This is a genomic window from Gilliamella sp. ESL1225 (assembly GCF_058502635.1).
Map to the genome: position 1 here is coordinate 346029 of NZ_CP196358.1, position 115343 is coordinate 461371.

Genomic DNA, 115343 nt, shown 5'->3' on the forward strand with positions numbered 1-115343 from the left:
AGAAACAGTACGTAAATTAGCTGCTCTTCATATGTTTGACTGTGCGCGTGCGAATAAAGCAATGGCGGCTTGGGGCGTTGAAGCGCGTGTTCCGTTTTTAGATAAAAAATTCTTAGATGTTGCAATGCGCATTAATCCTAAAGATAAAATGTGTGGTAATGGCAAAATGGAAAAAAATATTTTGCGTGAAAACTTTGAATCTTACTTACCTGCAAGTGTTGTTTGGCGCCAAAAAGAGCAATTCTCTGATGGTGTAGGTTATAGTTGGATTGACACATTAAAAGAAGTGGCTGAGAAGAAAATTTCAGATCAACAATTGGCGAATGCTCATTTTAGATTTCCACATAATACGCCAGCATCGAAAGAAGCTTATATGTATCGAGAAATTTTTGATGAATTATTCCCACTAGCAAGTGCTGCTGAATGTGTGCCTGGCGGTCCAACCGTTGCTTGTTCTACAGCTAAAGCTATTGAGTGGGATGAGTCGTTTAAAAATTTAAATGATCCATCAGGTCGAGCTGCGGTTGGCGTGCATCATGATGCTTATAAAAAATAAACGCATTATGTATTAAAGGGTTAAAGTTAACTAAAAATAACGTTTAATCCTTTATTTTGAAGCCAAGAATTTTACCTAATAGGGTAATTCTTGGCTTTTTTTGTTCTAATTAAAATTAATGCATTGAACCTTTCGGTGCACCAATTGGCAAAATAGTTCGCCCAAATTGTTCGTTAAGAACTTCTGCCATCGCTAAATAAAAAGCACTCGCTCCACAAAGAATTCCCTCAAATCCAGCAATATTAATAATAGTATGATTATGAGTAATTTTACCGATAGCTAATAACGCAAATAAAATGGTTAGGCTCGCAAACACAAATTGTAATGCACGGTTTGCTTTTAATGTTCCGATAAACATAAATCCAGTAAAAATCCCCCATAATGCTAGATAGATACTTTCAAAAGAACTATTTGATGCTTCAACAACGGAGGTGGTTGGTAAATACCAAATGCCGACTAAGGTGATCCAGAAAAAACCATAAGAAGTAAACGCTGTTGAGCCAAAAGTATTACCTTTTTTAAATTCAAAAATACCCGCTATGATTTGTGCAAGTCCTCCGTAAAATATACCCATTGAAACGACAGCGGTCATCAGCGGAAAAAATCCAGCATTATGAATATTTAATAATAGAGTTGTCATACCAAAACCCATTAGACCAAGTGGCCCAGGATTGGCTAATTTTGTTTGTTCCATAAGGATCCTTATAAGTAAGATGAAGTTAATGATTACAAAAAATTTCGGCAATAATAAGTGGGGTATATTTAGGAATCAAAGATCTTTGAAAAAAATTTACTTTTCCCCCCTTGATATTGATGTTTAAGATACCATTTATTAGGAGTGAGAGAAATTCCCTTAAAGTTAATTTTTTAAACGTGATTTTAAAACTTAACAACAAGGTTTAAATGAAAGGTTTTAGGAGAAATAAATTATGAGTAAAATTATTGGTATTGACTTAGGAACAACAAATTCATGTGTTGCAGTGATGGATCACGGTCAAGCTAAAGTTCTCGAAAACGCCGAAGGCGATCGCACAACGCCATCTGTTGTTGCCTATACTCAAGATGGTGAAATCTTAGTTGGTCAACCTGCAAAACGTCAAGCTGTGACTAATCCTCAAAATACATTATTTGCTATTAAACGTCTAATTGGTCGTCGTTATGATGATCCTGAAGTTCAACGTGATATCGCTATCATGCCTTACAAAATTGTTAAAGCAGATAATGGCGATGCATGGGTAGATGTTAAAAATCAAAAGATTGCCCCACCGCAAATTTCTGCTGAAGTACTTAAAAAAATGAAAAAAACCGCCGAAGATTATCTAGGCGAACCTGTTACTGAAGCAGTTATTACTGTTCCTGCTTATTTCAACGATACTCAACGCCAAGCGACTAAAGATGCTGGACGCATTGCTGGTTTAGATGTAAAACGTATTATTAATGAACCGACAGCTGCTGCATTAGCTTATGGTTTAGATAAAGATGTTGGTAACCGTACTATTGCCGTTTATGACTTAGGTGGTGGTACTTTTGATATTTCAATTATTGAAATTGCTGATATTGATGGCGAAAAAACATTTGAAGTTTTAGCAACTAATGGTGATACTCACTTAGGTGGTGAAGACTTTGACTCTCGTCTTATTAATTATTTAGTTGAAGAATTTAAACGTGAACAAGGTTTCGATCTTAGAAACGATCCTCTTGCAATGCAACGTTTAAAAGAAGCGGCTGAAAAAGCAAAAATTGAACTTTCATCTGCTCAACAAACCGATATTAATTTACCGTATATTACTGCTGATGCAAGTGGTCCAAAACATTTAAATATTAAAGTTACGCGAGCTAAACTTGAATCATTAGTCGAAGATTTAGTTAAACGTTCGATGGATCCAGTAAAAACGGCTATTAAAGATGCTAACTTAACCGTTTCTGATATTAAAGATGTAATTTTAGTCGGTGGTCAAACACGTATGCCAATGGTGCAAAAAGCCGTTGCTGATTTCTTTGGTAAAGAACCACGTAAAGACGTTAACCCAGATGAAGCCGTTGCAGTGGGTGCCGCTGTGCAAGGTGGTGTACTTGGTGGTGATGTTAAAGATGTTTTATTACTTGATGTTACTCCGTTATCTCTTGGTATTGAAACAATGGGTGGCGTAATGACTTCACTTATTGAAAAAAATACCACGATCCCAACTAAACATAGTCAAGTATTTTCAACTGCAGAAGATAATCAATCAGCAGTAACGATTCATGTTCTTCAAGGTGAACGTACACGAGCTAGCGATAATAAATCATTAGGTCAATTTAATCTTGATGGTATTCAAGCTGCTCCTCGTGGTTTACCGCAAATTGAAGTAACGTTTGATATTGATGCCGATGGTATTTTGCATGTCTCTGCAAAAGATAAAAATTCTGGACGTGAACAACATATCACCATTAAAGCATCATCAGGTTTAAGTGAAGAAGAAATCAAACAAATGGTACGTGATGCTGAAGCAAATGCAGATGCTGATCGTAAGTTTGAAGAATTAGCGCAAATACGTAATCAAGCAGATCACTTAATTCATACTACTCGTAAACAATTATCTGAAGCTGGTGACAAAATTTCAGCAGATGATAAAAAATCGATTGAAGATGCGGTAACTGAGCTTGAAACTGCAGCACGTGGTGAAGATAAAGACGAAATCTCAACAAAAATTAATATTGTTGTTGATGCTGCTCAAAAACTTCTTGCTGCTGTACAACAACAGGAGCAATCTAACCATGGAGCTGAACAAAGCGCCGATGATCAGGGCTCTACAAGTCAAGATGATGATGTTGTTGATGCTGATTTTAAAGAAATTGATGATGACAAAAAATAAGAACTAATATGCTTTTGGAGCAAAAGTGCTTTATTAATTGTTTAATTCAACGAGTTATAAGCAAATAACATTTAAAAACGGGCGCGAGGTAACTCTAGCCCGTTTAGTTCTTTTTATTATACCAAAAATAAAGGTTAATTATGGCGAAGAAAGACTATTATGAAATATTAGGTGTTAAAAAAGATGCTAATGAGAGCGAAATCAAAAAAGCCTATAAACGCCTGGCGATGAAATATCATCCTGATAAGAATCAAGACAATAAAACGCAAGCTGAAGAAAAGTTTAAAGAAGTTAAAGAAGCGTATGAAATTTTAACGGATCCGCAAAAGAAAAGTGCTTATGATCAATATGGTCATGCTGCTTTTGAACAAGGCCATGGTGCGGCTGATGGTCAGGGTGGTGGATTTGGTGGTTTCGGCGGTTTTGGAAGCGGCGCATCGTTTGATGATATTTTTAGTAATTTTTTCACTGGTGGCGGCGGAGGCAATGGTGGTCACGCTCATACACAAGCGCGTGGTGCAGATCTTCAATATAATATGTCGATTACACTTGAAGAAGCTGCATTTGGCATGACAAAAGAAATTAAAATTCCAGCAATGGCAACGTGCGATGTTTGTCATGGCGTTGGGACTAAAGATCCGTCTGATGTTAAAACCTGTGATACTTGCCAAGGTACTGGTTTTGTGCAAATGCGCCAAGGTTTTTTTGCGGTTCAGCAAGAATGCCCGACATGTCATGGACGCGGTGAGATCGTTAAAAATCCTTGTAAAAAATGTCATGGTGATGGCCGAGTTGAAAAAACTAAAACTTTATCTGTTAATATTCCAGCCGGTGTAAATACGGGTAATCGTATTCGACTTGCAGGAGAAGGTGAAGCTGGACTTAATGGTGCGCCTGCAGGTGATTTATATATTCAAATTCAGGTTAAACCACATCCAATTTTTGAACGAGATGGTGCTGATTTACATTGCGAAATTCCTGTTAGCATTGTGCTGGCTGCCTTAGGTGGAGAGGTTGAAGCGCCGACGTTAAGTGGTAAGGTCAGTTTATCGATTCCTGCTGAAACGCAAACTGGTAAAGTTTTACGTTTACGAGGTAAAGGTATTAAAACCTTGCGTGGTGGTAATACAACGGGCGATCTTTATTGTCATATTGAAGTTGAAACGCCTGTTAAATTAACTGTAAAACAGAAAGATTTATTAAAAGAATTTGGTGAAACATTAAAAGAGGCGAAAAATAGCCCAAAAGAAAAAAGCTTTTTAGAAAAAGTTAAAAAGTTTTTGAGTAATTTAAAAACACAAAAATAATTATATTGATTGTTTACGGTAAAAATTCACTTGTGGCAGGATGATCTCGCAAGTGGATTTTAAACCGTATGGTTTTATACGGAGTAATTTTTATATAATATGACCTTGAATTGGTCTTATTACTAAATGATTTTATTTTTCTACATTGTATTCAATTTTAATTAATTGATTAAATTGAATTTTGTTTTGATAATGTTAATTTATAACTATTCAAATAATAGTTTGAGAATTTAATCGATATTATATAAACTATAACATCAATTTGTCATTACGACTTAAAATTTAGGAGCAATGTTATGGCTTATACCCTACCTCCATTACCTTATGCTTATGATGCACTTGAACCGTATATCGATAGCGAAACGATGCATCTTCACCATGATAAACATCATCAGGCATATGTAAATAATGCAAATGCAATTGTTGAGACTTTATCACCTGATTTGCAAAATTTATCACCAATTGAATTATTAAAAAATCTTGATAAAGTGCCTGTTGAAAAATTAAATCCACTTAAAAATAACGTGGGTGGGCATGTCAATCATTCTTTATTTTGGGAACTATTAAAAGTTGGTACTGAATTAAAAGGTGATTTAAAAGCGGCTATTGAACGCGATTTTGGCTCTGTTGATGCTTTTAAAGAAAAATTTGCCGCTGCTGCCGCTTCACGTTTTGGTTCTGGTTGGGCTTGGCTTGTTGTGAAAGATGGTAAACTTGCTATTGTCTCAACAGCGAATCAAGATACCCCAGTGATGGGTGAAAAGTTTGCGGGTATTGAAGTTTATGGCACGCCTATTTTAACTATTGATGTGTGGGAACATGCTTATTATTTAAAATACCAAAACCGTCGTGTTGATTATATTGGCGCTTTTTGGCATGTGGTTAACTGGGATAAAGTCGCTGAACTATTTGCTAATGCTAAATAAGTTTTATGCAATGTAAAAATCTTTATAAAATGGCGCTTTGGCGCCTTTTTTGATTTATAGCCAATGCATTTCTATCTTTTTCTTTCTTCTATATAACAAGATAACAAGCAATAAAAATCAATTAAGCGGGTAAATTTTCGGATAATTAGATTTTTTGTGGTTTTTACTTTCATATGTTTTTTACTTAAGTCTACTTGCCATAAAAATCCTAATAAGCCTGATAAAGTAACAATTCGGTAGTATTATTGTTTTTTCTTGTACTCAAAAAACGTATTTTTAATAATTTTTTGATAGTATAAATGACTTGATAATAAGATAATTTAAACGAGATAAATAATAAATTTAATTATGTGACTAAAATCACAATTGAGTAATGTTTCCATTCTTTGAAAGCATAAATCCTTTTATACTCAAAGTGATAAAAAGTTTTATAACAATTAAATTCAATCCAAAAGGATTTAATGATTACTATGAGAGGATTTTATGAAACAACCACAAAAAATAGATTTAGATTCAATACAAAAATTAATCATTTTAATTGGTGGAAAAGAAAATATAGCGAGTGTCATTCATTGTATGACGCGCTTAAGATTTGCTTTAGTAGATGCAGATAAAACGAATATAGCCGAAATTGAGGCATTACCTTTTGTAAAAGGTTGTTTTACTAATGCAGGTCAATTTCAAATTATTATTGGTACAAATGTTGCGGATGTCTATCAGGCTTTAATTAAACATATGGGGATCAATGAATCAAATAAAGAAGAAACAAAACGATTAGCTAAGAAAAATATGTCTGTATGGGAAAGACTCATTTCTAATTTTGCTGAAATCTTTATACCTTTACTGCCAGCCCTTATTGCAGGTGGTTTACTTTTAGGAATTCGAAATATTATAGGTGAGATGCCGACAATCAATGATCAGCCACTAACAGCAACTTATTCCTGGTTAGTGCCAATCTATAATATGCTTTGGTTACCTTGTGAAGCGATTTTCCATTTTCTACCAGTTGCAATATGTTGGTCAACAGTGCGTAAAATGGGAGGATCACCGGTTCTTGGTATTGTATTAGGTATTACCTTAGTTTCACCGCAATTAATGAATGCTTATTTATTAGGTTCTCAAGTTCCCGATGTTTGGCAATTCGGTATATTCACCATTCAAAAAGTGGGTTATCAAGCTCAAGTCATTCCGTCAATATTAGCCGGTGTTACGTTAGGTTGGCTCGAAACAAGATTAAGAAAAATCATCCCTGATTATCTTCATTTAGTGATTGTTCCTATTGTTGCTTTAACGATATCAGTATTTCTAGCTCATGTTGTGTTAGGTCCATTTGGGCGTTTTTTGGGTGACGGTATCGCAAATATTGTTAAGTTTTTGATGACAGGCAGTTTTGCTCCTATCGGATCATTTATTTTCGGATTTTTTTATGCGCCACTTGTTATTACAGGTATTCATCATACGACATTAGCTATAGATATGCAGATGACCAACAGTTTAGGCGGCACACCGTTATGGCCAATTATTGCGTTATCTAATATTGCGCAAGCGTCTGCCGTTGTTGGTATTATTTTAATTAGCAAAAAATATCATGAACGAGAAATTTCTATACCTGCTGCGATATCTGCGTATTTAGGTGTGACTGAACCTGCTATGTATGGAATTAATTTAAAATATAAGTTTCCGATGCTGTGTGCGATGATAGGTGCTGCTTTATCTGGCTTAATTTGTGGTTTATTTGGGGTGCTTTCTAATGGGATCGGTGTTGGTGGACTGCCGGGTATTTTATCTATCCAACCTACTTATTGGCTAATTTATTTATTTGCGATGTTTATTGCTATAATTGTTCCTATTTGTTTAACCATGTTAGTGTATCGTTACAAAGAAAAGAAAGGTTTGATTGAAAATTAATCTAATATAGCTATTGTTGTTTTATCAATTTACTGATTAAAAATCATCTTGTTGAACCAGTCTAGATATCAACAAAGGTGATTATTCAGCTATGCGTAATTAATTTAAAATATTAAGGTAATATCATTATGCTTTCCCAAATAAATATCAATCATAATAATGAAATACTGCCATGGTGGAAAAATGGCGTTGTTTATCAAATTTATCCGAAAAGTTTTCAAGCAAGCGGTGCTCAAGCAACCGGTGACCTTCGTGGTATTATTAGTCAGTTAGATTATTTACAGCTTTTAGGCGTTAGTGCTATTTGGTTAACACCTATCTATCCGTCACCACAAGTTGATAATGGTTATGATATTGCCGATTATTATAATATTGATCCTGATTATGGAACGATGGCGGATTTTGAGCTTTTAGTCAATAAAGCACATAAAAAAGGGATGAGAATCATGATGGATATGGTTTTTAATCATACCTCAACCTCTCACCCTTGGTTTAAATCATCGCTTGATCGCAATAGTCCATATCGCTCTTTTTATTTTTGGCGTGATAGTAAAAAAAATGGTGAACCACCTAATAATTGGTTATCAAAATTTGGTGGTAATGCTTGGCAATGGCATGATGAATCTAAACAATATTATCTGCACCTTTTTGCTAAAGAACAAGCTGATCTAAATTGGGAAAATCCCGAAGTTAGAAAGCAATTAAAAGCAATCTGTCAGTTTTGGGTTGCTAAAGGCATTGACGCTTTAAGGCTTGATGTGATTAATTTAGTTTCTAAAGATCAGACTTTTCCCGATGATTTATGTGGTGATGGAAGAGCATTTTATACCGATGGTAAAAAAATCCATTCTTATTTACAAGAAATGAGCGCTGATGTTTTTATGCCTAATAATCTGATAACCGTTGGCGAAATGTCTTCAACCTCATTAGAACATTGCCAACAGTATGCTAATTTAGATGGTTCAGAGCTGACCATGACGTTTAACTTCCATCATCTAAAAGTAGATTATCCAAATGGAGATAAATGGACCTTAGCAAATATGGATTTTATCGAACTAAAAAGATTATTTTCTTATTGGCAACAAGGTATGCATAATCGAGCCTGGAATGCCTTATTTTGGTGTAATCATGATCAACCGAGAATTGTATCGCGTTTTGGTGATGATAAGGAATTTCATAATGCTTCTGCCAAAATGTTGGCGATGATTCTTTTTGGTATGCAAGGTACACCTTATATTTATCAAGGTGAAGAAATCGGTATGACAAACCCTTATTTCACTGATATTTCACAATATAGAGATATTGAAAGCTTAAATCTTTATCAAATGAAATTAAAGCAAGGAATGGATGAAAAAGAAATACTTGCTATTTTAGCGAGTAAATCGCGTGATAATAGTCGCACGCCTATGCAATGGAATAATAGTGAAAATGCAGGTTTTACAAAAGGTAAGCCGTGGATTGATGTCGCAGCAAATTACAATAAAATAAATGTTGATTTATCATTACAAGATCCGAATTCAATTTTCTATTGTTATCAAACATTGATTTCATTAAGAAAAAAATATTTGATCTTTACGTTTGCCGACTATCTTGATTTAAATCCACAATCACTCGAGTTATGGTGTTATTTAAGAAAATGGCATAACCAATATCTATTAGTTATCGCTAATTTCACAAACACAAATGTTGAATGGCAGTTACCCACTAATTTGGCGCAATTTAATTGGCAAATTTTATATTCTAATTATCGAAATTCTCATGAATATGTGACTAAAGAGTTGAATTTAGCACCTTATGAATGTAATTATCTTATTTTTGCGAATAACGATGAAGAAAAGCAGACTAATTTATAATTATATAAAAATTAGTGATGAATAATATTGGTAATTGCTAATTTATGCTTAAATCCGCTAAAATAAACGGTTTTCAAAAAGATAAACTCATAAAATCAATCATGTTTGAAATTAATCCTGTAAAAACGAAAATTGCTGAACTTACCGAACGAACGACCATCATTCGGGGGTATCTTTGACTATGATGTTAAACGAGAACGTTTAGAAGAAGTCAATGCAGAACTTGAACAAGCTGAAGTCTGGGCAGACCCGGTAAGAGCGCAAGCTTTAGGAAAAGAACGTGTCAGTCTTGATGAAGTTATCACAACATTAGATTCCTTAGTGCAAGGTTTAGATGATGCAGAAGGTTTATTAGAACTGGCTATTGAAAGCGATGATGTCGATACCTTTAATGAAACGACTGTTGAACTTGCGCAATTAGAGGAAAAGCTAGCGAGTCTTGAGTTTCGACGTATGTTTTCTGGTGATCATGATAGCGCGGATTGTTATCTGGATATTCAATCAGGATCGGGAGGCACTGAGGCTCAAGATTGGGCGGAAATGCTATTACGCATGTATCTACGTTGGGCGGAATCGAAAGGCTTTACAACTGAGGTGATGGAAATTTCGGACGGTGATGTTGCTGGGATTAAATCAGCAACCATTAAAGTTTCTGGTGATTATGCCTATGGATGGTTACGCACGGAAACAGGTGTGCATCGATTAGTTCGAAAAAGCCCTTTTGATTCAGGTAATCGTCGTCATACCTCATTTGCCTCGGTATTTGTTTATCCTGAAATTGATGATGATATTGATATAGAGATTAATCCAGCTGACTTACGTATTGATGTTTATCGAGCATCGGGTGCGGGTGGGCAACATGTTAATAAAACGGAATCAGCAGTCCGTATTACGCATATTCCAACAGGTATTGTTACGCAATGCCAAAATAATCGTTCTCAACATAGCAATAAAGACCAGGCGATGAAGCAATTAAAAGCAAAATTATATGAGCTTGAAATGCTTAAAAAGAATGCTGAGAAACAACAAATGGAAGAGAATAAATCAGACATTGGCTGGGGTAGTCAAATTCGTTCATACGTACTTGATGATTCGCGTATTAAAGATTTACGAACCGGTATCGAAACACGAAATACTCAAGCCGTATTAGATGGCGATTTAGATCAATTTATTGAAGAAAGCTTAAAAGCAGGTTTATAAACGATTTGTTTATAAATAGTTTATAGATAATAAGGTAAAATTATGTCAACAGAGCAGCAAGATAAGCAAAATCCTACTGAAGAATTAAATAATGAATTACAAGCACGCCGTGAAAAGCTTGTACAAATACGTGCTCAAGGAAATGCTTTCCCTAATGATTTTCGGCGCGATGCTATCGCAAGCGATCTTCATAAAATGTATGGTGATAAGACTAACGAAGAATTACTTGAACAGAAAATTGTTGTCACTGTAGCCGGTCGTATGATGATGCGTCGTATTATGGGTAAAGCCTCTTTTGTGTCATTACAAGATGTAAGTGGGCAAATACAGCTTTATGTAACGCGTGATGATTTACCAGAAGGTTTTTATAATGAGCAATTTAAAAAATGGGATCTTGGTGATATTGTTGGTGCTAAAGGTTATTTATTTAAAACCAAAACAGGTGAGCTTTCAATCCATTGTCAAGAAATCCGTTTGTTAACGAAAGCACTACGTCCCCTTCCAGATAAATTTCATGGGCTTGCGGATCAGGAAATGCGTTATCGTCAACGCTATTTAGATCTTATTACTAATGAAGCCTCTCGCCATACCTTTAAAGCGCGTTCTGATGTTGTTTCCGAAATTCGTCATTTTATGCTTGAGCATCATTTTATGGAAGTCGAAACACCAATGATGCATGTTATTCCTGGTGGGGCATCGGCAAAACCATTTATTACACATCATAATGCATTAGATATTGATATGTATTTGCGTATTGCACCTGAGCTTTATTTAAAACGTTTAGTTGTTGGTGGTTTTGAGCGTGTCTTTGAAATAAATCGTAATTTCCGTAATGAAGGTGTTTCGCCAAGGCATAATCCAGAATTTACCATGATGGAAATGTATATGGCATATGCGGATTATAAAGATTTAATCGTTATGGTTGAACAGCTTTTCCGTCGGTTGGCAATTAAAATTACTGGTAACGCGATTGTACAATATGGCGATCATAGTTTTGATTTTGGTAAACCATTTATCAAAATGACCATGCGTGAAGCGATTTGTCATTATCGTCCAGAAACGAACAATGCCGATTTAGATGATTTCGATAAAGCGAGTGAGATAGCTAAATCAGTCGGTATTAAAGTTGAAAAAGGTTGGGGACTTGGGCGCATTGTCACTGAAATTTTTGAAGAAGTCGCCGAATCAAATTTAATGCAACCAACTTTTATTACTGAATATCCAGCTGAAGTTTCGCCTTTAGCCCGTCGAAATGATGAAAACCCTTTTGTCACTGATCGATTTGAATTTTTTATTGGTGGACGCGAGATTGGTAATGGTTTCTCAGAATTAAATGATGCAGAAGATCAAGCTCAACGTTTTGCTGATCAGGTCGCACAAAAAGATGCAGGTGATGATGAAGCCATGTTCTTTGATGAAGATTATGTGACAGCATTAGAACACGGATTACCACCAACCGCAGGATTAGGTATTGGTATTGATAGAACTGTGATGTTATTTACTAATAGTCATACCATTCGGGATGTTATATTGTTCCCTGCGATGCGACCAGTAAAATAATATTTATCAGTTATGATATAAAAAGCGCGCAAATAAACGTTTGCGCGCTTTTTTATTTAATTAATTAAATATTAGTTTTTAGCTGATGTTTCTTGGTGAGTGTGTGGCAAAATAAGGTTTAATAGGATGGCTAAAATGCCACATAAACTAATACCTTGTAAGGTATAGCTGCCAAAATCAAAAATCATACCACCAATGCCAAACACGAGCACTAAAGATACAATACACAAATTACGAGAAATTGATAAATCGACTTTATGTTTGATTAGAATATTAATACCGACAGAGGCAATAGAGCCGAAAAGTAATACCATGATACCACCCATAACAACGGTTGGAATTGAGGCTAAAAATGCACCAATTTTGCCAATAAAGGACATTAAAATAGCCCAAATAGCAGCCCATGTCATTACACGAGTCTTGAAGTTTCGCGTTAATGTTACAGCGCCAATGACTTCAGCATAAGTAATACAAGGTGGTCCTCCTAAAAAGCCCGCTGCTGAGGTGGCAATGCCATCGCCAAGTAATGTGCGTTGTAATCCCGGATTGCGAGTATAGTCTTTACCAGTTACTGCACCGATTGCCATAATATCGCCTACATGTTCAATGGTTGGTGCGATGACAATAGGAATCATATATAAAATTGCCTGCCATTTAAATTCGGGAAAGGTAAAATCAGGCATGGTAAACCAAGGTGCTTTAATGATTGGTTCAAAATCAACAATACCAAACAAGCAAGATAAACTATAACCGACAATGATCCCTGAAATAATAGGTACCAGTTTGAAAAAACCTTTGGCCCAAATGGCAACGATTAATGTTGTTAATAAAGAGGCCATTGAAATCATAATCAATTGATAGGATTCAGCATGAAACTCTGCACTTTTGCCAAGTGCCATATTAACAGCTAAAGGAGCAAGAGATAATCCAATTACCATAATAATTGGACCTGTAACGACAGGAGGCAAAATTCGGTTAATTACATTTGAGCCGTTAATTTTGACTAAAAAAGAAAAAAACATAAATACAAAACCAGCGGCGACAAGTCCTCCTAATGTCGCTGGTAATCCCCATTGTGATACACCAAAAGAAATCGGTGCAATAAAAGCAAATGAGGAAGCTAAAAAGACCGGAACTTTTCCTCGGGTTGTTAGCTGAAATAATAAGGTACCTAGGCCCGCAGTAAAAAGTGCAACGTTAGGATTTAATCCCGTTAAAATAGGGACTAATACCAGCGCACCAAAAGCTACAAATAACATTTGTGCTCCTGTGAAAACATCTTGCCATGAGCTGTTAAGCGGTAACTTATTTTTTAAAGGGGTAATAGATGTATGAGACACTCAATCCTCTCTTTTTTAAATTAAATGAAAATGATTTGATATTTAAAATGGATCACTTGCTATTTTTTTGGGACATAAAAAAACCGGATAAACCGGTTTAAATTTGAAGGTTTTATTTAGTACCAAATATTTTATCGCCTGCATCACCTAGACCTGGAATGATATATCCCTTTTCATTCAATTTTTCGTCAATGGATGCTGTATATAATTCAACATCTGGGTGGGCGAGTTCAAGTGTTTTGATCCCTTCAGGGGCTGCGACTAAAACAAGAACTTTAATTTTTTTGCAACCTGCTTTTTTAAGTAAATCAATAGTTGCAACCATCGAACCACCTGTTGCAAGCATTGGATCGACGATAAGTGCCATGCGATTTTCAATATCTGAGGTTAATTTTTGAAAATAAGGAACCGGCTCAAGCGTTTCTTCATTACGATAAAAACCAACAACGCTAATGCGGGCACTAGGTATATGTTCAAGTACGCCATCCATCATGCCTAATCCAGCACGTAAGATTGGAACAACTGTAATTTTTTTCCCTTTAATACGATCAACTTTGACCGGACCACACCATCCTTGAATGGTTACTTCTTCAGTTGGTAAATCTGCAGTGGCTTCATAAGTTAATAAGCTGCCAACTTCGCTGGCAAGATCTCTAAATTCGCGGGTAGAAATATCATGTTCGCGCATTAAACCAATTTTATGGCGAACAAGAGGATGTTTTACTTCAACTATTTTCATTCGGGGAACCTCAGTGTTGTTATTTGGTGATTATCGAGATGATAAAAATAACCACTGAGCGGTAATATTATCATAAAGCTATTTAGATGAAAACCTAATTACAAAGTGCCATCAATATTTTTACTTCTCTTTTACCCAGTAATTATTTTATTTACTGATGAGGTAAAACGGGTTGCCAATTTATAGGATTACCGCCTTGTTTTATAATAATTTCATTAACTTTCGAAAAAGGCTTCGATCCTAAAAAACCACGATGTGCTGATAAAGGCGATGGGTGAGCTGATGTGATAACATGATGTTTTTGACGATTAATAAATTGTCCTTTTTTTTGAGCAGGCGATCCCCATAATAAAAAAATGACACCATCATGATATTTATCAATTGATGCAATAACGTGATCAGTAAAATTTTCCCAGCCTATTTTGGCATGTGAATGTGCTTTTCCTGCCTCAACAGTTAACACCGTATTTAATAATAAAATACCTTGAGTAGCCCATGATGCTAAATAACCATGATGTGGAGGGATAAAGCCTTCAATATCATTTTGCAATTCTTTATAAATATTACCGAGTGACGGTGGGATTTTTACATTAGGTAAAACTGAAAATGCTAGCCCGTGAGCTTGATGTGGTCCATGATAAGGATCTTGCCCTAAAATGACGACTTTGATTTCTTCGAAAGGGGTAAAACGAAATGCATTAAAAACATCAGCGGTTGGTGGATAAATAGTTTTACCGGTTGCACGTTCATTATTTACATATTGAATAATTTGCTGAAAATAAGGTTTTTGCTTTTCTTCACCCAAAACATCATGCCATGTTAGATTTGTATTCATATTCTTAACCAACCATTGGTATTAAGTATAACTATTGTTATCGAAAATTTGAGTTATCATAATAACCGATAAGTTTAAACTTTTAAAACTAAAAGGTAATAGCTATTGGATAAATAGCTAGTACTTATTTTAATCAAATTACTAAAATGCTATAGTAACCTTAATTTTTATAAGGGTTATTATACTCAATAGGAGGTTCCAAAATGATTACAGGTATCCAAATTACTAAAACCGATAATGCTGCATTAAAAAATTCTTTCTGGTTAATTGATGATGCAACAAATGAAGCTCGTTGTATTGCGGCTAAATCAGTTTACAAAGAAGATCAAATTGTCCCAACTGCTGAACTTGGTCAATTTGAATATCGTGAAGTTCCTGTTAATGTTGCGCCAACAGTTAAGATTGAAGGTGGACAACATTTAAATGTTAACGTACTTCGCCGTGAAACATTAGAAGATGCTGTACAAAATCCAGAAAAATACCCACAATTAACTATTCGTGTTTCAGGTTATGCAGTGCGTTTTAATTCTTTAACTGCAGAACAACAACGTGATGTTATTGCACGTACATTCACAACTAAAATTTAATTAATTTTAATGTGAATCGTTATAAATAACCCAGCACTAGCTGGGTTATTTATTTTTTATCCTTTCTAATTCCTTATTTTTATCAATTATTTTTAATAAATCAGGATTGGCGTGGTAGATCTTTTTATTTTATTAATATTTACAAGAAAGTTCTGTTTTAGGTTCATTAAATATTAAATCTCTTAATAAGGTTAATTGTTCGTCAGACGCATTAAGAGCAGGAATATAATGAAATTGTTTACCGCCTGTGGCTAAAAAGATCTCTCTATTTTCATCATCAATTTCATAAAGTGTTTCTATACAATCTGCAGCAAAACCTGGGCACATAATTTGTACATTTTTAATGTTATCTTTTGCTAATTGTTGTAAAACATCACTAATATTAGGTTTAGTCCATTCTCCTTTGCCAAATTTAGATTGAAAAGTCATTTTAATGGGTAAATTAATACCATGGTTACGGCATTTTTCAATTAATAGTTCGGTCGTTTGTTGACACTGCTGTATATAGATATCTTGACGCTGTTTAATATAGCGTATTGGTATACCATGGAATGAAAGTAGTAATATTTCTGGTATGCCATGTAATAAAAAACTGGCTTTAATTGATGAAAAAAGAGCTTCGATATAATTGGGGTTTGCTGAGTAATCGTGAATGTAATCAAATTTAGCTTGGATTATGTCTTTAGCTAAAATTGATTTAAGTTTATTTAACGCAGCTAAGGTTGTTGTTGTCGAATATTGTGGAAAGAGTGGAATAACGGTAATTCGTGAGCAATCACTTAATTTTTTTAGAGCTAATTGTATACTAGGTTCACCATAGGTCATTGCAATTGCACAAGGCATATCAGTTAATAATGTTTGCAATTTATCACATAATAATTGGCTATAATACATTAATGGTGAAAGATTATTTATCCAAATTTTTTGATAATGCTTAGCAATATAAGGTACTCTTTTAGGTAATACGATGCCATGCAAAATGGGATACCAAATTAATGGATGGAGGTCCACTACATGCCTGTCGTGTAAAAACTCAGTAAGATAAGTTTTTATATGATAATGAGACGTTGTGCTTGGAGTACCTAAGTTAATCAATAAAACGCCATGTTTATTGCCCATTTTTTTCCTCATTGTATTGGTAAGTAACGTTTGATAATCGCAATTAAACGCTGTAGAGCTCCTTGATTTTGTTTTAAAATTTGAAAGGCATTTTCACCCATTTTATGGCGATTGTTTTTATCACTCAATAAAGAATCCATGGCGGAATATAGGCTATTATCATTTGTACAGATTATCATTGCATTAGCATCAATTAATTGTTGTCCAATCGTTTTAAAATTGAAAAAATGTTCACCCATAATAATCGGTAAATGATGTAAAGCGGCTTCTAAAGGATTATGTCCGCCTTGTTCAATTAAACTTCCCCCGATAAAAGCAATATCTGCAAGTCCATAAAGTTTGATTAAATCGCCAATGGTATCACCTAAAATAATGTCAATATCATTTGATGGTACCTTGTTGTCACTTAGTAATAATAAATTAAAATGTTGCTCAGTAATTAATTTTGCAACGCGTTTAAATCGATCGGGGTGACGGGGTACAAGAATAAGGAGTAAATCTGGATATTTATTTCGTAATTGCGCAAACTGCCTTAAGATGATTTCATCTTCTCCTTGATGCGTGCTAGCCGCAATAATAACAGGTCTTTTAAGTTGCCATGTATTTTTTAAAAATTGAATTTGCTTAGTTTGTTCAACAGTTAAATCAATATCAAATTTTACGCTACCTGTTATAGCAAGTTGATTTTTAGGTAGACCTAAATTTAAAAAACGTTGTCCATCTTGTGCATTTTGGGCAGCAACAACGGTAATTTTAGAAAGTAAGTTTTGGATAGATTGACCAAGTTTAGCATAGCGATTTGCTGAACGTTCGGATAATCTTGCATTAGCAAGAATAAGCGGGATTTTTTGTTTAGTAAGTTGATTAACAAAATTAGGCCAAATTTCGGTTTCCATGATAATGACAAGTTTAGGACGAGTAACTTTTAAAAATCGCTTTATTGCACAAGGTATGTCATAAGGTAAATAAACGTGACTAACTTTATCTGCCAATAAAGCTGTTACCTGTTGCGATCCAGTTGGTGTCATGGTTGTGACGGTTATTGGTAAAGAGGAATAAATTAATTTTAATTGTTTGATTAATTGCAAAGCAGCTATTGTTTCACCAACAGATACAGCATGTATAAGAATCCCATCAGGTTTAACTTTGCCTTTGCAAAATCCATAACGTTCAGCCCACCTTTTACGATAAGCAGGAATTTTTATACTTCGCCATAATAGACGGCACCAAATTAATGGTTGAATAAGATAAAGTATGAGCGTATAAAAAAAAGTTATCATCTTTAATTATCCAATTGGAAGAAATATTGGCGATAGTAGCTAAGTTCTGCAATTGAATCGCGAATATCTTCTAACGCTTGGTGAGTACTTTGTTTCGTTAAACCTTTTAAGATTGATGGTTTCCAACGTTTAGCTAATTCTTTAATTGTGCTGACATCTAAATAACGATAATGAAAATAACTTTCTAATTGTGGCATATAATTAAATAAAAAACGGCGATCTTGTCCAATAGTATTCCCACAAATTGGCGAACAATTTTCAGGTACCCATTGTTTTAAAAAAGCTAAAGTTTGTGCTTCTGCGTCTTTTTCAGATAACTTGCTTTGTTTAACACGTTCAATTAGACCTGATTTGCCGTGTGTCTTTTGATTCCAATCATCCATAGCTTCTAATCTTTCATTCGATTGATGAATAGCTAAGACCGGACCTTCAGCAAGAATATTTAAGTGACTATCAGTTACAATAGTTGCGATTTCAATGATTCGATCATGTTTAGGATCAAGTCCTGTCATTTCAAGATCGATCCAAATTAGATTATTACAATCTAAATAGGGTTGCTTAGTCATAATGTTCAGTTTAATTTTCTTTTTGAGATTAAGTAGTGTAGCATATTGGGGCAACTGTTCTAATAAATATTCGTTAATCGTGGCTAAAAAACAATTATCGCAAAATCAGCAAAGGCGTGTTGCTGCTAAACATAAGCAGCGACTTGAAATTAATCCTGATGAAAATTTATCTAACTTTTCCACACAGAGAGAAGGTATGGTAATTAGTCGTTTTGGTAAATCTGCCGATGTTGAAGATAATCAAGGTCATATTTATCGTTGTAGTATTCGTCGAACTTTGCCTTCACTCGTGACAGGTGATAAAGTTATATGGCGAGAAAGTCTTGAAACCAATACCAATGGTATCATTGAAGCCGTTTATCCACGCTTGTCAGAACTCGTTAGACCGGATTTTTATGATGGTGTTAAACCCGTAGCTGCCAATGTTGATCAAATTATTATTATTTCTGCAGTTGTACCTGAATTATCATTAAATATCATTGATCGCTATTTAGTTGCATGTGAAGCGACGCAAATCAAACCTATCATTGTATTAAATAAAATTGATTTATTGGATGAACAAAAACGTATTAGTATCGAAAATTCATTATCGATTTATACAAAAATAGGCTATCAAGTATTAATGATTTCGTGTAATGAACCGAAAACTATTAAATCACTAGTTAATCTTCTACAAGATAAAACTTCTATTTTAGTTGGGCAATCAGGCGTAGGTAAATCGAGTATTATTAATTTGCTTTTACCTGAGCAAACACAATTAGCAATAACAGGCGATGTGTCGGAACTTTCAGGCCTTGGTCAACATACAACAACAGCAACTCGTTTATATCATTTACCGCAAGGTGGAAACATCATCGATTCACCTGGGATACGAGAATTTGGTTTATGGCATCTTGAACCCGATCAAATAATTAATGGCTTTATTGAATTTTCGGATTATTTAGGTGGTTGTCGATTTCGGGATTGTAATCATCTTGATAGTAAAGGATGTTTATTACAAGCAGCAATGCATGAAGGTAAAATTGCAACCTCAAGATTAGAAAATTTCCACCATATTTTGCAATCTATGCAAGATGTAAAATCCCGTACTAATAAAAGCTATAAATAATCAAGTTTAATATTAAATGAAAGATGCAAGTAAGATGTTTTAGAATCGCGTAAACGATATTCAGGATCAATCGTTTAACGATTGATCCTTAAAAGAAGTTTATTCAGGCTGTTTTCTTAATGCAAATCCAATACAAACAAATGCCCATCCCTGAAATATTAAATCAACACCTAAAAAGATGCCTAAGATCCAAATGCTACTAGCAGGCCAACTAAATAAAATAAAAATACCTAATAATAAAGTGACAATTCCTGAAACTAAAATCCAACCCCAATTCGGAAAATCGCAATTATTATAAGCTGCAAATAATTGTGTAATACCACTCATAATTAATAAGAAAGATAAGATAAGTGTTAATGCTGCGGAGAAATCAAGAGGTTGTACATAAGCGATAAAACCAGTAAGAATATATAAAATACCGACAAAAGCCCATAAAATTACGTGACCTGTTCCTTTAATATTAAAGGCATTAATTAATTGTGTTACACCTGCAATAATTAATAAAGCACCAATAACATAATCCGAGAAAATAGTCGCAAGAAATTGATAACTTAACGCTAAACACCCCAAAATAATCAAAATGATACCAACAACTATAAGCCAACTCGATTTTACTCGAGGTTTATTTAAATTTGGAAATTCAGTGATCATGAGATTCTCCTGTTTTATTATCTCGTGATTGACAAAATATCATGTAACTATGTGTTTTATCAACTGTTATTCGGTAAGACAAAAAATTTACAGAATTTAAATTTACAAATTTACAAATTTAGAAAAAGTAATGAAGTGTTTTTTTTGAACAGAAAAAGTTAGATTTGCAACCAAAAGGTAACAGGGCCATCATTAATTAATGAGACTTGCATATCAGCAGCAAATTGTCCTGTTGCGGTTGTGATTCTCGATTGACAATTTTTGACAAAAAATTGATATAACTCACAAGCCTCATTAGGTTTAGCTGCTTTACTAAAACTTGGACGCATCCCTTTTTGAGTATCGGCAACTAAGGTAAATTGAGAAACGACTAGTAGCTCTCCATTGGCTTGTTGAATATTTAAATTCATTTTGTTCTTATCATCGCTAAAAATACGATAATTAAGAATTTTATCGATAAGTTTTAGTGCTTTTTGCTCATTATCATCTTGTTCGACTCCCAAAAAGACCAATAATCCAGAATTAATTTTTCCAATTATCTTTTCATCAACAGTGACACTAGCGCGTTTAACGCGTTGAATTAAAGCTATCATTTTTTTGATGTTTATCCTAAATTAATCAACAGGAAGTGAATTTTTTAATAAGTTCTTTTTGTTATTATTAAATATTGCCAACGATGCTGCAAATTCGGCTCCAAATAAAATAATACACCACGAGACATAAATCCAAACTAATAAAATTGGAATTGACGATAACACTCCATAGATAAGCTGGTAAGTTGGGAATGAGGTAATATAAAATGCAAATGCACGTTTACCTAATTCAAATAGTACTGCAGCAACAATAGCGCCTATTATTGATTCTCTAAAAGGGACAGATTCAGTTGGTACAATAGAATAGAGTAACCAAAAACCAATTACGGATATTAAGAAAGGTAAAAAGCTCAGTAGCAATCCGCCAGCATTAACATGTGAAATCCATTTCAAAGAAAGAATATAAGAACTTACCATAATACTCGAACCTGCTAAAATCGGACCAAGTGTTAAAATTGTCCAATACATGGTTAAATTATACATTAGTGAACGTTTACGTTTTGTCTTCCAAATTAGATTTAATGCATTATTGATAGAATTAATTAATAGTAGAGACGTCACAATTATCCCAATAACACCAAAAACCGTCATTTTTTGGGTATTGCCAATAAATTGTTCTAGATATTGCGTTATTGTATCGCTAGCTGTTGGAACAAGGCTATCATAAATTAATTGTTTTAATGCATGGCTTGCATCGTGAAACATCGGAAAAGCAGATAAAAGTAAAAAAACGACGGTAATTAATGGGACAAGCGATAAAATTGTTGTATAAGCGAGTCCACCTGCAACAGTTAATAAATTATCATGGTTAATTTTATCCCATAAAATTTTAAGAAAATTTTTGATTTGATTTGTAAGTTTCATAAATATCACTTTGCAGCAACTAAGCAATTTGTAATGCCATTCTTTTTTAAAGAATTGACAGCAATGTCTGCATCATTTTTATTATTATAAGAGCCGGCTATGACACGATATAATTGACCTTCGTGAATAGAAGCGTTAATACCTTGCATAGCGAGTTTAGCCACTAGTGTATCAGCATTTGCTTTATTTTTAAACGCACCACATTGTAACACCCATTGATTTAGTGCAGATGAAGTAGGCGCAGTATTATTTATTTTGGAATTATTGTTGCCGATAGATTCCTTATTATCTGATTTTATTGTAGTTATATTACCAGCAAAACTATCAAGTATCTGTTGCTTTTCTTGCTCAATAGAAGAAGATGAGCGATCGGCAATTATCGTCGGAGATTCGAGCTCTTTAAGGTAAGTCCAACGTTCTTGCGGTTGTTCCGGCAGAGTCATTGCAGGCGGTTCGGTTGTTACCTTTGCTTTCGGTAGAGGTTTATTTGTATGATTATTTGTTGAAACAAAATATAAAATTGCAGAAAAAAGAATAATAAGGATGATGGAAATCACGATCATAAAATTTGGCAGAAAACGCGATTTATTTTTTTTTGATGGTTTTTTTCGTTTTACATAATCACGTTGTACCACAATCGACTCTCTAAAGTAGTTATATATATTAATTAAGAAATATTATACAAACAAAAAAAGTGGTTAACACCACTTTTTTAACTACAGAAACGAACAGAAAAAATTAAGCTAAAGCTTTGATCTGTTTGCTTAAATTTGCTTTATGACGAGCAGCTTTATTTTTGTGAATTAATCCACGCGCTGCTTGACGGTCAACGACAGTCTGCATATCTTTGAATGCTACTTCAGCTGCTTGTTTATCGCCAGCTGTAACAGCTGCGTAAACTTTCTTGATGTAAGTACGCATCATTGAACGGTTACTAGCATTGTGTTTACGGCGTTTTTCAGATTGAACCGCACGTTTTTTAGCTGATTTGATATTAGCCAAAGTCAACTCCCAAGTTAAATAGAAATTATATATTAATAAGGGGGCAGAATATGCCTTATTTTCTTTTAATTGTCAATGCGCGAGTATAAAAATATTTTAATATCAATATGTAAAAAAGATTGTTTTAAGTAAAGAATTTGCTTTTAAAGGAATTAACGAAAATATAAATTCTATGTTAGAATATTGCGCAATTATTTATTATTTTTAGTATTTTATTTTTTTTATTTTTAAGAGGAAGTCAAATGTCCATCATAAGAATGCAAGATCTCGATTTAAAAGGTAAACGTTTATTTATTCGTTCTGATCTTAATGTACCTGTTAAAGATGGTAAAGTTACCTCCGATGCACGTATAAGAGCTTCTTTACCTACTATTGAAGAAGCCATTAAAAAAGGTGCTAAAGTGATGGTAACATCACACATTGGCCGCCCAATTGAAGGTGAATACGATCCTAAATACTCATTACAACCCGTTGTTGATTATTTAAAAGAACATGTTTCTTTTCCGGTGCGTTTAGTAAAAGATTATCTTGACGGGGTTGAAGTTGCTGAAGGTGAACTTGTTGTTTTAGAAAATGTCCGTTTTAATAAAGGCGAAAGTAAAGATGATGAATCGCTTTCAAAGAAATATGCAGCGCTTTGTGATATTTATGTGATGGATGCATTCGGAACGGCGCATCGTGCTCAGGCTTCAACTCATGGTGTGGGTAAATATGCCCCTGTTGCTTGTGCAGGTCCTTTACTTGCTGCTGAACTTGATGCATTAGGTAAAGCACTTGATAATCCAGCTAGACCAATGGTTGCGATTGTTGCGGGTTCTAAAGTTTCTACAAAATTAACGGTTCTTGATTCTTTATCAAAAGTTGCTGATCAAATTATTGTCGGTGGTGGTATTGCTAATACCTTTATTGCTGCTGAAGGTTATAACGTTGGTAATTCTTTATACGAAGAAGATTTAATTCCTGAAGCGAAAAAATTGATGGCAAATTGTTCAATTCCAGTCCCAACAGATGTTCGTGTTGCAACAGAATTTAGTGAAACGGCACCCGCGACAGAAAAATCCGTAAAAGATGTACAAAATAATGAGCAAATTTTAGATTTAGGTGATGAATCAGCTCAAGTTTTAGCAAATATTATTAAAAATGCTAAAACTATTTTATGGAATGGTCCAGTTGGTGTTTTTGAATTTCCTAACTTTCGTCGTGGGACAGAAATTGTAGCTAAGGCTATTGCCGATAGTGATGGTTTCTCTATCGCTGGTGGTGGTGATACTTTAGCTGCTATTGATTTATTCGGTATTGAAGACAAGATATCTTATATTTCAACGGGTGGCGGTGCTTTCTTAGAATTTGTAGAAGGTAAAAAACTTCCTGCTGTTGCCATGTTAGAAGAAAGAGCAAAAGCGTAAATTTTAGTATAATTTTAAAGGATGAGTAATAACTCATCCTTTAATGTAAGGTTTAAAAATAAATTCGATTTTAAAAAATAAAATTAATAGGTAACAAAATGACTACAAAGATCTCTGATGTTGTAAAACCTGGTGTAATTACAGGGGATGATGTACAAAAAGTATTCCAAGTCGCTCGTGAAAATAACTTTGCTCTTCCAGCTGTAAACTGTGTTGATACTAACACTATTAATGCTGTCATTGAAACAGCAGCTAAAGTAGGCTCGGCAGTTATTGTTCAATTTTCTAATGGTGGTGCTCAATTTATTGCCGGTAAAGGTCTTAAACTCGAAGGTCAAGAAAGTGCAATTTTAGGTGCTATTTCGGGAGCAAAACACGTTCATTTAGTCGCTGAAAAATACGGTGTGCCGGTTATGCTTCATACTGATCACTGCGCAAAAAAATTATTACCATGGATTGATGGTTTATTAGATGCGGGTGAAACACATTTTGCTAAAACGGGTAAACCTTTATTTTCCTCTCATATGATCGATTTATCAGAAGAACCATTAAAAGAAAATATCGATATATGTTGTCAATATTTAGCGCGTATGTCTGCAATGAAAATGACATTAGAAATCGAATTAGGTTGTACGGGTGGTGAAGAAGATGGTGTTGATAACAGTCATATGGATAGCTCAGCACTTTATACTCAACCCGAAGATATCGCTTATGCTTATGAACGTTTAAGTGCTATTAGTCCACGATTTACAATTGCAGCATCATTTGGTAACGTTCATGGTGTTTATAAACCAGGTAATGTTAAATTAACGCCAAAAATTTTAGATAATTCCCAACGTTATGTATCTGAAAAATTCGATTTACCTGCTAAATCTTTAAATTTTGTCTTCCATGGCGGTTCAGGCTCTACTGAAGCAGAAATTAAAGAAGCAGTTAGTTATGGTGTCGTTAAAATGAATATTGATACAGATACTCAGTGGGCGAACTGGGATGGTATCTTAAAATATTACAAAGCAAATGAACCTTATTTACAATCTCAATTAGGCAACCCAGAAGGTCCTGATGCACCAAACAAAAAATACTATGATCCGCGTGTTTGGTTACGTAAAGGTCAAGAATCATTATCTGCTCGTTTAGAGCTTGCATTTAAAGAATTGAATGCTATTAATGTTTTATAATTTAAGATATTAATATTCATAAAAAAAGCAGAGTTTAACTCTGCTTTTTTTATGAATGCTTCTTTATAGTTATAATTTATGAAATTAATAAAATTTATTGTATATATAGCATCATCATTAAATTGAGACTAAGAATCTGTTTTGAAAAGAAGACAATTAATTTAAAAAATAAAATAGGGCTTGTAATTCTATTTTATTTATAGCATAATATCGCCCTCATTTAACTTAGGGGAGCTGCGGGTTAATACTTATTATTAATTTAGGCGTTCGTACCCGAGAAAAGGAAACTTACGATGGCAAAAAAAGTACAAGCCTATATCAAGTTGCAAGTTGCAGCTGGTGCGGCAAATCCTAGTCCACCAGTTGGTCCAGCACTTGGTCAACATGGTGTTAATATCATGGAATTCTGTAAAGCGTTCAATGCAAAAACTGAAGGTTTAGAAAAAGGTTTACCAACGCCAGTTGTTATTACCGTTTATGCAGACCGTTCATTTACCTTTGTTACTAAAACCCCTCCAGCAGCTGTGTTATTAAAGAAAGCAGCTAAAATTAAGTCTGGCTCAGGTGAACCTAACAAGAAAAAAGTTGGTAAAGTAACATCAGCGCAAATTCGTGAAATTGCAGAATTAAAAGCAGCTGATATGAATGGTGCAACCATTGAAAGTATGATGAGTTCTATTGAAGGAACTGCACGTTCAATGGGCTTGGAAGTGGAGGGTTAATTCATGGCGAAATTATCTAAAAAAGCTAAGCTTATCCGCGAAAAAGTGAATGCGACTAAACAATACGAAATCAATGAAGCCATTGCTTTATTAAAAGAATTAGCAACCGCTAAATTTACAGAAAGTGTTGATGTTGCTGTGAATTTAGGGATTGATCCTCGTAAATCAGATCAAAACGTACGTGGTGCAATAGTACTTCCAAATGGTACGGGTCGTACTGTACGTGTAGCTGTATTTACTCAAGGCGCTAATGCAGACGCTGCTAAAGAAGCCGGCGCTGAATTAGTAGGTATGGAAGATCTTGCAGAACAAATCAAAAAAGGCGAAATGAATTTTGATGTTGTTATCGCGTCTCCAGATGCAATGCGAGTTGTAGGTCAATTAGGTCAAATTTTAGGGCCACGTGGTTTAATGCCAAACCCTAAAGTTGGAACAGTGACGCCAAATGTTGCTGAAGCAGTTAAAAATGCTAAAGCAGGTCAAGTCCGTTACCGTAATGATAAAAATGGTATTATTCATACAACCATTGGTAAAGCGGATTTTGATGCAGATCAACTTAAAGCAAACCTTGAAGCATTACTTGTTGCATTAAAACGTGCAAAACCAGCTTCATCTAAAGGTATTTTCATTAAGAAAGTTAGCCTCTCTACTACAATGGGTGCAGGCGTTGCTATTGATCAAACATCATTGACAGCAACAATTTAATTGCATAATTGCAATTAAATAAACGAAATCGGTTGGTGTCTGACCTTTATCAGACCCCGTCCAAGACCGTAGGTGTAATTGTTGTTTGATTACTTAATCTTCCTACGTAGACGGTGACAGAACCTGATAGATATAATACAGGAACTCTGCTCATCGTGGTTGTGCTAACTATTATATTTATTATAGTTAGTTAAAATAAGTCTAGGCTTTGCCTAGTTTAATCCAGGAGCAATACCAATGGCACTAAATCTTCAAAATAAACAAGAAATTGTTGCTGAAGTTAATGAGATCGCCAAAGGTGCGCTTTCTGCAGTTATCGCGGATTCTCGTGGTGTAACTGTAGAAAAAATGACTGCATTACGTAAATCTGCTCGTGAAGCGGGTGTTTATATGCGTGTTGTTCGTAATACGCTATTACGCCGCAGCGTCGAGGGTACTCAATATGAGTGCTTAAAAGATATGTTTGTTGGTCCTACTCTTATTGCATTTTCTAATGAGCACCCAGGTGCTGCTGCGCGTATTTTTAAAGCGTTTGCAAAAGAAAATGATAAATTCGAGATTAAAGCCGCAGCCTTTGAAGGTGAGTTGATTACCGCATCGAACATTGATCGCTTAGCAACATTACCGACTTATGAAGAAGCATTAGCTCGCTTGATGTCGACCATGAAAGAAGCCGCAGCTGGCAAATTGGTTCGTACGCTTGCAGCAGTTCGTGATCAAAAAGAAGCCGCTTAACCTGCAGCTTGATTGTGAATTTTATTAATTAAAAAATTGTAAATTTGGGAATTAAATATTATGTCTATCACTAAAGAACAAATTTTAGATGCAGTTGCTGAAATGTCTGTAATGGACGTTGTTGAACTTGTATCAATGATGGAAGAAAAATTCGGTGTTTCTGCCGCTGCAGCAGTAGCTGTTGCCGCAGCAGGTCCAGCAGAAGCTGCTGAAGAAAAAACTGAATTTGATGTGATCTTAAAAGAAGTTGGTGCAAATAAAGTTGCTGTTATCAAAGCAGTACGTGGTGCAACTGGTTTAGGCTTAAAAGAAGCTAAAGATTTAGTTGAATCTGCTCCAGCAACTGTTAAAGAAGCAGCAAGCAAGGCTGATGCCGATGAGCTTAAAAAAGCGCTTGAAGAATCTGGTGCTGTTGTCGAACTTAAATAAGTTTTCGATAATTTCATAAATGGCTGGGGGTTTTTTACCTCCAGCCTTTTTGCGCTATAAAAAATCAAAGAGTTTTATTTTAAGACTATCAATATAAAGTATTCAAGAAATAGTATATTTATTAAGCCTAATCAATTGATATTTATAGATATTTTCGATGAGGTGTCAGGATTTATTATTAATAAAAGATTCCTGATGAATATTTAATCATGCTAATTAGCAGATAAGCAAGTTGAGGAACTAATGGTTTACTCTTATACCGAGAAAAAACGAATTCGTAAGAATTTTGGTAAGCGTCCACAAGTCTTGGATATACCGTATCTTCTTTCTATTCAACTTGATTCGTTCCAGAAATTTATTGAACAAGATCCAGAAGGTCAATATGGTCTTGAAGCTGCATTTCGTTCAATATTTCCGATAAAAAGTTATAGTGGTAATGCAGAATTACAATACGTCAGCTTTAAGATGGGCGAACCTGTATTTGATGTAACAGAATGTCAAATTAGAGGCATCACATACTCAGCGCCATTACGCGTGAAATTACGTTTAGTTATTTATGATAAAGATGCGCCAGAAGGTACAGTAAAAGACATCAAAGAACAAGATGTTTATATGGGTGAAATCCCGCTAATGACAGAAAATGGTACTTTTGTAATTAATGGAACTGAGCGTGTTATCGTCTCACAATTACATCGTAGCCCGGGTGTGTTCTTTGACAGTGATAAAGGTAAAACACATTCTTCTGGTAAAGTTTTATATAACGCTCGAATTATTCCTTATCGTGGCTCTTGGCTTGATTTTGAATTTGATCCAAAAGATAACCTTTTTGCTCGTATTGATCGTCGTCGTAAATTACCTGCAACTGTTATTTTACGTGCTTTAGGTTTTGAAACAGAAGAGATTTTAGATATTTTCTTTGAGAAAAATATTTTTGAAATCGGTAAATCGAAATTAAAAATGGATCTTGTTCCAGAACGTTTACGTGGCGAAACCGCCTTATTTGACATTGAAGCGAAAGGCAAAGTTTATGTTGAAAAAGGTCGTCGAATTACAGCAAGGCATATTCGTGAATTTGAAAAAGATAAAATTAGTAAAATCGATGTACCTGTAGAATATATCGTAAATAAAGTATTAGCTAAAAATTATGTCGATGAAAGTACCGGTGAAATTATTGCTGCGGCAAATACGCCAATTTCACTTGATTTATTAGTTGCGTTATCTAATGCCGGTTTTAAACGAATTGAAACCTTATTCACTAATGATTTAGATCATGGTTCATTTATTTCTGAAACGTTAAATGTTGATTCAACGCGCGATAGATTAGGGGCACTGGTTGAAATTTATCGTATGATGCGACCAGGTGAGCCACCAACAAAAGAAGCAGCTGAGGCATTATTTGATAATTTATTCTTCTCTGACGAACGTTATGATTTATCAGCAGTTGGACGAATGAAATTCAATCGTTCTTTAGGACGTGAAGATATCGAAGGTGAGAGTGTTCTTACTAAAAACGATATAGTTGAAGTCATGAAGAAATTAATTGCTATCCGTAATGGTCATGGTGATGTTGATGATATTGACCATTTAGGTAATCGTCGTATTCGTAGTGTTGGCGAAATGGCAGAAAACCAATTCCGTATTGGTTTAGTACGTGTTGAGCGTGCTGTAAAAGAGCGTTTATCTTTAGGTGATCTTGATTCGTTAATGCCACAAGATATGATTAATGCGAAACCAATTTCAGCAGCGATTCGTGAATTTTTTGGTTCAAGCCAATTATCACAATTTATGGATCAAAATAACCCATTATCTGAAATTACCCATAAACGTCGTATTTCAGCATTAGGGCCAGGTGGTTTAACGCGTGAACGTGCAGGATTTGAAGTTCGAGACGTACATCCAACGCATTATGGGCGAGTGTGTCCAATTGAAACACCTGAAGGACCGAACATTGGTTTGATTAACTCGTTAGCAGTTTATGCACGCACCAATGAATATGGTTTCCTTGAAACGCCATATCGACGAGTGATTGAAGGTGTTGTGACAGATGAAATTAATTATTTGTCTGCAATTGATGAAAGTGAGTTTGTTATTGCGCAGGCTAACTCAAATCTAGATGAAAATGGACATTTTAAAGAAGATTTAGTTACTTGTCGTTTAAATGGTGAATCAGGACTATATAGCCCTGATCAAGTCAATTATATGGACGTATCAACACAGCAAATCGTTTCGGTGGGTGCTTCATTAATTCCGTTCCTAGAACATGATGATGCGAACCGTGCATTGATGGGTGCAAACATGCAACGTCAAGCGGTGCCAACATTAAAAGCTGAAAAACCATTCGTTGGAACAGGTATGGAACGCGCTGTTGCGGTTGACTCAGGTGTAACTGCAGTTGCCCGTCGTGGTGGTGTTGTTCAGTATGTTGATGCTTCACGTATTGTAATTAATGTTAATCCTGATGAAATGTATGCGGGTGAAGCAGGCATTGATATTTATAATTTAACAAAATATACCCGTTCAAACCAAAATACTTGTATTAACCAAATACCATGTATTGAGTTGGGTGAAAAAGTAGAGCGTGGTGATGTGTTAGCGGATGGTCCATCTACCGATTTAGGTGAACTTGCTCTTGGGCAAAATATGCGAGTCGCATTTATGCCTTGGAATGGTTATAACTTTGAAGACTCCATTTTAGTTTCTGAAAAAGTCGTGCAAGATGATCGCTTTACATCAATCCACATTCAAGAATTATCATGTATTTCACGCGATACAAAATTAGGTGCCGAAGAAATTACAGCGGATATCCCTAATGTTGGTGAAGCAGCATTATCTAAACTTGATGAATCAGGTATTGTTTATATTGGTGCTGAAGTCAAAGGTGGCGATATCTTAGTTGGTAAAGTAACGCCAAAAGGCGAAACACAACTAACGCCAGAAGAAAAACTATTACGAGCTATTTTTGGTGAAAAAGCATCAGATGTTAAAGATACGTCTTTACGTGTACCAAATGGCGTATCAGGAACAGTAATTGATGTTCAAGTTTTCACACGTGATGGTGTTTTAAAAGACAAACGTGCACTTGAAATTGAAGAGATGCAACTTAAACAGGCTCGTAAAGATTTAACAGAAGAGTTAAAGATTTTAGAAGCTGCATTATTTGCACGTATTCGTGAAGTTTTAATTTCTGGTGGAATTACTGCCGAAAAATTAGATGCCTTATCTCGTGAAAAATGGTTAACCATTGGTTTAACTGACGAAGATAAACAAGCTCAGTTAGAACAGTTAGCTCAACAACATGATGAAATAAAAGCAGAGTTTAATAAAAAACTTGAAGCGAAACGCATGAAGATTACACAAGGTGATGATTTACAACCTGGTGTGCTGAAAATCGTTAAAGTTTATTTAGCTGTAAAACGCCAAATCCAGCCGGGTGATAAAATGGCAGGTCGTCATGGTAATAAAGGGGTTATTTCAAAAATCAATCCTATTGAAGATATGCCATATGATGAACAAGGTCGACCTGTCGATATCGTATTAAATCCATTAGGTGTTCCATCTCGTATGAACATTGGACAAATACTTGAAACTCATTTAGGTATGGCGGCAAAAGGTATTGGTATCAAGATTGATACGATGTTAAAAGAGCAACAAGAACTTGCAAAATTACGTGAATTTATTCAAAAAGCGTATGATCTTGGTTTAGGTGCAGCGCAAGAAGTGAATGTGGCTGAGTTTACCGATCAAGAAGTGAGAACACTTGCACAAAACTTACGTAACGGTATGCCGCTTGCAACACCTGTATTTGATGGTGCTAAAGAGCAAGAAATTAAAGCATTGCTTGAACTTGGTGATTTACCAACTTCTGGTCAAATTGTGCTTTATGATGGTCGTACGGGGGAAAAATTTGAACGCCCAGTTACTGTAGGTTATATGTATATGCTGAAATTGAATCACTTAGTTGATGATAAGATGCATGCTCGTTCTACAGGTTCATATAGTTTGGTTACACAACAACCATTGGGTGGTAAAGCTCAATTTGGTGGACAACGTTTCGGTGAGATGGAAGTTTGGGCGCTTGAAGCTTATGGTGCAGCCTATACTTTACAAGAAATGTTAACTGTGAAATCGGATGATGTGAATGGCCGTACAAAAATGTACAAAAACATTGTAGATGGTGATCATCGTATGGAACCTGCGATTCCAGAATCTTTCAACGTATTGTTAAAAGAAATTCGTTCGCTTGGTATTAATATCGAATTAGATGAAGAGTAATTAGATCGTTTTATTTAACAACTAATTAAAATGATTTCTATTTATACGGATAACTTATCAGAAATGATAAGTTATCCAATTGGTTTAACTCCATAGGAGCCAATTGTGAAAGACTTATTAAAGTTTCTTAAAGCACAAACAAAAACTGAAGATTTTGATGCTATCAAGATAGGACTTGCCTCTCCTGATATGATTCGTTCATGGTCTTTTGGTGAAGTTAAAAAACCAGAAACAATTAATTACCGTACATTTAAACCTGAACGTGACGGCTTATTTTGTGCGCGTATCTTTGGACCAGTAAAAGATTATGAATGTTTGTGTGGAAAATATAAACGTTTAAAACATCGTGGTGTGATCTGTGAAAAATGTGGTGTTGAAGTCACTCAAGCTAAAGTACGTCGCGAACGTATGGGACATATTGAGCTTGCATCACCAACAGCACATATCTGGTTTTTAAAATCATTACCATCTCGTATTGGTTTATTATTAGATATGCCTTTACGCGATATTGAACGTGTTCTTTATTTTGAATCTTTCATGGTGCTTGATGGTGGCATGACAAATTTAGAACGTGGACAAATTTTAACTGAAGAACAGTATTTAGATGCATTAGAAGAATTTGGTGATGAATTTGATGCACGCATGGGTGCTGAAGCAATTCAAGAATTACTTCGTAATATTGATATGCAAGCGGAATGTGAAACATTGCGTGACGAACTTGAAACAACAAATTCTGAAACTAAACGTAAAAAATTAACTAAACGTATTAAGATCATTGAAGCCTTTATTCAATCAGAAAATAAACCTGAATGGATGATCTTAAATGTATTACCTGTGTTACCACCGGATTTACGTCCATTAGTACCACTTGATGGTGGCCGTTTTGCAACATCTGATTTAAATGATTTATATCGACGTGTGATTAACCGTAATAACCGTTTAAAACGTTTATTAGATTTAGCGGCACCAGATATTATCGTACGTAATGAAAAACGTATGTTACAAGAGTCAGTTGATGCTTTATTAGATAATGGTCGTCGTGGTCGTGCAATTACAGGTTCAAATAAACGTCCATTAAAATCACTTGCTGATATGATTAAAGGTAAGCAAGGTCGTTTCCGTCAGAATCTATTAGGTAAACGCGTTGACTATTCTGGTCGTTCTGTTATTACCGTTGGTCCATACTTGCATTTACACCAATGTGGTTTACCGAAAAAGATGGCACTTGAGTTATTTAAACCATTTATTTATGGTAAATTAGAACGCCGTGGTTATGCCACAACCATTAAAGCAGCGAAAAAAATGGTTGAACGCGAAGATGCCATTGTTTGGGATATCTTAGATGAAGTTATCCGTGAGCATCCCGTGTTACTTAACCGTGCACCAACACTTCATAGACTAGGTATTCAAGCTTTTGAGCCTATTCTAATTGAAGGTAAAGCTATCCAATTACATCCATTAGTTTGTGCGGCATTTAATGCTGACTTCGATGGTGACCAAATGGCTGTGCACGTACCATTAACGCTTGAAGCGCAACTTGAAGCGCGTGCTTTAATGATGTCGACTAATAATATCCTTTCACCAGCAAGTGGTGAGCCTATTATTGTTCCGTCACAGGACGTGGTATTAGGTCTTTATTATATGACGCGCGATAAAATTAACGCTAAAGGCGAAGGCATGATTTTAACCGGTCCTAAAGAGGCAGAAAAACTGTATCGTTTAGGTCTTGTTGAATTACATGCACGTGTGAAAGTACGTATTACTGAAAGCCATCGTAATAACCTTGGTGAATGGGAAGAAACTACGTCAGTCGTTGATACGACGGTTGGACGCGCTATTTTATGGTTGATTATGCCGAAAGGTATGAATTTCTCGGTTATTAACCAGCCATTAGGTAAAAAAGCGATATCTAAAATTTTAAATATTTGTTATCGCCAATTAGGTATGAAAGATACCGTTATTTTAGCTGACCAAATTATGTACACCGGTTTTGCTTATGCAGCTCGTTCGGGTGTATCAGTTGGTATTGATGATATGGAAATCCCAGCTAAAAAGACACAAATTATTAATGATGCTGAAGCCGAAGTTGCTGAAATTCAGGAACAATTCCAATCTGGTTTAGTGACTGCGGGTGAACGTTATAACAAAGTTATCGATATTTGGGCCGCAGCCAATGAACGCGTTGCTAAAGCAATGATGGATAACCTATCTACCGAAACAGTAATTGATCGTGAAGGTAAAGAAGAAACTCAATCATCATTTAATAGCATTTATATGATGGCTGATTCTGGCGCACGTGGTTCAGCCGCACAGATTCGTCAGTTAGCCGGTATGCGTGGATTAATGGCAAAACCAGATGGTTCTATTATTGAAACACCAATTACGGCAAACTTCCGTGAAGGATTAAACGTACTTCAGTACTTTATTTCAACTCATGGTGCGCGTAAAGGTTTAGCCGATACCGCATTAAAAACAGCAAACTCAGGTTATTTAACACGTCGTTTAGTCGATGTGGCTCAAGATCTGGTTGTGGTTGAAGACGATTGTGGCACATTAGAAGGTGTTGTTATGACACCAGTTATTGAAGGCGGTGATGTTAAAGAACCACTTCGTGACCGTGTTCTTGGTCGTGTAACGGCTGAAGATGTATTAAAACCAGGATCTGCTGATGTGCTTATTCCTCGTAATACACTTTTAGATGAAAACTATTGTGATTTACTTGAAACTGAATCTGTTGATAGTGTCAAAGTACGTTCAGTTGTATCTTGTGATACTGATTTTGGTGTATGTGCAAAATGTTATGGTCGTGATTTAGCACGAGGTCACCTTGTTAATAAAGGTGAAGCTATCGGTGTTATTGCTGCGCAATCAATTGGTGAACCTGGTACACAGTTAACCATGCGTACGTTCCATATCGGTGGTGCGGCATCAAGAGCAGCAGCTGAATCAAGCATTCAAGTAAAAAATAAAGGTCAAATCAAATTAGCTAACGCGAAATTTGTTATTAATCCTGATAATAAATTGGTGATTACATCTCGTAATGCTGAGTTAACTATCATCGATGACTTTGGTCGAATGAAAGAAACTTATAAAGTTCCTTATGGCTCGATTTTAGCTAAAGGCGATAGCGCCAAGGTTGATGCTGGTGAAACTATTGCTAATTGGGATCCGCATACTATGCCAGTTATCTCAGAAGCGAAAGGTTTCATTCAATTTGTTGATATGATTGATGGTCAAACTATTACTCGTCAAACAGATGAATTAACAGGTTTATCATCTATCGTAGTGCTTGACGTTGCCGAACGTACTGGTGTTGGTAAAGATTTACGACCTGCAATTAAGATTGTTGATGCGAAAGGTCAAGATATTTATCTTGATGGAACAGAAATGTTGGCGCAGTACTTCTTACCAGGTAAAGCCCTTGTACAATTAGATGATGGCGCACAAATTAATACAGGTGATACGCTTGCTCGTATTCCTCAAGCATCTGTCGGTACCAAAGATATTACAGGTGGTTTACCACGAGTTGCTGATCTATTTGAAGCACGTAAACCTAAAGAGCCAGCGATACTTGCTGAAGTCGATGGTATTGTTTCGTTTGGTAAAGAAACCAAAGGTAAGCGTCGATTAATCATAACACCACTTGATGGTAGTGAACCTTACGAAGAGATGATTCCTAAATGGCGTCAACTTAATGTGTTTGAAGGTGAACAAGTTGGTCGTGGTGATGTGATTTCCGATGGCCCTGAATCTGCGCATGATATCTTACGTCTGCGTGGTGTGAATGCAGTAACACGTTATATAGTCAATGAAGTTCAAGAAGTTTATCGTTTGCAAGGTGTAAAAATCAATGATAAACATATTGAAGTCATTGTGCGTCAAATGTTACGTAAAGCAACTGTTATTCATCCTGGTGATTCTCGTTTACTTGAAGGTGAACAACTTGAAGTATCACGTTTGAAAATTATTAACCGTGAACTTGAAGCTCAAAACAAAGAGCCAATTGTTTATTTACACGATTTATTAGGTATTACTAAAGCATCTTTAACTACTGAGTCATTTATTTCTGCAGCATCGTTCCAAGAAACAACTCGCGTGTTAACAGAAGCTGCTGTTGCGGGTAAAAATGATGAATTACGTGGACTTAAAGAAAACGTTATTGTTGGTCGATTGATTCCAGCGGGTACGGGTTATGCTTATCATAAAGAACGTTTACGTAAACGTGCTTTAGCGGTAAATGAAGAAGTTGAAAGTACGACGATTTCTGCCGAAGAAGCAACAGCCAACTTAGCTGAATTACTTAATTCAACAGAAGAAAACTAATTTTCTTGTACTTTTAAAACCAATATTATAAAAAATTGGTTTATGAAAATAGCACGCTTGGCGTGCTATTTTTTTGTCTAAAATTTGTTAAATATTGAAGATCAAAAATAGATAAAATACTAAATTAAAATTAAATACGATAAATTATGTTAATAAGAAATAACAAGAGTTTAATAAAATGATGGTAAGTTGAAGAATTCTAATTTTTATTGGATTAATTCATAAAAATAATATTTGGCATGATTGAAACAAAAGAATGAATGCTATCCCTAAATTGGGATAGCACAAAGGTTTGGATAGAAGATAATTGTTAATTATCTTCTAAACTATAAGCAATAATGTAATCACCCATCTTAGTGCCGAAAGAGCCATGCCCACCGACAACTAATACTACATATTGTTTTCCATCTTTTCCTTTGTATGTCATTGGTGTTGCTTGACCACCGGCAGGTATTCGAGCATGCCAGATTTCTTTACCGTTTGTTATATCATAACCCCTTATATATTGATCTAATGTGGCACTCAAAAAAGTAACACCGCTAGCAGTTGTCATTGGGCCACCCATAGCAGGGACACCAACAGGGAAAGCTAATGGAATAATTGGCGTATTATCACGAGATGTACCATTTGGGTGTTTCCATTTAATGCTAAAACTTGTTAAATCAACACCTGCAACGTCACCCCATGATGGGGCTTGGCATGGGAATTTAACTAACGATAAAAATGGATGTAATACAACAGCGTAAGGTGCGCCTTTATTAGGTTGTAATCCCTCCCCTTCAGCAGCTTGTTTAAAGTCTTTGGTAATCTTTTGCTGAGGAATTAATTTTGAGACAAATGCCATATAATTAGGACTGGTAAATATAATTTGTCTTTGCGGATCAATTGCAATCCCACCCCAATTAAATACCCCTACATTACCGGGATAAATAAGACTACCTTGTAAAGATGGCGGGGTATATTGTCCTTCATAACGTAATGATCGAAATGCGATACGACAACTAAGTTGATCAAAAGGCGTTGCTCCCCACATTTGCTGCTCGGTTAATGATTTAGGAAGTAAATTTAATTGAGAGCGTGGTTGAGTTTTAGCAGACCAGTCTCCTTTTACCGCGCCTTGAGGAGCAGGAACTTCTTCTATCGGTACAATCGGTTGTCCAGTTATACGATTAAAGACATACAAGCTACCTTGTTTTGTTGGCTGAATAAGTGCGGGTACAATTTGCTCTTTGATATTTAAATCAATAAGAACAGGCTGGCTACCTACATCCATATCCCATAAATCATGGTGCGTTAATTGATAGTGCCAACGGACTTGACCTGTTGCAATATCTAAAGCAACAATACCTGAAGAATATTTTTCAGCACTCGGCGTACGATAAGCGCCATATTGGTCAGGAGTTTGATTGCCTAATGGCAAATAAACTAACCCATTTTGTTCATCAGCACTCATAATGCTCCAAACGTTTGCCGAATTCCGGACATAATGTTCATCGTCTTTAATTGGTGTTGTTGTATTTGGATTACCGCTATCCCAATTCCAAACAAGATGTCCATCATTAATATCATAAGCACGGATAACACCAGAAGGTTCACTTATTGATTCATCATCAGTAACATGACCGCCAACAATAATTAGATTTTTCGTGACTAACGCTGGAGAAGTAGAATAGTAACCGCCAGGTGTAAAGGAGCCTAAATTATGTTTTAAATCGATTTTACCTTGCCTTCCAAAATCTTGACATAATTCACCTGTATCAGCATTAAGCGCAATTAAATGAGCATCAGCAGTTGGTAAAAATATTCTCTTTGGACAGTTACTAGCCTTTACTTGTGTAGGAACTTTTGAAATAGGATCATCTTTTAAATATTTATCTGCATCGTAATATGAAATACCTCGACAAGTCATATGTGCCCATCCTTGAAAAGAGTCTGCACCTTCTAAATTTAAGGCCGGATTAAATTTCCAAATTGTTTTACCTGTTTCAGGCTCAAGCGCTAATACCCAACCATGTGCTGTGCAAGCATAAAGTTTATCATTAACTTTTAATGGCGTATTTTCATTAGTTAATTCAACAGGATCTGTCAGTGTCGGCATGTCACCTGTTTGTATGCGCCACGCTTCTTTTAGTTTAGATATATTTTGTGGAGTAATTTGATTGAGTGATGAATAATGAAGACCGGCATTAGTGCCACCATAAGCCGTCCATTCATCACCTGCTATTTGATCAGCATTAATATGGGTATTTAATTTATTATTAATGTCACCTGTAATTACACCTGGAGACATAAATAATGATGCTATGCCGACAAAAAAAGTAATTAAAACACTGATTAAAAGTAAAACTGAAGCAGAGAGATAATAAGCTTTATGTTGCGGTGTATCGTTATTTAATAAAGGTTTTCGAAACCAAGGTAATAATAATAAAATACCAATAACAAACCAAACCCATAAACGTGGAATAAGTTGCCATAAGTTTAAACCTACTTCGGTTAATGACCATATTGTTGTGGCAAAAAGGGCTATAGCAAAAAGTGTTAAGGCATGCATACTTCTTTTTATCAGGAAAATAGCCACAATAAAAATTGCAGCACCCATAATAAAATAATACCAAGATCCACCGAGTTTAATTAACCATGCTCCTTCTATTAATAACAAGAGACTTATAATAAATAAAACAATACTTGTAACTATCAACAGTTTATTACGTTTCATTGTTACCTCTCGATGCCTATATTATTGAATTATAAGAATAATATCATGGTTAAGATGGTGTGGATAATAACTTTTATTAAAAATTTTAACAGTTATTTATGCGAACTCAATAAAATTTAATGAGTTAAATTTATTGCAATTAAAGGTTATTTTTTCACTCTTCCCTTGTATAACACTTTTTTTCGGTTACAATTTATCAAAAAATTATTTGAGGTAAATTTATGTTTATTGCAATGAATCGTTTTAAGATTAAAAAAGGGAATGAAGATATATTTACTGAGATATGGCGAAATCGTGACAGTCATTTACATGAAATGCCTGGATTCATTCGTTTTTATTTACTTCAGGGAGACAGTCAAAACGATTACACGTTATTTTCTTCTTATACTGAATGGCAATCTAAAGCTGATTTTGATAATTGGCTTAAATCTAAACAATTTATCTCATCTCATGAGAAAAAAGATAATCATTCTTCAAGACAGGATATTTATGTTGAAGCTCCACAGGTAGAATGTTTTGATGTTGTCTTATAAACTTACAAAAATAGATCTTTTTTAGATAACTTATCAATTATTTTATCGTAAATAAATATTTCAATTGGGATTATACAGATAATTTTTAATAGGTTAATGAGAATTTTGATCAATTATATTATAATGATCCCATTGACGAATCTTTCATTTAAGGGTAATATGCGCGCCTTATGCAAAATAGATTGCCATTAACTATTGACCCGATTAAAGCGGCACAAAAAAGACTTGACTATGTTGGTTATTATCCAGCAAAAACGGTGACGAGGGTTGAAAACCCAAAAAGCGATATCGAATGTAGTTTATCTTTCTATTTTGATGAACAAAGACTTTGTGTACTCGAAATTGATGCCAACGTTGTGTTAGAGCAAATTTGTCAACGATGTTCTAAACCTTTTATTACACATGTTCATATTGCGAATAAATTTAGTCCTGTTAAGAGTGATGCTCAAGCAGAGACAATACCAGAACATTACGAGCCCGTTTTAACTAATGAGTTTGGTGAAGTGGATATATTAGCGTTAATTGAAGACGAAATTATTTTATCTTTACCTATTGTTCCGGTACATGATAGTAAACACTGCGAAGTGTCAGAAGCGGATATGGTATTTGGAGAAATTCCTATTGAGGATGAAAAACCGAATCCATTTGCAATTTTAGCTAGTTTAAAGAATAAGGAGTAAATCCATGGCTGTTCAACAGAATCGTAAAACTCGTTCAAAACGCGGTATGCGTCGTTCACATGATGCATTAACTGTTGCAAATATTTCAGTTGATGAATCTGGAAAAACCCATTTACGCCATCATGTAACCGCTGATGGTTACTATCGTGGGCGTAAAGTCATCACTAAATAATTAGATATCTCTTAGGTGACATTTTGGACGATCTAACGATTGCGTTAGATACGATGAGCGGGGACTTAGGTCCTCGTATTGTTATTCCTGCCGCAATACAGGCATTAGAGTATTATCAAAACCTTTCTTTGTTTCTGGTGGGCGATCCAACCGAAATTAATGTTCTTTTATCTAAAGAAAAGAAACAATTAGTGGATCAATATTTACAGGCTAATCGTTTAGTTATTGTTGAATCCTCGTCTATTATTACCCATAAAGTCAAACCAGCTTATGCTATTAGACATAGTGATGGATCATCAATGCGTGTTGCGCTTGAATTAGTTCGAGATAAAAAAGCTCAGGCCTGTGTAAGTGCCGGTAATACCGGAGCATTGTTAGGTTTATCGAAATTATTATTACATCCATTGCAAGGAATTTTACGCCCGGCACTAGTAACTGTTTTTCCTTCTTTATATCACACAAATACAATCATGTTAGATTTAGGCGCGAACACAAAATGTGATAGCAAAATGTTAAATCAATTTGCGGTTATGGGTGCAATTTTGGCAAAAACTATATTAAATATTAAGTTACCGCGTGTTGCTTTACTTAATATTGGTGAAGAAGAAATCAAAGGGTTTGATAATATCCGCGATGCAGCTGAAATGTTAAAAACGAATCCACAAATGAATTATATCGGTTTTATTGAAGGTAATGAATTATTGACGGGTAAATCTGATGTCATAGTTTGTGATGGTTTTACAGGAAATGTCGCCATTAAAACACTAGAAGGAATAATGAATGGTTTTATATCAACTTTTAAATTATTTCCTTCAAGTCAATCTTTTATCGTTAAATTATTTAACAAGTGGATCAAAAAAAAGGTATTAAAAAATTTTGGTTATTTAGAGCCTGAACGCTATAATGGGGCCTGTTTACTTGGGCTGCAAAGTATTGTTGTTAAAAGTCATGGTAGTGCTAATCAAAAATCATTTTTTACTGCAATTGAACGCGCCATTTTAGCCATACAAACAAATTTACCTGAGAAGATCTCAATAAGCCTTTCTTCAGTTCTACCTAAGAGTGAATAAATTGATGTATACAAAAATATTAGGCACAGGAAGTTATCTTCCAAAACAAATAAGAACAAATGCCGATCTTGAAAAAATGGTCGATACCAGTGATGAATGGATAACTACTCGAACTGGCATTAAAGAAAGACGAATTGCCGCTCCAGAAGAAACTGTCACAAGTATGGCGTATGAAGCCTCTAAAAATGCCATTGAGATGGCAAATATCGATAAAAATAATATTGGTATGATTATTGTAGCGACAGCTTCAGCTATAAATGCTTTTCCAAGTGCGGCAACAGAATTACAGGCAAAATTAGGCATTAATGATGTTATTGCTTTTGATGTTTCTGCTGCTTGTTCTGGATTCGTTTATGCTTTAGATATTGCCGATAAATATATTAAGAGTGGAGCTATAAAATATGCTTTAGTTGTTGGCTCAGATATGTTGACACGAGGTATTGATCCAACAGATCGTGGTACAGTGATTATTTTTGGTGATGGAGCTGGCGCAGTACTAGTTGGCGCATCAGATGAACCGGGTATTATTGCCTCTCATTTACATGCTGATGGTCGTTATGGTGAATTATTAAAATATCCAAATGTTGATAGACGTGATATGAATAATCCTGCTTATATGACCATGCAAGGTAATGAAGTATTTAAAGTTGCAGTTAAAGAATTATCAAATTTAGTTGATGAAATTTTTATTGAAAGTAATTTAGATAAGTCTGAACTTGATTGGTTGGTACCTCATCAAGCTAATTTAAGAATTATTTCAGCAACTGCAAAACGTTTAAATTTAGATATGGATAAAGTCATTGTTACCTTAGATAAACAAGGTAATACTTCGGCTGCCTCAGTGCCTTGTGCATTAGATATTGGTGTACGCGATGGTAGAATCAAACGGGGACAATTAATTTTATTAGAAGCGTTTGGTGGTGGTTTTGTTTGGGGCTCTGTATTAGTCAGATTCTAAAAATAATTTTTTAAAGATTTATGATTCAAGGATTTTAATAATGACCAAATTAGCAATGGTATTTCCTGGACAAGGATCTCAATCAGTGGGTATGTTAAAGGATCTTGCTGAGAATTTTGCAATAGTTAAAAGCACATTTGATGAAGCATCAGCTGTTCTTGGGTATGATTTGTGGACTCTTGTGCAAGAAGGGCCGGCTGATGAATTAAATAAAACATGGAATACACAACCTGCTTTATTGGCTGCGTCCGTTGCTATTTTCCGTGTCTGGAATGAAATAGGTGGGCGTCAGCCTGATTTGATGGCCGGTCATAGTTTAGGTGAATATTCTGCTTTAGTTTGTGCTGGTGTCATTGATTTCAAAGATGCTATTAAATTAGTTGAATTACGGGGACATTTAATGCAAGATGCCGTTCCCGCTGGAACAGGTGCTATGTATGCAATTATTGGTCTTAATAATGAATCTATTGATAATGCCTGTCAACAAGCTTCGCAAGGTCAAATAGTTTCTCCTGTTAATTTTAACTCTCCAGGGCAAGTGGTTATTGCGGGCAATAAAGAAGCCGTTGAACGCGCGGCAATTTTATGCAAAGAAATGGGGGCAAAAAGGGCATTACCACTTGCTGTAAGTGTCCCATCGCATTGTGCTTTAATGAAACCTGCGGCTGATAAATTAGCGATTGAGTTACAAAATATTACATTTAATCAGCCAAACGTTGCCGTTATTAACAATGTTGATGTAAAAATAGAATCAGAGGCTGAAAATATTAAGAAAGCTTTAATTGAACAACTTTATAGTCCTGTTCGTTGGACACAAACAATGGAATCAATGGCAAAACAAGGTGTGACAATTACTGTTGAAATGGGGCCTGGAAAAGTATTAACAGGTCTTGCAAAACGAATTATTGATTCATTAACAGCTAGCGCGGTTAATGATAAAGCATCATTAAATGCAACGTTAGAGATAACAAAATAACATAATAAGGTGAGAAAATGAATTTATCAGGAAAAATCGCTTTAGTAACAGGTGCCAGTCGTGGAATTGGTAAGGCTATTGCTGAGAAATTAGTAGCGTGTGGTGCAATTGTAATTGGTACTGCAACTACTGATAAAGGTGCTGAAGCAATTAGCCAATATTTAGGTTCACACGGTAAAGGCTATACATTAAATGTAAATGATGAAGCTTCTATTGAATCAGTAATAAATGCCGTTAAAAATGACTTTGGTGATATTGATATTCTTATTAATAATGCGGGTATTACACGTGATAATTTATTAATGCGCATGAAAGATGATGAATGGCAAGATATTTTAAACACCAATCTAACCTCGGTATATCGTCTTTCAAAAGCATTAATGCGTACCATGATGAAAAAACGGTTTGGTAGAATAATTACCATTGGATCTGTTGTTGGTACAATGGGTAATGCAGGACAAGCCAATTATGCTGCGGCTAAGGCTGGTTTAATTGGTTTTAGCAAATCATTAGCGCGTGAAATTGCGTCTCGAGGTATTACGGTCAATGTGGTTGCACCAGGATTTATTGAGACAGATATGACCGATGAATTAACTGATGAACAAAAAAAATTAACCTTAGCGCAAGTTCCTGCGGGTCGATTAGGTCAACCAACAGAAATTGCCAATGCTGTTGCCTTTTTAGCTTCTGATGAAGCTGCTTATATTACCGGCGAAACATTACATGTTAATGGCGGCATGTATATGGTGTAATTATCTACAATATAGTGTAGAATAACGCCATCTATCAAGATATTGAGTAAAAATTATACAATTGGGTTGAAAAATGATTTGCATCTTTTTCAACATTTTATAAACTTACATCCACCGTCAATTTTGACGATATTTATAGGAAAAAATAGAGTATGAGCATTATTGAAGAGCGAGTTAAGAAAATTATTGTTGAGCAACTAGGCGTGAAAGAAGAAGAAGTTAAAAATGAATCTTCTTTTGTTGAAGATCTTGGTGCAGACTCTCTTGATACAGTTGAATTAGTTATGGCTTTAGAAGAAGAATTTGATACAGAAATTCCTGATGAAGAAGCTGAAAAAATCACAACAGTACAATCAGCAATCGATTATATTACTGCAAATCAATAAGGTTAGCAGATTTTTTATAATAGGCGATCATATGATCGCCTAGTTTATTTTTACTGCTTTTATTTTATAAGCATGAATAAATTTTATAAAAATTAGACCATTAAATTGATGTTTTTTTGTATTATGTTTCAATCCTTTTCAGGAGGACAACGTGTCTAAACGCAGAGTTGTTATTACTGGAATGGGTATGATATCTCCAGTTGGCAATACAGTTGAATCCACATGGCAGGCATTATTAGCAGGTCAAAGTGGTGTTGAGCTCATTGAACACTTTGATACAACCCCATTCGCAACACGCTTCGCAGCCATGGTTAAAGGTTTTAATGGCGAAGATTATAATATTTCACGCAAAGAAGCCCGTAAAATGGATTATTTTATCCAATACGGTATTGCCGCTGGCATGCAAGCGATACAGGATTCTGGTATCGAAATTACTGACGAAAATGCAGAGCGCATCGGTTGTGCAATAGGTTCTGGTATTGGTGGACTTGGTTTAATTGAAGAAAATCATAGTGCATTAATCCATGGTGGACCACGTAAGATTAGTCCTTTCTTTGTTCCATCAACAATAGTCAATATGATAGCAGGCCATTTATCCATCATTTATGGATTAAAAGGGCCAAGTATTACTATTGCGACAGCTTGTTCATCTGGTGTTCATAACATTGGGCATGCTGCTAGAATGATAGCCTATGGTGATGCCGATGCGATGTTAGCTGGTGGTGGCGAAAAGGCAAGTACACCACTTGGTATTGGCGGTTTTGGTGCAGCAAGGGCTCTATCAACTAATAATGATAATCCAAAAGCGGCAAGTAGACCGTGGGATAAGGATCGCGATGGATTTGTTTTAGGTGATGGCGCTGGTATCATGTTCTTAGAAGAATATGAACATGCAAAAAAACGTGGTGCAAAAATTTACGCCGAAATTGTTGGTTTTGGCATGAGTGGTGATGCATATCATATGACTTCTCCACCAGCAGATGGTAGCGGGGCGGCTTTAGCGATGAAATGCGCAATTCGTGATGCAGGTATTACTACTGAACAAATAGGTTATATCAATGCCCATGGTACATCTACGCCTGCAGGGGATAGAGCTGAAACGCAAGCCGTAAAGAGTATTTTTAAAGAAAATGCTAATAAAGTGATGGTAAGTTCAACTAAATCTATGATAGGCCATTTACTTGGTGCTGCTGGCGCGGTTGAATCAATTTTTACAGTGCTTGCATTACGCGATCAGGCTATACCGCCTACAATTAATCTTGATAATCCTGATGAAGGATGTGATCTCGATTATGTACCTCATACTGCTCGTCAAGTTAAAAACTTAGAATATGCTTTATGTAATTCATTTGGGTTTGGCGGCACTAACGGTTCATTATTATTTAAGAAGTTATAATTTAATAATACATTATCAGTTAACTACCCGTTGTTATCATTAAATAATAACGGGTAATCATCTATTAACGATAACATATTGCTATATATCTTTTTTCATCGTAAGGATTTTTTAACTATTTGTTGAAATAAGAATATTCAAATAGCTTGTGTTATAATTTTGCCCATCTTTTTATCTTAAATTTTTGAGTGATTATGTCTGATCCTAAGTTTATTCATTTGCATTTGCATAGTGATTTTTCAATGATTGATGGTGTTGCCAAAGTCAATACCCTGGTTAAAGAATTTAATCGACTAGCTATGCCGGCTTTTGCGATAACTGATTTTACAAATTTATGTGGGCTTGTAAAATTTTATGGTTCAGCAATGGCTAATGGAATAAAACCAATTATAGGGGCTGATTTAAAGGTTCGAAGTTCAGATCTTTTCGATGATAACTATAATTTAACCATTTTAGCTGCCAATAATGAAGGTTATCAGAATTTAACCTTATTAATTTCGAGAGCTTATCAACGTGGTTATATTGGTAATTTTCCAATGATCGATCAAAAATGGCTTATTGAACATAAAAACGGAATTATTATTTTAGCAGGTAAAGAGAGTGATATTGGAGTTGGTATCATTCGTGATAATCAATTAGTCGTTAATAATGCTATCAATTTTTATAAAGAGAATTTTCCAAATCATTTTTATTTAGAATTAGTACGAACTGCTCGAACGAATGAAGAGCTTTTTATTCAAAGTGCGATAAATTTAGCTGAAAAATATGATTTACCTGTTGTTGCAACTAATGATGTCCGCTTTTTAAAAGCATCTGATTTTGACGCACACGAAGTACGAGTCGCCATCCATGATGGTAACACCCTAGATGATCCAAATCGTCCTAAAAATTATTCTGCGCAGCAATATCTCCGTTCTGAACAAGAAATGTGTGAATTATTTTCAGACATTCCTGAAGCGTTAGAAAACAGTGTTGAAATAGCAAAACGTTGTAATGTGACTATACGTTTAGGGGAATATTTTTTACCGAAATTTCCAACAGGTAATTTAACGACTGAAGATTTTCTCGTTTATAAAGCTAAAGCAGGACTTGAAGAAAGACTGGCTTTTTTATTTCCAGAGTCAGAAATTAGACAACAAAAACGACATGAATATGATGAACGTTTAGACATTGAATTAAATGTTATCAATCAAATGGGATTTCCTGGTTATTTTTTAATTGTGATGGAATTTATTCAGTGGTCAAAAGAAAATGATATTCCTGTTGGACCAGGTCGAGGATCTGGGGCAGGTTCGCTAGTTGCCTATGCATTAAAAATTACAGATTTAGATCCACTTGCATTTGATTTACTCTTTGAACGATTTCTTAATCCAGAACGTGTTTCTATGCCAGATTTTGATGTCGATTTCTGTATGGAAAAACGCGATCTGGTTATTGACCATGTCGCTGAAATGTATGGACGAGAGGCAGTTTCACAAATTATTACTTTTGGTACGATGGCAGCGAAAGCTGTTATTCGAGATGTAGGACGGGTTTTAGGTCACCCTTATGGATTTGTTGATCGCATTGCTAAATTAATTCCTTTTGATATAGGTATGACGCTTGATAAAGCATTTGAAATGGAGCCTCAATTACCTGAGTTATATAAAAATAATGAAGAAGTTAAATCGTTAATTGATATTGCAAGGCAATTAGAAGGCGTCACTCGAAATGCAGGAAAACATGCGGGTGGTGTCGTTATCTCACCAACAAAAATAACAGATTTTTCTCCCATATATTGTGATTCAGAAGGTAATTTTCCAGTAACTCAGTTTGATAAAAATGATGTTGAATATGCAGGTTTAGTTAAATTCGATTTCTTGGGATTAAGAACACTAACAATTATCGATTGGGCGATGAAAATGATAAATCAACGCCGAAGCAATGAAGGACTAGAATTGTTAGATATCAATCATATCCCATTGGATGATAAAGAATCTTTTGCTTTATTATTAAAGGCGGAAACAACAGCGGTTTTCCAATTAGAATCTCGAGGAATGAAAGATCTTATTCGTCGTCTTAAACCTGACTGTTTTGAAGATATGATTGCCCTAGTTGCGTTATTTCGACCAGGACCTTTACAATCCGGAATGGTCGATAATTTTATTGATAGAAAACACGGAAATGAAGAAGTTTCCTATCCAGACATTCGTTATCAACATGAATCATTAAAACCCATTTTAGAGCCCACTTATGGCATTATTTTGTATCAAGAACAAGTGATGCAAATTGCACAAACTTTAGCCGGTTATACTTTAGGTGGCGCTGATTTATTAAGACGCGCTATGGGTAAGAAAAAACCTGAAGAAATGGCAAAACAGCGTTCTGTTTTTAGAGAAGGGGCAGAAAAGCTAGGTATTCAAGCAGAATTATCGATGCCTATTTTTGATTTAGTGGAAAAATTTGCTGGTTATGGATTTAATAAATCACATTCAGCTGCTTATGCGCTTGTTTCTTATCAAACACTTTGGTTAAAAACGCATTATCCTGCTGAATTCATGGCAGCAGTAATGACCTCTGATATGGATAATACCGATAAAATAGTCAGTTTGGTTGATGAATGTTTTCGTATGGGTTTAACGATTAACCCTCCAGATATAAATAGTGGTTTATATCATTTTCATGTTAATGATAAAGGCGAAATCGTTTATGGGATTGGCGCGATAAAAGGCGTCGGCGAAGGACCTATTGAAGCGATTGTCGAAGCAAGAAACGGGGGGGGGTATTTCAAAAATATCTTTGAATTATGTGCTCGTACGGATATGAAAAAATTAAATCGTCGCATGTTAGAAAAATTAACGATGGCGGGCGCTTTTGATAAACTTGGACCACATCGAGCTGCTATTCTAAATAGTATAAATGATGCTATGCAAGCTGCTGAGCAGCATGCAAAGGATGTTAATCTTGGGCAAGAAGATATGTTTGGTGTATTAGCACAAGCGCCAGAACAAGTTGAACATGCGTATGCAGCTGTTCCAGAATTACCCGAACAAGTTATTCTAGATGGAGAAAGAGAAGCGTTAGGATTATATTTAAGTGGTCATCCAGTATCGCAATATTTAAAAGAATTAAATCGTTACTCAGGTGGCTTACGTATTTCTGAAGCTACAGCGACTGGTTGGGGAAAAATGGCAACGTTTGCTGGTATTATTAGTGAGGCGAAAATTAAACTCACTAAAAAAGGTAATAAAATTGGTTTATTTACTCTCGATGATCGCTCTGGACGTATTGAAGGAATATTGTTTGGTGATTTATTAGATAAATTTGGACATTTATTAGTAAAAGATAAAATTGTTATTGTCACAGGACAAGTTAGTCCCGATGATTTTAATGGTGGTTTTAAAATATCAGCTCGTGACATCATTGATTTAAAGGATGCACGTAGTAAATATATTAAAGGTATTTCTATATCGTTAAAAGAAAATGAAACTAATCTTATTATGTTAAAAAAACTTCAGAAAATTATTGAACCTTATCAACATGGCTCGGTACCTGTTCATCTTTATTACCATCGAGAAAATGCAGTTGTTAAGATAATATTTGGTACGAGGTGGCGGATCATACCTGACGATAATCTTATTATTGATATAAAAACATTACTCGGCAATGATAGAATTGAATTTGAATTCGATTAGTTTATTAAATGTTGATGACTTCAATTAGCATTACATAGTAGAATTGTGGCAATTTTTTCTTGAATTTAACGAGTGATATTGAAATAAAGATTCATCTGATATTAATTTTAGTAAAAAAATATTTATAGAAAATCAAAAACTTTAAAGTCAAATAGATGAAGAATAATATTCATCATTTGATAAATGAAACTTAATACATCTTTAAGCATTAACGTTTTTAGAAAAGTATTTTAAGAAATACAAAATAAAAGAAGAGGCAATCATAATCGTTATGAACAATTTTTTGGAATTTGAAAAGCCGATTGCGGAATTAGAAGCAAAAATTAATTCCTTAAAGAATATGGATTCTCAAGAAGTTAAATTAGATATTAATCTTGATGATGAAATTAAACAGCTTAATCGTAAAAGCCGAGAATTAACTAAAAAAATTTTTGCAAATTTAACTCCTTGGAACATTGCGCAATTAGCCCGTCATCCAAATCGACCTTATACTCTGGATTATATCAATGAAATTTTTACTGACTTTAATGAACTTGCTGGCGATAGAGCTTATGCAGATGATAAAGCAATTATTGGTGGTATAGCTCGATTAGATGGTCGACCTGTCATGGTAATCGGTCATCAAAAAGGTCGTGAAACGAAGCAGAAAATATATCGTAATTTTGGTATGCCAGCTCCAGAAGGGTATCGTAAAGCCTTACGTTTGATGCAGCTTGCGGAACGTTTTAATTTGCCGATTATAACTTTTATTGATACGCCTGGTGCTTATCCTGGAATTGGTGCTGAAGAACGAGGACAAGCTGAAGCAATAGCACGTAATTTACGTGAAATGTCACGTTTAAAAGTACCGACAATCTGTACAGTTATTGGTGAAGGTGGATCGGGCGGAGCATTAGCAATCGGTGTTTCTGATAAAGTGAATATGTTCCAATACAGTACTTATTCTGTTATTTCACCTGAAGGGTGTGCATCTATTTTATGGAAAAGTGCTGATAAAGCACCAGTAGCAGCTGAAGCTATGAATATGACTGCTGATAAATTATTGAAATTAAAGCTTATTGATTCAGTGATACCTGAACCTTTGGGTGGCGCACATCGTGATTACGAAGCTGTTTCTGCATCTCTTAAAAAACAACTTCTTAAGGATCTTAATGAACTGGAAGAATTAGATTCTTCAGCGCTATTAAATAGACGATTTGAGCGGTTAATGAATTACGGATATGTTCGTTAAATTAATATTGGAGTTCTGATGAGTAAAGCTAAAGGTTTACAGAGAATCATTAATGCAGTGAAATATTCAATTCAAGGATTTAAATCTGCTATTAAAAATGAGATTGCATTTCGTCAAGAATTGATAATATTGATATGTGCGTGTGTTATTGTTTTCTGCATTAATTTTACGATTTATGAACGTATTTTATTAATTGGATCTATTGGTGTAGTAATGATAGTGGAGTTACTAAATAGTGCCATTGAATGTGTAGTCGATCGTATTAGTGATGAAAGGCATGAATTATCTGGACGCGCTAAAGACTATGGATCGGCGGCGGTATTTTTATCTCTTTTATTAACATTAGTATTGTGGATTTATATTTTTGCTTGTCATTTTTTCTCTAAATAAAATAAAAGGCGGATGTATTCATTCGCCTTTTACCTTTTTATATAGCTTATTCTGATGCTAATTGTTTAATTATAAAATTACCTGTTTTATTAGTATCTAAAATATCGTGTATCCATGGCATAACTGTTTGCATTTGCGCTTCTAATTTCCAAGGCGGATTAATTACAATCATACCTGAAGCTGTCATCCCTTTTTGATTATTGTCAGGTTTCAGTGCTAATTCATATTGTGAAATTCGTTTTATACCTAAATTAACAATATTATCGATTAATCGCTGTGTTTGAGTGCGTGAAACAACAGGATACCAAATCAAATATATTCCTGTTGCAAAACGTTTATAAGCTTCAGCTATAGCAAGAGGAATTTTTTGATAATCCTCTTTTATTTCGTAAGAGGGATCGATGAGAATCACACCGCGTCTACTTTCTGGTGGTAATTTAGATTTTAATTGTGCAAAGCCATCTTCCCTTAATACTTTGGTGCGTTTATCTTTGCTAAATTCTTGTCTTAATAATGGATAATCGGTTGAATGAAGTTCAGTTAGATTTATTTTATCTTGTGGCCTAAGCATTTGTTTGGCGATTAATGGTGAACCAGGATAATATTTAATTGTATCAAATGGATTATATCGTTTTATAACTGATATATAGGGATCTAAAATTTTCGGGTATTGTTTTTGTTGCCAAATTAAATTAATACCTGATAAATATTCTCCGGTTTTTTCGGCATGTTCACCCATTAATAAATACCGACCAGCGCCCGAATGAGTATCTAAATATAAAAAAGATTTATCTTTTTCTTTAAGGGATTCAATGCAAAGCGATAAAACGATATGTTTTAATACATCTGCGTGATTACCTGCATGATAACTGTGACGATAGCTTAACATTAATTATGTAACCTTCTTTGTTCGTTTCGCTGCATATAACAAGTTACTAAAGCAATGCTAAAAATGCACGGAAACTCCATTAATTCTTCAATAATATCTTGATGTGATTTTGTTGAAACTAAAATCTCATATCCCCACCTTTTATGCTCTGCAACATCCGCGAGACCAAAAAAAACAAAAGCAAACATGACATGCCAAAATGGGATCCTTCCATTTTTTAAATATTTTAGTATACCTTGCCGAATACTAGGAAATAAAAAACCTAAAAATGGCGGGGAGATAATAATTGTGGCGATTATTTTATAATAAAATCGAGGGACATCTGGAAAAAAGTCTCGTCCCCAGCTTATCCCTCTTCCTAAAAGCATAATCCACCAAAAAATGGTCCAAATCCAAAATTTATAAAGAATAGGATCTTGTTTAACTTTTTTCGCATAACAATAGGTATAAAAACACATACATAACAAAAATAAGGATTGTAAATGTTCGATTATAGTAACGGTTAAACCTTGATAAAGGGGAAATAAATAATTGCCCCCAAAATAAAAAAATATTGCTAATAAAATAAGTAATATAGAACTTTTATAAAAATGGAAGTCGAAATTAGGCATTCTACTATCTTAATATGATTGTTTACGCCTAAGTAGTGTACCACATTTAGTACATAAATATTGTTGCCGATTATGAAGAATTTTATTATGTCTAATTTTACTTAATTGATGCTGTTGGCATTGACAATAGTATATAAACTCATTGCGCGTAATAGCAAAATTGTGAGTCCTTTTTGGTAAAACTTGAAAGATATTAAGCATAATATGTTGCCATTCTTTACCATGAGGTTTTACGCGCCCAAAATAATTAAAAGTAATCAAATGTGCTAGTTCATGAGGCACAACTTCGTCAATAAAAATTTGACCATTCTCAAGCAATAAAGTGGAATTTAATTGAATTTCCCAGCGAGTCAAAAAAGCACTTCCGGCTATAGTACCTTTATTTCGATAAATAATAACAGGTTCGTTAAATTGTGTTTTTAGTAAACGATTAGCTTGCATTAAGTGTTTTCTTAAGCAAGCTAATACTTTTTCATGTAAAGAAGAAGGGATTGATTTATAGACCTGCGGCATCGCGTAAAAGATCTGCTTTATCAGTTTTTTCCCATGGGAAAATATCGCGACCAAAATGACCATAAGTTGCTGTTTGCTGATAAATCGGTTGAATAAGATTAAGCATATTGATTAATCCATATGGTCTTAAATCAAAAAATTCTTTAATCAATGCTATAATTTTATCTAGTGAAACCTTCTCTGTGCCAAAAGTATTAACATATATAGAAGTTGGATCGGCGACCCCAATAGCATAAGAGATCTGAATCTCACATCTATCTGCTAATCCTGCTGCAACAATATTTTTCGCAACATATCTTGCTGCATAAGCTGCTGAACGGTCTACTTTAGAGGGATCTTTACCAGAAAATGCGCCACCACCATGATGAGCCGCTCCACCATACGTATCAACAATGATTTTACGACCCGTTAAACCACAATCTCCCATTGGGCCACCAATTACAAAAAGCCCCGTTGGATTAATAAAATATTTGGTTCTTTCGGTTAACCACTGAGTAGGAATGATCGGTTTAATTATTTCTTCCATAACGGCTTCATGTAATGCTTTCTGATCAATGTCTTCGGAATGTTGTGTTGATAAAACTATAGCATCAACCCCTTTAATTTCATTATTCTCATAAATTAAGGTAACTTGACTTTTGGCATCAGGTCTTAACCAAGGCAAAGTACCATTTTTACGAACTTCGGCCTGCCGACGCATTAAATCATGCGCATAACTAATTGCAGCAGGCATTAGGTTCGGCATTTCATTGGTTGCATAACCGAACATAATTCCCTGATCTCCGGCACCTTGTGCTAAAGGATCTTGCCTATCAACACCTTGACTAATATTGGGAGATTGTTTACCAATCACATTAAGCACTGCACATGAATTAGCATCAAATCCCATATCTGAGCTAGTATAACCAATATCACGGATAACTTTACGTGTTAATTCTTCAATATCAACCCAAGCAGAAGACGTAATTTCCCCACCAACCAGTGCCATACCAGTTTTTACATAAGTCTCACAAGCAACACGTGCTTTTGGGTCTTGTTCTAATATGGCATCAAGTACAGCATCTGAAATTTGATCGGCAATTTTATCGGGATGGCCTTCTGAAACGGATTCTGAAGTAAATAAAAATTCTGACATGATATACCTTCTTAGTAGTAATGAAACTTAGTAATAAAGAAACCTTTATAGTAATAAAATTTTAGCAGTTTTACCATCTAGACGGCTAGTTTAATAATTTAAAAACTAAAAATCTAGTTTTAGTTTAAATAAAAAAGATAAAAATAATAAAGTTAAAAATACTTGCATAAATTATTATTCGATTTAGGATAGTTAACGATTTTTAACAATTTATCAGATAATTTTTATTTGATATTTAATCTGCTAATAAAACTAATATGTCAACTGCAAGTGATACTCCATCTATTTTAATTTTTGATTCAGGTATTGGAGGCTTATCTATTTATGAGGAAATACAAAAAAAGATACCTAACCTTCATTATCTTTATGCTTTTGACAATGAAATGTTTCCTTATGGTGATAAAGAGGCTGATTGGCTAATTAACAGGGTTAACAAAGTTATCGATAAGATCGCGCAGCAATATAATATAAGTTTAGCGGTTATTGCCTGTAATACAGCAAGTACTATTTGTTTACCTAGTTTACGTGCTAAATTTACTTTTCCTATTGTTGGTGTTGTACCTGCGATAAAACCTGCCAGTCAAATCTCGCAAAATAAATGTATTGGTCTTCTAGCAACTAAAGCAACAATTAAAAGGGCATATACTGCGAATTTAATTGAAAGATTTGCAAGTGATTGCGAAGTAAAACTATTAGGTATTTCCGAATTGGCATTAATCGCAGAAAAGAAACTTCAGGGCGAAATAATTGATATTCAAAATTTAAAACTTTTATTAGAGCCATGGCTCTGTTTTCCAAATCAAATTGATACAATAGTATTAGGTTGTACACATTATCCTTTTTTGAAAGAAGAGTTAAAAATTTTATTTCCGAATGTAACATTCATTGATTCAGGAATGGCAATAGCAGAGCGTGTATATAATGTACTTCGGGAATCAGATAATTTAAATGAAATAGCACAATTTAAAAAACCCAATATAGTTCTAAGTACACTAAATGATCGTTATGTAGAAAATTTAATCCCTAAATTAGAAAAATTAAATCTTATGGAATATCAATTAGTTAAGGTGTCTAAGTGATTAAAGTGCGTGCAACTGAAAAATAAATCAAGAAATAGGGTTGAAAAAAAAGGAGAATTGCCTATAATGCGCACCACTGACAACGCAGTGGAGAATGAGAGCCGGCGGAGTGAGTAGGAAGCTGAAAAATAATTAAAAAAATTATTTGACAGATTAAGAAAGGTAGCGTAGTATACGCAGCCCTTGAGACAGAAAAGCGAAAAGCGAAAGGCAAAGCTGTCAGCTCTTTAAAAATTAAGAAACAGACAATCTGTGTGGGCACTTGTAAGGCAGAAGAATAAAGCCGAGAGGCGAGAATTAAGAAGTCTTAATAAGTGAACTCGAGATTCATTTGACGAAAGTTGAAGAAAGAAGCGGAGACAGTTATTGAGCATCAAACTTTAAATTGAAGAGTTTGATCATGGCTCAGATTGAACGCTGGCGGCAGGCTTAACACATGCAAGTCGAACGGTAACAGTGTAGAGCTTGCTTTACAGCTGACGAGTGGCGGACGGGTGAGTAATGTATGGGAATTTGCCGAATGGAGGGGGACAACAGTTGGAAACGACTGCTAATACCGCATAAAGTTGAGAGACCAAAGGGTGGGATCGCAAGACCACTCGCCATTTGATGAGCCCATATGGGATTAGCTAGTTGGTAGGGTAAAGGCTTACCAAGGCGACGATCTCTAGCTGGTCTGAGAGGATGACCAGCCACACTGGAACTGAGACACGGTCCAGACTCCTACGGGAGGCAGCAGTGGGGAATATTGCACAATGGGGGGAACCCTGATGCAGCCATGCCGCGTGTGTGAAGAAGGCCTTCGGGTTGTAAAGCACTTTCGGTGAGGAGGAAGTAATTACATGAATAGTGTAAATTATTGACGTTACTCACAGAAGAAGCACCGGCTAACTCCGTGCCAGCAGCCGCGGTAATACGGAGGGTGCGAGCGTTAATCGGAATGACTGGGCGTAAAGGGCATGTAGGCGGATAATTAAGTTAGGTGTGAAAGCCCTGGGCTCAACCTAGGAATAGCATTTAAAACTGGTTAACTAGAGTATTGTAGAGGAAGGTAGAATTCCACGTGTAGCGGTGAAATGCGTAGAGATGTGGAGGAATACCGGTGGCGAAGGCGGCCTTCTGGACAGATACTGACGCTGAGATGCGAAAGCGTGGGGAGCAAACAGGATTAGATACCCTGGTAGTCCACGCTGTAAACGATGTCGATTTGGAGTTTGTTGCCTAGAGTGATGGGCTCCGAAGCTAACGCGATAAATCGACCGCCTGGGGAGTACGGCCGCAAGGTTAAAACTCAAATGAATTGACGGGGGCCCGCACAAGCGGTGGAGCATGTGGTTTAATTCGATGCAACGCGAAGAACCTTACCTGGTCTTGACATCCACAGAATCTTGCAGAGATGTGAGAGTGCCTTCGGGAACTGTGAGACAGGTGCTGCATGGCTGTCGTCAGCTCGTGTTGTGAAATGTTGGGTTAAGTCCCGCAACGAGCGCAACCCTTATCCTTTGTTGCCAGCACGTAGAGGTGGGAACTCAAAGGAGACTGCCGTTGATAAAGCGGAGGAAGGTGGGGACGACGTCAAGTCATCATGGCCCTTACGACCAGGGCTACACACGTGCTACAATGGCGTATACAAAGGGAAGCGACCTCGCGAGAGCAAGCGGACCTCATAAAGTACGTCTAAGTCCGGATTGGAGTCTGCAACTCGACTCCATGAAGTCGGAATCGCTAGTAATCGTGAATCAGAATGTCACGGTGAATACGTTCCCGGGCCTTGTACACACCGCCCGTCACACCATGGGAGTGGGTTGCACCAGAAGTAGATAGCTTAACCTTCGGGAGGGCGTTTACCACGGTGTGATTCATGACTGGGGTGAAGTCGTAACAAGGTAACCGTAGGGGAACCTGCGGTTGGATCACCTCCTTACGAAGACCTTGCAAGTGTTCACACAGATTGTTTGTTGAAGAAGAAGCACACTTTATTGGGTCTGTAGCTCAGGTGGTTAGAGCGCACCCCTGATAAGGGTGAGGTCGGTGGTTCAAGTCCACTCAGACCCACCATAATCACTTATGGTGAACATCAGTAAAGTGAGTATGGGGCTATAGCTCAGCTGGGAGAGCGCCTGCCTTGCACGCAGGAGGCCAGCGGTTCGATCCCGCTTAGCTCCACCATTGAATGCTTCTTTGAATATTATCTGAGTATTAATGTCTATATGGTATAGGGGTTAATAGTGAGATAAAGCTCTTTAAAAATTAGGAACAAGCTGAAAGAAACGAGTTCTCGGCTTATGATATGTTAGGTGAGAGCCTAAAGTATGATAAGAAGAGAAGAAAGCGTAACTGAGACAACTGCGAGTTGTAAGGTTAAGAAATTAAGCGTACACGGTGGATGCCTAGGCAATCAGAGGCGAAGAAGGACGTGTTAATCTGCGAAAAGCGACGGTGAGCTGATAAAGTGCGTTGAGCCGTCGATGTCCGAATGGGGAAACCCAATGTAGGAGACTACATTATTGTCTAATGAATAAATAGTTAGACAAGGCGAACCGGGAGAACTGAAACATCTAAGTACCCCGAGGAAAAGAAATCAACCGAGATCCCCCGAGTAGCGGCGAGCGAAAGGGGGTCAGCCCAAAGCGGGTAGCTTAAGGTATTAGTGGAAGCGTCTGGAAAGTCGCACGAAAGAGGGTGAAAGTCCCGTACACGAAAGTACTTTAAGTGGAAGCTTGAAGAGTAGAGCGGGACACGAGAAATCCTGTTTGAAGAAGGGGGGACCATCCTCCAAGGCTAAATACTCCTGATTGACCGATAGTGAACCAGTACCGTGAGGGAAAGGCGAAAAGAACCCCGGGAGGGGAGTGAAATAGACCCTGAAACCGTGTACGTACAATCAGTGGGAGCATAATTAAGGTTATGTGACTGCGTACCTTTTGTATAATGGGTCAGCGACTTATATTCTGTAGCAAGGTTAACCGAATAGGGGAGCCGAAGGGAAACCGAGTATTAACTGTGCGAATAGTTGCAGGGTATAGACCCGAAACCCGGTGATCTAGCCATGGGCAGGTTGAAGGTTGGTTAACACTAACTGGAGGACCGAACCGACTAATGTTGAAAAATTAGCGGATGACCTGTGGCTGGGGGTGAAAGGCCAATCAAACCGGGAGATAGCTGGTTCTCCCCGAAAGCTATTTAGGTAGCGCCTCATGAGTAACTGTTGGGGGTAGAGCACTGTTTCGGCTAGGGGGTCATCCCGACTTACCAACCCGATGCAAACTCCGAATACTGACAAGTTTAATCATGGGAGACACACGGCGGGTGCTAACGTTCGTCGTGAAGAGGGAAACAACCCAGACCGCCAGCTAAGGTCCCAAAGTCATAGTTAAGTGGGAAACGAAGTGGGAAGGCTTAGACAGCTAGGATGTTGGCTTAGAAGCAGCCATCATTTAAAGAAAGCGTAATAGCTCACTAGTCGAGTCGGCCTGCGCGGAAGATGTAACGGGGCTAAAACTATGCACCGAAGCTGCGGCAGCGACAGAAATGTTGTTGGGTAGGGGAGCGTTCTGTAAGCCGTAGAAGGTGTGTTGTGAGGCATGCTGGAGGTATCAGAAGTGCGAATGCTGACATAAGTAACGATAAAGCGGGTGAAAGGCCCGCTCGCCGGAAGACCAAGGGTTCCTGTCCAACGTTAATCGGGGCAGGGTGAGTCGACCCCTAAGGAGAGGCTGAGAGGCGTATCTGATGGGAAACGGGTTAATATTCCCGTACTGTGTATAACTGCGAAGGGGGGACGAAGAAGGCTAGGTTTACCACCTATTGGATGGTGGGTTAAGCATGTAGGCGAGTGATTAGGCAAATCCGGTCACTGAAACGCTGAGGTGTGATGACGAGGTGCTAAGGCACTGAAGTAATTGATGCCCTGCTTCCAGGAAAAGCCTCTAAGCTCTAGGTTATAGACAATCGTACCCGAAACCGACACAGGTGGTCAGGTAGAGAATACTAAGGCGCTTGAGAGAACTCGGGTGAAGGAACTAGGCAAAATGGTGCCGTAACTTCGGGAGAAGGCACGCTGATATTAATTGAAATCCCATGCGGACGTAGGTGAAATCAGTCGAAGATACCAGCTGGCTGCAACTGTTTAATAAAAACACAGCACTCTGCAAACACGAAAGTGGACGTATAGGGTGTGACGCCTGCCCGGTGCTGGAAGGTTAATTGATGGGGTTATCCGCGAGGAGAAGCTCTTGATCGAAGCCCCAGTAAACGGCGGCCGTAACTATAACGGTCCTAAGGTAGCGAAATTCCTTGTCGGGTAAGTTCCGACCTGCACGAATGGCGTAATGATGGCCAGGCTGTCTCCACCCGAGACTCAGTGAAATTGAAATTGCCGTGAAGATGCGGTGTACCCGTGGCAAGACGGAAAGACCCCGTGAACCTTTACTATAGCTTGACAGTGAGCATTGAGCCTTAATGTGTAGGATAGGTGGGAGGCATAGAAGTATGTACGCCAGTATGTATGGAGCCGACCTTGAAATACCACCCTTTAATGTTTGATGCTCTAACCTATACTTCTGAATCGAGGTAAGGGACACTGTCTGGTGGGTAGTTTGACTGGGGCGGTCTCCTCCCAAAGAGTAACGGAGGAGCACGAAGGTTAGCTAATCCTGGTCGGACATCAGGAGGTTAGTGCAATGGCAAAAGCTAGCTTGACTGCGAGAGTGACGGCTCGAGCAGATACGAAAGTAGGTCATAGTGATCCGGTGGCACTGAATGGAAGGGCCATCGCTCAACGGATAAAAGGTACTCCGGGGATAACAGGCTGATTCCGCCCAAGAGTTCATATCGACGGCGGAGTTTGGCACCTCGATGTCGGCTCATCACATCCTGGGGCTGAAGTAGGTCCCAAGGGTACGGCTGTTCGCCGTTTAAAGTGGTACGCGAGCTGGGTTTAGAACGTCGTGAGACAGTTCGGTCCCTATCTGCCATGGGCGTAGGAAAATTGAGAGGGTTTGCTTCTAGTACGAGAGGACCGAAGTGAACGCACCGCTGGTGTTCGGGTTGTGATGCCAATTGCATTGCCCGGTAGCTACGTGCGGAATAGATAAGTGCTGAAAGCATCTAAGTACGAAACTAGCCTTGAGATGAGTTTTCCCTAATGAGAATTAGTAAGGTCCGTTTAAGACTAAGACGTAGATAGGTCAGGTGTGTAAGTGTAGTGATACATTGAGCTAACTGATACTAATGAACCGAGAGTCTTAACCTTACAACTCGGAGTTGTTTGGAGCGCGAGAAGAATTTAGCTTGAGCCTAATGAGAAGCTAGCGAGAGTTAGTTGAAGAAGAGAGACAGGATATGTCTGGCGGTAAGAGCGCGGTGGTCCCACCTGACCCCATGCCGAACTCAGAAGTGAAACGCCGTAGTGCCGATGGTAGTGTGGGTATTACCCATGTGAGAGTAGGGAGCCGCCAGACTTTTTATTTTAAATTTATATTATTGACATATAATAAGATAGTATATACACACTAAATACGGTGGAGCGGTAGTTCAGTTGGTTAGAATACCTGCCTGTCACGCAGGGGGTCGCGGGTTCGAGCCCCGTCCGTTCCGCCACCTTATTTAGGGGCGTAGTTCAATTGGTAGAGCACCGGTCTCCAAAACCGGGTGTTGGGAGTTCGAGCCTCTCCGCCCCTGCCACATAAAATATCACTTTCCGCATTAAATTTAGCCAGTCAGTTGCATCAAAACCTAAAAATCAAAAAAAAATGTTTACAGATTTATTGTCTTAATTATAATTTTGCCGAAATACTTTTCACCATATAGAGGATATAAAATGTCTGAAAGTTTTTTAAGTCAACAACGTTTTTTTGATAATAAAAATTATCCTAGAGGTTTTTCTCGTCATGGTGATTTTACCATTAAAGAATCTCAGCTTTTGGAAAAGCATGGAATTGCTTTCAAAGAACTTGATAATGAAACACGTGAACCCGTTACTAGTGAAGAAAAAGCATTTGTAGCTGTGTGTAAAGGTAAATGTGAACCAACAACAGATAGTGAAAAAGTGTGGATAAAATATTTATCACGGATTAATAAACCTAAACGTTTTCATACTTTGTCGGGCGGTAAACCACAAGTCGATATTAACGATGATTTTATTGATAATGACGAATAGGCTATTATCCGATATTTTTATGTAAATTAATAAGTAACCTATCCATAGAACGATAACTTAACGCTTCAGCGATGTGTTTTCGTTCTATTTTTTTTGCTTGTTCAAGATCAGCAATAGTTCTAGACACTTTTAATATACGGTGCCATGCACGGGCGGATAAACCCAATTTAATTAAAGCTTGTTCTAAATATTCATTATCTTCCGTCGATAAATTACAATATAGCTGAATTTCATTTGCATTTAATTGACTATTTAATTTATTCGCACGTTCAAATTGTATTAATCTAGTTTGTGCTATCCTCAATTTTACATTTTTGGTGGATTCGGCTTTTTTATTTTTTTGGCTTAATGCGCCTTTTGGTAATAAAGGGACTTCTATAGAAATATCAAATCTATCTAAAAAGGGACCGGAGAGCCTATTTAAATAACGAATGACTTGTTGAGGTGAGGTTCTATTATGTGTACCTTGGTAATGCCCTGTTGGGCTAGGATTCATTGCTGCAATAAGTTGGAATTTAGCAGGAAAACGTATTTTAGCATTCGCTCTAGATATAATAATTTCACCTGATTCAATAGGCTCTCGTAACGCATCTAAGACTTTTCGATTAAATTCTGGTAATTCATCTAGAAATAATACTCCATTATGAGCTAATGATATTTCTCCTGGTTTTGGGATAGTACCGCCTCCAACTAAGGCTGCACTCGAAGCACTATGATGAGGAGCTCTAAATGGTCTTTTACGCCAATTTTTTATAGAGCCTGTATGATTAACTAGGCTTGTAATCGATGCCGTTTCTAATGATTCTTCATCGTTTAATACAGGTAATAATGTAGTTAATCGGGTAGCTAACATTGTTTTTCCTGTACCTGGCGGTCCTATCAATAAAAGATTATGTCCTCCTGCAGCAGCAATTTCTAATGCTCTTTTTGCATGTTCCTGCCCGATGATATCATCAAGATCTGTTAACTCATCATCTACATCGTGAAATTCTCTAAATTCAATCTTTTCTAGTTTAATTTCATTATGAAGATATTGACACAATTCCAATAAATTTTTTGTGATTAATGTATTGGTTTGGTGTATTAAAGAAATCTCAGATTGGTTATCAATTGATATAATTAATGTTCTATTCTTTTTTTGGGATGCGATCGAAGCAGGAATAGCACCTTTAACCGATCGAATTTCTCCAGAGAGAGCTAATTCTCCTAAAAATTCATAGTATAGAAGGTTATCTGTAGGAATTTGTTCTGTAGCAGCTAAAATAGCAATGGCAATAGGTAAATCAAAGCGACTGCCTTCTTTAGGTAAATCTGCTGGAGAAAGATTTACAGTTATTCTTTTGGCTGGAAAAGTAAAACCACTATTTAAAATAGCACTTCTGACACGATCTTTGGCTTCTTTCACAGTAGCTTCTGGTAAACCTACAAGTACAAAACTAGGCATTCCATTACTAATATGAACTTCTACATTGATTTGTGGTGCTTGAATGCCAATAGAAGCACGAGTATAAACAATAGCAAGTGACATAATTTATTTTTGAATAAATGAGAGATAAGAATAAGATAAAGCAAATTTTAAACGATTGACTAAAAAAAATTAATATTGAGATTAAGATCTCAATATTAATTAATCTGTTACAAAAATTAAACTAGTGGTTTAATTTCATTTTATTAATAAATAATGTAATAAAAAATAATAATGTATTACTTAAGACAACAGAAGGTCCTGTTGGTGTATCATAAAATCCTGAAAATAGTAAACCTAATACAATTGAAATCATTCCTATCAAAATAGCTAGAATTGCCATCATTTCAGGCGATTTAGCATAAAATTTGGCGGTTGCTGCAGGGATAATTAAAAGAGAGGTTATAATAAGAGCTCCGACAAATTTCATTGAAATTCCTATAGTCAATGCTAATATTAAGGTCAGTAAAAGTTTAGTCAGTTTAATATTTACACCATTACTAAAAGCAAGTGCTTCATTAACAGTAATAAATAAAAAATCATTCCAACGCCATATCAAAATAATACCGACGAATAAAATGCAAATTAAAATATGGATAACATCTCCAAATGAAACCGATAATAAATCTCCAAATAAATATCCCATTAAATCAATACGTACATCTTTCATTAAACTAATGACAACCAAACCTAGTGAAAGAGCGCTATGTGCTAAGATGCCTAGTAGTGTATCGATGGGAAGCTGTTTTTGTGATTCTAACCAAATTAGACCAATGGCTAAAATTAGTGTAACAAAGATCACTGCATAAAATAGATTAATATGAAATAAAAATCCAAAAGCGACGCCTAATAAAGCAGCATGTGATAAGGTGTCACCAAAATAAGACATTCGGCGCCAAACAACAAAGGTACCTAATGGGCCAGAAATAAGAGTTAAGCATAGCCCAGCTAGTAAAGAAGGAAGAAGTAATTCAATCATTATTTTCACCTTTACCGAAATTAGGCAAAGAAATATGCCGTTTTATCGGGTTATTTTTAATAGAATCATGTTGATGATTATGGTGATGTTGATAAACAGCTATTTGTTTTGCACCTTTTTCTCCAAAAAGCGAAATAAAGGCCGGATCATTTGAAACTTTTGCCGGGGTTCCGGAACAACAGATATGATGATTTAAACAAATAACTTCATCAGTTTTTGCCATGACTAAATGTAAATCATGAGAAACCATAAATACACCACATTGAAATTCTGCTTTTGCCTCGGCTATTAAATCATAGAGTAATACTTGTCCATTTATATCTACTCCTTGCGTTGGTTCATCTAAAATCAATAATTTAGGGCGTTTAGCGAGAGCTTGAACTAATAATATACGTTGTAATTCACCACCAGATAATTGCTGCATAGGTTTATTTATCAAATGTTTAGCTCTAACCGAATCTAGGATTGTTAAAATATCTTTATTATTTATGTGTTTATTTAATTGAATAAAACGTTTTACTGTAATAGGTAATGCGGGATTTAAATTAATAGCTTGAGGAACATAGCCAATAGTCAAATTGGGCTCTCTATCAATAGTACCCGATGATGGAGCTTGTAATCCTAGGATAACTTTAACTAATGTTGACTTCCCTGCACCATTTGGACCAAGTAATGTTATGATTTCATTAGCATTTATTTTGACTGATATATTATATAATATTTTCTGATGATTTAATTCTACAGAAATATTATTTAATGAGATTAATGGAGGCATTGAACTTGCACCTTGAATATGAAAGATATATGTTATAATATAACAATTAATAAATAGAATTCTAGTATACTATATAAAATTTAGGTGAGCAGATGGTAAATAATCGACAAAAGAAATTTTATAATTTTTATATGATTTTGCTTAAATTCGTTTCGTTACTATTAATTAGTAGTTTTGTTTTTACAGCTAAAGCAACAATAGTTACCTCTGTTAAACCTATCGGATTCATTACTGAAGCAATTGCATCAGGAGTAACGGATACATATATTTTACTACCTGACGGTAGTTCACCTCATACTTATTCATTGAAACCCTCGGATCTTACTAAAATCAAATCAGCAGAGCTAATTATTTGGATTGGTAAAGATATGGAAACTTTTATGCCGACGGTTTTAAAAAATATTGATCCAAGGAAACAATTAGAATTAATAACATTACCTGAAATTAAACCTTTACTTAGATCGGGGCATATTCATACTGCTGATGACCATGACCATGACCATGACCATGACCATGACCATGACCATGACCATGACCATGACCATGACCATGACCATGACCATGACCATAGTACTTATGATGAACATATTTGGCTTTCGCCTACTATCGCAAAAATTATTGCTCAAGCAATACGTGACAAATTAATTATTTTATATCCTCAACAACGCGATTTGATCGATCAAAATCTAAACGAATTTGATGTAAAATTAAATGAGATAGAACAAATTATTGCAAAAAAATTAAAACCGATTCAGAATAAGGGCTATTTTGTTTTTCATGATGCTTTTGGATATTTTGAGTCATATTTTAATTTAAAAAATCTCGGAAATTTTACTATTAATCCATCAATCCAACCTGGATTAAAAAGGATTTATGAAATTCAAAAAGAATTAAAAGAAAAAAAAGCAGTATGTGTTTTTACAGAACCGCAATTTAATTCTGCCGTTGTTTATAAAATAACGGATGGAACAGATGTTCATATCGGTGAATTGGAACCATTAGGGATTGGTATATCACCAACAAAAGAGGCTTATTCTCAATTTTTATTAAATATTACACAAAAATTGTTGAACTGTTTAGATGAATAATGAAAATCTAAAATTTCATAGAAATATAATCTTTTTAATTAAAAGATTAGCAAAAATATTTTTATAACTTTTTTAGAAAATATAGAGTATTATTCGGTCTCTTTGATGATAAATGGAAATAGATTATAATTAAGGTTTATTTTGGAACAGCAAAAAGTATCATTTAATATTGAAAAAAATAATTATCGAACTACCTACTTTTCAATATTGGGTGTTCTTATTATTATCGTTTCATTTTCTTTCTTATGGCGCCCCTTAAATCTTGAACGCACGGAATATCTTCCATTAAATACTCAAGTACAAACAACAGTTATAGACAATCGATCTCTTGGCGATAATGTACATATCGAAATTGTAGATGAAAAAACTAAAGAAGCGGCAATAACTGAATCATCAGATATTCCTGAAGATGATATTGTTAAAGATGAATTAGATGATATTATTGATGATAAAGCAAATACTATTCAATATACAATAGAACGTGGTGATAATTTACATGATATTTTAGTCCGTAATAATGTTAATCGGAATGATATTTATCAATTAACTAATAAGTTTAAACAATTGGCTAATCTCCGGATAGGTCAACAAATTAGTTGGACTACCGATGATGAAAATAATTTATTATCTTTTAATTGGACGGTTTCTAACAACAATATCCGAATTTTTGAAAAATCCGAAAATACATTTATTGAAAGCACGGAAGCGATTAAAATTACATCTAAGAATGTCATTTTGCAAGGGGAAATTACAAATAGTTTTGTTGTAGATGCTCGTCGAAGTGGGTTGTCAGTTAATGAAATTGCAGTTATTACAAAAGCATTACAATGGAAACTTGATTTTAAACGCTTGCAAATGGGTGATAAATTTATTGCCGTTTTAGTTCGAGATATGACTGGAAATCGTATTGTTAATAGTCAATTGTTAGGTGTGCGCATCAAAAATGGTAACAAGGATTATTATGCCATTTTGGCAGATGATGGACAATTTTACGATATTAATGGTGCTAGTTTATCGAAGAGTTTCTTACGCTATCCTTTAGCTCGTATGGCTCGAATTTCATCCCCATTTAATCCGACCCGTCTCCATCCTGTCACTAAAGTTATCAGCCCACATAAAGGTGTTGATTTTGCTGTTTCACGCGGTACTCCTGTATTTTCAGTTGGTGATGGGGAAGTTGTTATAGCGAAGTATAGTGGCTCTGCTGGTAACTATATTGCTATTCGTCATGGTCGACAATATATGACTACTTATATGCATTTAGACAAAATCTTAGTAAAAACAGGTCAACACGTTAAACAAGGCGATAAAATAGGTTTATCAGGTAATACGGGGCGTTCAACAGGCCCGCATTTACATTTTGAATTGCATATTAATAATAAACCTGTTGATCCATTAAAAGCAGCATTACCTATATCAGAAGGTTTAACGGGTAAGTCGAAAACTGCTTTTATGTCAAAAGTAAAACAAATTCAAACACAACTTAGTTTTTAATCATAACTTGTTTTATTATTTATTGTCTTTAATTTAACGGATATAAGATATATTCCTTCTTGAAGAAGGAATTTGAACATTATTTTTGTCTTAAGTCGGCTAATCGCTAAATGATATTTTAACTAACTTAGAACGCCTTTTTAAAATTATGTTATTATAAGACAATTTTTAATCGATTGTCCGTGCTAGGTAAAGTTTGAAAAAGTCTGTAAAATCTTCTAAAAAAAGCCCTTCTCACAAAAAGCGTTCTAAAACAAAACCTTCTAACAAGAGGCGATTTTGGGCTTTAATCTTGAAAATCTTTATTGTATTACTTGCGATATTAATCATATATGGTATTTATCTTGATCAACAAATTAGAGAAAAAATTGATGGTAATGTATGGGAATTACCCGCAGCGGTATATGGACAAATTATCGATCTTGAGCTTGATAGTGACTATAATTTAAGTGATATTGTTGCAATCTTGAAAGGTGCTCAATATAGACAACAAGTTAATAAAATAACGAGACCTGGCGAATTTATTGTTCATGGAAATGATATTGAAATTTATAGGCGTCCTTTTACGTTTCCAGATGGAGAAGAGCAAGCGTTTAAAGTAAAAATTACTTTCCATCAAAATAGAATTGATAATATTATCAATTTAGAGACAGGGCGTAATTTTGGTTTATTAAAGATTGATCCTAAATTAATCACAATGCTTCATTCACCTAATGGCGAGCAAAGGCTTTTTGTTTCTTTAAAATCATTTCCCGATTCTTTAATTAAAACACTTATTGCGACGGAAGATAAAAGATTTTATGAACATGATGGTATTAGCTTTTATTCAATTGCTCGAGCTATTTTTGTAAATCTTACAACTGGTCGTACAGAAGGTGGAAGCACCTTAACGCAACAAACTGTTAAAAATCTTTTTTTAACGAATGAACGTAGTTTACAACGTAAGCTCCGCGAAGCTTTGATGGCTATCATTTTAGATGCTCGCTATAGTAAAGAACGAGTTTTAGAACTTTACCTTAATGAGGTATATTTAGGGCAAAGTAATGGTGAAGAAATTCATGGTTTTCCACTAGCAAGTTTATATTATTTTGGTCGGCCAGTGAATGAATTGACTTTAGACCAGCAAGCTGTTTTAGTCGGAATGGTTAAAGGAGCCTCGATCTATAATCCTTGGACACAACCAGAACGTGTTATTGAACGTCGAAATGTAGTTTTAAAGCTTATTCGAGATCAAGGAATTATTGATGATGAACTATTCACCTTATTAAGTAACAAACCTCTCGCTGTCTTACCAAAAGGTGGGGTCATTTCTCCACAACCTGCATTTATGCAAATTGTACGGAGTGAACTAAGAAAACAACTTGGTGATGAAGCGAACCATCTTTCAGGTATGAAAATATTTACCACATTTGATCCTGTCATACAAGCAGCTGCAGAGCAAGCCATTACTCATCAGATAAACATTTTACGCAAAAAAACAAATAAAGATCTACAAACAGCAATGGCTGTTGTTAGTCGTGAGACTGGTGAAATTCGTGCGATTATAGGTAGCGCAGATCCATCTTATGCCGGTTATAATCGTGCTTGGTTAATGAGACGAGCAATAGGTTCACTTGCTAAACCTTCAACTTATTTAACGGCACTTAGCCATCCTGATAAGTATCAACTTAATACTTGGTTGGATGATAATCCTTTATCAATAAAAATTGATAAAAATAACTATTGGGAACCTCGTAATGCTGATAGAAAATATCGAGGACAAGTTATGTTAGTTGATGCTTTAGCCAATTCGTTAAATATTCCAACTGTAAATTTAGGGATAGCTGTAGGATTAAATGCTTCTAAGAATACATTACAAGCTTTGGGAATCGGGGTTGATCATATTCCTAATTTACTATCTCGACTTCTTGGAGTAATAGAACTTACCCCTATTGAGACTGCTCAAATGTTTCAAACAATAACAAATAATGGAAAGCGTGCACCATTATCTATTTTACGTTTTGTATTAAGTGAAAAAGGTGAACTTGTCTATCAAAATTATCCTCAACAATTTCAAACCGTATCGAAACAAGCTGCTTATTTAACGACATTTGCATTACAGCAAAGTGTAGAAAACGGTACATCTCGCGCTTTAAAAGCAAGTTATGGTTCATTTAATTTAGCTGCGAAAACCGGAACAACTAATGATGGACGTGATAGTTGGTTTGCTGGTATTGATGATAAAAATGTAAGTATAATTTGGGTGGGATTTGATGATCAAACACCGATGAAATTAAGCGGTGCCACAGGTTCATTAAGAATTTATGATGAATTTTTACAATATAATCCACCTAAAAATTTAAATCTTCCGATTCCTGAAAATGTATTTATGTTGCCTATAGATGAAAAAGGTCAGTGGCAATGTCAGGGTAATGGTATACGGATTCTACCTGTATGGACAACTAATCCAAAAAGTCTTTGTTTGAATCAACAACCTGTCAGTAATCAAAATATAGCACCCGATTGGGTTACTGAAATGTTATCTCATTAAGTGAGCTAAATATGCCTGAATTACCAGAAGTTGAAACTACATTACAAGGTATTAAACCTTATTTACAAGGAAACAATATTCAAAATATTATTGTGCGCCAACCTCAATTAAGATGGAGGATTACAAATGATATAGAACAAGCACAAGGTCAAACCATAATCTCTATTACAAGACGTGCAAAATACCTAATTATTAAATTATCGAAGAATTATATAGTTATTCATTTAGGAATGTCCGGACGATTACATATTTTAACTTCGCATAAACCTTCGGAAAAACATGATCATGTTGATTTGGTTTTAGCAAATGGTACTGTATTGCGTTATACTGATCCAAGGCGTTTTGGTGCATGGCTATGGGGGAATACTCTTGAAGATATTTCGCAATTAAATCATTTAGGGCCTGAGCCTTTAAGTAATGATTTTTCTGCTGTTTATATGTTTAATAAGGCTAAAAATCGAAGAGTGCCTATAAAAACTTGGATTATGGATAATCATATTGTGGTTGGTGTAGGTAATATTTACGCTTCTGAATCATTGTTTATGGCAAAAATTAATCCATTACGCGCAACTAATTCTCTGACATTAGATGAGTTTGAAACATTAACAATGGCAATAAAACGAGTACTTATTAAAGCAATCGAACAAGGTGGTACAACACTAAAAGATTTTTTCCAATCTAATGGAAAACCAGGATATTTTGCTCAGCAATTACAAGTTTATGGGCGATTTAATCAACCTTGTTATAATTGTGGCACAAAAATAAAAGCTATAAAAATAGCACAGCGAAATACATTTTATTGTGATACGTGCCAAAAATAAATTATGAAGAGTTGTTTAAAGTTAAAATTCAAAATATGAGTTCAATGATCGATTTTTATATAAAAATAATTAAGAAAAATTTCATCTTTATTATCTTTATATCGATTTTCAGCTTAACTATTTCAATTAAATCATCTACAAAATTATCTTAAACCATTTAATTAAAACAAATTGATATAATTTTCAACATTATGTCATTTAAATATTCTTAAGCGAGTAGTATTCCTACTTATTTTCCTCAATTTTATGAGCAAAAGCTATGCAAGCTAATATTCTTTAATGTAGATAATGTTTGAATAAAAAATTATTCTCTATCAAATTAAATTTCACACTGTTTAGATTGCATACTGATTAATAGCTGATACATAGGACCAACAATGAGGTGTGAATTAACATGATTTTTTATATAAAGTTGGATGGTTGACGTAAAATAATCAGATCAGATATTATTATTGAGCATCTACTACACAAATCGTTATCAGTATACCATAACATGGTAAGTTACTTTTTAACTTAATAAGGAAGCTATTATGCAAGCTATGCAATATAAAATTATATTACCTGATAATTATGACATGGGAATAATAAAAGAAAGAATTAGATTAAATGGAAATAAAACAGATAAATTTCAAGATTTATTATTTAAAGCCTATTTAATCACTGAAACAAATAAAGGAGATATAGAGAATAGTTACTCTCCACTTTATGTTTGGAAACAGACTGATGGTATGACAAAATTTATATTCAATGGGTTTTATGATAATATCCTTGATTCTTTTGGTTGGCAAAATATTGAAATAGGCATTACGGCATTTATCGATTTAACTGAATCTTTCTCTAAAAGTAAATATTTGCTAGAGCAATATTTTGATATCCCACAACAAAAATCGTTAAATAATTTCAATTTTAAATCTGAAAAATCTCCTAACGAATTAGGAAGCGTGATTATTTATAATCCTGATAAATGGAAATTCGCAAAATTTACTTTTTTTGATCATAAACCATCTGTAATAGGTCAAAACGAAAAAACGTATGAAGTTTTACATTTATCGTTAGATAAATGATTAATATAATGATGTAAATTGTTATTTTATATAAAAAATGGATTAGCCCCTCAAGTCACTTGGAAACTGAGCCAATAATTTGACTTAAAGGATTATCTTTTATAAAAAAATAAACCTCGAAAAATCGAGGTTTATTCTTAATCAAAATATTTTTGATAAAGGGCATCAATTGATGCCCTTTATATTCAGGCTAATTTGCTAATTATTTGATTACCTTAGCAACAACACCGGCACCAACAGTACGTCCACCTTCACGAATCGCAAAACGTAATCCGTCTGCCATCGCAATTGGATGAATTAAGCTTACTGTCATTTTGATGTTATCGCCTGGCATTACCATTTCTACACCTTCAGGTAATTCAATTGTACCTGTTACGTCTGTTGTACGGAAATAGAATTGTGGACGGTAACCTTTGAAGAATGGAGTATGACGTCCACCTTCTTCTTTACTTAAAATATAAACTTCTGATTCAAAATCGGTATGTGGTGTGATTGAACCCGGTTTTGCTAGTACTTGACCACGTTCGATGTCTTCACGTTTTGTACCACGTAATAATACACCAACGTTTTCACCCGCACGACCTTCGTCTAATAATTTACGGAACATTTCAACACCTGTACAAGTTGTTTTCGTCGTCGGTTTAATACCCACGATTTCAACTTCATCACCTACTTTGATAATTCCGCGCTCTACACGTCCTGTTACAACGGTTCCGCGTCCTGAAATTGAGAATACGTCTTCAATTGGTAATAAGAATGGTTTATCAATATCACGCTCTGGCTCTGGGATATAAGTATCTAAAGCTTCTGCTAATTCTACAATTTTGTCTTCCCATTGGGCTTCGCCTTCTAACGCTTTTAACGCCGAACCACGGATAATTGGGGTATCATCACCTGGGAAGTCATATTGCGTTAGAAGATCACGCACTTCCATCTCAACTAATTCTAATAACTCTTCGTCATCTACCATATCACATTTATTTAAAAATACGATGATGTAAGGAACACCTACTTGGCGACCTAATAAGATGTGTTCACGAGTTTGTGGCATTGGACCATCTGTTGCTGCAACTACTAGAATTGCACCATCCATTTGAGCCGCACCGGTGATCATGTTTTTAACATAGTCAGCATGGCCTGGGCAGTCAACGTGTGCATAGTGACGCGTTGGAGTGTCATATTCGACGTGTGATGTGTTGATGGTGATACCACGTGCTTTTTCTTCTGGTGCATTATCGATCTGATCGAATGCACGAGCTTGACCACCATATTTTTTAGCAAGTACTGAAGTAATTGCTGCTGTTAAAGTTGTTTTACCATGGTCAACGTGGCCGATTGTACCTACGTTAACGTGCGGTTTTGTACGTTCAAATTTTTCTTTAGACATCTTAATTGTTCCTTAATTAAATCACTTCCCTTATTTACTTTTAAAAAAGGGACGTGAATTTATATAAAATTATTTAGCTTTACGCGCTTCAATAATTGCAGTTGCAATATTAGTTGGTGCTTCATTGTACTTCAAAAACTCCATTGAGTATGAAGCACGTCCTTGTGTTTGTGAACGCAAGTCTGTCGCATAACCAAACATTTCAGAAAGTGGAACTTGTGCTTTAACTGTTTTACCAGTAGCAGTATCTTCCATTCCTTCAATCATTCCACGGCGACGATTTAAGTCACCAATTACATCACCCATATAGTCTTCTGGTGTTTCAACTTCAACTTTCATGATTGGTTCTAAAAGTACAGGTTTTGCTTTCATAAAGCCTTCTTTAAACGCCATTGAACCTGCAATTTTAAATGCCATTTCTGATGAGTCGACATCATGATAAGAACCATCAAAGATAGTGACTTCAACATCAACGATTGGGTAACCAGCAAGAACACCATTCTTCATTTGTTCTTGACAACCTTTATCAACTGCTGGAATGTATTCTTTAGGAACAACACCACCAACAATTTCATTGTTGAATTTGTAACCTTCGCCACCTGATTCAAGAGGTTTAATCTTCAACCATACATGACCATATTGACCACGTCCACCTGATTGACGAACAAATTTACCTTCTTGTTCAACTGCATTACGAATCGTTTCACGATAAGCAACTTGCGGTTTACCAACATTAGCTTCAACTTTAAATTCACGTTTCATACGGTCAACGATGATTTCTAAGTGCAGTTCACCCATACCTGAAATAATAGTTTGTCCTGATTCTTCATCAGTGTGAACTCGGAAAGATGGATCTTCTTGAGCTAAACGTCCTAATGCAAGTCCCATTTTTTCTTGGTCTGCTTTAGTTTTTGGTTCAACAGCAACAGAAATTACTGGTTCAGGGAATTCCATTCTTTCAAGAATGATTGGTGCACTTTCAGCACAAAGGGTATCACCTGTTGTGACATCTTTAAGACCAATTGCTGCAGCAATATCCCCAGCTCGAACTTCTTTAATTTCTTCACGTTTATTAGCGTGCATTTGTACAATTCGACCAAAACGTTCTTTTTTATCTTTAACAGAATTAAGAACTGTATCGCCTGAATTAACCACACCTGAATAAACACGGAAAAATGTTAAATTACCGACGAATGGGTCAGTTGCAATTTTAAATGCTAATGATGAAAAAGGTTCGTCATCACTTGAATGACGTTCAGCAGCTTCACCATTAGGTAATTCACCTTTAATAGCTGGTACGTCAGTCGGCGCAGGCAAATATTCAACGACTGCATCAAGCATAAATTGAACACCTTTATTTTTAAATGCGCTACCACAAGTAACAAGAATGATTTCATTAGCAAGTACGCGATCACGTAATGCTTTTTTGATTTCTTCTTCAGTTAATTCTTCGCCACCAAGGTATTTTTCCATTAACTCTTCACTGGATTCAGCTGCCGCTTCAATCAAGTTTGCACGCCATTCTTCAACTTGATCTGCCATATCTGCAGGAACATCTTCATATGTAAATGTTACGCCTTGATCAGCTTCATTCCAGTTAATCGCTTTGCGTTTAATTAAATCGACGACACCAGTAAATTCTTCTTCAGCACCGATAGGTAATACTAAAGGAACAGGAGTCGCAGCTAAACGTGTTTTGATTTGATCGACAACACGTAAGAAATTAGCACCCATTCGGTCCATTTTATTAACAAAAGCAATTCGTGGAACATGATATTTATTTGCTTGACGCCATACAGTTTCTGATTGAGGTTGTACCCCACCAACTGCACAATAAACCATTACAGCGCCATCAAGTACACGCATTGAACGTTCAACTTCGATAGTAAAATCAACGTGACCTGGGGTATCGATGATATTTACACGATGTGGTTCAAACTGTTTTCCCATTCCAGACCAGAATGCTGTTGTTGCGGCAGAAGTGATGGTAATACCACGTTCTTGTTCTTGTTCCATCCAGTCCATGGTAGCGGCACCATCATGAACTTCACCAATTTTATGACTAACACCTGTATAAAATAAAATACGTTCAGTAGTTGTTGTTTTACCGGCGTCAATGTGAGCACTAATACCAATATTACGATAACGTGCTATGGGGGTTGTACGAGCCATTTTAATCCTCTATTTAGAATCGTTTGTCATAAATCATTTAGTAGTGTCTGATAGCGTTTACCACTATCAGAAAATTTCAAGCTATAAAAATAACTTTCTTATTACCAACGATAGTGTGCAAACGCTCTATTAGCTTCAGCCATACGATGAACATCTTCACGTTTTTTAACGGCAGTACCTTTGTTTTCAAAAGCATCCATTAGTTCATTGGCTAAGCGTAAAGCCATTGATTTATCACCGCGTTTACGTGCAGCATCTACAATCCAACGCATTGCAAGTGCGTTACGACGAACAGGACGCACTTCAACAGGTACTTGGTAAGTAGAACCACCAACACGGCGAGATTTAACTTCTACAGTAGGTCTAACATTATCTAAAGCAACTTCAAAAGCGGCTAAGTGGTCTTTACCACTTCGCTCAGCTAATTTATCAAGAGCTGAATATACAATTGTTTCTGCGATAGATTTTTTACCATCTATCATTAAGATATTGACGAATTTCGCCAGTAAATCTGAACCGAATTTCGGATCAGGAAGAATTTTTCTTTGACCAACAACATGACGACGTGGCATTGGAATACTCCGTTTATATGTTATAAATTTTCAGGTTTACCCAAAACTCAAATGAGTTATATGGAATTATAGTTTGGCCTTACTTAACGGGTTTCCATTAAGCTTTAGGACGTTTAACACCGTATTTAGAACGGCTTTGTTTACGATCTTTAACGCCAGCACAGTCTAATGCACCACGTACGGTATGATAACGAACACCAGGTAGATCTTTAACACGACCACCACGGATTAAAATCACGCTATGCTCTTGTAGGTTATGACCTTCACCACCAATGTATGATGTAACTTCAAAGCCGTTAGTTAAACGCACACGACAAACTTTACGTAATGCAGAATTTGGTTTTTTCGGTGTAGTTGTGTAAACACGAGTACAAACACCGCGTTTTTGCGGGCATGCTTCAAGTGCAGGAACATTACTTTTTGCTTCCTTTACTGCTCTTGGTTTGCGTACCAGCTGATTAATTGTTGCCATTAATAAGCTCCTGATTAATTAAAATAAATTTAAAATTGCTTTTTAGATACGTAATTAATAACTGTAGTTCCCAAAACTATATATGTATTATATAGAACTTTTGGGTCGCAAGATTCTAGACCTGAAAGCAGTGATTGTCAAGTGTAAGCTATTATTCTAGGAAAAGGCTTATTAATTGGAGCAATAATATTTTAATGAAAATTCTTTGTTGTCTATTTGGATTTATAAGCTAATTAACCCTTGCAATAGATGATTATTTAAGTATAATTGACCGCACTTTGCTTATTGGTAAGTTAATAAGTAAATTAAAAAGATATAAAAACATCTATTTTTTATATCAACAATACTCCCGATATGGGAGTTACGAAAAAGGAACGGATTACACTCTCCTGTCAATCGCAACAGGATAAGAGTAGTGATCTTTTGTTATAACTTTTAAATAGTGGAGTTTTGGTCCATGTCGAACCAAAGAATCCGTATCCGGTTAAAAGCATTTGATCATCGTTTGATTGATCAATCAACTGCTGAAATTGTAGAAACTGCGAAGCGCACTGGTGCGCAAGTTCGTGGTCCTATTCCATTACCGACACGCAAAGAGCGTTTTACAGTATTGATTTCTCCGCATGTTAATAAAGACGCGCGTGATCAATATGAAATTCGCACTCATAAACGTCTAGTTGATATTGTTGAACCAACTGAAAAAACAGTTGATGCTTTAATGCGTCTAGATCTTGCTGCCGGTGTTGATGTGCAGATCAGTTTAGGTTAATCCTAACTGAATGATTGAGAGGTCGAAACAATGATTGGTTTAATCGGTCGTAAAGTAGGAATGACTCGCATCTTTACAGAAGATGGTATATCTATTCCTGTCACCGTTGTAGAAATTCAAAGCAACCGCATTACTCAAGTTAAAACACTTGAAAATGATGGTTATCAAGCTATTCAGGTTACTACTGGCGCTAAAAAAGCAAGTCGCGTAACAAAACCTGAAGCAGGTCATTTTGCTAAGGCTGGCGTTGAAGCTGGTCGTGGTTTATGGGAATTCCGTTTTGAAGAAGGCGAATTTTCTGTAGGTCAAAGCATTAACGTTGATATCTTCACTGACGTTAAAAAAGTTGATGTTACTGGTACATCTAAGGGTAAAGGATTCGCAGGCGTTACTAAACGTTGGAATTTCCGTACCCAAGATGCAACTCATGGTAACTCTTTGGCACACCGTGGTCATGGCTCTATTGGTCAAAACCAAACTCCGGGTAAAGTGTTCAAAGGTCGTAAGATGGCAGGTCACCTAGGTAATGAACGCGTAACCGTTCAAAATCTTGATATTGTCCGCGTAGATGCTGAACGTAACCTTTTATTAATAAAAGGTGCAGTACCAGGTGCGATCAATAGTGATCTAATTGTTAAACCAGCAATCAAGGCTTAACGTCGGGGAGATAGAGATGGAATTAGTAGTAAAAGACGCGCAAGCGCTTTCTGTTTCCGAAACTACCTTCGGACGTGAGTTTAATGAAGCGTTAGTCCACCAAGTTGTTGTTGCTTATGCGGCTGCGGCTCGTCAAGGATCTCGCGCACAAAAAACTCGTGCTGAAGTTGCAGGTTCAGGCAAAAAGCCATGGCGTCAAAAAGGTACAGGTCGCGCTCGTTCAGGTTCTATTAAGAGCCCAATTTGGCGTAGCGGTGGTGTAACATTTGCAGCAAAACCACAAGATCATAGCCAAAAAGTTAACCGTAAAATGTATCGCGGTGCATTAAAAAGTATTTTCTCTGAATTAGTGCGTCAAGAACGTTTAATTGTAGTTGAATCATTTACTGTTGAAGCACCAAAGACTAAATTATTAACTCAAAAATTGAATGATATGAACCTTAATGATGTTCTTATTATTTCAACTGAAGTTGATGAAAATCTTTTCTTAGCAGCACGCAACTTATATAAAGTTGATGTACGTGATGTAGCAGGTATTGATCCAGTTAGTTTGATTGCATATGAGAAAGTGGTTATCACTGTAGATGCTGTTAAACAAATAGAGGAGATGTTAGCATGATCCGTGAAGAACGTCTGCTTCAAATCCTGCGTGCACCACATGTTTCTGAAAAAGCATCAGTATCGATGGAAAAAACTAATACATTAGTAATGAAAGTTGCTAAAGATGCTACTAAGAGAGAAATTAAAGCCGCAGTTGAACAACTATTTGAAGTTAAAGTAGATGATGTTAATACTCTTATCGTTAAAGGTAAGGTTAAACGTCGTGGTCAACAAATCGGTCGCCGTAGCGACTGGAAAAAAGCTTACGTTACTTTAGCAGAAGGTCAAAATATAGACCTTGCTGGCGTCGCTGAGTAATTCGGAGGAGTAAGAACAATGGCAGTTGTTAAATGTAAACCTACATCTCCGGGTCGTCGCCACGTTGTTAAAGTGGTTAACCCAGAGTTGCATAAAGGTAAACCTTATGCACCATTGCTTGATGCAAAAAGCAAAACTGGTGGTCGTAACAATAATGGTCGCATCACCACTCGTCATATCGGTGGTGGTCACAAACAACATTATCGTATTGTTGACTTTAAACGTAACAAAGATAGTATTCCAGCAATTGTTGAACGTTTGGAATATGATCCAAATCGCAGTGCAAATATTGCCTTAGTATTATATAAAGATGGTGAACGTCGTTATATTTTAGCTCCAAAAGGCTTAAAAGCAGGTGATCAGATCCAATCTGGTGTTGATGCATCTATTAAAACAGGTAACTGTTTACCGATGCGTAATATTCCAGTCGGTTCTACCGTTCATAATATTGAAATGAAACCAGGTAAGGGCGGTCAACTTGCTCGTTCTGCTGGTAGTTATGTTCAAATCATTGCGCGTGACGGTGCTTATGTCACATTACGTTTACGTTCTGGCGAAATGCGCAAAGTATTAGCTGATTGCCGTGCCACTATTGGTGAGGTGGGTAATTCAGAACATATGCTTCGCGTATTAGGTAAAGCGGGTGCTTCACGTTGGCGTGGTATTCGTCCTACTGTTCGTGGTACAGCAATGAACCCGGTAGACCATCCACATGGTGGTGGTGAAGGTCGTAACTTTGGTAAACATCCTGTGTCTCCATGGGGGCAAAAAGCCAAAGGATTGAAAACACGTAGCAACAAACGTACTGATAAGTATATTGTTCGCCGTCGTAATAAAAAATAATTAATTTAATATAGAGGATTAGCTATGCCACGTTCTCTCAAGAAGGGTCCTTTCATTGACCTACACTTGCTGAAGAAGGTAGAGAAAGCGGTGGAAAGCGGGGACAAGAAACCAATTCGTACTTGGTCCCGTCGTTCAACGATCTTTCCTAACATGATCGGTTTGACCATCGCTGTCCATAATGGTCGTCAGCACGTTCCAGTTTATGTTTCCGACGAAATGGTTGGTCATAAATTGGGTGAATTCGCGCCGACTCGTACTTATCGCGGTCACGCAGCTGATAAGAAAGCTAAGAAGAAATAAGTAGGAGAAAGAGATGGAAACAATTGCAAAATATCGCCACGCTCGTTCTTCTGCACAGAAAGTTCGCTTAGTTGCAGATCTTGTTCGCGGTAAGAATGTGTCTCAGGCACTGGATATTTTAACGTACACCAACAAAAAAGCGGCTGTACTTGTAAAAAAAGTATTAGAATCTGCTATTGCTAATGCAGAGCATAACGATGGTGCTGATATTGATGATCTGAAAGTTGCGAAAATATTCGTAGATGAAGGCCCAACCATGAAGCGTATTATGCCTCGTGCAAAAGGTCGTGCAGATCGAATTTTGAAGCGTACGAGTCACATCACCGTGATCGTTTCAGATCGCTAGGCTGGAGAATAGCAATGGGTCAAAAAGTAAATCCAAATGGTATCCGACTAGGTATTGTTAAGCCTTGGACATCTACATGGTATTCGGGTACAAAAACATTCGCTGATAATTTAGAAAGTGATTTTAGAGTTCGTCAATTCTTAAATAAAGAATTAGCGCAAGCATCAATCTCTAAGATTGTCATCGATCGTTCAGCAGAAACTAATGTTCGCATTACTATTTATACTGCTCGTCCGGGTATTGTAATTGGTAAAAAAGGCGAAGATGTTGAAAAATTACGTAATGCCGTAGCGTCTATTGTCAATAAATATAAAGACAAAAAAGAGAAACGTGATGTTGCTGTGCAAATTAATATTGCTGAAGTTCGCAAACCAGAACTTGATGCTAAATTAGTTGCGGATAGTATCACTTCTCAATTAGAGCGTCGTGTTATGTTCCGTCGTGCCATGAAACGTGCGGTGCAAAATGCAATGAAAGCGGGTGCTAAAGGTATCAAAGTGGAAGTAAGTGGACGCCTTGGTGGAGCTGAAATTGCTCGCTCTGAATGGTATCGTGAAGGTCGTGTTCCTTTACATACTTTACGAGCTGATATCGACTATGGAGTGTCTGAAGCACTAACTACCTATGGTATTATTGGTGTTAAAGTGTGGATCTTCAAAGGTGAGATCCTTGGTGGAATGGCTGCCGTTGAACAAGCAGAGAAACAACCTGCTGCTCAACCGAAAAAGCCGCGCAAAGGCCGTAAATAAGGAGCGTCGCTGATGTTACAACCAAAGCGTACTAAATTCCGTAAAGTACAAAAAGGTCGCAATCGTGGGCTAGCAGTTAGCACCGACGTTGATTTCGGTACTTACGGGCTTAAAGCAGTTGGCCGTGGTCGTTTGACTGCTCGCCAAATTGAAGCAGCACGTCGTGCAATGACTCGTGCAGTTAAGCGTCAAGGTAAAATCTGGATTCGTGTATTCCCTGATAAACCAATTACTGAAAAACCACTTGAAGTGCGTATGGGTAAAGGTAAGGGTAACGTTGAATACTGGGTTGCACAGATTCAACCAGGTAAAGTCCTTTATGAAATGGACGGTGTGCCGGAAGAAGTTGCTCGTGAAGCATTTGCGTTGGCAGCTGCAAAACTGCCAATCAAAACCACCTTTGTGATTAAAACGGTGATGTAAATGAAAGCAAAAGAGCTACGCGAAAAAAGCGTTGAAGAGTTGAATACTGAACTTCTTAATTTATTACGTGAGCAATTTAACTTACGTATGCAATTAGCTGGTGGTCAGTTAAATCAAACTCATATGATTAAACAAGTGCGTCGTAATATTGCACGTGTTAAAACGTTATTAACTGAAAAGGCGGGTGCGTAATATGACTACTGATGTAAAAATTCGTACTCAGCAAGGTCGTGTTATTAGTGACAAAATGGACAAGTCTATTACTGTTGCTATTGAACGTAAAGTGAAGCATCCGTTATATGGTAAATTCATTAAACGCACGACAAAATTGCATGTACATGATGAAAATAATGAGTGTGGTATTGGTGATACTGTTGAAATTAAAGAGTGTCGTCCATTATCTAAGACTAAGTCTTGGACACTTGTTCGTATCGTCGAAAAAGCAGTTATTTAATTTTATTCGATTAAAAACTGTACTTAATAAAATAAACGGCTATTTCTAGCCGTTTATTTTATGCTATTCATTTTATTTGAGTAGTGATATACTATGCGTCCTCTCTAATGTGAGGGCTTTTGGTTGTCTATTCTTATCCATGGTAGTTGAGGTGGATGAAGGTAGATTAGACAATAATTTAATTATACGGAGCATTAAAATGATCCAAGAACAGACTAGGCTTGATGTCGCTGATAATTCTGGCGCACGTAGCGTAATGTGTATCAAGGTTCTCGGTGGATCGCACCGCCGTTATGCAGCAGTAGGTGATATCATTAAAGTTACCATCAAAGAAGCAATTCCTCGTGGTAAAGTTAAAAAAGGTGATGTCCTTAAAGCTGTGGTTGTGCGCACTAGAAAAGGTGTTCGTCGTCCTGATGGATCTGTCATTCGTTTTGATCGTAATGCTTGTGTTATTTTAAATAATAACAGTGAGCAACCGATCGGTACGCGTATTTTTGGACCGGTCACTCGTGAACTTCGTTCTGAGAAGTTTATGAAGATCATTTCATTAGCACCAGAAGTACTGTAAGGAGCGGATAATGGCAGCGAAGATTCGTCGAGAAGATGAAATTATCGTGTTAACTGGAAAAGATAAAGGTAAACGCGGTAAAGTAAAAAATGTTTTGTCTACTGGTAAAGTGATTGTTGAAGGTATTAATTTGGTTAAAAAACACCAAAAACCAGTGCCTCAATTAAATCAAGAAGGTGGGATTGTTGAACAAGAAGCACCAATTAATGTGTCTAATGTCGCAATTTACAATGTAGCTACTGGCAAAGCAGATCGCGTAGGCTTTCGTTTTGAAGACGGCAAGAAAGTCCGTTTTTATAAGTCTACTAATGAATTAATTAATTAAGTAATTTGGAGTGTACGATGGCGAAACTGCATGATTACTACAAAGCACAGGTAGTAAATAAACTGCAAGAACAGTTTGGCTACAAATCTGTCATGCAAGTCCCTCGGATCGAGAAGATCACCTTGAATATGGGTGTGGGTGAGGCAATTACTGATAAGAAATTATTAGATAATGCTGTTGCTGATTTAGCAGCAATTAGTGGTCAAAAACCACTTGTCACCAAAGCACGCAAATCAGTTGCTGGTTTTAAAATCCGTCAAGGGTATCCTATTGGTTGTAAAGTGACTTTACGTGGCGAACGTATGTGGGAATTTTTTGAACGCTTAGTTTATATTACTCTTCCTCGTACTCGAGATTTTCGTGGTTTAAGCGCAAAATCTTTTGACGGTCGTGGTAACTATAGTATGGGTGTTCGTGAACAAATCGTTTTCCCTGAAATCGATTATGATAAAGTTGATCGTGTACGTGGTTTAGATATTACTATCACAACTTCTGCACAGTCAGACGATGAAGGCCGAGCTTTATTATCTGCCTTTAACTTCCCATTTCGTAAGTAAGGTAGGGCATAATGGCTAAACAATCAATGATTGAACGCGATAAGAAACGCGTTAAGCTAGCAGATAAGTATTTTGCTAAGCGTCAAGAATTAAAAGCGATTATCTCTGATCTTAATGCATCAGATGAAGATCGTTGGAATGCAGTGCTTAAATTGCAAACGCTTCCTCGTGATTCTAGTCCATCACGTCAACGTCGTCGTTGTCGTCAAACTGGTCGTCCTCATGGCGTCCTTCGTAAGTTTGGTTTAAGTCGTATTAAGGTTCGTGAATCAGCCATGCGTGGTGAAATTCCTGGTCTTAAGAAGGCAAGTTGGTAATCATGGGAGTGTTATAGATGAGCATGCAAGATCCTATTGCAGATATGTTGACTCGTATTCGTAACGGTCAATCTGCGAATAAAGTTGCGGTCACCATGCCTTCTTCTAAGCTGAAAGTGGCAATTGCCAATGTGCTGAAAGATGAAGGATATATTGGAGACTATAAAATTATTGGTGACACTAAGCCTGAATTGGAAATTACTTTAAAATATTTCCATGGCAAGGCTGTAGTAGAAAGTATTAAACGTGTAAGTCGTCCGGGTTTACGTATTTATAAACGTAAAGATGAATTACCGAAAGTAATGGCAGGATTAGGTATTGCTGTTATTTCTACTTCAAAAGGTGTTATGACTGATCGTGCAGCACGCCAAGCAGGTCTTGGTGGTGAAATTATCTGCTACGTAGCGTAAGGGAGAAAAAAATGTCTCGTGTTGCAAAAGCACATGTCGTTATTCCTGCTGGCGTAGAGGTGAAAATCGATGGTCAGGTAATTACGATTAAAAGTAAAAATAGTGAGTTATCTCGCACAATTAACAATGCAGTTATTCTTAATCATGAAGAAAATCAAATTAAATTTGCACCTCGTGATGGTTTTGCAGATGGTTGGGCACAAGCTGGTACAGCACGTGCATTGATTAATTCAATGGTTATTGGTGTTACTGAAGGTTTTACTAAAAAACTTCAGTTAGTTGGTGTTGGTTATCGTGCACAACTTAAAGGTGATTCTATTGGTTTATCCCTTGGATATTCTCATCCAATTGAACATAAATTACCGGCTGGTGTTGTCGCTGAATGTCCTACTCAAACTGAAATCATCCTAAAAAGTGCTGATAAACAGTTAATTGGACAGGTCGCAGCCGATATCCGTGCTTATCGTCGTCCGGAACCTTATAAAGGTAAAGGTGTTCGTTACGCAGATGAAGTTGTGCGTACTAAAGAAGCTAAGAAAAAGTAAGGTAACACTATGGATAAGAAATCAGCTCGTATCCGTCGTGCAACTAAAGCGCGTCATAAGATGCATGAACTACTTGCAACACGCTTAGTTGTTCATCGTACTCCACGACATATTTATGCGCAAATTATCGCACCAAACGGATCAGAAGTACTGGCAGCTGCTTCTACTTTAGAAAAAGCTATCAGTGAAAGTTTAAAATATACCGGAAACATTGATGCAGCGACTGCGGTTGGTAAAGCCATTGCAGAACGTGCATTAGCAAAAGACATCAAAGTTGTTTCATTTGATCGTTCAGGTTTCCAATATCATGGTCGAGTCCAGGCGCTAGCAGATGCTGCTCGCGAAGCTGGCCTACAGTTCTAAGGTAGGAGTTAAAGATGTCAAACATCGAAAAACAAGCTGGTGAACTGCAGGAAAAACTAATCGCAGTTAACCGTGTTTCTAAAACCGTAAAAGGTGGACGTATTTTTAGTTTTTCTGCACTAACAGTGGTTGGTGACGGTAATGGCCGCGTCGGTTTTGGATATGGTAAAGCACGTGAAGTGCCAGCCGCAATTCAAAAGGCAATGGAAAAAGCACGCCGTAATATGATTAATGTTGCATTAAATAATGATACTTTACAGCATCCTGTCAAAGGCGCTCATACTGGATCCCGTGTTTATATGCAACCTGCATCAGAAGGTACAGGTATTATTGCCGGTGGTGCGATGCGTGCTGTTTTAGAAGTTGCAGGCGTACGTAACGTTCTTGCTAAAGCTTATGGTTCAACAAACCCAATTAATGTTGTTCGTGCGACGATTGATGGTTTGGAAAACATGAAATCACCAGAAATGGTTGCAGCTAAGCGTGGCAAAACCGTCGAAGATATTTTGGGGTAAATAGCCATGGCAAAGACAATCAAAATTACACAAACTCGTAGTTCAATTGGACGTCTACCAAAGCATAAAGCTACTTTAGTCGGACTAGGATTACGTCGTATTGGTCATACCGTTGAACGTGAGGATACTCCTGCGATTCGTGGTATGGTAAATCAAGTTTATTACATGGTTAAAGTTGAGGAGTAATAGTAATGCATTTAAATACTTTATCTCCTGCTGAAGGCTCAAAGCATGCACCGAAACGTCTAGGTCGAGGTATCGGTTCTGGATTAGGTAAAACCGGTACGCGTGGTGTTAAAGGTCAAAAATCTCGTTCAGGTGGCGGCGTACGTCGTGGCTTTGAAGGTGGTCAAATGCCTTTATATCGTCGTTTACCAAAGTTTGGTTTTACTTCTCGTAAAGCTTTAGTTACAGCTGAAGTTCGTCTTTCTGATTTAATGAAAGTCGAAGGTGAAATTATTGATCTAAACAGTTTGAAAGTTGCAAATGTGCTTAATGCACAAATTGAATTTGCTAAAATTATGTTATCAGGTGAAATTACTAAACCTGTAACAGTTCGCGGTATTCGTGTAACTAAAGGTGCTAGAACTGCAATTGAAGCTGCTGGTGGAAAAATCGAGGAATAATTAGAAAGATGGCAAAGCAACCAGGATTAGATTTTAAAAATACAAACGGTGGTAGCGGAGAACTTAGACGACGTTTACTTTATGTGCTTTTTGCATTAATTGTATTTCGTTTAGGTTCGTATATTCCTGTCCCCGGTATTGATACTAAGGCGTTATCGGACACACTTTCACAAAACTTTAATGGCATTGTGAGTATGTTCAATATGTTCTCTGGTGGTGCTTTAAGCCGTGCTTCAATTTTTGCTTTAGGGATAATGCCTTATATTTCGGCATCTATTATTGTGCAGTTATTATCAGCTATTCATCCTAAATTAGCTGAATTGAAGAAAGAAGGTGAATCTGGTCGTAAAAAAATAAGTCAATATACTCGTTATGGTACATTGGCTTTAGCGATTGTTCAGGCTGTTGGTTCCGCTGTTGCCGTTCCTAATTTACCGGGATTTGGACATGTCGTAATTAATCCAGGTTTTTCTTTTTATTTTGTTGCATCGATAGGCTTAGTTACAGGTACTATGTTTCTTATGTGGTTAGGTGAACAAATCACTGAACGTGGTGTTGGTAATGGTATTTCTATTATTATCTTCGCTGGTATCGTGGCTGGTTTACCTCATGCTATATATGAAACAATTGAACAAGCTCGTTCAGGTTCATTACACCCGATTTTATTACTAGTTGTTGTTGTTTTGGTAATTGCGATTACTTACTTCGTTGTTTTTGTTGAACGTGGTCAACGACGTATTGTTGTTAATTATGCTCAACGTCAACAAGGAAGACGAGTTTATGCAGCTCAAAGTTCGCATTTACCATTAAAAATAAATATGGCCGGGGTTATTCCTGCAATATTTGCTTCTACAATAATTATGTTACCATCTATGATGGCATCATGGTTTGAAGGTAATGGTGAAGGTTGGAGACATGTATTTGTTTTAATAAGACAGTATTTTTCTCCTGAACAACCTTTATACATAATTTTTTATGCAGCGGCAATTATATTTTTCTGCTTCTTCTATACGGCCTTAGTTTTTAACCCGAGAGAAACGGCAGATCAATTAAAAAAATCAGGTGCTTTTATTCCAGCTATTCGTCCTGGTGAGCAAACAGCAAAATATATTGATAAAGTGATGTCTCGTTTAACCTTAGCAGGTGCTTTATATATTACATTTGTATGCTTAGTTCCAATGTTTATTACAAGTGAAATGAAGATTCCTGTTCAGTTTGGCGGTACATCATTATTGATTGTTGTTGTTGTTATCATGGACTTTATGGCGCAAGTGCAGACTCTTATGATGCCAAATCGTTATGAGTCAATGTTAAAGAAAGCAAATCTTAAAGGCTACGGTCGATAAGTTTGCTCGGAAGTTACGGAGAAAAACATGAAAGTTCGTGCTTCAGTCAAGAGATTATGCAGAAATTGTAAAATCATTAAACGTAATGGTATCGTTCGTGTTATTTGCGTTGAAGGTAAACATAAACAACGTCAAGGTTAATACTTGAGTTGTGCTTTTGCATATTTTACTTGCCAAAGTATAGTAAAGCTGGCTAAAATAGCCAGCCTAAATTTTTTGTAATTCCTCTGTTTGAGTATCCTGAAAACGGGCTTTTCAGCATAGAGGAATTTACTAAACTTTAATAATAAAAGGAGTGCATAGTGGCCCGTATAGCAGGCATTAACATTCCTGATCAACAACATACTGTTATTGCATTACAAGCAATTTACGGAATTGGTAATACACGCGCTAAGACAATTTGTGCTGAAGCGGGTATTCCTGAACATGTTAAGATCAGAGAACTATCTGAAGATCAGATTGAAACGTTACGTGAACAAGTCGCGAAATTCACTGTTGAAGGTGATTTACGTCGAGAAGTAACGATGAGTATCAAGCGTTTATTGGACCTTGGTTGTTATCGTGGTATGCGTCATCGTCGTGGACTTCCTGTCCGTGGTCAACGCACTAAGACTAACGCTCGTACCCGTAAGGGACCGCGTAAACCAATCAAGAAATAATTGAGGTGATAATAAATGGCAAAGACACCTGTTCGTACACGTAAACGTGTAAAAAAACAAGTTTCTGATGGTATAGCTCATATTCATGCATCATTTAACAATACAATCGTAACTATTACCGATCGTCAAGGTAATGCGTTGGGTTGGGCAACCGCTGGTGGTTCTGGTTTCCGTGGATCGCGTAAGTCTACACCTTTTGCTGCTCAAGTTGCAGCTGAACGTTGTGCAGAAGCCGTTAAAGATTACGGAATCAAGAATCTGGAAGTTATGGTAAAAGGACCTGGTCCTGGTCGTGAGTCAACAATTCGTGCTTTAAATGCTGCGGGTTATCGCATCACTAATATTACTGATGTAACTCCGATTCCTCATAACGGTTGTCGTCCACCAAAGAAACGTCGTGTTTAATTTTAAACATTACGTATTTTAGGATTATTGGAGAAATAAAATGGCAAGATATTTGGGACCTAAGCTCAAATTAAGTCGTCGTGAAGGAACTGATTTATTCCTTAAATCGGGTGTTCGCGCGATTGATAGTAAATGTAAGTTAGAGCAAGCTCCTGGACAACATGGTGCGCGTAAACCGCGTTTATCCGATTATGGTGTTCAGTTACGCGAAAAACAAAAAGTTCGCCGTATTTATGGAATTTTAGAACGTCAGTTCCGTAATTACTATAAAGACGCTGCTCGTATTAAAGGTAATACAGGTGAAAACCTTCTTGGTCTTTTAGAACGACGCTTAGATAATGTTGTTTATCGTATGGGATTTGGCGCTACCCGCGCAGAAGCTCGTCAATTAGTAAGTCATAAAGCTGTATTAGTTAATGGCCGAGTTGTCAATATTGCATCATACCGAGTTTCTGCTGATGATGTAATAAGTGTTCGTGAAAAATCTAAAAAACAAGCACGTATTAAAGCGGCTTTAGAGTTAGCTGAACAACGTGAAAAACCAACTTGGTTAGAAGTTGATGCTAGTAAAATGGAAGGTGTATTTAAACGCTTACCTGAACGCTCAGATTTATCTGCTGACATCAACGAACATTTGATCGTCGAACTTTACTCTAAGTAAAGTTTAGCACTTAAGAGAGGACATAATGCAGGGTTCTGTAACAGAGTTTTTAAAACCTCACCTAGTTGATGTTGTTCAATATAGTCAAACTCATGCGAAAGTGACTTTAGAGCCACTTGAACGTGGTTTTGGTCATACTTTAGGTAATGCACTACGCCGCATTTTATTATCATCAATGCCGGGATGTGCTGTAACTGAAGTTGAGATTGACGGTGTTCTGCATGAGTATAGTACTAAAGAAGGCGTTCAAGAAGATGTACTTGATATTTTGCTTAATTTAAAAAAATTGGCTGTTCGAGTTCATGCAAAAGATGATGTGACATTAAGTTTAACTAAATCAGGAACGGGTTTAGTAACAGCCGCTGATATTATTCATGACGGTGATGTGGAAATTGTTAATCCTGATTTAGTTATTTGTCATCTTACAGATGCAAACGCTTCAATTAATATGCGTATTCGTGTACAACGAGGACGTGGTTATGTCCCTGCTTCTGCTCGCGTTAAGTCAGAAGATGAAGAGCGACCAATTGGTCGCCTATTAGTTGATGCATGTTATAGTCCTATTGAGCGCATTGCTTATTCAGTAGATGCTGCTCGTGTAGAACAACGTACCGATTTAGATAAATTAGTTATCGATATGGAAACCAATGGTACTATCGATCCAGAAGAATCTATTCGTCGCGCATCAACAATTTTGGCTGAACAACTTGAAGCTTTTGTTGACTTACGTGATGTATGTCAGCCTGAAGTGAAAGAAGATAAACCGGAATTTGATCCTATTCTTCTACGTCCAGTAGATGATTTAGAGTTAACAGTTCGGTCTGCTAATTGCTTAAAAGCAGAAGCAGTTCATTATATTGGTGATTTAGTACAACGTACTGAAGTTGAGTTACTTAAAACTCCTAATTTAGGTAAAAAATCGCTTACTGAAATTAAGGATGTACTCGCTACACGTGGTTTATCTCTTGGTATGCGCCTTGAGAATTGGCCGCCTGCAAGTATTGTTGAAGACTAAAATAAAATTTATATAAGAAGGATAAAGTTATGCGCCATCGTAAAAGTGGTCGTCAACTGAACCGTAATAGTAGCCACCGTCAAGCAATGTTTCGTAATATGACTAGTTCACTAGTTGAACATGAAATTATTAAAACTACATTGCCTAAAGCTAAAGAGTTGCGTCGCGTTGTTGAACCGTTAATTACACTTGCTAAAAGTGATAGCGTAGCTAATCGCCGTTTGGCTTTTGCTCGTCTTCGTGATAAAGAAACAGTAAAAAAATTATTTTCAGATTTAGGTCCACGTTTTGCTGCACGTCCTGGTGGATATGTGCGTATTTTAAAATGTGGTTTCCGTGCTGGAGATAATGCACCAATGGCTTACATTGAATTAGTTGATCGCCCAGTTACTGCTGAAGCAGCTGCTGAGTAATCATTAGTAGCAATAAAGAAACCGGTTTTAAGACCGGTTTTTTTATTGTTAGATTATTTTTATGTATTAGTGATATATAAAATTATTAATATAAAAATTTATATTATTTAGCTGACTTATTTTTATCGATCTGATTGGTATTAGATGAATAATTCTTTACATTTTTAATATATTAAAAATATTAGATCAATAATGAGGGGGAGGTGTTTCTTCGGATAAGCTAGCAATATTCGAAGTTTGTGTTATGTTAATTTTTTTTGATAGTAATGTTATTTGATCTTTTAATTTTGCTATATCAGATTGTAGTTTTATAACTATACTATTAAGTTCTTCAATGGTTATTTCTTGAAAAGCAAGTTTGGATTCTAGCAACTCTATACGTTCATTCATGTTAATCCTTAATTTAGTATTTACCGTAATTTAACTTGTGTTTATTGTATGTAATTCTTTTCTTTAAATCCATCCGCGTTCAGCAAAAGAAACATATTCTCCTTTACCAATCACGAAATGGTCAAGAATTTTAATATCTAATAACTCACAAGCTTGACTAATTTTTTCTGTTAATACTCGATCCGCTCTACTCGGTTCAGATTTTCCTGATGGGTGATTATGAGCAAGAATTATTGATGCTGAATTTAAATCTAATGCTTTACGTACAATCTCTCTTGGATGGACTTCAACACAATTATATGTTCCTTGAAACATTTCTTCGCATGAAATCATTTGATTTTGAGTATTTAAAAATATCACCATAAAAACTTCTCTTTCTTTACTCATTAAACGACTTGAAATAAAACGCCGGGTTAATTTAGAGGAGGTAAGGGTATTTTCATTTGCCATTTTTATTTTTAGATAACGATAAGTAAGTTCAACGACCGCTTTTAATTGTGTATATTTAGCTGTTCCTAGCCCATGTTTTTGGCAAAATTCTTGATGTGAAGCGTTAATTAAATGATAGAAAGAGCCAAATTCATTTAATATTTTTTGGGATAATTCTAATACGGGCAATTTTGTTGTACCCGTTCTTAAAAATAAAGCTAATAGTTCAGCATCGTTTAATGACTCTACGCCAAATTTTAATAACTTTTCGCGGGGCATCATATTTTTGATGTTTGTTTTTTTTAAAAGCGACATGATTATTCCCTAATGTTAAAAATTGCATTATTAAAGAAAAAATAGAGGTGATCTAATAATGTATAATAAAAGTGTGTTCTATATCGCAAAAATTAATATTATATTGCGCTAAAAAGCTTCTTTCGTTATATAAAAGGATATAAAGGATAACAAAAACCAAAAAACACCAAGAATTGATATTTATCTAATTGTGCAGAACAATTTAAAGAAGAATTGGACAATTAACACTACTATTAATAGTTTTGGAATATAATTAATTTAGAAGAGGATAAAAAAGATTATTAAAAAACTTTCTCAAACCTATAATGATATAGGTTTGAGTTAATATGGTAGCTAATTGATGAATAAGCAATAAAATTAATGGCTACAACCACATCCGCCATGACCACCACAACAGCCATCGTCTTCTTCATCATTGTCATGATCGCCACAACCACAACTACTATGTTCATGATGATGTCCATGTTCACCATGAATATGACCGTGCGCTATTTCTTCTTCGGTTGCTTCACGAACACCAACAACTTCAACATTAAATTGAAGATCTTGTCCTGCTAGCATATGATTACCATCAACGGTAACATTATCACCATCTATAGCTGTGATTTCGACTGGGATTTGTCCATGATCAGTATCAGCAAAAAAACGCATGCCTACTTCAAGATCATCAACACCAACGAATACGTCGCGCGGAACATTTTGGACTAATTGATCGTTATAATCACCATAAGCATTGGCAATTTCGATATCAAATTTGTCACCAACTTGATGACCTTCTAGTGCTTTTTCAAGTTCTTGTAATAAAGAGCCTGCACCATGCAGATATTCTAATGGGGCAACAACCGTTGCTTCATCAACAAGATTGCCATCTTTAGTTTTTACTCGATAGGCTAAGCTTACGACACTATTTTTAGTAATTTTCATTTTATCCTCCAACAGACTGAATTCTCTCATAATGTTATGAGAGAATTTGGCTTAAACTTAATATTATTTAAGTTCTAATTCGTTCATTGCAGCAATACTAAATCCGCCATCAACGTGGATAACTTCACCAGTAATACCTGCAGCTAAATTAGAGCATAAAAATGCAGCTGGATTACCTACGTCTTCAATAGTTACTGTTCGACGAATTGGTGTCACTGCTTCACAATGGGAAAGCATTTTTCTAAAGTCTTTAATACCAGAGGCAGCAAGAGTGCGGATTGGACCTGCAGAAATTGCATTGACACGTACTCCTTCAGGACCCATTGCATTAGCCATATAACGAACATTTGCTTCAAGAGATGCTTTAGCAAGACCCATAACGTTATAATTTGGAATAGCGCGTTCAGCACCTAAGTAAGACAATGTTAATAAAGCAGAATCTTTATTTAACATTGAACGGCATGCTTTTGCCATTGCAACAAAGCTATATGAGCTAATATCATGCGCAATAGCAAATCCTTCACGAGTGACAGCATTAACATAATCACCATCTAATTGATCGCCAGGAGCAAAACCTATTGCGTGTACAAAACCATCAAATTTATCCCATGTTTTGGCAAGTTCAGTAAATAACTCTGCTATACTTTCATCATGAGCAACATCACAAGGTAAAACAATTTTAGATCCAAACTCTGCCGCAAACTCTTCAACACGTCCTTTTAATTTTTCAGTTTGATATGTGAAAGCAAGTTCAGCTCCTTCACGATGCATTGACTGTGCAATACCATAAGCAATCGAACGATTACTTGCCACACCCGTAACGAGTATACGTTTGCCTGTTAAAAATCCCATAAATTATTCCTCTACTGTTTTTTTACTCTATGATCTAAAAAGGTAACGATTATATGTTGATAAAATTAAATACGCTACCATAAATTTATATTATAAATAATGAAAATTATTAAAAAAATAATACATCAATATTTAATTTTGATACGCTTAATAAACTATTAAATTATTATCAATTAATGATCTTCTTTTGCATGATTTAAGCTATATCGAGGTATTTCTACTTCTAGATCTTCATGCGTTACCCTTGCTTGACAACTTAATCGGCTATGAGGCTCAACCCCCCAAGCTTTATCTAGCATATCATCTTCAAGTTCATCACTTTCAGCAAGCGAACTGAATCCTTTTCGTACAATGCAATGGCAAGTTGAACAAGCACAAGACATTTCGCAAGCATGTTCTATTTCAATATTATTACGTAATGCTGCATCTAAAATCGTTTCACCTTCAAAGGCTTCGACCGTTTTGCCTTCAGGGCAAATATCTGCATTAGGTAAAAAAGTAATTTTTGGCATAATAAATAATCACCTTGAATAATTAAAGTTCATCGATACGCTGTCCTTTTAAAGCTTGTTTGATTGATTTATCCATCCTTCTCGCCGCAAATTCTTGAGTTAGATTATCTAAAGCTTTAATTTCAGTTTCAATAGCATGGCTATTTAACGTATGAATGGTGTTTTCTAATTTTTGTTTTGCATTTAAAATAGTATTAAGTTCTGATGATGTTAGCAAATCAGCATCTTTATCAAGGGCTGTTTGTAAACTTTCAAGGACTCTTTTTGCCTCGACTTTTTGTTCTGCAAGCATTCTGGCTTGTTTATCTTGCTCTGCAAATTGAAGGGAATCTGTAATCATACGCGCAATTTCATCATCCGTTAAGCCATAGGATGGTTTTACTTGTATGGTAGATTCAATCCCTGTCGATTTTTCGAGCGCTGTAACATTTAATAAGCCATCAGCATCCACTTGAAAAATAACACGAATATGTGCTGCTCCAGCGGGCATTGGCGGAATTCCATGTAAAACAAAGCGAGCCAGTGATCGGCAATCATTAACAGATTCACGTTCACCTTGCAATACATGAATCATCATAGCAGTTTGTCCATCTTTAAATGTAGTAAATTCCTGAGCACGTGCACAAGGTATTGTACTATTACGAGGGATGATTTTTTCAACCAGCTCACCCATTGTCTCAATACCTAAAGATAAAGGAATGACATCAAGTAGTAGCATGTCAGAGTCGACTTTGTTTCCAACTAAAATATCTGCTTGAATTGCAGCTCCAATAGCCACGACTTTATCGGGATCGATTGAAGTTAATGGTTTTGTATTAAAGTAATCGCCTACTAACTCTCTCACATAAGGAATACGCGTTGAACCACCTACCATAACGACTTCTTCTACTTCACCACTTTCAATTTGCGCGTCTTTTAACGCGCGATGACAAATTTTTAAAGTTTGTTTAATTAGTTTTGTTATCAGTTGATTAAATTGCTCTCGAGTGATAGTAAGTGATAAATCTCCTAATTTAAACGTCGCTTCATTTTGTTCACTTAAACTTATTTTAATTGCAATGGCTTGGCTTTTTATTTCTTGATTAAGATAAGGATCTTGGATGTTAGTAAGTTCTAACTTGTCTTTAATGTAATCGGCTAATAATAAATCAAAATCATCACCGCCTAATGCCGAATCACCATTTGTTGCAAGGACTTCAAATACACCTTTATGAAGACGCAAAATGGATATATCAAAAGTTCCACCACCTAAATCATAAATGGCGATAACACCTTCTTTGCCCGAGTCCAAACCATAGGCAATTGCTGCTGCAGTAGGTTCATTTAGTAATCTTAACACAGGTAAGCCTGCTAATTTAGCCGCATCTTTGGTTGCTTGGCGCTGTGCATCATCAAAATAAGCAGGAACTGTAATAACAACACCATCAAGATCTCCATCTAAAGTGTCGACTGCACGTTTAGCTAAATTTTTAAGAATATCTGCTGAAACTTCTATCGGATTGACTTGTTTATTCGGTAAATTTAGAAGCGGAACGCCATTTTCGCTTTCAGTAAAAACATAAGGAAATTGAGATACATTCACCTTTGAAAGAGTTCGACCCATAAGCCGTTTAATCGAGCTTACTGTGTTTTGGGGATCTTTTGCAGAATTTTGTTTTGCCTTTTGACCGACAGTGATGACAAGATCATTATTAAGATTTTTACCATAATGTACAACCGAAGGTAAAAGAGCTTGACCATCATGATCGGTTAATGTTTCGGCTTTACCACTACGAATTGTGGCAACTAAAGAATTTGTTGTTCCTAAATCAATTCCAATTGCCCGTCGACGTTGATGGGGCTCGGGTGTTTGCCCTGGTTCACTAATTTGTAATAAAACCATTTATTTTATCTCTAATCAAAAATTTGCTTATTATAAAACATCTAGATTGTCTTGTAACTTTTCAATATGTTCAATTAATCGAGAAAGATAACGGATCTTATAAACTAGTGTGATCGAAGCTGGCCAATTTTGTTGTTGGATGTTTTCTAATAATCGTTGATAGATATTTTTTTTCTGTTGATTAATATCGCGATGAAAAGCATCTAATAATGTGGTATTTGCTTGATTTTCAATTTCATCAAGCCTTTCGCGCAAAGTAAATTGTTCCATCAAGAAATCAGGATCGTGTATTGTTTGTGGTTCTTGATTAATATCAAAACCTTTTAATAATAAAAAATATTCGGCAGCAGTAATAGGGTTTTTGAGTATTTGATATCCTTGATTAATGTTAGCCGATATTTGCATATTAGTGATTTTATTTTTATCAGAAGCGGTCGCAAAATTATCAGGATGGTATTGCTTTTGTAACTGTTGATATTGATTTGTCAATGTCGCTATATCAATAGGTAAAGACAAAGGTAATTGAAACAATTCAAAATAATTATCCATTATATTTGCTCCGATTAGACATTAAAACTTTCACCACAACCGCATTCATTATGCGCATTAGGATTGTTAAACTTAAAACCTTCGTTCAACCCTTCTTTTACAAAATCTAATTCAGTCCCATCAATGTAAACTAAACTTTTTTTATCAACGATGATTTTAACGTTTTTATCTTCAAAAATTGTATCATCATCATTGATATTATCAGCAAATTCTAAAATATATGCCATACCAGAACAGCCAGATGTTTTGACCCCTAATCTAAGACCAACCCCTTTGCCTCGATTTGTCAAAAAAGATTGCACGCGGTTTGCAGCATTATTGGTTAGGGTAATTGTCATTAACTTTGTCCTTTTTTGTTTTTATAGTTGTCAATGGCTGCTTTAATGGCATCTTCAGCAAGAATTGAACAGTGAATTTTTACTGGTGGTAAAGCAAGTTCTTCGGCAATGTCAGTATTTTTTATCGCTTGTGCTTCATCAAGTGATTTACCTTTAATCCACTCAGTGACTAATGAGCTTGATGCTATTGCACTACCACAACCATAAGTTTTAAATTTAGCATCTTCAATAATACCGTTATCATTAACTTTGATTTGTAAACGCATGACATCACCACAAGCCGGAGCACCCACCATACCGCTTCCTACATTGGGATCATTTTGATCAAATGAACCTACATTACGAGGATTTTCATAATGATCGACAACTTTTTCACTATAAGCCATAATTTACTCCTATTATTAATGGGCTGACCATTTGATTTGGCTCAAATCAACACCATCTTTAAACATTTCCCAAAGCGGTGATAAATCTCTTAATTTACCGATAGATTCTTTAACAAGTTTAATGACATAATCAATTTCTTCTTCAGTCGTAAAACGACCGATAGAAAAGCGAATTGAGCTGTGAGCAAGTTCATCGTTTAAACCTAAAGCACGTAGTACATATGATGGCTCTAGACTTGCCGATGTACATGCTGAGCCCGATGATACAGCTAAATCTTTTAAGGCCATCATTAATGATTCACCTTCAATATAAGCAAAACTTACATTTAAAATATTAGGTACACCATGTTCTAAAGAACCATTTAAATAAACTTCTTCAATGTCTTTTAAGCCATTCCATAAACGATTTTTTAATTTAGCAAGCCGAGCCATTTCAGTAGGCATTTCTTGTTTAGCTATATGATAGGCTTCACCCATACCAACGATTTGATGAACAGGTAATGTACCCGAACGCATACCTCTTTCGTGTCCGCCGCCATGCATTTGTGCTTCAATACGTGTCCGCGGTTTACGCCTTACATATAAGCCACCGATTCCTTTTGGACCATAAATTTTATGCCCAGAAAAAGACATTAAATCTACTTTTAATTGAGAAAGATCAATCGGTAATTTACCAACACTTTGTGTTGCATCTACATGAAATACAATACCTTTTTCGCGACATATTTCGCCAATCTTCTCAATATCTTGGATGACGCCAATTTCGTTATTGACATGCATAATAGAAATAACGGTAGTATCGGGGCGAATAGCTGCAACTAATTTATTAATGTCAATAAGACCATCTGATTCAGGTGATAAATAAGTAACTTCAAAACCTTCACGTTCTAATTGCCGGCAGGTATCAAGAACGGCTTTATGCTCAGTTTTACTGGTAATAATATGTTTACCTTTAGCTTTATTAAAATGAGCTGCACCTTTAATAGCAAGGTTATCAGCTTCAGTTGCACCAGATGTAAAAACAATTTCTCGAGAATCGGCACCAATAAGATCGGCAATTTGGTTACGAGCAATATCGACAGCTTCTTCAGCTTGCCAACCAAATCGATGTGAACGAGAAGCTGGATTACCAAAAATACCTTCAGGTGTGAGAAATTGCATCATTTTTTCTGCAACTCTAGGATCGACAGGTGTTGTCGCTGAATAATCCATATAAATAGGTAATTTCATTTGTTACTCCCAATTGAGTTTTTGGATTTTATTTTTTTATTTAATTGATTTGGACATGCGGAATAATATTTTGACGGATAGCAACAGCTCTAACATCTTTATTATTAACCAGTTCATTTAAAGTAATGTTCGCTAAAAAATCATTAATTCGATCACTAAGATCGTTCCAAAGTGAGTGAGTTAAGCATTTGATACCACCTTGACATCCTTCTTCACCATGACATTTTGTGGCGTTAATGGATTCATCGACAGCTTTAATAATTGCGCTGATAGCAATTTCATCCATATTACGGCTTAAAACATAACCACCGCCAGGACCACGAACACTAGCTACTAGTCCATTTTTACGTAAGCGAGAAAATAACTGTTCTAGATAAGAGAGTGAGATTTCTTGTCGATCTGAAATTTCAGCTAAAGAAACTGGACCGAATTTAGAATTTAAAGCTATATCCAACATCGCAGTTACCGCATATCTTCCTTTAGAGGTTAACTTCATTATTTTTTATCTCCTTTATAATGAGGAGTATTGTATATATCCTTCAATTTTAGTCAAGTATTTAGTTGACTAAATTAGTCGGATTTAATGCATTAATTCATCATCGACGAATAATAATCAATTGTGCTACTCTATTAAAGTCATATTTTTACAAGGCGATTTTTGTTAACTTATCTTACCATTCGTACTGGTATTAATTATATTTTATCTAATAAATATAGGGAATAAATCGATGCAATTAGTATTACGTTGCTTTTTTATTATCATGTTAATGATGGCAAATAGTGCATTTGCGACAGATTCATTAGCAGATTTAAGACAAAAGTATCAAAAGTGGACTAATACGTATCAAACATTAAATAGTGAACAGCAAAAAAGTCTTTTGATGAGTTTAGACTCTTATCCATTATATCCTTATGTTGCAATGCAATATTTTCAACAAAATATTAATATTATTTCGGCTGATGATTTGATAAATTTTTTGCAAAAATATCCGGACTTTCCTTATAAACCCTCTTTAATACAAGCCTATTTGACAGAATTAACACGCCGTGAAGATTGGCAAGGAATTATAAATTTTCCTCGAGATAATTCGCTCATAACAACTTGTCGTTATTATTATGCTTTATTGAAAAATGGCGATCATAAAATTGCATGGGCTAAAATGGAATCATTATGGAAAACAGGGAATGAATTACCCTCGGCTTGTGATCCCCTTATAGATGCATGGGTTAATGCTGGATTGCGTAGCCCAAATAGTATTTTATTTAGAATTGGCTTAGCCATTGAGGCAAATAATTTAAAATTTGCAAATTATTTAACCAATTTATTGCCTGATGATTATAAAACGGTAAAAGCAAATTTATTACTCGTTATTAATGATCCTCGTAATATTGCTAATTTTTCTGAACAAATTACGCCAAGCCATTTTACTAAACAAGTTATTATTGGTTTGTTTTCCCGCTTAGCTAGATTAGACAAAGACAGGGCATTTTCTGTCATTTCTATACTTACTCAACAACAAAAATTATCAAAATCAGAAGTACTTTTATTGCAAAAAAAACTTGCTAATAACTTATTTAACGATTCTGTAACAAAAACAGAAAGCCAATGGCGAGACGAAATTATTATTAAAAGCCAAGATACACCTTTGATTGAAAAACGGATAAGACTCGCGATTAATCAAAAGAATTATGCTGAAATTGAATATTGGATAAATAAATTACCTTTAGAGGGTAAAGATAAAGATGATTGGCAATATTGGCAAGCGCGTGTTTTTATTAATAAAAATCAAAAAAGTAAGGCTGAACCAATTTTAAAAAAATTAGTAAATAATCGCGGTTTTTATGCCATGGTGAGTGCTCAAACATTGAATATTCGTTATCAGGTAATTGATCAGACAGAAATACTAACGCAAGCACAATTAAATCAGCTTTTAAATCAATATGCATTAAATCCAATTATTAAGCGAATTGAAGAATTACGTTATATGGATATGCTGTCTGAATCAATGACAGAATGGAAAAAATTACTGAATAATCAAAATATTGAATTCAAGTCTACAAATCAAGATGATAAAGAACAACGTTATACAGAGCTGGCTCAAGTTGCTTATCATAAAAATTGGGGTGATTTAAGCATTCAAGCAACTATTGCAGGTAAATTATGGGATGATTGGAGATTACGTTTACCGATTATGTATGAAGATCTTTATCAAAAATTTTTAAAAGGGAAAGAAATTTCGTTTGCATTTGTTTTAGCTATTTCGCGTCAAGAAAGTGCATTTGATACCAATGTACAATCGCCCGTTGGTGCAAGTGGTCTTATGCAAATAATGCCTGCAACAGCGAAGAGTGTTGCCAGTAAAATAGAAGATATAAATTATTCTTCATCTACACAGCTTTTTATTCCTAGCATTAATATTGAATTAGGTACTTTTTATCTAAATAATGCTTATTTACAAAATAATAATAACCGAATATTAGCTGCAGCTGCATATAATGCAGGTCCTAACAGAATTAAACAATGGTTAGAACAGAGCAAAGGTACATTAGATGCAATTGAATTTATTGAAAGCATCCCATTTAACGAAACACGAAATTATGTTAAAAATGTTTTGATTTATGATTATGTTTATAGAACTTTGTTGAAACAAAAAGTTATTGCTATTTTGCACGAGAATGAAATCACAAGGGAATATTAAAACGATATCGCTCCACATCAATTAACAACATAAATAATGGTAATGAATATGAATTCTAATGATTGGCAAGAAACGGTTGATATTTTACATCAAGCTTTTAATGATGGATTTGCCCTTGATATTTTAAAACTACTCATGACAACTGATGAACGTGATGCATTAGCCACACGCGTCAAAATAGTACGTTTATTATTAGAAGGTACAATTAATCAACGGCAATTAAGAGAACAACTTGGAACAGGTATAGCAACAGTAACTCGAGGATCAAATAGCCTGAAAGAAGTTAGCCCTAACTTTAAACATTGGTTAGAAAATACCCTTTTAAGAAAAGCTTAATTATAATCGTTTTTTTAACAGCAATATAAATGTTTTAATAAAATATCAGTTAAATCACATCATATTTCGTCAAGCAGTTTACGTAATTTTCAGATATTTTTATTATAAGAGTGGGTATTATGAGATCATGCTTTCGTTATTCATTATAGGTATACAATAATCACATTCCATTAATTGAACGTTTATAATGGATTCAGCCGTTATTTCTTCTCGATTATGATGAATTTCAATAACGCATCCTGAGCGCAATTTTATGTTTAAAGCAGGCAGCGCGGCTAAGTAAACTTGCGAAATAAATTCACCAAAATTATCAGGATGACCAATATATTTAAAACATAAATAAAGACCGCCGCCATTCTCATAAGGTTCAATATTATCAAGACCATTATTATGTTCTAAAGCGATGGTATAAAATAATTCTTGTTCATCCGCATTGGCTTTATTTTTTTTTATCTGGTTAAATGCATAAATTTTATCAGGTAAAACAGTGTCTTTATAAGAATAACGAGAAAAATAATGAGTAAATATTTCTGCACGTAATAAGTTTTTTTCATCTAATAATTTTCGTAAATCGTAATTATTTTTATAAGTAATTCCCCAATAACGTTGAGCTGGCATATTGACAAAATAAGGTTCAGGTAAAGAAAAATGTGTTTTATTTAATTCAATAGCAGGTGTTAAACCGGTTGGATCCCAATATTCACTCCGTCTATAGTTAGCAGGTGTAATATTAAAGTGTTTTTTAAATGAGCGTGTAAATGTTTGTTGAGAATCAAATCGGTATTGCGTTGCGATTTCTAAAATTGGTTTACTGGTTAATCTTAAAGAAAGCGCAGCATAAGTTAAACGCCGGTAACGGATATAGGAGCCTAAAATTTGTCCAGTTACTTCCTTAAACATCCGCTGTAAATGCCATTTAGAATAACCTGATCTTTGTGCTACATGATCAATTGAAAGAGGCTGCTCAAGGCTTTTTTCAATCCAAGCAATAAGATCTTCAATGATACTGATTTGATTCATAAAACTCTATAATCCCTTTTATTGAGGCATAGCGTCCTATTATTCTTAGTCAGAATAATATGCAAGTTAAAATATAAATTAATGAAAAATCACAATTTAATAAAATGAATGACTACCGGCTTGATGTTCAGTGATATCTTTGACGCCAGCAAGTTCGGGAAACATCCCTAATAGTTGTTTCTCGATACCTTCTTTTAATGTGTAATCGATCATGGAACATCCATTACATCCTCCACCAAATTGAAGAATGACATAATTATCATCTGTTATTTCAATCAGATTAACATGACCACCATGACCGGCTAGTTGAGGGTTGATTTCTGCCTGAATGACATAATTTACCCGCTCAATTAATGGGGCGTCAGCAGATACTTTTTTCATTTTAGAATTAGGTGCTTTTAATGTCAGTTGGGTACCAAGTTCATCAGCAATATAATCAATTTCTGCATCTTCTAAAAAAGGAGCGCTAATTGAATCTATATAGATTGAAAAACCATCTTGTGGTTGCTCTATATCGCTTTCTTCAATAGTATCAGGTGGGCAGTAAGATACGCCACATTCAGCGGTTGCAGTACCTGGATTGATAACAAAAACACGTATTTGTGTTCCTTCAGATTGATTACTAAGCAACTTATTGAAATGTTGTTCAGCAGATTTTGAAATTTTAATAATTGACATGGATTCCTCTCTTTATCGTTTAGAAAAAGTGACTAAACGATAACCAATAAAAAATGTTTGGTTTTATCGGTTATTATAGAGACTAACATTGATTTTACAAGAGAGTACGACATAAGCATAAAATATGAATATGTGTTGCTCCTGCGTTTTTTAACTGTTGGCTTATTGCATTAACGGTATTAGTCGTTGTTACAATATCATCAACTAATATTACCGATTGATTTTGCAAATCATTTTTGCAAGTATATAAAACATCGACATTACGTTTTCTTTCCTTAATCGATAATTTTTTTTGTTCTAAAGCTATTTTATTGCGTTTTAATAGATAAGGATAAAAAGGGCGATTTAGCCATTTTGCAATATAACGTGCTAACATCTCCGCTTGATTATAACCTCGTCGCCAATAACTGATATGGTGTAAAGGAACACACGTTATAAGAGCAGGTTTTATCGCTTTTCCTGATAACCATTTTTGAAACCATTCTAAAAAAATTAACCTAGATAGTGCAATATTCAGTTCAGTTTTTTGATTAAATTTGAAATCATGTATTAAATCTTTAATTGGTGACTCATAACCAAAAGCAGGTGTGATCTCGTCATAATAAGGTCTATGTTCTAAACATCTAAAACAGCGTAAACTCGGCAATGAATGGGGTAAAGCACATTGCTGGCAAATTTTATTCAATTTTGGAAGATTCTTATAGCATTGGCTACAAATACCATGATTCTTTATTTTGAGCGACATCCGACATAAAAAGCAGCGCATTATATCCATACCTTATTTAAAGTGATATAAATTAAGTGGTTAATTATAAATATGCGCTTTCATCATTAATATAATTAACAATTAACATTGGGATTGTCTTCACAAAATTTTCCAATATTTAAGTCAATGATATTTATATTACTAAAATATTGAGTATAATTTTGAAACTTAAAAATCTTATAAACCTTAAAAGGATTTAACAATATGAAAAACATTAAATTAATCATTGCCAGTTTATTATTAAGCTGTATCTCTTTTAGTTCTTTTGCCGATACTCGGGTTTTATTACAAACAAGTTTAGGTGATATTGAAATTGAATTAGATGAACAAAATGCACCGATATCAACGAATAACTTTATTGAATATGTTAACAGTGGATTTTATGATGGATTAATTTTTCACCGCGTTATCCCAAACTTTATGATTCAGGGCGGCGGTGCTGATGAACAACTTAAATTTAAAGAAGGCAAATCACCGATTAAGAATGAAGCCAATAATGGTTTAAAAAATAATCGAGGTACCGTTGCAATGGCTCGAACTAATGTTGTCGACAGTGCGACCAGCCAATTTTTTATTAATGTCGTTGATAATAATTTCTTAAATTATACTTCTCCTTTAAATTATGGATATGCCGTATTTGGTAAAGTTGTAAGCGGAATGGAAGTTGTTGATAAAATTGTTAAAGTTCCAACTAAATCGGTTGGACCACATCAAAATGTTCCAGTAGATCCTGTCTATATCAAACGTGCATTTGTTGAAAAAAACATTGAAAAAACGCCAGAACAAATCGTAGCGGATCAACCTATTACTGATCAAACAATAACTGACGAAACAACGGATAATCAACCGATAGAAGATCAAACATCATCTGATCAAAAATTAGAACAGATAGAGGAATAATTGAAGGGTAATAAAAGATTAATATAAATTGTTTATTTTGAATAAATTTAATTTAAATCGTATCTTTTAAATCACAAAAGAACAAAGCATAAATAACCGCTAAATCATAGCGGTTATTTTGTTATTGGGTTTCTTGAAATTGTGGTATTGATTTAAGAAAGAAATAATTTAAATAAAATCAGAAAAATGATGGTCGGCGAGAGAGGATTCGAACCTCCGACCCACTGGTCCCAAACCAGTTGCGCTACCAAGCTGCGCTACTCGCCGATTCTTGATATATCTTAAACAATTAATCTAAAGAATTCTCTAAGATAAATGGGGTGGCTAATGGGATTCGAACCCACGACAACTGGAATCACAATCCAGGGCTCTACCAACTGAGCTATAGCCACCAAAGAAGTAGGACGGAATATTACGCATAAAATAAGATCTTGTCCAGCAGATTTTTTAAAAAATTCGTTAATTGATTATATAAAAAACAATTTTAGGTTTAGCAATATATTTTAATGATTTTTGCTAACATAAAAGAAGAAAATATATACAAAAATAAAAAGTTATATTAAATTTATAGGCATACTTGTCTTTAAAATGTCTTAGAATCACAAACGAAAATGTGTAATCTTTTAGTAAAATAGACTGACTTTTAACAGACTATTGACAATAATATATTAATAAATAACAACATAGTAATGGTGATTATGATAAATATCCTATTAATTGATGATGATATAGAATTATCGCAAATGCTCAGCGAATATTTAACTAATGAAGGTTTCAATATAAAAAGTGTTTATTTAGGTAAAGACGGTATTGATGAAGCTTTATCGGGTAAATATCGTGCGGCTATCTTAGATGTAATGTTACCAGATATAAATGGTATTGATGTTTTAAAAAATATTCGTCAACAATCCAATATGCCAGTCATTATGCTTACGGCTAAAGGTGATAATATTGATCGTGTTTTAGGTTTGGAATTAGGCGCTGATGATTATATTCCAAAACCTTGTTATCCACGTGAATTATTAGCTAGATTACGTGCTGTATTACGTAGATTTGAAGAAAGACCGGTAGAAATCACGGACGATAAAAAATATTATTACAATGGTTTGGTATTAGATTTACCTCAACGACTTTGTACATGGCATGATAAAGTCATTGATTTAACTTCAACCGAATTTAATTTATTAGTTTTACTAGTCAAATATAATGAGCGCGTTGTTACAAAAGAAAAATTATCCGAAGATGGATTAGGCCGCGCACGAGAATTATATGATCGTAGTGTCGATGTCCATATTAGTAATATTAGACAAAAATTACATCAAGTAGCACAAAATGTAGTTACTATCGAAACAATTCGAGCGGTAGGTTACCGTATCCGGTGATAATCTTAGGTTTTTTTAAATGAATCGATGTTTATTTTGGAAAATTTTAATCACCTTTTGGTTAATATTCTTTTTTACCTTTCAACTTACTTGGATTGCATTTACTTTTTATCTTGATAATAAAAATAAACAATTTATTAACCATATGCCTACAAAAGTGGATTTGGTTGCTCAATTGTTACATGTTCAAGGTGAAGAGGAAACGCTTAAGTTTATTTCCCATTTTCCTGAAAACGAACGTTCATTATTAACTATAAAGCTGGCTTCATCTCAAAATGATCCAGTAAATATTATTAATGATAAATTAATTGGTAATCATGTTAATTATCAACGTATGACCATCTCACCTGATGGTACGCCTTATATCGTGACTTTTCAGGAAGATCAAGCAAGTGACAGTAATAATGAAACTATTTTCAATATGCCACTTACGATGATATTAATGGGTGTTTTTGTTGGTCTTATATTCAGTCTATTTTTAGCATGGAATTTAACGAGACCAATGAAATTATTGCGACAAGGATTCCATTCTGTTTCACAAGGTGATTTATCGGTAAGATTATTCGATAAATTAAAACGTCGACGCGATGAATTAAGTGATCTAGGAAAAGATTTCGATATGATGGTTGAACAGCTACATATCTTAATTTCGGATAGGCAAGCTTTATTGCATGATGTCTCGCATGAATTACGTACTCCTTTAGCGAGATTGCAGTTAGCTATTGGTCTTGCGCAGCAAAATAAACAAAATATTGATACAGCCTTATCAAGAATTGAATTGGAATCTCAACGTTTAGATCAACTTATTGGTGAAATTTTGAATTATTCGCGGGCTGAAATGACTAATCGTACCGATGAATATTTTGATTTAAAAGCCTTGATTGGGGTAGTCATTAACGATGCTAATTATGAAGCTAATCCTCAATCAATCGTCGTTAAATTTATACAAACTAATATTAATCACTCGATTATAAAAGGCAATTCCGAACAAATAAGACGTGCGGTCGAAAATATTATCCGTAATGCAATACGGTTTTCAAAACCAGGACAAGAAGTTGATGTAGTGCTAAAAGAAGTGGGTAAATATTTACAAATTGAAGTTAAAGATAGAGGGCCTGGTGTAGAACCAAGTAAATTATCGAGCATTTTCGAACCTTTTGTACGTATTCAATCAACCCAACTTGGTAAAGGATATGGACTCGGTCTTGCAATAGCACGTAAAACAGTCTCCTTCCATAAAGGTTTGATAAGCGCAAAAAATCGTGAACATGGTGGCTTAACGGTTATTATTAAATTGCCATATTGGCGTCTAGATTAATAACAATCGGAATTAACGTCTAAAACATACTGTTTAACCAACGGTTCAAGCATTATTTTATCGTGTCCAATAAAATCTAATTGAGTTAATCGTGTTGGATTTGATGTTAATATTTGTTTATATTGCGTTAAATATTGCTTTGCGATTGGTTTATATGACCAATGCCACTCTTCTGGATAATATCCACCTTTGCGATCTTCATTATAAGGCTGACAAAAACCATATCTAAACATATTCTCTTGTAACCATTGATAAAGAATCTGACCTTTTTTATCGTTTTTAAAATAATTAGACGATAAATTGGTAATGTCTACATCTGTTCCCCAATGATGTCTTGAGGTACCTGGCATCGATGAATATTTTAAAATTTCGTTAGCAATGCTGTTTGCGTCATTATTATGTTTTGCTAAAGCGGTCCATTTACGTTGCCAAATACCATTTTGATAGTCATAATTACGCGTTGCACTAACAATAATAAACGGAATATCAGGATGCTGTTTCTGGAATGCTTGATAAGCATTAATTAATTGATTTGCGGCTTCTTTTTGTAGAAACATACCTTTTTTATTTACTGGCAATAATGTTGAATCTAAGGCAATAAAAGAATCATCTTGCGTTTCATCAAACTGCCCAATTAATTTATTTAAAGGAATTTCTTGTGCCATTGTAAATGTTGAATAGAGAAGAGAAAAAATAATGCTTAGTTTACGCCAAGATTTCATGATTTAGTAGTTGATTAATAATAGAAAATAATTTCTGTTAGCCAGAATCAATGAAAATCAGTATAATCTTTTTCCCAGAAATTAAAAAGCCATAATGTGTAAAAACGAGGCGTTATGACAGTTCCAAGTAATATTAATATAGCGAATTCAATCCCTACCGTGAAAGAAAAAATTAATCTCTTAAATCTCACCCGTCGAGGGCTGCGTGATTTTTTTGTAGCCATGGATGAAAAACCATTTAGAGCGGATCAAGTCATGAAATGGATTTACCATTTTGGATTAGATGATTTTGATTTAATGACAGACATTAATAAAAAATTACGTGATAAATTAAAAGACATTGCAGAAATTAAAGCGCCTGCCATTGCGATAGAACAGCGTTCCAGTGATGGTACTATTAAATGGGCATTAGATGTTGGCAACAATCAAATGATTGAAGCGGTCTATATCCCCGAACGAGACAGAGCGACATTATGTGTATCATCACAGGTAGGCTGTGCATTAGAATGTAAATTCTGCTCAACAGCACAACAAGGATTTAATCGTAATCTTACTGTCGCTGAAATTATAGGACAAGTATGGCGTGCTTCTAAAGCAATTGGTTTAACCGGAAAACTTGCTGATAGACCGATTACAAATGTTGTTATGATGGGGATGGGAGAGCCTTTACTTAATTTATCAAATGTTGTTCCTGCAATGGAAATAATGTTAGATGATTTTGGTTTTGGTTTATCTAAAAGACGTGTAACACTATCAACGTCAGGTGTTGTACCCGCCTTAGATAAATTAGCCGGTATGATTGATGTAGCACTGGCAATTTCATTACATGCACCTAATGACACTATCCGTAATGAAATAATGCCAATTAACCAGAAATATAATATGGCACAATTACGTGACTCGATTTTGAATTATTTAAAAGTTTCTAATGCTAATCACGGCAAAGTCACCATTGAATATGTATTACTTAACCAAATAAATGACGGTATTGAACATGCTCATGAATTGGCAAAATTTTTAAAAGATGTTCCAAGTAAGATTAATTTGATACCATGGAACCCGTTTCCAGGTGCACCTTATTCGCGAAGTTCGAACAGCCGTATTGATCGATTTATGAAAACATTAATGGAATATGGTTTTACTGTGATTGTACGCAAAACACGTGGTGATGATATTGATGCGGCTTGTGGTCAATTAGCGGGAGAAGTTGTCGATCGTACTAAAAGAACATTATATAAAAAGATTCCTATCCAACAAACTTTATAAGCAGGTTAGAATGAAATCCTATCAAAAGTGGATGTTATTAGCTGTTGGAATAGCAAGCTTATTGCTATCTGGCTGCCAATTAAAAGGGCGTAATGAATTTGATCCCGAAACAGCTGCATTAGCTAGAATGAAATTAGGTTTAGGTTATCTAGCTCATGCAAATGAATCCGACGAAAACGTTAAATTGGCGCATTATAATTTACGGACTGCAGCCGAATATTCGCCTAATAATCCGCAAATTATGTTAGCCATGGCAATGTTTGATCAGCATGTTGGTGAATATCAAGAAGCGGAAATGATTTATCAACGAATTACTAAAATGGAGCCAGGTAATGGACTTTATAATGTTCATTATGGTTCTTTTTTATGTGCGCGCAATAGATATGAAGAAGCGAAAAAGCAATTTCAAACAAGTTTAGATTTAGATCGTCATCGTTGGAAAGCCGATAGTTACGAGCAATATGGCTATTGTGCTTTGCAAAATAATGATAAACAAACGGCTGATTTAATGTTTAAACAACTTTTTTTATATGATGCAACACGCCGACAAAATGTCACAGAAACAGCTAAACTTTATAAGCAACAAGGTGAAAATACAATCGCAAATTATTTATTAGAAGTCGTAAATCAATAACCCCAAAAATAATAAAAATGACAGCACGTTTTGTTTTAATCTCTTTATAAGAAACTATCAATTAAGTTAATGATTGAGAATAAGTCGTAAAGCTATTTAAAAACTGATATTAAAAAATTAATTAAAAATTATATTGTTTGGTTTGAATTAAAAAAGGCAGAAATAATGAGTTTTTTAGCGATTTTATTTTTAGCATTTGCAATGTCAACCGATGCATTTGCGGTAGCTGTTTGTCGAGGTGTTAGTTTTAAATCAACGCAATTATGGGATGCGTTAAAAGTAGGATTATTATTTGGGATAGTAGAGGCAATAACGCCTGTTATTGGATGGTTATTGGGGTATTTAAGTTACCAATATATCGAAAAATGGGATCATTGGATTATCTTTATAGTCATGCTGTTTTTAGGTATCAAAATGATCCATTCTTCCTTTCAATCTCAAACAGAAGAATCGAATTCACAAGCATTAATAACAAATACACGTTCCATTCTAACCTTAATATTTACAGCAATTTTAACTAGCATTGATGCATTTGCTATTGGAGTAGGGCTTGCTCTGGCGAATATTAATATCGTCTACGCCGCTATAATGATAGGCTGTGCTACCTGCCTAATGGTAACGTTTGGATTATTATTAGGTAAAAAAATAGGGTGCTTAATTGGTAAACGTGCTGAATTGTTAGGGGGAATAATACTGATTATTCTGGGAGCGACTATTTTATATCAACACTTAACAGGCTAAAAAAATAATTGCCGCTAATTATAAAATCAACATTAACTATCTTTAATCAATAGAGCATAAAAAAAGAACATCTTTTATAATTAAAAGATGTTCTTTTTTAAGATAATTCCAATAGGACTGTATAGGTTTTATGGGGATAATTTAAAGACTAAAGTCTTCTTACATCATGCCGCCCATTCCACCCATGCCACCCATTCCGCCAGCAGCACCTAAATCAGGTGTATCTTTAGGAAGATCGGTTATCATACATTCAGTTGTGATCATGAGGCCTGCAATAGATGCCGCATATTGTAAAGCACTGCGGGTCACTTTAGTTGGATCTAAAATACCCATTGCAATCATATCGCCATATTCTTCAGTTGCTGCATTATATCCATAATTGCCTTTACCACCTTTAACCGCATTTACAACTACAGAGGCTTCTTCACCGCAGTTAGTCACGATTTGACGAAGTGGGGCTTCCATAGAACGAAGTGCAACTTTAATGCCTACATTTTGATCTTCGTTAGCACCTTTAAGGTCAGCAATTGCCGATGCAGCGCGAACTAAAGCAACACCACCACCTGCAACAACACCTTCTTCAACTGCGGCGCGAGTTGCATGTAATGCATCTTCAACACGTGCTTTTTTCTCTTTCATTTCAACTTCAGTCGCAGCACCTACTTTAATTACCGCAACACCGCCAGCTAATTTAGCAACACGTTCTTGAAGTTTTTCTTTATCATAGTCAGATGTTGACTCTTCAATTTGTTTACGAATTTGCTCAACACGTGCTTCAATAAGTGATTGTTCACCAATACCATCAATAATTGTTGTATTATCTTTAGTGATAACAACACGTTTTGCTTGACCAAGATCTTCAAGAGTTGCTTTTTCAAGCTCTAAACCAATTTCTTCTGAAATTACAGTACCACCTGTTAAAACTGCAATATCTTGTAACATCGCTTTACGACGATCACCAAAACCAGGTGCTTTAACCGCAGCAACTTTAACGATACCACGCATAGTATTAACAACTAATGTTGCAAGCGCTTCGCCTTCGACATCTTCAGCAATAATTAATAATGGTTTACCGGCTTTGGCAACGGCTTCAAGAACTGGAAGTAGTTCACGAATATTGGAGATTTTTTTATCGACTAATAAAATATAAGGATTATCTAATTCAACCGTTGCTGTTTCTGGCTTATTGATAAAATATGGTGATAAATAACCACGATCAAATTGCATACCTTCAACAACATCAAGTTCATCTTGTAAGCCAGTACCATCTTCGACAGTAATAACACCTTCTTTACCGACTTTTTCCATCGCTTGGGCGATTAAAGAGCCAACAGACTCATCTGAATTTGCTGAAATTGTCCCAACTTGCGCAATGGCTTTTGAGTCAGAACATGGTGCAGATAATTTTTTAAGTTCTTCAACAGCCGCTAAAACAGCTTTATCAATACCACGTTTTAAATCCATCGGATTCATTCCTGCTGCAACCGCTTTTAATCCTTCATTAACGATTGATTGTGCAAGAACAGTTGCCGTTGTTGTGCCATCGCCTGCTGCATCATTTGCTTTTGAAGCAACTTCTTTAACCATTTGTGCGCCCATATTTTCGAATTTATCTTCTAATTCAATTTCACGAGCTACAGATACACCATCTTTAGTAATGGTTGGAGCACCAAAAGATTTATCTAATACAACATTGCGTCCTTTTGGACCAAGAGTCACTTTAACGGCATCAGCAAGGATATTTACACCATTAAGCATTTTAACGCGGGCATCATTACCAAATTTTACTTCTTTAGCGGTCATCTTCTTTTCCTCTTAAATTCTGTCTAGTAAGTTAATAAATAGTCAATTATTCTTGAACAATCGCTAAAATATCGTTTTCAGATAAGATAAGCACTTCTTCGTTATCAATTTTTTCAGGTTTAACACCATAACCTTCATTAAAAATGACGATATCGCCAACTTTAACGTCTAATGGTTGAACTTGCCCATTATCTAAAATGCGACCATTACCAACAGCCAACACTTCACCGCGCGTTGATTTACCGGCAGCTGTACCTGTTAATACGATACCACCAGCTGATTTAGATTCTACTTCTTTGCGTTTGATGATCACACGATCATGCAATGGACGAATTTTCATTAGTTATCTCCTATACTAATTATTAATTAAAAAATATTTTAATTAACATAATGATTAATTAAGATAAATCACAAGATTAAAATTTATGATACAGTGCCAAAGATATGGGGATAGAAAAAAATCCTTCAAGAGATTATAACGGAAAAATTTTCCGTTTGATGATTTATTCATCATAAAAAAATATATAATGAAAAAAATAATCTTAACTTTATGCGTAATGATTAAAATAACTAATTGATAATTATAAATATATATAATTTAACGATACTTAAAAATTTTTTTAGATTAAACATACAAAATTTAAATTTATCGCATAAATATTGTAATGATTTATTAACGTTATTGGATTTTTAATTCTTAAACAAAATTAACAAACAGATCCAAAATCATAAAAAACAGTCAATAAATAATCAATTAAGCTATTTTTCAATCAACCAATCATTATTTTAAAAAATATTAGCTAAAAGGGATTGACGACTAATTCAGAATCGTGTTTAATGTGCATCCATTGTTGCCCGGATAGCTCAGTCGGTAGAGCAGGGGATTGAAAATCCCCGTGTCCGTGGTTCGATTCCGCGTCCGGGCACCAATCTTAAATAAAGAACACCAGCTTAAAGCTGGTTTTTTTATATCTAAAATTCATTGATACCAATGTGTTTAAATCTACAAGAACTTATGCAGAAAGGCTTTGTAGTAATACCCCCAATTCTTGATTTACCGACTATTGCCCTTTTTGAACTCTATTAAATAAAGTATTAGATAAAAAAGAACGTTACCATAGGCTAAGTATTAAAGAGTTAGATACTCGGCTAATGGATCATATTAGTTGTTTATCTGCTGAAGAAAAGCGTCTGCTTCAATTGAGATGTAGTAATTAAATGATGGGTGACTTCTTGAAAAAGGCTACTGAAAAAACATTTTCATGTTCAAACGCAACACAAATTATACTCCAAATATCATTGAGTGTATTGTGTTCATGTTTCTTTATTATAACTATCGACTTTATATAAAAATTGGATTCGGTAAGCCTTTTTATTATCCAAACGCATCTATTCCAGTGGTGCTCCAAATGAGATTTCTATCTCATTTTTTATCTTAAATAATCAAAAAAAATTCATTCTCTTCTGTAGAGCTTTTACTCAACCATAATTAAACGCTCAGCTCTTTTTGACTAAATATTAGATTATAAGGTCAATCACTTAATCCTGAACCAGACAAGAGCCAATGAATCCTTATTTGGATTAATATTATTATAAAGTGTACAGTTGCTTTGTTGAAAAATCTCAAGTGCAAGTTGCCAATATTGGCGGCGAATATAATACCGATTTTTGAGCACAACTTTCAGTATACTTTTCCTCAGCTTCTTTAGTGCTAGTGCTAATCATGAGTTCTTTTGCGTCTAGAGTTCGAAAGATTTAATCGATTTCAATATCGTCTTTTTTTGTGCAAATAATATCTTATAGTCGATAAAATTCCTTCAAAGAATGCAGTTTAGTGATTTAAGCGTAATGGTAAAATGTTGTTTTGCATCATCTCCAGATAGGCTTCTTTAATACTGCGCCAATAGCGTAATTTAGGTACAGGGTTTTCAGCACATGCCTTATACACATCATAATGACTGGTATTTCGCAATTCATCCTCACCATTTTGTTTGCTGTGATTTGGGTTATGGTTATCCACCATAAAACGTAGCTTATCCACCTCAACCGCCCAAATGTTAGCAAATTTTGTAACTAAGTGATGAATGGTTTCATTGATCATCTGTTCCAGCAACTCAGTAATATTTTTACCACGGTAAGATTCTGGATCACGCTTAATATTTTGCCAAAGCGTATCCATTAGATCCGCAAGTTTTGGATTTTCTTCAATCAGTGTTTGAATATAGTTATCAACTTCTTGATATTGCGTGCCATCCTCTAAATGGAAATCTGATGCCGTTTCTGAATTAGGTACAAAACGCTGAATAAGGGATAAAATATAAC

At 35.5% G+C, this 115343-nt stretch carries 114 protein-coding genes, 7 tRNA genes, 3 rRNA genes and 1 pseudogene (2 of these 125 cut by a window edge); 81 read left to right on the forward strand and 44 right to left on the reverse strand.

Going from position 1 to position 115343, the window contains the following annotated elements:
* Nucleotides 1-556, forward strand: the end of a protein-coding gene (asnB, locus tag ACSYSW_RS01435) for an asparagine synthase B (protein ID WP_491705039.1). 1115 nt of this gene lie to the left of the window's left edge; the window shows 556 of its 1671 coding nt (coding positions 1116-1671); its start codon lies off the left edge, out of view; the stop codon is at nucleotides 554-556.
* A 115-nt stretch (nucleotides 557-671) separates the two neighbouring features.
* On the opposite strand, the gene satP is transcribed toward asnB, so the two are convergent.
* Nucleotides 672-1250 (reverse strand): acetate uptake transporter, encoded by a 579-nt coding sequence (satP, locus tag ACSYSW_RS01440; protein ID WP_491705038.1) that lies wholly within the window; start codon nucleotides 1248-1250, stop codon nucleotides 672-674.
* Nucleotides 1251-1485: 235 nt separating this feature from the next.
* Between satP and dnaK the strand changes: the two genes are divergently transcribed.
* From dnaK to lysS, 7 genes are all read left to right on the forward strand, one after another.
* Nucleotides 1486-3411, forward strand: coding sequence for a molecular chaperone DnaK (dnaK, locus tag ACSYSW_RS01445; protein WP_491705037.1), 1926 nt, complete (start codon nucleotides 1486-1488; stop codon nucleotides 3409-3411).
* A gap of 140 nt (nucleotides 3412-3551) precedes the next feature.
* The gene (gene dnaJ / locus ACSYSW_RS01450; protein WP_491705036.1) at nucleotides 3552-4718 is read left to right on the forward strand and encodes a molecular chaperone DnaJ; all 1167 of its coding nucleotides are present in this window, start codon (nucleotides 3552-3554) and stop codon (nucleotides 4716-4718) included.
* A gap of 296 nt (nucleotides 4719-5014) precedes the next feature.
* The gene (locus ACSYSW_RS01455) at nucleotides 5015-5644 is read left to right on the forward strand and encodes a Fe-Mn family superoxide dismutase (RefSeq protein ID WP_491705035.1); all 630 of its coding nucleotides are present in this window, start codon (nucleotides 5015-5017) and stop codon (nucleotides 5642-5644) included.
* Nucleotides 5645-6127: 483 nt separating this feature from the next.
* Nucleotides 6128-7552 (forward strand): PTS trehalose transporter subunit IIBC, encoded by a 1425-nt coding sequence (treB, locus tag ACSYSW_RS01460; protein ID WP_491705034.1) that lies wholly within the window; start codon nucleotides 6128-6130, stop codon nucleotides 7550-7552.
* Nucleotides 7553-7680: 128 nt separating this feature from the next.
* A complete protein-coding gene (gene treC / locus ACSYSW_RS01465; RefSeq protein WP_491705033.1) occupies nucleotides 7681-9405 on the forward strand; it encodes an alpha,alpha-phosphotrehalase in 1725 nt (574 codons plus the stop codon).
* 101 nt (nucleotides 9406-9506) lie between these two features.
* Nucleotides 9507-10605, forward strand: a protein-coding gene (gene prfB, locus ACSYSW_RS01470; protein ID WP_491705032.1) for a peptide chain release factor 2 whose coding sequence is annotated in 2 segments (ribosomal slippage) — nucleotides 9507-9581 and nucleotides 9583-10605 — 1098 coding nt in all. Because the reading frame shifts where the segments join, the coding sequence is not laid out codon by codon here.
* Between the two features lie 42 nt (nucleotides 10606-10647).
* Nucleotides 10648-12165, forward strand: a complete 1518-nt coding sequence (gene lysS, locus ACSYSW_RS01475) for a lysine--tRNA ligase (RefSeq protein ID WP_491705031.1) — start codon at nucleotides 10648-10650, stop codon at nucleotides 12163-12165.
* 71 nt (nucleotides 12166-12236) lie between these two features.
* Here the strand turns inward: lysS and ACSYSW_RS01480 are convergent, their stop codons facing one another.
* The 3 genes from ACSYSW_RS01480 to ung all read right to left on the reverse strand — a co-directional run bounded on the left by ACSYSW_RS01480 (nucleotide 12237) and on the right by ung (nucleotide 15079).
* Nucleotides 12237-13424: a uracil-xanthine permease family protein gene (locus tag ACSYSW_RS01480; protein ID WP_491706318.1), complete on the reverse strand. Its 1188-nt coding sequence runs from the start codon at nucleotides 13422-13424 to the stop codon at nucleotides 12237-12239.
* A gap of 193 nt (nucleotides 13425-13617) precedes the next feature.
* Nucleotides 13618-14244 (reverse strand): uracil phosphoribosyltransferase, encoded by a 627-nt coding sequence (upp, locus tag ACSYSW_RS01485; RefSeq protein WP_491705029.1) that lies wholly within the window; start codon nucleotides 14242-14244, stop codon nucleotides 13618-13620.
* A gap of 151 nt (nucleotides 14245-14395) precedes the next feature.
* On the reverse strand, nucleotides 14396-15079 hold the full coding sequence (ung, locus tag ACSYSW_RS01490) for a uracil-DNA glycosylase (protein WP_491705028.1): 684 nt from the start codon (nucleotides 15077-15079) through the stop codon (nucleotides 14396-14398).
* 203 nt (nucleotides 15080-15282) lie between these two features.
* Here ung and grcA point away from each other — a divergent pair, with 203 nt between their 5' ends.
* Entirely contained in the window at nucleotides 15283-15666 is a 384-nt protein-coding gene (grcA, locus tag ACSYSW_RS01495) for an autonomous glycyl radical cofactor GrcA (protein ID WP_491705027.1), read from the forward strand.
* A 132-nt stretch (nucleotides 15667-15798) separates the two neighbouring features.
* Here grcA and hemH read toward each other — a convergent pair whose 3' ends face one another.
* From hemH to orn, 3 genes are read right to left on the reverse strand one after another with little or no spacing between them, the layout of a single operon-like run.
* Complete coding sequence (hemH, locus tag ACSYSW_RS01500; RefSeq protein WP_491705026.1) at nucleotides 15799-16785, reverse strand: ferrochelatase; 987 nt, start codon at nucleotides 16783-16785, stop codon at nucleotides 15799-15801.
* An 8-nt stretch (nucleotides 16786-16793) separates the two neighbouring features.
* On the reverse strand, nucleotides 16794-18062 hold the full coding sequence (gene waaA, locus ACSYSW_RS01505; protein ID WP_491706120.1) for a lipid IV(A) 3-deoxy-D-manno-octulosonic acid transferase: 1269 nt from the start codon (nucleotides 18060-18062) through the stop codon (nucleotides 16794-16796).
* A 5-nt stretch (nucleotides 18063-18067) separates the two neighbouring features.
* The gene (orn, locus tag ACSYSW_RS01510; RefSeq protein ID WP_491705025.1) at nucleotides 18068-18631 is read right to left on the reverse strand and encodes an oligoribonuclease; all 564 of its coding nucleotides are present in this window, start codon (nucleotides 18629-18631) and stop codon (nucleotides 18068-18070) included.
* Nucleotides 18632-18710: 79 nt separating this feature from the next.
* Between orn and rsgA the strand changes: the two genes are divergently transcribed.
* On the forward strand, nucleotides 18711-19739 hold the full coding sequence (gene rsgA / locus ACSYSW_RS01515) for a small ribosomal subunit biogenesis GTPase RsgA (RefSeq protein WP_491705024.1): 1029 nt from the start codon (nucleotides 18711-18713) through the stop codon (nucleotides 19737-19739).
* A gap of 99 nt (nucleotides 19740-19838) precedes the next feature.
* Here rsgA and ACSYSW_RS01520 read toward each other — a convergent pair whose 3' ends face one another.
* The 5 genes from ACSYSW_RS01520 to rpsT form a co-directional block, all read right to left on the reverse strand.
* A complete protein-coding gene (locus tag ACSYSW_RS01520; RefSeq protein WP_491705023.1) occupies nucleotides 19839-20390 on the reverse strand; it encodes an HdeD family acid-resistance protein in 552 nt (183 codons plus the stop codon).
* A gap of 158 nt (nucleotides 20391-20548) precedes the next feature.
* Nucleotides 20549-20983 carry a D-aminoacyl-tRNA deacylase gene (dtd, locus tag ACSYSW_RS01525; protein WP_491705022.1) on the reverse strand — a complete coding sequence of 145 codons (435 nt, stop codon included), beginning with the start codon at nucleotides 20981-20983 and terminating at the stop codon, nucleotides 20549-20551.
* 21 nt (nucleotides 20984-21004) lie between these two features.
* The gene (locus tag ACSYSW_RS01530) at nucleotides 21005-21847 is read right to left on the reverse strand and encodes a virulence factor BrkB family protein (RefSeq protein ID WP_491705021.1); all 843 of its coding nucleotides are present in this window, start codon (nucleotides 21845-21847) and stop codon (nucleotides 21005-21007) included.
* A 5-nt stretch (nucleotides 21848-21852) separates the two neighbouring features.
* Nucleotides 21853-22482 carry an SPOR domain-containing protein gene (locus ACSYSW_RS01535; RefSeq protein WP_491705020.1) on the reverse strand — a complete coding sequence of 210 codons (630 nt, stop codon included), beginning with the start codon at nucleotides 22480-22482 and terminating at the stop codon, nucleotides 21853-21855.
* A gap of 103 nt (nucleotides 22483-22585) precedes the next feature.
* Nucleotides 22586-22849 carry a 30S ribosomal protein S20 gene (rpsT, locus tag ACSYSW_RS01540; protein ID WP_491705019.1) on the reverse strand — a complete coding sequence of 88 codons (264 nt, stop codon included), beginning with the start codon at nucleotides 22847-22849 and terminating at the stop codon, nucleotides 22586-22588.
* Nucleotides 22850-23091: 242 nt separating this feature from the next.
* Here rpsT and pgk point away from each other — a divergent pair, with 242 nt between their 5' ends.
* The 8 genes from pgk to rpoC all read left to right on the forward strand — a co-directional run bounded on the left by pgk (nucleotide 23092) and on the right by rpoC (nucleotide 36619).
* Nucleotides 23092-24255, forward strand: a complete 1164-nt coding sequence (gene pgk / locus ACSYSW_RS01545; RefSeq protein ID WP_491705018.1) for a phosphoglycerate kinase — start codon at nucleotides 23092-23094, stop codon at nucleotides 24253-24255.
* Nucleotides 24256-24353: 98 nt separating this feature from the next.
* The gene (fbaA, locus tag ACSYSW_RS01550) at nucleotides 24354-25433 is read left to right on the forward strand and encodes a class II fructose-bisphosphate aldolase (protein WP_491705017.1); all 1080 of its coding nucleotides are present in this window, start codon (nucleotides 24354-24356) and stop codon (nucleotides 25431-25433) included.
* Nucleotides 25434-25726: 293 nt separating this feature from the next.
* The gene (gene rplK, locus ACSYSW_RS01555; RefSeq protein ID WP_491705016.1) at nucleotides 25727-26155 is read left to right on the forward strand and encodes a 50S ribosomal protein L11; all 429 of its coding nucleotides are present in this window, start codon (nucleotides 25727-25729) and stop codon (nucleotides 26153-26155) included.
* A 3-nt stretch (nucleotides 26156-26158) separates the two neighbouring features.
* A complete protein-coding gene (rplA, locus tag ACSYSW_RS01560; RefSeq protein WP_491705015.1) occupies nucleotides 26159-26860 on the forward strand; it encodes a 50S ribosomal protein L1 in 702 nt (233 codons plus the stop codon).
* Nucleotides 26861-27097: 237 nt separating this feature from the next.
* Nucleotides 27098-27595: a 50S ribosomal protein L10 gene (rplJ, locus tag ACSYSW_RS01565; protein ID WP_491705014.1), complete on the forward strand. Its 498-nt coding sequence runs from the start codon at nucleotides 27098-27100 to the stop codon at nucleotides 27593-27595.
* 60 nt (nucleotides 27596-27655) lie between these two features.
* The gene (gene rplL / locus ACSYSW_RS01570) at nucleotides 27656-28024 is read left to right on the forward strand and encodes a 50S ribosomal protein L7/L12 (protein WP_491705013.1); all 369 of its coding nucleotides are present in this window, start codon (nucleotides 27656-27658) and stop codon (nucleotides 28022-28024) included.
* Between the two features lie 243 nt (nucleotides 28025-28267).
* A complete protein-coding gene (gene rpoB, locus ACSYSW_RS01575) occupies nucleotides 28268-32296 on the forward strand; it encodes a DNA-directed RNA polymerase subunit beta (RefSeq protein ID WP_491705012.1) in 4029 nt (1342 codons plus the stop codon).
* Nucleotides 32297-32401: 105 nt separating this feature from the next.
* Nucleotides 32402-36619 (forward strand): DNA-directed RNA polymerase subunit beta', encoded by a 4218-nt coding sequence (gene rpoC / locus ACSYSW_RS01580; RefSeq protein WP_491705011.1) that lies wholly within the window; start codon nucleotides 32402-32404, stop codon nucleotides 36617-36619.
* Between the two features lie 310 nt (nucleotides 36620-36929).
* Here rpoC and ACSYSW_RS01585 read toward each other — a convergent pair whose 3' ends face one another.
* Nucleotides 36930-39335 (reverse strand): glucose/quinate/shikimate family membrane-bound PQQ-dependent dehydrogenase, encoded by a 2406-nt coding sequence (locus ACSYSW_RS01585; protein WP_491705010.1) that lies wholly within the window; start codon nucleotides 39333-39335, stop codon nucleotides 36930-36932.
* A gap of 221 nt (nucleotides 39336-39556) precedes the next feature.
* On the opposite strand from ACSYSW_RS01585, the gene ACSYSW_RS01590 reads away from it, so the two are divergent.
* From ACSYSW_RS01590 to ACSYSW_RS01645, 12 genes are all read left to right on the forward strand, one after another.
* A complete protein-coding gene (locus tag ACSYSW_RS01590; RefSeq protein WP_491705009.1) occupies nucleotides 39557-39868 on the forward strand; it encodes an antibiotic biosynthesis monooxygenase family protein in 312 nt (103 codons plus the stop codon).
* Nucleotides 39869-40038: 170 nt separating this feature from the next.
* Entirely contained in the window at nucleotides 40039-40548 is a 510-nt protein-coding gene (yceD, locus tag ACSYSW_RS01595) for a 23S rRNA accumulation protein YceD (RefSeq protein ID WP_491705008.1), read from the forward strand.
* 4 nt (nucleotides 40549-40552) lie between these two features.
* The gene (rpmF, locus tag ACSYSW_RS01600; RefSeq protein WP_491705007.1) at nucleotides 40553-40720 is read left to right on the forward strand and encodes a 50S ribosomal protein L32; all 168 of its coding nucleotides are present in this window, start codon (nucleotides 40553-40555) and stop codon (nucleotides 40718-40720) included.
* A gap of 23 nt (nucleotides 40721-40743) precedes the next feature.
* On the forward strand, nucleotides 40744-41790 hold the full coding sequence (gene plsX, locus ACSYSW_RS01605) for a phosphate acyltransferase PlsX (protein ID WP_491705006.1): 1047 nt from the start codon (nucleotides 40744-40746) through the stop codon (nucleotides 41788-41790).
* A gap of 4 nt (nucleotides 41791-41794) precedes the next feature.
* Nucleotides 41795-42748 carry a beta-ketoacyl-ACP synthase III gene (locus ACSYSW_RS01610; RefSeq protein WP_491705005.1) on the forward strand — a complete coding sequence of 318 codons (954 nt, stop codon included), beginning with the start codon at nucleotides 41795-41797 and terminating at the stop codon, nucleotides 42746-42748.
* A gap of 40 nt (nucleotides 42749-42788) precedes the next feature.
* Nucleotides 42789-43724, forward strand: a complete 936-nt coding sequence (gene fabD, locus ACSYSW_RS01615) for an ACP S-malonyltransferase (protein ID WP_491705004.1) — start codon at nucleotides 42789-42791, stop codon at nucleotides 43722-43724.
* Between the two features lie 17 nt (nucleotides 43725-43741).
* Nucleotides 43742-44476 carry a 3-oxoacyl-ACP reductase FabG gene (fabG, locus tag ACSYSW_RS01620; protein WP_491705003.1) on the forward strand — a complete coding sequence of 245 codons (735 nt, stop codon included), beginning with the start codon at nucleotides 43742-43744 and terminating at the stop codon, nucleotides 44474-44476.
* Nucleotides 44477-44628: 152 nt separating this feature from the next.
* Nucleotides 44629-44862 carry an acyl carrier protein gene (gene acpP, locus ACSYSW_RS01625; protein WP_491705002.1) on the forward strand — a complete coding sequence of 78 codons (234 nt, stop codon included), beginning with the start codon at nucleotides 44629-44631 and terminating at the stop codon, nucleotides 44860-44862.
* Nucleotides 44863-45013: 151 nt separating this feature from the next.
* On the forward strand, nucleotides 45014-46258 hold the full coding sequence (gene fabF / locus ACSYSW_RS01630) for a beta-ketoacyl-ACP synthase II (RefSeq protein ID WP_491705001.1): 1245 nt from the start codon (nucleotides 45014-45016) through the stop codon (nucleotides 46256-46258).
* Between the two features lie 194 nt (nucleotides 46259-46452).
* On the forward strand, nucleotides 46453-49932 hold the full coding sequence (gene dnaE / locus ACSYSW_RS01635; protein WP_491705000.1) for a DNA polymerase III subunit alpha: 3480 nt from the start codon (nucleotides 46453-46455) through the stop codon (nucleotides 49930-49932).
* 271 nt (nucleotides 49933-50203) lie between these two features.
* A complete protein-coding gene (accA, locus tag ACSYSW_RS01640) occupies nucleotides 50204-51163 on the forward strand; it encodes an acetyl-CoA carboxylase carboxyl transferase subunit alpha (RefSeq protein ID WP_491704999.1) in 960 nt (319 codons plus the stop codon).
* 18 nt (nucleotides 51164-51181) lie between these two features.
* Complete coding sequence (locus tag ACSYSW_RS01645; RefSeq protein ID WP_491704998.1) at nucleotides 51182-51553, forward strand: diacylglycerol kinase; 372 nt, start codon at nucleotides 51182-51184, stop codon at nucleotides 51551-51553.
* 46 nt (nucleotides 51554-51599) lie between these two features.
* Here the strand turns inward: ACSYSW_RS01645 and ACSYSW_RS01650 are convergent, their stop codons facing one another.
* From ACSYSW_RS01650 to metK, 4 genes are all read right to left on the reverse strand, one after another.
* Nucleotides 51600-52442, reverse strand: coding sequence for a 23S rRNA (adenine(2030)-N(6))-methyltransferase RlmJ (locus ACSYSW_RS01650; protein WP_491704997.1), 843 nt, complete (start codon nucleotides 52440-52442; stop codon nucleotides 51600-51602).
* The gene (locus ACSYSW_RS01655) at nucleotides 52442-52810 is read right to left on the reverse strand and encodes a hypothetical protein (protein ID WP_491704996.1); all 369 of its coding nucleotides are present in this window, start codon (nucleotides 52808-52810) and stop codon (nucleotides 52442-52444) included. The genes ACSYSW_RS01650 and ACSYSW_RS01655 overlap by 1 nt, the downstream gene beginning before the upstream one ends.
* Nucleotides 52811-53062: 252 nt before the next feature.
* Entirely contained in the window at nucleotides 53063-53566 is a 504-nt protein-coding gene (locus ACSYSW_RS01660; protein ID WP_491704995.1) for a SprT family zinc-dependent metalloprotease, read from the reverse strand.
* The gene (gene metK / locus ACSYSW_RS01665) at nucleotides 53550-54701 is read right to left on the reverse strand and encodes a methionine adenosyltransferase (RefSeq protein ID WP_491704994.1); all 1152 of its coding nucleotides are present in this window, start codon (nucleotides 54699-54701) and stop codon (nucleotides 53550-53552) included. Before metK ends, ACSYSW_RS01660 begins: the two co-directional genes overlap by 17 nt.
* Nucleotides 54702-54958: 257 nt before the next feature.
* Here metK and murI point away from each other — a divergent pair, with 257 nt between their 5' ends.
* From murI to ACSYSW_RS01710, 9 genes are all read left to right on the forward strand, one after another.
* Nucleotides 54959-55780 carry a glutamate racemase gene (murI, locus tag ACSYSW_RS01670; RefSeq protein ID WP_491704993.1) on the forward strand — a complete coding sequence of 274 codons (822 nt, stop codon included), beginning with the start codon at nucleotides 54959-54961 and terminating at the stop codon, nucleotides 55778-55780.
* 382 nt (nucleotides 55781-56162) lie between these two features.
* A 16S ribosomal RNA gene (locus ACSYSW_RS01675) occupies nucleotides 56163-57704 on the forward strand.
* Nucleotides 57705-57761: 57 nt separating this feature from the next.
* Nucleotides 57762-57838 (forward strand) — tRNA-Ile (locus tag ACSYSW_RS01680).
* 35 nt (nucleotides 57839-57873) lie between these two features.
* A tRNA-Ala gene (locus tag ACSYSW_RS01685) sits at nucleotides 57874-57949 on the forward strand.
* A 190-nt stretch (nucleotides 57950-58139) separates the two neighbouring features.
* Nucleotides 58140-61034 (forward strand): 23S ribosomal RNA (locus ACSYSW_RS01690).
* A 92-nt stretch (nucleotides 61035-61126) separates the two neighbouring features.
* A 5S ribosomal RNA gene (gene rrf, locus ACSYSW_RS01695) occupies nucleotides 61127-61242 on the forward strand.
* The 16S, 23S and 5S rRNA genes sit together here with 4 tRNA genes alongside, the layout of an rRNA operon.
* Before the next feature lie 62 nt (nucleotides 61243-61304).
* Nucleotides 61305-61381 (forward strand) — tRNA-Asp (locus ACSYSW_RS01700).
* Nucleotides 61382-61389: 8 nt separating this feature from the next.
* A tRNA-Trp gene (locus ACSYSW_RS01705) sits at nucleotides 61390-61465 on the forward strand.
* A 136-nt stretch (nucleotides 61466-61601) separates the two neighbouring features.
* Nucleotides 61602-61940 carry a MaoP family protein gene (locus tag ACSYSW_RS01710; RefSeq protein WP_491704992.1) on the forward strand — a complete coding sequence of 113 codons (339 nt, stop codon included), beginning with the start codon at nucleotides 61602-61604 and terminating at the stop codon, nucleotides 61938-61940.
* A gap of 4 nt (nucleotides 61941-61944) precedes the next feature.
* Here ACSYSW_RS01710 and ACSYSW_RS01715 read toward each other — a convergent pair whose 3' ends face one another.
* The 3 genes from ACSYSW_RS01715 to znuC form a co-directional block, all read right to left on the reverse strand.
* A complete protein-coding gene (locus tag ACSYSW_RS01715) occupies nucleotides 61945-63468 on the reverse strand; it encodes a YifB family Mg chelatase-like AAA ATPase (protein WP_491704991.1) in 1524 nt (507 codons plus the stop codon).
* A gap of 121 nt (nucleotides 63469-63589) precedes the next feature.
* Nucleotides 63590-64384 carry a zinc ABC transporter permease subunit ZnuB gene (gene znuB, locus ACSYSW_RS01720; RefSeq protein WP_491704990.1) on the reverse strand — a complete coding sequence of 265 codons (795 nt, stop codon included), beginning with the start codon at nucleotides 64382-64384 and terminating at the stop codon, nucleotides 63590-63592.
* Nucleotides 64377-65159 carry a zinc ABC transporter ATP-binding protein ZnuC gene (gene znuC / locus ACSYSW_RS01725; RefSeq protein WP_491704989.1) on the reverse strand — a complete coding sequence of 261 codons (783 nt, stop codon included), beginning with the start codon at nucleotides 65157-65159 and terminating at the stop codon, nucleotides 64377-64379. Before znuC ends, znuB begins: the two co-directional genes overlap by 8 nt.
* 92 nt (nucleotides 65160-65251) lie before the next feature.
* Here znuC and znuA point away from each other — a divergent pair, with 92 nt between their 5' ends.
* The 5 genes from znuA (at nucleotide 65252) to ACSYSW_RS01750 (ending at nucleotide 72156) form a co-directional block, all read left to right on the forward strand.
* Nucleotides 65252-66247 (forward strand): zinc ABC transporter substrate-binding protein ZnuA, encoded by a 996-nt coding sequence (gene znuA / locus ACSYSW_RS01730; protein WP_491706277.1) that lies wholly within the window; start codon nucleotides 65252-65254, stop codon nucleotides 66245-66247.
* Between the two features lie 141 nt (nucleotides 66248-66388).
* A complete protein-coding gene (mepM, locus tag ACSYSW_RS01735; RefSeq protein WP_491704987.1) occupies nucleotides 66389-67741 on the forward strand; it encodes a murein DD-endopeptidase MepM in 1353 nt (450 codons plus the stop codon).
* Between the two features lie 196 nt (nucleotides 67742-67937).
* Nucleotides 67938-70271, forward strand: a complete 2334-nt coding sequence (gene mrcB / locus ACSYSW_RS01740; protein ID WP_491704986.1) for a bifunctional glycosyl transferase/transpeptidase — start codon at nucleotides 67938-67940, stop codon at nucleotides 70269-70271.
* An 11-nt stretch (nucleotides 70272-70282) separates the two neighbouring features.
* Nucleotides 70283-71092, forward strand: a complete 810-nt coding sequence (gene mutM, locus ACSYSW_RS01745; RefSeq protein ID WP_491704985.1) for a bifunctional DNA-formamidopyrimidine glycosylase/DNA-(apurinic or apyrimidinic site) lyase — start codon at nucleotides 70283-70285, stop codon at nucleotides 71090-71092.
* 530 nt (nucleotides 71093-71622) lie between these two features.
* Complete coding sequence (locus ACSYSW_RS01750) at nucleotides 71623-72156, forward strand: DUF4865 family protein (protein ID WP_491704984.1); 534 nt, start codon at nucleotides 71623-71625, stop codon at nucleotides 72154-72156.
* A gap of 202 nt (nucleotides 72157-72358) precedes the next feature.
* Here ACSYSW_RS01750 and tuf read toward each other — a convergent pair whose 3' ends face one another.
* The 4 genes from tuf to rpsL all read right to left on the reverse strand — a co-directional run bounded on the left by tuf (nucleotide 72359) and on the right by rpsL (nucleotide 76759).
* The gene (tuf, locus tag ACSYSW_RS01755; protein WP_491704983.1) at nucleotides 72359-73543 is read right to left on the reverse strand and encodes an elongation factor Tu; all 1185 of its coding nucleotides are present in this window, start codon (nucleotides 73541-73543) and stop codon (nucleotides 72359-72361) included.
* A 69-nt stretch (nucleotides 73544-73612) separates the two neighbouring features.
* On the reverse strand, nucleotides 73613-75715 hold the full coding sequence (fusA, locus tag ACSYSW_RS01760) for an elongation factor G (RefSeq protein WP_491704982.1): 2103 nt from the start codon (nucleotides 75713-75715) through the stop codon (nucleotides 73613-73615).
* A gap of 101 nt (nucleotides 75716-75816) precedes the next feature.
* Nucleotides 75817-76287: a 30S ribosomal protein S7 gene (gene rpsG / locus ACSYSW_RS01765; RefSeq protein ID WP_491704981.1), complete on the reverse strand. Its 471-nt coding sequence runs from the start codon at nucleotides 76285-76287 to the stop codon at nucleotides 75817-75819.
* A gap of 97 nt (nucleotides 76288-76384) precedes the next feature.
* Entirely contained in the window at nucleotides 76385-76759 is a 375-nt protein-coding gene (gene rpsL / locus ACSYSW_RS01770; RefSeq protein WP_491704980.1) for a 30S ribosomal protein S12, read from the reverse strand.
* A gap of 457 nt (nucleotides 76760-77216) precedes the next feature.
* Here rpsL and rpsJ point away from each other — a divergent pair, with 457 nt between their 5' ends.
* The 28 genes from rpsJ to rplQ all read left to right on the forward strand — a co-directional run bounded on the left by rpsJ (nucleotide 77217) and on the right by rplQ (nucleotide 90949).
* Nucleotides 77217-77528, forward strand: coding sequence for a 30S ribosomal protein S10 (rpsJ, locus tag ACSYSW_RS01775; protein ID WP_006120582.1), 312 nt, complete (start codon nucleotides 77217-77219; stop codon nucleotides 77526-77528).
* Nucleotides 77529-77558: 30 nt separating this feature from the next.
* Nucleotides 77559-78185, forward strand: coding sequence for a 50S ribosomal protein L3 (gene rplC, locus ACSYSW_RS01780; protein ID WP_491704979.1), 627 nt, complete (start codon nucleotides 77559-77561; stop codon nucleotides 78183-78185).
* 16 nt (nucleotides 78186-78201) lie between these two features.
* Nucleotides 78202-78804 (forward strand): 50S ribosomal protein L4, encoded by a 603-nt coding sequence (rplD, locus tag ACSYSW_RS01785; RefSeq protein WP_491704978.1) that lies wholly within the window; start codon nucleotides 78202-78204, stop codon nucleotides 78802-78804.
* Complete coding sequence (gene rplW / locus ACSYSW_RS01790) at nucleotides 78801-79103, forward strand: 50S ribosomal protein L23 (RefSeq protein WP_491704977.1); 303 nt, start codon at nucleotides 78801-78803, stop codon at nucleotides 79101-79103. Before rplD ends, rplW begins: the two co-directional genes overlap by 4 nt.
* 18 nt (nucleotides 79104-79121) lie before the next feature.
* Nucleotides 79122-79946 (forward strand): 50S ribosomal protein L2, encoded by an 825-nt coding sequence (rplB, locus tag ACSYSW_RS01795; protein ID WP_491704976.1) that lies wholly within the window; start codon nucleotides 79122-79124, stop codon nucleotides 79944-79946.
* 24 nt (nucleotides 79947-79970) lie between these two features.
* On the forward strand, nucleotides 79971-80249 hold the full coding sequence (rpsS, locus tag ACSYSW_RS01800; protein ID WP_024496505.1) for a 30S ribosomal protein S19: 279 nt from the start codon (nucleotides 79971-79973) through the stop codon (nucleotides 80247-80249).
* Nucleotides 80250-80262: 13 nt separating this feature from the next.
* Nucleotides 80263-80595, forward strand: a complete 333-nt coding sequence (rplV, locus tag ACSYSW_RS01805) for a 50S ribosomal protein L22 (RefSeq protein WP_034947997.1) — start codon at nucleotides 80263-80265, stop codon at nucleotides 80593-80595.
* Between the two features lie 14 nt (nucleotides 80596-80609).
* A complete protein-coding gene (gene rpsC / locus ACSYSW_RS01810) occupies nucleotides 80610-81344 on the forward strand; it encodes a 30S ribosomal protein S3 (protein WP_491704975.1) in 735 nt (244 codons plus the stop codon).
* Nucleotides 81345-81356: 12 nt separating this feature from the next.
* Nucleotides 81357-81767, forward strand: a complete 411-nt coding sequence (rplP, locus tag ACSYSW_RS01815) for a 50S ribosomal protein L16 (protein WP_491704974.1) — start codon at nucleotides 81357-81359, stop codon at nucleotides 81765-81767.
* Nucleotides 81768-81959 (forward strand): 50S ribosomal protein L29, encoded by a 192-nt coding sequence (gene rpmC, locus ACSYSW_RS01820; protein WP_491704973.1) that lies wholly within the window; start codon nucleotides 81768-81770, stop codon nucleotides 81957-81959.
* Nucleotide 81960: 1 nt separating this feature from the next.
* Nucleotides 81961-82221: a 30S ribosomal protein S17 gene (gene rpsQ, locus ACSYSW_RS01825; RefSeq protein ID WP_491704972.1), complete on the forward strand. Its 261-nt coding sequence runs from the start codon at nucleotides 81961-81963 to the stop codon at nucleotides 82219-82221.
* Between the two features lie 199 nt (nucleotides 82222-82420).
* Nucleotides 82421-82792 (forward strand): 50S ribosomal protein L14, encoded by a 372-nt coding sequence (gene rplN / locus ACSYSW_RS01830; protein ID WP_025314392.1) that lies wholly within the window; start codon nucleotides 82421-82423, stop codon nucleotides 82790-82792.
* A gap of 10 nt (nucleotides 82793-82802) precedes the next feature.
* Nucleotides 82803-83117: a 50S ribosomal protein L24 gene (gene rplX, locus ACSYSW_RS01835; protein WP_491704971.1), complete on the forward strand. Its 315-nt coding sequence runs from the start codon at nucleotides 82803-82805 to the stop codon at nucleotides 83115-83117.
* 17 nt (nucleotides 83118-83134) lie between these two features.
* Nucleotides 83135-83674 (forward strand): 50S ribosomal protein L5, encoded by a 540-nt coding sequence (rplE, locus tag ACSYSW_RS01840; protein ID WP_491704970.1) that lies wholly within the window; start codon nucleotides 83135-83137, stop codon nucleotides 83672-83674.
* 11 nt (nucleotides 83675-83685) lie between these two features.
* Entirely contained in the window at nucleotides 83686-83991 is a 306-nt protein-coding gene (gene rpsN / locus ACSYSW_RS01845; protein WP_491704969.1) for a 30S ribosomal protein S14, read from the forward strand.
* A gap of 17 nt (nucleotides 83992-84008) precedes the next feature.
* Entirely contained in the window at nucleotides 84009-84401 is a 393-nt protein-coding gene (gene rpsH / locus ACSYSW_RS01850; protein ID WP_491704968.1) for a 30S ribosomal protein S8, read from the forward strand.
* Between the two features lie 11 nt (nucleotides 84402-84412).
* Nucleotides 84413-84946, forward strand: coding sequence for a 50S ribosomal protein L6 (rplF, locus tag ACSYSW_RS01855; RefSeq protein ID WP_491704967.1), 534 nt, complete (start codon nucleotides 84413-84415; stop codon nucleotides 84944-84946).
* 9 nt (nucleotides 84947-84955) lie between these two features.
* On the forward strand, nucleotides 84956-85309 hold the full coding sequence (gene rplR / locus ACSYSW_RS01860) for a 50S ribosomal protein L18 (protein ID WP_491704966.1): 354 nt from the start codon (nucleotides 84956-84958) through the stop codon (nucleotides 85307-85309).
* A 14-nt stretch (nucleotides 85310-85323) separates the two neighbouring features.
* Nucleotides 85324-85824 carry a 30S ribosomal protein S5 gene (rpsE, locus tag ACSYSW_RS01865; RefSeq protein ID WP_121145077.1) on the forward strand — a complete coding sequence of 167 codons (501 nt, stop codon included), beginning with the start codon at nucleotides 85324-85326 and terminating at the stop codon, nucleotides 85822-85824.
* Nucleotides 85825-85830: 6 nt separating this feature from the next.
* The gene (rpmD, locus tag ACSYSW_RS01870) at nucleotides 85831-86010 is read left to right on the forward strand and encodes a 50S ribosomal protein L30 (protein ID WP_025314400.1); all 180 of its coding nucleotides are present in this window, start codon (nucleotides 85831-85833) and stop codon (nucleotides 86008-86010) included.
* A gap of 5 nt (nucleotides 86011-86015) precedes the next feature.
* Nucleotides 86016-86450, forward strand: a complete 435-nt coding sequence (rplO, locus tag ACSYSW_RS01875; RefSeq protein ID WP_491704965.1) for a 50S ribosomal protein L15 — start codon at nucleotides 86016-86018, stop codon at nucleotides 86448-86450.
* Nucleotides 86451-86458: 8 nt separating this feature from the next.
* On the forward strand, nucleotides 86459-87796 hold the full coding sequence (secY, locus tag ACSYSW_RS01880) for a preprotein translocase subunit SecY (RefSeq protein WP_491704964.1): 1338 nt from the start codon (nucleotides 86459-86461) through the stop codon (nucleotides 87794-87796).
* Nucleotides 87797-87823: 27 nt separating this feature from the next.
* On the forward strand, nucleotides 87824-87937 hold the full coding sequence (gene rpmJ, locus ACSYSW_RS01885) for a 50S ribosomal protein L36 (protein ID WP_187754264.1): 114 nt from the start codon (nucleotides 87824-87826) through the stop codon (nucleotides 87935-87937).
* Between the two features lie 161 nt (nucleotides 87938-88098).
* Nucleotides 88099-88455, forward strand: coding sequence for a 30S ribosomal protein S13 (gene rpsM, locus ACSYSW_RS01890; RefSeq protein ID WP_491704963.1), 357 nt, complete (start codon nucleotides 88099-88101; stop codon nucleotides 88453-88455).
* Nucleotides 88456-88470: 15 nt separating this feature from the next.
* Nucleotides 88471-88860 carry a 30S ribosomal protein S11 gene (gene rpsK / locus ACSYSW_RS01895; RefSeq protein ID WP_025314405.1) on the forward strand — a complete coding sequence of 130 codons (390 nt, stop codon included), beginning with the start codon at nucleotides 88471-88473 and terminating at the stop codon, nucleotides 88858-88860.
* 40 nt (nucleotides 88861-88900) lie between these two features.
* Nucleotides 88901-89521, forward strand: a complete 621-nt coding sequence (gene rpsD / locus ACSYSW_RS01900) for a 30S ribosomal protein S4 (RefSeq protein ID WP_491704962.1) — start codon at nucleotides 88901-88903, stop codon at nucleotides 89519-89521.
* Between the two features lie 25 nt (nucleotides 89522-89546).
* The gene (locus ACSYSW_RS01905) at nucleotides 89547-90536 is read left to right on the forward strand and encodes a DNA-directed RNA polymerase subunit alpha (protein WP_491704961.1); all 990 of its coding nucleotides are present in this window, start codon (nucleotides 89547-89549) and stop codon (nucleotides 90534-90536) included.
* Between the two features lie 29 nt (nucleotides 90537-90565).
* Nucleotides 90566-90949 carry a 50S ribosomal protein L17 gene (rplQ, locus tag ACSYSW_RS01910; protein ID WP_491704960.1) on the forward strand — a complete coding sequence of 128 codons (384 nt, stop codon included), beginning with the start codon at nucleotides 90566-90568 and terminating at the stop codon, nucleotides 90947-90949.
* A 186-nt stretch (nucleotides 90950-91135) separates the two neighbouring features.
* Here rplQ and ACSYSW_RS01915 read toward each other — a convergent pair whose 3' ends face one another.
* The 11 genes from ACSYSW_RS01915 to iscR form a co-directional block, all read right to left on the reverse strand.
* Complete coding sequence (locus ACSYSW_RS01915; protein ID WP_491704959.1) at nucleotides 91136-91339, reverse strand: SlyX family protein; 204 nt, start codon at nucleotides 91337-91339, stop codon at nucleotides 91136-91138.
* A 63-nt stretch (nucleotides 91340-91402) separates the two neighbouring features.
* The gene (gene radC, locus ACSYSW_RS01920; protein ID WP_491704958.1) at nucleotides 91403-92083 is read right to left on the reverse strand and encodes a RadC family protein; all 681 of its coding nucleotides are present in this window, start codon (nucleotides 92081-92083) and stop codon (nucleotides 91403-91405) included.
* A 357-nt stretch (nucleotides 92084-92440) separates the two neighbouring features.
* Nucleotides 92441-93007 carry a peptidylprolyl isomerase gene (gene slyD / locus ACSYSW_RS01925; protein WP_491704957.1) on the reverse strand — a complete coding sequence of 189 codons (567 nt, stop codon included), beginning with the start codon at nucleotides 93005-93007 and terminating at the stop codon, nucleotides 92441-92443.
* Between the two features lie 63 nt (nucleotides 93008-93070).
* Nucleotides 93071-93859 carry an enoyl-ACP reductase FabI gene (gene fabI / locus ACSYSW_RS01930; protein ID WP_491704956.1) on the reverse strand — a complete coding sequence of 263 codons (789 nt, stop codon included), beginning with the start codon at nucleotides 93857-93859 and terminating at the stop codon, nucleotides 93071-93073.
* A 173-nt stretch (nucleotides 93860-94032) separates the two neighbouring features.
* Nucleotides 94033-94371, reverse strand: a complete 339-nt coding sequence (gene fdx, locus ACSYSW_RS01935) for an ISC system 2Fe-2S type ferredoxin (protein WP_491704955.1) — start codon at nucleotides 94369-94371, stop codon at nucleotides 94033-94035.
* 22 nt (nucleotides 94372-94393) lie between these two features.
* Nucleotides 94394-96253 (reverse strand): Fe-S protein assembly chaperone HscA, encoded by a 1860-nt coding sequence (hscA, locus tag ACSYSW_RS01940; protein ID WP_491704954.1) that lies wholly within the window; start codon nucleotides 96251-96253, stop codon nucleotides 94394-94396.
* A 30-nt stretch (nucleotides 96254-96283) separates the two neighbouring features.
* Complete coding sequence (gene hscB, locus ACSYSW_RS01945) at nucleotides 96284-96802, reverse strand: Fe-S protein assembly co-chaperone HscB (RefSeq protein ID WP_491704953.1); 519 nt, start codon at nucleotides 96800-96802, stop codon at nucleotides 96284-96286.
* A gap of 14 nt (nucleotides 96803-96816) precedes the next feature.
* Nucleotides 96817-97140, reverse strand: coding sequence for an iron-sulfur cluster assembly protein IscA (gene iscA, locus ACSYSW_RS01950; protein ID WP_491704952.1), 324 nt, complete (start codon nucleotides 97138-97140; stop codon nucleotides 96817-96819).
* The gene (iscU, locus tag ACSYSW_RS01955) at nucleotides 97140-97526 is read right to left on the reverse strand and encodes a Fe-S cluster assembly scaffold IscU (protein ID WP_491704951.1); all 387 of its coding nucleotides are present in this window, start codon (nucleotides 97524-97526) and stop codon (nucleotides 97140-97142) included. Before iscU ends, iscA begins: the two co-directional genes overlap by 1 nt.
* A gap of 15 nt (nucleotides 97527-97541) precedes the next feature.
* Nucleotides 97542-98756 carry an IscS subfamily cysteine desulfurase gene (locus ACSYSW_RS01960; protein ID WP_491704950.1) on the reverse strand — a complete coding sequence of 405 codons (1215 nt, stop codon included), beginning with the start codon at nucleotides 98754-98756 and terminating at the stop codon, nucleotides 97542-97544.
* A gap of 40 nt (nucleotides 98757-98796) precedes the next feature.
* Nucleotides 98797-99252, reverse strand: a complete 456-nt coding sequence (iscR, locus tag ACSYSW_RS01965; protein ID WP_491704949.1) for a Fe-S cluster assembly transcriptional regulator IscR — start codon at nucleotides 99250-99252, stop codon at nucleotides 98797-98799.
* Nucleotides 99253-99484: 232 nt separating this feature from the next.
* Between iscR and sltY the strand changes: the two genes are divergently transcribed.
* Together sltY and trpR are read left to right on the forward strand one after the other, a co-directional pair.
* Entirely contained in the window at nucleotides 99485-101455 is a 1971-nt protein-coding gene (gene sltY / locus ACSYSW_RS01970) for a murein transglycosylase (RefSeq protein ID WP_491704948.1), read from the forward strand.
* A gap of 48 nt (nucleotides 101456-101503) precedes the next feature.
* Nucleotides 101504-101791, forward strand: coding sequence for a trp operon repressor (gene trpR / locus ACSYSW_RS01975; protein WP_491704947.1), 288 nt, complete (start codon nucleotides 101504-101506; stop codon nucleotides 101789-101791).
* A 117-nt stretch (nucleotides 101792-101908) separates the two neighbouring features.
* Here trpR and robA read toward each other — a convergent pair whose 3' ends face one another.
* From robA to ACSYSW_RS01990, 3 genes are all read right to left on the reverse strand, one after another.
* The gene (robA, locus tag ACSYSW_RS01980; protein ID WP_491704946.1) at nucleotides 101909-102811 is read right to left on the reverse strand and encodes an MDR efflux pump AcrAB transcriptional activator RobA; all 903 of its coding nucleotides are present in this window, start codon (nucleotides 102809-102811) and stop codon (nucleotides 101909-101911) included.
* Nucleotides 102812-102907: 96 nt separating this feature from the next.
* Nucleotides 102908-103489, reverse strand: a complete 582-nt coding sequence (gene nfuA, locus ACSYSW_RS01985) for a Fe-S biogenesis protein NfuA (protein WP_491704945.1) — start codon at nucleotides 103487-103489, stop codon at nucleotides 102908-102910.
* A 94-nt stretch (nucleotides 103490-103583) separates the two neighbouring features.
* Nucleotides 103584-104174 carry a phosphoribosyltransferase family protein gene (locus tag ACSYSW_RS01990; RefSeq protein WP_491704944.1) on the reverse strand — a complete coding sequence of 197 codons (591 nt, stop codon included), beginning with the start codon at nucleotides 104172-104174 and terminating at the stop codon, nucleotides 103584-103586.
* Between the two features lie 285 nt (nucleotides 104175-104459).
* Between ACSYSW_RS01990 and ACSYSW_RS01995 the strand changes: the two are divergent.
* Nucleotides 104460-105011, forward strand: a pseudogene (locus ACSYSW_RS01995) (peptidylprolyl isomerase); the annotation flags it as partial.
* A 334-nt stretch (nucleotides 105012-105345) separates the two neighbouring features.
* On the opposite strand, the gene ACSYSW_RS02000 reads toward ACSYSW_RS01995, so the two are convergent.
* Nucleotides 105346-105422: transfer RNA gene (locus tag ACSYSW_RS02000), tRNA-Pro, on the reverse strand.
* 49 nt (nucleotides 105423-105471) lie between these two features.
* A tRNA-His gene (locus ACSYSW_RS02005) sits at nucleotides 105472-105547 on the reverse strand.
* Between the two features lie 309 nt (nucleotides 105548-105856).
* Here ACSYSW_RS02005 and ACSYSW_RS02010 point away from each other — a divergent pair.
* Both ACSYSW_RS02010 and ACSYSW_RS02015 read left to right on the forward strand, forming a co-directional pair.
* Nucleotides 105857-106537: a response regulator transcription factor gene (locus ACSYSW_RS02010; protein ID WP_491706119.1), complete on the forward strand. Its 681-nt coding sequence runs from the start codon at nucleotides 105857-105859 to the stop codon at nucleotides 106535-106537.
* A 19-nt stretch (nucleotides 106538-106556) separates the two neighbouring features.
* The gene (locus tag ACSYSW_RS02015) at nucleotides 106557-107855 is read left to right on the forward strand and encodes an ATP-binding protein (protein WP_491704943.1); all 1299 of its coding nucleotides are present in this window, start codon (nucleotides 106557-106559) and stop codon (nucleotides 107853-107855) included.
* Here the strand turns inward: ACSYSW_RS02015 and ACSYSW_RS02020 are convergent.
* A complete protein-coding gene (locus tag ACSYSW_RS02020; protein WP_491704942.1) occupies nucleotides 107852-108577 on the reverse strand; it encodes a M15 family metallopeptidase in 726 nt (241 codons plus the stop codon). The genes ACSYSW_RS02015 and ACSYSW_RS02020 overlap by 4 nt on opposite strands.
* Before the next feature lie 114 nt (nucleotides 108578-108691).
* Here ACSYSW_RS02020 and rlmN point away from each other — a divergent pair, with 114 nt between their 5' ends.
* The 3 genes from rlmN to ACSYSW_RS02035 all read left to right on the forward strand — a co-directional run bounded on the left by rlmN (nucleotide 108692) and on the right by ACSYSW_RS02035 (nucleotide 111218).
* Nucleotides 108692-109843, forward strand: coding sequence for a dual-specificity RNA methyltransferase RlmN (gene rlmN / locus ACSYSW_RS02025; protein ID WP_491704941.1), 1152 nt, complete (start codon nucleotides 108692-108694; stop codon nucleotides 109841-109843).
* 10 nt (nucleotides 109844-109853) lie between these two features.
* On the forward strand, nucleotides 109854-110477 hold the full coding sequence (locus ACSYSW_RS02030) for a hypothetical protein (protein ID WP_491704940.1): 624 nt from the start codon (nucleotides 109854-109856) through the stop codon (nucleotides 110475-110477).
* A gap of 165 nt (nucleotides 110478-110642) precedes the next feature.
* Nucleotides 110643-111218, forward strand: coding sequence for a manganese efflux pump MntP (locus ACSYSW_RS02035; RefSeq protein ID WP_491704939.1), 576 nt, complete (start codon nucleotides 110643-110645; stop codon nucleotides 111216-111218).
* 159 nt (nucleotides 111219-111377) lie between these two features.
* Here the strand turns inward: ACSYSW_RS02035 and groL are convergent, their stop codons facing one another.
* On the reverse strand, nucleotides 111378-113021 hold the full coding sequence (groL, locus tag ACSYSW_RS02040; protein ID WP_491704938.1) for a chaperonin GroEL: 1644 nt from the start codon (nucleotides 113019-113021) through the stop codon (nucleotides 111378-111380).
* A gap of 46 nt (nucleotides 113022-113067) precedes the next feature.
* The gene (locus tag ACSYSW_RS02045; RefSeq protein WP_491704937.1) at nucleotides 113068-113361 is read right to left on the reverse strand and encodes a co-chaperone GroES; all 294 of its coding nucleotides are present in this window, start codon (nucleotides 113359-113361) and stop codon (nucleotides 113068-113070) included.
* 513 nt (nucleotides 113362-113874) lie between these two features.
* On the opposite strand from ACSYSW_RS02045, the gene ACSYSW_RS02050 reads away from it, so the two are divergent.
* A tRNA-Phe gene (locus ACSYSW_RS02050) sits at nucleotides 113875-113950 on the forward strand.
* Between the two features lie 902 nt (nucleotides 113951-114852).
* Here the strand turns inward: ACSYSW_RS02050 and ACSYSW_RS02055 are convergent.
* A protein-coding gene (locus ACSYSW_RS02055; protein WP_491706278.1) for a type I restriction endonuclease subunit R crosses the window boundary here: on the reverse strand, nucleotides 114853-115343 show its end. The gene runs 2578 nt beyond the window's last position; the window shows 491 of its 3069 coding nt (coding positions 2579-3069); its start codon lies off the right edge, out of view; the stop codon is at nucleotides 114853-114855.

Coding starts and splice junctions, on each gene's coding strand:
- satP (WP_491705038.1), bottom strand. CDS start 1,250: ATGGAACAAACAAAATTAGCCAATCCTGGGCCACTTGGTCTAATGGGT.
- dnaK (WP_491705037.1), top strand. CDS start 1,486: ATGAGTAAAATTATTGGTATTGACTTAGGAACAACAAATTCATGTGTT.
- dnaJ (WP_491705036.1), top strand. CDS start 3,552: ATGGCGAAGAAAGACTATTATGAAATATTAGGTGTTAAAAAAGATGCT.
- ACSYSW_RS01455 (WP_491705035.1), top strand. CDS start 5,015: ATGGCTTATACCCTACCTCCATTACCTTATGCTTATGATGCACTTGAA.
- treB (WP_491705034.1), top strand. CDS start 6,128: ATGAAACAACCACAAAAAATAGATTTAGATTCAATACAAAAATTAATC.
- treC (WP_491705033.1), top strand. CDS start 7,681: ATGCTTTCCCAAATAAATATCAATCATAATAATGAAATACTGCCATGG.
- lysS (WP_491705031.1), top strand. CDS start 10,648: ATGTCAACAGAGCAGCAAGATAAGCAAAATCCTACTGAAGAATTAAAT.
- ACSYSW_RS01480 (WP_491706318.1), bottom strand. CDS start 13,424: ATGTTATTTGTAGCTTTTGGTGCGCTGGTATTAGTCCCTATTTTAACG.
- upp (WP_491705029.1), bottom strand. CDS start 14,244: ATGAAAATAGTTGAAGTAAAACATCCTCTTGTTCGCCATAAAATTGGT.
- ung (WP_491705028.1), bottom strand. CDS start 15,079: ATGAATACAAATCTAACATGGCATGATGTTTTGGGTGAAGAAAAGCAA.
- grcA (WP_491705027.1), top strand. CDS start 15,283: ATGATTACAGGTATCCAAATTACTAAAACCGATAATGCTGCATTAAAA.
- hemH (WP_491705026.1), bottom strand. CDS start 16,785: ATGGGCAATAAACATGGCGTTTTATTGATTAACTTAGGTACTCCAAGC.
- orn (WP_491705025.1), bottom strand. CDS start 18,631: ATGACTAAGCAACCCTATTTAGATTGTAATAATCTAATTTGGATCGAT.
- ACSYSW_RS01520 (WP_491705023.1), bottom strand. CDS start 20,390: ATGATCACTGAATTTCCAAATTTAAATAAACCTCGAGTAAAATCGAGT.
- dtd (WP_491705022.1), bottom strand. CDS start 20,983: ATGATAGCTTTAATTCAACGCGTTAAACGCGCTAGTGTCACTGTTGAT.
- ACSYSW_RS01530 (WP_491705021.1), bottom strand. CDS start 21,847: ATGAAACTTACAAATCAAATCAAAAATTTTCTTAAAATTTTATGGGAT.
- pgk (WP_491705018.1), top strand. CDS start 23,092: ATGTCCATCATAAGAATGCAAGATCTCGATTTAAAAGGTAAACGTTTA.
- fbaA (WP_491705017.1), top strand. CDS start 24,354: ATGACTACAAAGATCTCTGATGTTGTAAAACCTGGTGTAATTACAGGG.
- rplK (WP_491705016.1), top strand. CDS start 25,727: ATGGCAAAAAAAGTACAAGCCTATATCAAGTTGCAAGTTGCAGCTGGT.
- rplA (WP_491705015.1), top strand. CDS start 26,159: ATGGCGAAATTATCTAAAAAAGCTAAGCTTATCCGCGAAAAAGTGAAT.
- rplJ (WP_491705014.1), top strand. CDS start 27,098: ATGGCACTAAATCTTCAAAATAAACAAGAAATTGTTGCTGAAGTTAAT.
- rplL (WP_491705013.1), top strand. CDS start 27,656: ATGTCTATCACTAAAGAACAAATTTTAGATGCAGTTGCTGAAATGTCT.
- rpoB (WP_491705012.1), top strand. CDS start 28,268: ATGGTTTACTCTTATACCGAGAAAAAACGAATTCGTAAGAATTTTGGT.
- ACSYSW_RS01585 (WP_491705010.1), bottom strand. CDS start 39,335: ATGAAACGTAATAAACTGTTGATAGTTACAAGTATTGTTTTATTTATT.
- ACSYSW_RS01590 (WP_491705009.1), top strand. CDS start 39,557: ATGTTTATTGCAATGAATCGTTTTAAGATTAAAAAAGGGAATGAAGAT.
- yceD (WP_491705008.1), top strand. CDS start 40,039: ATGCAAAATAGATTGCCATTAACTATTGACCCGATTAAAGCGGCACAA.
- rpmF (WP_491705007.1), top strand. CDS start 40,553: ATGGCTGTTCAACAGAATCGTAAAACTCGTTCAAAACGCGGTATGCGT.
- ACSYSW_RS01610 (WP_491705005.1), top strand. CDS start 41,795: ATGTATACAAAAATATTAGGCACAGGAAGTTATCTTCCAAAACAAATA.
- fabD (WP_491705004.1), top strand. CDS start 42,789: ATGACCAAATTAGCAATGGTATTTCCTGGACAAGGATCTCAATCAGTG.
- fabG (WP_491705003.1), top strand. CDS start 43,742: ATGAATTTATCAGGAAAAATCGCTTTAGTAACAGGTGCCAGTCGTGGA.
- acpP (WP_491705002.1), top strand. CDS start 44,629: ATGAGCATTATTGAAGAGCGAGTTAAGAAAATTATTGTTGAGCAACTA.
- dnaE (WP_491705000.1), top strand. CDS start 46,453: ATGTCTGATCCTAAGTTTATTCATTTGCATTTGCATAGTGATTTTTCA.
- accA (WP_491704999.1), top strand. CDS start 50,204: ATGAACAATTTTTTGGAATTTGAAAAGCCGATTGCGGAATTAGAAGCA.
- ACSYSW_RS01645 (WP_491704998.1), top strand. CDS start 51,182: ATGAGTAAAGCTAAAGGTTTACAGAGAATCATTAATGCAGTGAAATAT.
- ACSYSW_RS01650 (WP_491704997.1), bottom strand. CDS start 52,442: ATGTTAAGCTATCGTCACAGTTATCATGCAGGTAATCACGCAGATGTA.
- ACSYSW_RS01655 (WP_491704996.1), bottom strand. CDS start 52,810: ATGCTTTTAGGAAGAGGGATAAGCTGGGGACGAGACTTTTTTCCAGAT.
- ACSYSW_RS01660 (WP_491704995.1), bottom strand. CDS start 53,566: ATGCCGCAGGTCTATAAATCAATCCCTTCTTCTTTACATGAAAAAGTA.
- metK (WP_491704994.1), bottom strand. CDS start 54,701: ATGTCAGAATTTTTATTTACTTCAGAATCCGTTTCAGAAGGCCATCCC.
- murI (WP_491704993.1), top strand. CDS start 54,959: ATGTCAACTGCAAGTGATACTCCATCTATTTTAATTTTTGATTCAGGT.
- ACSYSW_RS01710 (WP_491704992.1), top strand. CDS start 61,602: ATGTCTGAAAGTTTTTTAAGTCAACAACGTTTTTTTGATAATAAAAAT.
- ACSYSW_RS01715 (WP_491704991.1), bottom strand. CDS start 63,468: ATGTCACTTGCTATTGTTTATACTCGTGCTTCTATTGGCATTCAAGCA.
- znuB (WP_491704990.1), bottom strand. CDS start 64,384: ATGATTGAATTACTTCTTCCTTCTTTACTAGCTGGGCTATGCTTAACT.
- znuC (WP_491704989.1), bottom strand. CDS start 65,159: ATGCCTCCATTAATCTCATTAAATAATATTTCTGTAGAATTAAATCAT.
- znuA (WP_491706277.1), top strand. CDS start 65,252: ATGGTAAATAATCGACAAAAGAAATTTTATAATTTTTATATGATTTTG.
- mutM (WP_491704985.1), top strand. CDS start 70,283: ATGCCTGAATTACCAGAAGTTGAAACTACATTACAAGGTATTAAACCT.
- ACSYSW_RS01750 (WP_491704984.1), top strand. CDS start 71,623: ATGCAAGCTATGCAATATAAAATTATATTACCTGATAATTATGACATG.
- tuf (WP_491704983.1), bottom strand. CDS start 73,543: ATGTCTAAAGAAAAATTTGAACGTACAAAACCGCACGTTAACGTAGGT.
- fusA (WP_491704982.1), bottom strand. CDS start 75,715: ATGGCTCGTACAACCCCCATAGCACGTTATCGTAATATTGGTATTAGT.
- rpsG (WP_491704981.1), bottom strand. CDS start 76,287: ATGCCACGTCGTCATGTTGTTGGTCAAAGAAAAATTCTTCCTGATCCG.
- rpsL (WP_491704980.1), bottom strand. CDS start 76,759: ATGGCAACAATTAATCAGCTGGTACGCAAACCAAGAGCAGTAAAGGAA.
- rpsJ (WP_006120582.1), top strand. CDS start 77,217: ATGTCGAACCAAAGAATCCGTATCCGGTTAAAAGCATTTGATCATCGT.
- rplC (WP_491704979.1), top strand. CDS start 77,559: ATGATTGGTTTAATCGGTCGTAAAGTAGGAATGACTCGCATCTTTACA.
- rplD (WP_491704978.1), top strand. CDS start 78,202: ATGGAATTAGTAGTAAAAGACGCGCAAGCGCTTTCTGTTTCCGAAACT.
- rplW (WP_491704977.1), top strand. CDS start 78,801: ATGATCCGTGAAGAACGTCTGCTTCAAATCCTGCGTGCACCACATGTT.
- rplB (WP_491704976.1), top strand. CDS start 79,122: ATGGCAGTTGTTAAATGTAAACCTACATCTCCGGGTCGTCGCCACGTT.
- rpsS (WP_024496505.1), top strand. CDS start 79,971: ATGCCACGTTCTCTCAAGAAGGGTCCTTTCATTGACCTACACTTGCTG.
- rplV (WP_034947997.1), top strand. CDS start 80,263: ATGGAAACAATTGCAAAATATCGCCACGCTCGTTCTTCTGCACAGAAA.
- rpsC (WP_491704975.1), top strand. CDS start 80,610: ATGGGTCAAAAAGTAAATCCAAATGGTATCCGACTAGGTATTGTTAAG.
- rplP (WP_491704974.1), top strand. CDS start 81,357: ATGTTACAACCAAAGCGTACTAAATTCCGTAAAGTACAAAAAGGTCGC.
- rpmC (WP_491704973.1), top strand. CDS start 81,768: ATGAAAGCAAAAGAGCTACGCGAAAAAAGCGTTGAAGAGTTGAATACT.
- rpsQ (WP_491704972.1), top strand. CDS start 81,961: ATGACTACTGATGTAAAAATTCGTACTCAGCAAGGTCGTGTTATTAGT.
- rplN (WP_025314392.1), top strand. CDS start 82,421: ATGATCCAAGAACAGACTAGGCTTGATGTCGCTGATAATTCTGGCGCA.
- rplX (WP_491704971.1), top strand. CDS start 82,803: ATGGCAGCGAAGATTCGTCGAGAAGATGAAATTATCGTGTTAACTGGA.
- rplE (WP_491704970.1), top strand. CDS start 83,135: ATGGCGAAACTGCATGATTACTACAAAGCACAGGTAGTAAATAAACTG.
- rpsN (WP_491704969.1), top strand. CDS start 83,686: ATGGCTAAACAATCAATGATTGAACGCGATAAGAAACGCGTTAAGCTA.
- rpsH (WP_491704968.1), top strand. CDS start 84,009: ATGAGCATGCAAGATCCTATTGCAGATATGTTGACTCGTATTCGTAAC.
- rplF (WP_491704967.1), top strand. CDS start 84,413: ATGTCTCGTGTTGCAAAAGCACATGTCGTTATTCCTGCTGGCGTAGAG.
- rplR (WP_491704966.1), top strand. CDS start 84,956: ATGGATAAGAAATCAGCTCGTATCCGTCGTGCAACTAAAGCGCGTCAT.
- rpsE (WP_121145077.1), top strand. CDS start 85,324: ATGTCAAACATCGAAAAACAAGCTGGTGAACTGCAGGAAAAACTAATC.
- rpmD (WP_025314400.1), top strand. CDS start 85,831: ATGGCAAAGACAATCAAAATTACACAAACTCGTAGTTCAATTGGACGT.
- rplO (WP_491704965.1), top strand. CDS start 86,016: ATGCATTTAAATACTTTATCTCCTGCTGAAGGCTCAAAGCATGCACCG.
- secY (WP_491704964.1), top strand. CDS start 86,459: ATGGCAAAGCAACCAGGATTAGATTTTAAAAATACAAACGGTGGTAGC.
- rpmJ (WP_187754264.1), top strand. CDS start 87,824: ATGAAAGTTCGTGCTTCAGTCAAGAGATTATGCAGAAATTGTAAAATC.
- rpsK (WP_025314405.1), top strand. CDS start 88,471: ATGGCAAAGACACCTGTTCGTACACGTAAACGTGTAAAAAAACAAGTT.
- rpsD (WP_491704962.1), top strand. CDS start 88,901: ATGGCAAGATATTTGGGACCTAAGCTCAAATTAAGTCGTCGTGAAGGA.
- ACSYSW_RS01905 (WP_491704961.1), top strand. CDS start 89,547: ATGCAGGGTTCTGTAACAGAGTTTTTAAAACCTCACCTAGTTGATGTT.
- rplQ (WP_491704960.1), top strand. CDS start 90,566: ATGCGCCATCGTAAAAGTGGTCGTCAACTGAACCGTAATAGTAGCCAC.
- ACSYSW_RS01915 (WP_491704959.1), bottom strand. CDS start 91,339: ATGAATGAACGTATAGAGTTGCTAGAATCCAAACTTGCTTTTCAAGAA.
- radC (WP_491704958.1), bottom strand. CDS start 92,083: ATGTCGCTTTTAAAAAAAACAAACATCAAAAATATGATGCCCCGCGAA.
- slyD (WP_491704957.1), bottom strand. CDS start 93,007: ATGAAAATTACTAAAAATAGTGTCGTAAGCTTAGCCTATCGAGTAAAA.
- fabI (WP_491704956.1), bottom strand. CDS start 93,859: ATGGGATTTTTAACAGGCAAACGTATACTCGTTACGGGTGTGGCAAGT.
- fdx (WP_491704955.1), bottom strand. CDS start 94,371: ATGCCAAAAATTACTTTTTTACCTAATGCAGATATTTGCCCTGAAGGC.
- hscA (WP_491704954.1), bottom strand. CDS start 96,253: ATGGTTTTATTACAAATTAGTGAACCAGGGCAAACACCCGAGCCCCAT.
- hscB (WP_491704953.1), bottom strand. CDS start 96,802: ATGGATAATTATTTTGAATTGTTTCAATTACCTTTGTCTTTACCTATT.
- iscA (WP_491704952.1), bottom strand. CDS start 97,140: ATGACAATTACCCTAACCAATAATGCTGCAAACCGCGTGCAATCTTTT.
- iscU (WP_491704951.1), bottom strand. CDS start 97,526: ATGGCTTATAGTGAAAAAGTTGTCGATCATTATGAAAATCCTCGTAAT.
- ACSYSW_RS01960 (WP_491704950.1), bottom strand. CDS start 98,756: ATGAAATTACCTATTTATATGGATTATTCAGCGACAACACCTGTCGAT.
- iscR (WP_491704949.1), bottom strand. CDS start 99,252: ATGAAGTTAACCTCTAAAGGAAGATATGCGGTAACTGCGATGTTGGAT.
- sltY (WP_491704948.1), top strand. CDS start 99,485: ATGCAATTAGTATTACGTTGCTTTTTTATTATCATGTTAATGATGGCA.
- trpR (WP_491704947.1), top strand. CDS start 101,504: ATGAATTCTAATGATTGGCAAGAAACGGTTGATATTTTACATCAAGCT.
- robA (WP_491704946.1), bottom strand. CDS start 102,811: ATGAATCAAATCAGTATCATTGAAGATCTTATTGCTTGGATTGAAAAA.
- nfuA (WP_491704945.1), bottom strand. CDS start 103,489: ATGTCAATTATTAAAATTTCAAAATCTGCTGAACAACATTTCAATAAG.
- ACSYSW_RS02015 (WP_491704943.1), top strand. CDS start 106,557: ATGAATCGATGTTTATTTTGGAAAATTTTAATCACCTTTTGGTTAATA.
- ACSYSW_RS02020 (WP_491704942.1), bottom strand. CDS start 108,577: ATGAAATCTTGGCGTAAACTAAGCATTATTTTTTCTCTTCTCTATTCA.
- rlmN (WP_491704941.1), top strand. CDS start 108,692: ATGACAGTTCCAAGTAATATTAATATAGCGAATTCAATCCCTACCGTG.
- ACSYSW_RS02030 (WP_491704940.1), top strand. CDS start 109,854: ATGAAATCCTATCAAAAGTGGATGTTATTAGCTGTTGGAATAGCAAGC.
- ACSYSW_RS02035 (WP_491704939.1), top strand. CDS start 110,643: ATGAGTTTTTTAGCGATTTTATTTTTAGCATTTGCAATGTCAACCGAT.
- groL (WP_491704938.1), bottom strand. CDS start 113,021: ATGACCGCTAAAGAAGTAAAATTTGGTAATGATGCCCGCGTTAAAATG.
- ACSYSW_RS02045 (WP_491704937.1), bottom strand. CDS start 113,361: ATGAAAATTCGTCCATTGCATGATCGTGTGATCATCAAACGCAAAGAA.